At 66.9% G+C, this 115343-nt stretch carries 94 protein-coding genes, 2 tRNA genes, 1 other RNA gene and 1 pseudogene (2 of these 98 cut by a window edge); 59 read left to right on the top strand and 39 right to left on the bottom strand.

Annotation, left to right across the window (positions count from 1 at the left end; genetic code table 11):
- The 6 genes from FHS28_RS08890 to FHS28_RS08865 form a co-directional block, all read right to left on the bottom strand.
- On the bottom strand, positions 1–4308 hold the 5' portion of the coding sequence (locus FHS28_RS08890) for a translocation/assembly module TamB domain-containing protein (protein WP_088450468.1). Its footprint begins 378 nt before the window's first position; only the first 4308 of its 4686 coding nucleotides appear in the window; it begins with the start codon at positions 4306–4308; the stop codon falls past the left edge of the window.
- Positions 4305–6149, bottom strand: a complete 1845-nt coding sequence (locus FHS28_RS08885; protein WP_184294417.1) for an autotransporter assembly complex protein TamA — start codon at positions 6147–6149, stop codon at positions 4305–4307. The genes FHS28_RS08890 and FHS28_RS08885 overlap by 4 nt, the downstream gene beginning before the upstream one ends.
- Positions 6150–6193: 44 nt before the next feature.
- Positions 6194–7375, bottom strand: a complete 1182-nt coding sequence (locus FHS28_RS08880) for a vWA domain-containing protein (protein WP_088450464.1) — start codon at positions 7373–7375, stop codon at positions 6194–6196.
- Positions 7376–7408: 33 nt separating this feature from the next.
- A complete protein-coding gene (locus tag FHS28_RS08875; RefSeq protein WP_088450462.1) occupies positions 7409–9535 on the bottom strand; it encodes a S9 family peptidase in 2127 nt (708 codons plus the stop codon).
- A gap of 103 nt (positions 9536–9638) precedes the next feature.
- Complete coding sequence (locus FHS28_RS08870) at positions 9639–10256, bottom strand: GNAT family N-acetyltransferase (protein ID WP_088450460.1); 618 nt, start codon at positions 10254–10256, stop codon at positions 9639–9641.
- 4 nt (positions 10257–10260) lie between these two features.
- Positions 10261–11103 carry an AAA family ATPase gene (locus tag FHS28_RS08865; RefSeq protein ID WP_088450458.1) on the bottom strand — a complete coding sequence of 281 codons (843 nt, stop codon included), beginning with the start codon at positions 11101–11103 and terminating at the stop codon, positions 10261–10263.
- Between the two features lie 86 nt (positions 11104–11189).
- On the opposite strand from FHS28_RS08865, the gene FHS28_RS08860 reads away from it, so the two are divergent.
- The 3 genes from FHS28_RS08860 to FHS28_RS08850 all read left to right on the top strand — a co-directional run bounded on the left by FHS28_RS08860 (position 11190) and on the right by FHS28_RS08850 (position 14229).
- The gene (locus FHS28_RS08860; RefSeq protein ID WP_088450456.1) at positions 11190–11915 is read left to right on the top strand and encodes a c-type cytochrome; all 726 of its coding nucleotides are present in this window, start codon (positions 11190–11192) and stop codon (positions 11913–11915) included.
- Positions 11916–12086: 171 nt separating this feature from the next.
- Positions 12087–13373 (top strand): cyclic di-GMP phosphodiesterase, encoded by a 1287-nt coding sequence (locus FHS28_RS08855; protein ID WP_088450454.1) that lies wholly within the window; start codon positions 12087–12089, stop codon positions 13371–13373.
- A gap of 4 nt (positions 13374–13377) precedes the next feature.
- A complete protein-coding gene (locus tag FHS28_RS08850) occupies positions 13378–14229 on the top strand; it encodes an urease accessory protein UreD (RefSeq protein ID WP_088450452.1) in 852 nt (283 codons plus the stop codon).
- 108 nt (positions 14230–14337) lie between these two features.
- On the opposite strand, the gene FHS28_RS08845 is transcribed toward FHS28_RS08850, so the two are convergent.
- Positions 14338–14592, bottom strand: coding sequence for a hypothetical protein (locus tag FHS28_RS08845; RefSeq protein ID WP_088450450.1), 255 nt, complete (start codon positions 14590–14592; stop codon positions 14338–14340).
- Positions 14593–14735: 143 nt separating this feature from the next.
- Here FHS28_RS08845 and FHS28_RS08840 point away from each other — a divergent pair, with 143 nt between their 5' ends.
- The gene (locus FHS28_RS08840) at positions 14736–15722 is read left to right on the top strand and encodes a LysR family transcriptional regulator (RefSeq protein ID WP_088450448.1); all 987 of its coding nucleotides are present in this window, start codon (positions 14736–14738) and stop codon (positions 15720–15722) included.
- 4 nt (positions 15723–15726) lie between these two features.
- On the opposite strand, the gene urtE is transcribed toward FHS28_RS08840, so the two are convergent.
- The 5 genes from urtE to urtA form a co-directional block, all read right to left on the bottom strand.
- Complete coding sequence (gene urtE, locus FHS28_RS08835) at positions 15727–16431, bottom strand: urea ABC transporter ATP-binding subunit UrtE (RefSeq protein WP_088450694.1); 705 nt, start codon at positions 16429–16431, stop codon at positions 15727–15729.
- A 44-nt stretch (positions 16432–16475) separates the two neighbouring features.
- The gene (gene urtD, locus FHS28_RS08830; RefSeq protein ID WP_088450446.1) at positions 16476–17312 is read right to left on the bottom strand and encodes an urea ABC transporter ATP-binding protein UrtD; all 837 of its coding nucleotides are present in this window, start codon (positions 17310–17312) and stop codon (positions 16476–16478) included.
- Positions 17309–18448 (bottom strand): urea ABC transporter permease subunit UrtC, encoded by a 1140-nt coding sequence (gene urtC, locus FHS28_RS08825; RefSeq protein ID WP_088450692.1) that lies wholly within the window; start codon positions 18446–18448, stop codon positions 17309–17311. Before urtC ends, urtD begins: the two co-directional genes overlap by 4 nt.
- Before the next feature lie 85 nt (positions 18449–18533).
- Positions 18534–20150, bottom strand: a complete 1617-nt coding sequence (gene urtB, locus FHS28_RS08820) for an urea ABC transporter permease subunit UrtB (RefSeq protein WP_088450444.1) — start codon at positions 20148–20150, stop codon at positions 18534–18536.
- A gap of 85 nt (positions 20151–20235) precedes the next feature.
- Positions 20236–21528 carry an urea ABC transporter substrate-binding protein gene (gene urtA / locus FHS28_RS08815; protein WP_246409759.1) on the bottom strand — a complete coding sequence of 431 codons (1293 nt, stop codon included), beginning with the start codon at positions 21526–21528 and terminating at the stop codon, positions 20236–20238.
- A 224-nt stretch (positions 21529–21752) separates the two neighbouring features.
- Here urtA and FHS28_RS08810 point away from each other — a divergent pair, with 224 nt between their 5' ends.
- Both FHS28_RS08810 and FHS28_RS08805 read left to right on the top strand, forming a co-directional pair.
- Complete coding sequence (locus FHS28_RS08810) at positions 21753–22865, top strand: DnaJ-like protein C-terminal domain-containing protein (RefSeq protein ID WP_184294415.1); 1113 nt, start codon at positions 21753–21755, stop codon at positions 22863–22865.
- 111 nt (positions 22866–22976) lie between these two features.
- On the top strand, positions 22977–24761 hold the full coding sequence (locus FHS28_RS08805; protein WP_088450438.1) for a hypothetical protein: 1785 nt from the start codon (positions 22977–22979) through the stop codon (positions 24759–24761).
- Between the two features lie 74 nt (positions 24762–24835).
- Here FHS28_RS08805 and FHS28_RS08800 read toward each other — a convergent pair whose 3' ends face one another.
- Both FHS28_RS08800 and FHS28_RS08795 read right to left on the bottom strand, forming a co-directional pair.
- Positions 24836–25849: a response regulator gene (locus FHS28_RS08800; RefSeq protein WP_088450436.1), complete on the bottom strand. Its 1014-nt coding sequence runs from the start codon at positions 25847–25849 to the stop codon at positions 24836–24838.
- Positions 25846–29376 carry a hybrid sensor histidine kinase/response regulator gene (locus FHS28_RS08795; protein WP_246409756.1) on the bottom strand — a complete coding sequence of 1177 codons (3531 nt, stop codon included), beginning with the start codon at positions 29374–29376 and terminating at the stop codon, positions 25846–25848. The genes FHS28_RS08800 and FHS28_RS08795 overlap by 4 nt, the downstream gene beginning before the upstream one ends.
- Positions 29377–29450: 74 nt before the next feature.
- On the opposite strand from FHS28_RS08795, the gene ureA reads away from it, so the two are divergent.
- From ureA to ureG, 7 genes are all read left to right on the top strand, one after another.
- Positions 29451–29753 carry an urease subunit gamma gene (gene ureA / locus FHS28_RS08790; protein ID WP_088450432.1) on the top strand — a complete coding sequence of 101 codons (303 nt, stop codon included), beginning with the start codon at positions 29451–29453 and terminating at the stop codon, positions 29751–29753.
- Between the two features lie 145 nt (positions 29754–29898).
- A complete protein-coding gene (locus FHS28_RS08785) occupies positions 29899–30516 on the top strand; it encodes a HupE/UreJ family protein (protein ID WP_246409753.1) in 618 nt (205 codons plus the stop codon).
- A complete protein-coding gene (locus FHS28_RS08780) occupies positions 30513–30818 on the top strand; it encodes an urease subunit beta (protein ID WP_088450430.1) in 306 nt (101 codons plus the stop codon). Before FHS28_RS08785 ends, FHS28_RS08780 begins: the two co-directional genes overlap by 4 nt.
- The gene (gene ureC, locus FHS28_RS08775) at positions 30818–32536 is read left to right on the top strand and encodes an urease subunit alpha (protein WP_088450428.1); all 1719 of its coding nucleotides are present in this window, start codon (positions 30818–30820) and stop codon (positions 32534–32536) included. The genes FHS28_RS08780 and ureC overlap by 1 nt, the downstream gene beginning before the upstream one ends.
- 107 nt (positions 32537–32643) lie before the next feature.
- Complete coding sequence (gene ureE / locus FHS28_RS08770) at positions 32644–33336, top strand: urease accessory protein UreE (protein ID WP_088450426.1); 693 nt, start codon at positions 32644–32646, stop codon at positions 33334–33336.
- A complete protein-coding gene (locus FHS28_RS08765; protein ID WP_246409750.1) occupies positions 33296–34066 on the top strand; it encodes an urease accessory protein UreF in 771 nt (256 codons plus the stop codon). Before ureE ends, FHS28_RS08765 begins: the two co-directional genes overlap by 41 nt.
- Positions 34063–34710 carry an urease accessory protein UreG gene (gene ureG, locus FHS28_RS08760; RefSeq protein ID WP_088450424.1) on the top strand — a complete coding sequence of 216 codons (648 nt, stop codon included), beginning with the start codon at positions 34063–34065 and terminating at the stop codon, positions 34708–34710. The genes FHS28_RS08765 and ureG overlap by 4 nt, the downstream gene beginning before the upstream one ends.
- A gap of 32 nt (positions 34711–34742) precedes the next feature.
- On the opposite strand, the gene FHS28_RS08755 is transcribed toward ureG, so the two are convergent.
- Positions 34743–36347, bottom strand: a complete 1605-nt coding sequence (locus tag FHS28_RS08755) for a tripartite tricarboxylate transporter permease (RefSeq protein ID WP_088450422.1) — start codon at positions 36345–36347, stop codon at positions 34743–34745.
- A gap of 1 nt (position 36348) precedes the next feature.
- The gene (locus FHS28_RS08750; protein WP_088450420.1) at positions 36349–36768 is read right to left on the bottom strand and encodes a tripartite tricarboxylate transporter TctB family protein; all 420 of its coding nucleotides are present in this window, start codon (positions 36766–36768) and stop codon (positions 36349–36351) included.
- A gap of 423 nt (positions 36769–37191) precedes the next feature.
- Between FHS28_RS08750 and FHS28_RS08745 the strand changes: the two genes are divergently transcribed.
- From FHS28_RS08745 to FHS28_RS08720, 6 genes are all read left to right on the top strand, one after another.
- Entirely contained in the window at positions 37192–38772 is a 1581-nt protein-coding gene (locus FHS28_RS08745; RefSeq protein ID WP_088450418.1) for a hypothetical protein, read from the top strand.
- 402 nt (positions 38773–39174) lie between these two features.
- Positions 39175–40878: a hypothetical protein gene (locus FHS28_RS08740; protein WP_088450416.1), complete on the top strand. Its 1704-nt coding sequence runs from the start codon at positions 39175–39177 to the stop codon at positions 40876–40878.
- Positions 40879–41618: 740 nt separating this feature from the next.
- Positions 41619–42605 (top strand): hypothetical protein, encoded by a 987-nt coding sequence (locus tag FHS28_RS08735; protein WP_088450414.1) that lies wholly within the window; start codon positions 41619–41621, stop codon positions 42603–42605.
- A gap of 381 nt (positions 42606–42986) precedes the next feature.
- A complete protein-coding gene (locus FHS28_RS08730; RefSeq protein ID WP_088450412.1) occupies positions 42987–44462 on the top strand; it encodes a hypothetical protein in 1476 nt (491 codons plus the stop codon).
- 78 nt (positions 44463–44540) lie between these two features.
- Positions 44541–46133 (top strand): hypothetical protein, encoded by a 1593-nt coding sequence (locus FHS28_RS08725; RefSeq protein WP_184294413.1) that lies wholly within the window; start codon positions 44541–44543, stop codon positions 46131–46133.
- 429 nt (positions 46134–46562) lie between these two features.
- Positions 46563–47807 (top strand): hypothetical protein, encoded by a 1245-nt coding sequence (locus FHS28_RS08720; protein ID WP_184294411.1) that lies wholly within the window; start codon positions 46563–46565, stop codon positions 47805–47807.
- A gap of 65 nt (positions 47808–47872) precedes the next feature.
- Here the strand turns inward: FHS28_RS08720 and FHS28_RS08715 are convergent, their stop codons facing one another.
- Entirely contained in the window at positions 47873–49675 is a 1803-nt protein-coding gene (locus tag FHS28_RS08715) for an ATP-binding protein (RefSeq protein WP_088450406.1), read from the bottom strand.
- Between the two features lie 177 nt (positions 49676–49852).
- On the opposite strand from FHS28_RS08715, the gene FHS28_RS08710 reads away from it, so the two are divergent.
- The 3 genes from FHS28_RS08710 to FHS28_RS08700 all read left to right on the top strand — a co-directional run bounded on the left by FHS28_RS08710 (position 49853) and on the right by FHS28_RS08700 (position 55318).
- Positions 49853–51718: a hypothetical protein gene (locus tag FHS28_RS08710; protein WP_088450404.1), complete on the top strand. Its 1866-nt coding sequence runs from the start codon at positions 49853–49855 to the stop codon at positions 51716–51718.
- Complete coding sequence (locus tag FHS28_RS08705; protein WP_184294409.1) at positions 51696–53426, top strand: hypothetical protein; 1731 nt, start codon at positions 51696–51698, stop codon at positions 53424–53426. Before FHS28_RS08710 ends, FHS28_RS08705 begins: the two co-directional genes overlap by 23 nt.
- Before the next feature lie 257 nt (positions 53427–53683).
- Entirely contained in the window at positions 53684–55318 is a 1635-nt protein-coding gene (locus FHS28_RS08700) for a hypothetical protein (protein WP_184294407.1), read from the top strand.
- On the opposite strand, the gene FHS28_RS08695 is transcribed toward FHS28_RS08700, so the two are convergent.
- Positions 55291–58284, bottom strand: a complete 2994-nt coding sequence (locus tag FHS28_RS08695; RefSeq protein WP_088450398.1) for a sensor histidine kinase — start codon at positions 58282–58284, stop codon at positions 55291–55293. The genes FHS28_RS08700 and FHS28_RS08695 overlap by 28 nt on opposite strands.
- Before the next feature lie 171 nt (positions 58285–58455).
- A complete protein-coding gene (locus FHS28_RS08690; protein ID WP_184294405.1) occupies positions 58456–59103 on the bottom strand; it encodes a GNAT family N-acetyltransferase in 648 nt (215 codons plus the stop codon).
- Between the two features lie 196 nt (positions 59104–59299).
- On the opposite strand from FHS28_RS08690, the gene FHS28_RS08685 reads away from it, so the two are divergent.
- The 5 genes from FHS28_RS08685 to FHS28_RS08665 all read left to right on the top strand — a co-directional run bounded on the left by FHS28_RS08685 (position 59300) and on the right by FHS28_RS08665 (position 66595).
- The gene (locus tag FHS28_RS08685; RefSeq protein ID WP_088450396.1) at positions 59300–61369 is read left to right on the top strand and encodes a lectin; all 2070 of its coding nucleotides are present in this window, start codon (positions 59300–59302) and stop codon (positions 61367–61369) included.
- 98 nt (positions 61370–61467) lie between these two features.
- On the top strand, positions 61468–62964 hold the full coding sequence (locus FHS28_RS08680) for a glycosyltransferase family protein (protein ID WP_088450394.1): 1497 nt from the start codon (positions 61468–61470) through the stop codon (positions 62962–62964).
- Between the two features lie 54 nt (positions 62965–63018).
- On the top strand, positions 63019–63963 hold the full coding sequence (locus tag FHS28_RS08675) for a LysR family transcriptional regulator (protein WP_088450391.1): 945 nt from the start codon (positions 63019–63021) through the stop codon (positions 63961–63963).
- 61 nt (positions 63964–64024) lie between these two features.
- A complete protein-coding gene (locus FHS28_RS08670) occupies positions 64025–65239 on the top strand; it encodes an MFS transporter (protein WP_088450389.1) in 1215 nt (404 codons plus the stop codon).
- A gap of 75 nt (positions 65240–65314) precedes the next feature.
- Positions 65315–66595 (top strand): DUF2252 family protein, encoded by a 1281-nt coding sequence (locus FHS28_RS08665; RefSeq protein ID WP_088450387.1) that lies wholly within the window; start codon positions 65315–65317, stop codon positions 66593–66595.
- 60 nt (positions 66596–66655) lie between these two features.
- Here the strand turns inward: FHS28_RS08665 and FHS28_RS08660 are convergent, their stop codons facing one another.
- The gene (locus FHS28_RS08660; protein ID WP_088450385.1) at positions 66656–67495 is read right to left on the bottom strand and encodes a hypothetical protein; all 840 of its coding nucleotides are present in this window, start codon (positions 67493–67495) and stop codon (positions 66656–66658) included.
- A gap of 173 nt (positions 67496–67668) precedes the next feature.
- Positions 67669–67766, bottom strand: an RNA gene (ffs, locus tag FHS28_RS08655) — signal recognition particle sRNA small type.
- 264 nt (positions 67767–68030) lie between these two features.
- Here ffs and FHS28_RS08650 point away from each other — a divergent pair.
- Complete coding sequence (locus FHS28_RS08650) at positions 68031–68453, top strand: hypothetical protein (RefSeq protein ID WP_184294403.1); 423 nt, start codon at positions 68031–68033, stop codon at positions 68451–68453.
- A 19-nt stretch (positions 68454–68472) separates the two neighbouring features.
- Here FHS28_RS08650 and FHS28_RS08645 read toward each other — a convergent pair whose 3' ends face one another.
- Positions 68473–68850, bottom strand: coding sequence for a SirB2 family protein (locus tag FHS28_RS08645; RefSeq protein ID WP_088450380.1), 378 nt, complete (start codon positions 68848–68850; stop codon positions 68473–68475).
- A gap of 161 nt (positions 68851–69011) precedes the next feature.
- Positions 69012–70142: an AIR synthase-related protein gene (locus tag FHS28_RS08640; protein WP_088450378.1), complete on the bottom strand. Its 1131-nt coding sequence runs from the start codon at positions 70140–70142 to the stop codon at positions 69012–69014.
- A gap of 96 nt (positions 70143–70238) precedes the next feature.
- On the opposite strand from FHS28_RS08640, the pseudogene dnaX reads away from it, so the two are divergent.
- The 5 genes and pseudogenes from dnaX to FHS28_RS08620 all read left to right on the top strand — a co-directional run.
- A pseudogene (dnaX, locus tag FHS28_RS24800) lies at positions 70239–71340 on the top strand (DNA polymerase III subunit gamma/tau); the annotation flags it as partial.
- Positions 71316–73016: a DNA polymerase III subunit gamma/tau C-terminal domain-containing protein gene (locus FHS28_RS24795; RefSeq protein WP_310736767.1), complete on the top strand. Its 1701-nt coding sequence runs from the start codon at positions 71316–71318 to the stop codon at positions 73014–73016. The pseudogene dnaX and the gene FHS28_RS24795, both read left to right, overlap by 25 nt.
- A gap of 19 nt (positions 73017–73035) precedes the next feature.
- Positions 73036–73362 carry a YbaB/EbfC family nucleoid-associated protein gene (locus tag FHS28_RS08630; protein ID WP_088450374.1) on the top strand — a complete coding sequence of 109 codons (327 nt, stop codon included), beginning with the start codon at positions 73036–73038 and terminating at the stop codon, positions 73360–73362.
- A gap of 22 nt (positions 73363–73384) precedes the next feature.
- Positions 73385–73972 carry a recombination mediator RecR gene (gene recR / locus FHS28_RS08625; protein WP_088450372.1) on the top strand — a complete coding sequence of 196 codons (588 nt, stop codon included), beginning with the start codon at positions 73385–73387 and terminating at the stop codon, positions 73970–73972.
- The gene (locus tag FHS28_RS08620; RefSeq protein WP_088450369.1) at positions 73969–74358 is read left to right on the top strand and encodes an MAPEG family protein; all 390 of its coding nucleotides are present in this window, start codon (positions 73969–73971) and stop codon (positions 74356–74358) included. Before recR ends, FHS28_RS08620 begins: the two co-directional genes overlap by 4 nt.
- A 182-nt stretch (positions 74359–74540) precedes the next feature.
- Here FHS28_RS08620 and FHS28_RS08615 read toward each other — a convergent pair whose 3' ends face one another.
- Both FHS28_RS08615 and gloB read right to left on the bottom strand, forming a co-directional pair.
- Complete coding sequence (locus tag FHS28_RS08615; protein ID WP_246409744.1) at positions 74541–76337, bottom strand: transglycosylase SLT domain-containing protein; 1797 nt, start codon at positions 76335–76337, stop codon at positions 74541–74543.
- Positions 76334–77134: a hydroxyacylglutathione hydrolase gene (gene gloB / locus FHS28_RS08610; protein WP_088450367.1), complete on the bottom strand. Its 801-nt coding sequence runs from the start codon at positions 77132–77134 to the stop codon at positions 76334–76336. Before gloB ends, FHS28_RS08615 begins: the two co-directional genes overlap by 4 nt.
- Here gloB and FHS28_RS08605 point away from each other — a divergent pair.
- The 5 genes from FHS28_RS08605 (at position 77081) to FHS28_RS24110 (ending at position 81092) form a co-directional block, all read left to right on the top strand.
- Complete coding sequence (locus FHS28_RS08605; protein ID WP_310736765.1) at positions 77081–78145, top strand: class I SAM-dependent methyltransferase; 1065 nt, start codon at positions 77081–77083, stop codon at positions 78143–78145. The genes gloB and FHS28_RS08605 overlap by 54 nt on opposite strands.
- Before the next feature lie 19 nt (positions 78146–78164).
- The gene (gene rnhA, locus FHS28_RS08600) at positions 78165–78641 is read left to right on the top strand and encodes a ribonuclease HI (protein WP_088450363.1); all 477 of its coding nucleotides are present in this window, start codon (positions 78165–78167) and stop codon (positions 78639–78641) included.
- A 1-nt stretch (position 78642) separates the two neighbouring features.
- The gene (locus tag FHS28_RS08595; protein WP_088450361.1) at positions 78643–79164 is read left to right on the top strand and encodes a deoxycytidylate deaminase; all 522 of its coding nucleotides are present in this window, start codon (positions 78643–78645) and stop codon (positions 79162–79164) included.
- Between the two features lie 133 nt (positions 79165–79297).
- Positions 79298–79603 carry a hypothetical protein gene (locus FHS28_RS08590; protein ID WP_088450359.1) on the top strand — a complete coding sequence of 102 codons (306 nt, stop codon included), beginning with the start codon at positions 79298–79300 and terminating at the stop codon, positions 79601–79603.
- Positions 79604–79979: 376 nt separating this feature from the next.
- Positions 79980–81092 (top strand): glycoside hydrolase family 16 protein, encoded by a 1113-nt coding sequence (locus FHS28_RS24110; protein ID WP_088450357.1) that lies wholly within the window; start codon positions 79980–79982, stop codon positions 81090–81092.
- Between the two features lie 135 nt (positions 81093–81227).
- Here FHS28_RS24110 and FHS28_RS08580 read toward each other — a convergent pair whose 3' ends face one another.
- Positions 81228–81491 (bottom strand): hypothetical protein, encoded by a 264-nt coding sequence (locus FHS28_RS08580; protein ID WP_088450355.1) that lies wholly within the window; start codon positions 81489–81491, stop codon positions 81228–81230.
- Between the two features lie 237 nt (positions 81492–81728).
- Between FHS28_RS08580 and FHS28_RS08575 the strand changes: the two genes are divergently transcribed.
- Positions 81729–83885: a S46 family peptidase gene (locus FHS28_RS08575; RefSeq protein WP_088450353.1), complete on the top strand. Its 2157-nt coding sequence runs from the start codon at positions 81729–81731 to the stop codon at positions 83883–83885.
- Positions 83886–84016: 131 nt separating this feature from the next.
- On the opposite strand, the gene FHS28_RS08570 is transcribed toward FHS28_RS08575, so the two are convergent.
- Positions 84017–85168: an alpha-hydroxy acid oxidase gene (locus FHS28_RS08570; RefSeq protein WP_088450351.1), complete on the bottom strand. Its 1152-nt coding sequence runs from the start codon at positions 85166–85168 to the stop codon at positions 84017–84019.
- A gap of 84 nt (positions 85169–85252) precedes the next feature.
- Here FHS28_RS08570 and FHS28_RS08565 point away from each other — a divergent pair, with 84 nt between their 5' ends.
- The gene (locus FHS28_RS08565) at positions 85253–85825 is read left to right on the top strand and encodes a YbaN family protein (protein WP_088450681.1); all 573 of its coding nucleotides are present in this window, start codon (positions 85253–85255) and stop codon (positions 85823–85825) included.
- Here FHS28_RS08565 and dinB read toward each other — a convergent pair.
- The 3 genes from dinB to argH form a co-directional block, all read right to left on the bottom strand.
- Positions 85783–87045, bottom strand: a complete 1263-nt coding sequence (gene dinB / locus FHS28_RS08560; protein ID WP_088450349.1) for a DNA polymerase IV — start codon at positions 87043–87045, stop codon at positions 85783–85785. The genes FHS28_RS08565 and dinB overlap by 43 nt on opposite strands.
- Before the next feature lie 153 nt (positions 87046–87198).
- Positions 87199–87681, bottom strand: coding sequence for a hemerythrin domain-containing protein (locus FHS28_RS08555; RefSeq protein ID WP_088450347.1), 483 nt, complete (start codon positions 87679–87681; stop codon positions 87199–87201).
- 20 nt (positions 87682–87701) lie between these two features.
- Positions 87702–89111 carry an argininosuccinate lyase gene (gene argH, locus FHS28_RS08550; protein WP_088450345.1) on the bottom strand — a complete coding sequence of 470 codons (1410 nt, stop codon included), beginning with the start codon at positions 89109–89111 and terminating at the stop codon, positions 87702–87704.
- Between the two features lie 134 nt (positions 89112–89245).
- Between argH and FHS28_RS08545 the strand changes: the two genes are divergently transcribed.
- Both FHS28_RS08545 and FHS28_RS08540 read left to right on the top strand, forming a co-directional pair.
- On the top strand, positions 89246–90370 hold the full coding sequence (locus FHS28_RS08545) for a sensor histidine kinase (RefSeq protein ID WP_088450343.1): 1125 nt from the start codon (positions 89246–89248) through the stop codon (positions 90368–90370).
- 29 nt (positions 90371–90399) lie between these two features.
- Positions 90400–91206 carry a LytR/AlgR family response regulator transcription factor gene (locus FHS28_RS08540; RefSeq protein ID WP_088450341.1) on the top strand — a complete coding sequence of 269 codons (807 nt, stop codon included), beginning with the start codon at positions 90400–90402 and terminating at the stop codon, positions 91204–91206.
- Between the two features lie 93 nt (positions 91207–91299).
- Here the strand turns inward: FHS28_RS08540 and ppc are convergent, their stop codons facing one another.
- Positions 91300–94041: a phosphoenolpyruvate carboxylase gene (ppc, locus tag FHS28_RS08535; RefSeq protein ID WP_246409841.1), complete on the bottom strand. Its 2742-nt coding sequence runs from the start codon at positions 94039–94041 to the stop codon at positions 91300–91302.
- Positions 94042–94478: 437 nt separating this feature from the next.
- On the opposite strand from ppc, the gene hemC reads away from it, so the two are divergent.
- The 8 genes from hemC (at position 94479) to greB (ending at position 100775) form a co-directional block, all read left to right on the top strand.
- Positions 94479–95414 carry a hydroxymethylbilane synthase gene (gene hemC / locus FHS28_RS08530; protein ID WP_088450337.1) on the top strand — a complete coding sequence of 312 codons (936 nt, stop codon included), beginning with the start codon at positions 94479–94481 and terminating at the stop codon, positions 95412–95414.
- 4 nt (positions 95415–95418) lie between these two features.
- Complete coding sequence (locus FHS28_RS08525; RefSeq protein WP_088450335.1) at positions 95419–96318, top strand: uroporphyrinogen-III synthase; 900 nt, start codon at positions 95419–95421, stop codon at positions 96316–96318.
- Entirely contained in the window at positions 96315–97448 is a 1134-nt protein-coding gene (locus tag FHS28_RS08520) for a uroporphyrinogen-III C-methyltransferase (RefSeq protein WP_310736764.1), read from the top strand. Before FHS28_RS08525 ends, FHS28_RS08520 begins: the two co-directional genes overlap by 4 nt.
- A gap of 10 nt (positions 97449–97458) precedes the next feature.
- Positions 97459–98709: a heme biosynthesis protein HemY gene (locus FHS28_RS08515; RefSeq protein WP_088450333.1), complete on the top strand. Its 1251-nt coding sequence runs from the start codon at positions 97459–97461 to the stop codon at positions 98707–98709.
- Between the two features lie 141 nt (positions 98710–98850).
- Positions 98851–98927: transfer RNA gene (locus FHS28_RS08510), tRNA-Arg, on the top strand.
- A gap of 87 nt (positions 98928–99014) precedes the next feature.
- Positions 99015–99091, top strand: a tRNA-Arg gene (locus FHS28_RS08505).
- Between the two features lie 275 nt (positions 99092–99366).
- Positions 99367–100071 (top strand): DUF4114 domain-containing protein, encoded by a 705-nt coding sequence (locus FHS28_RS08500; RefSeq protein ID WP_088450331.1) that lies wholly within the window; start codon positions 99367–99369, stop codon positions 100069–100071.
- A gap of 134 nt (positions 100072–100205) precedes the next feature.
- Positions 100206–100775, top strand: a complete 570-nt coding sequence (gene greB / locus FHS28_RS08495) for a transcription elongation factor GreB (protein WP_088450329.1) — start codon at positions 100206–100208, stop codon at positions 100773–100775.
- Here the strand turns inward: greB and FHS28_RS08490 are convergent.
- From FHS28_RS08490 to FHS28_RS08475, 4 genes are all read right to left on the bottom strand, one after another.
- Positions 100765–103029: a RelA/SpoT family protein gene (locus FHS28_RS08490; protein WP_088450327.1), complete on the bottom strand. Its 2265-nt coding sequence runs from the start codon at positions 103027–103029 to the stop codon at positions 100765–100767. The genes greB and FHS28_RS08490 overlap by 11 nt on opposite strands.
- A 152-nt stretch (positions 103030–103181) precedes the next feature.
- A complete protein-coding gene (gene rpoZ / locus FHS28_RS08485) occupies positions 103182–103385 on the bottom strand; it encodes a DNA-directed RNA polymerase subunit omega (RefSeq protein WP_058936171.1) in 204 nt (67 codons plus the stop codon).
- Between the two features lie 27 nt (positions 103386–103412).
- Positions 103413–104051: a guanylate kinase gene (gene gmk / locus FHS28_RS08480; protein WP_088450325.1), complete on the bottom strand. Its 639-nt coding sequence runs from the start codon at positions 104049–104051 to the stop codon at positions 103413–103415.
- Positions 104052–104385: 334 nt separating this feature from the next.
- Positions 104386–105303: a YicC/YloC family endoribonuclease gene (locus FHS28_RS08475; RefSeq protein WP_088450323.1), complete on the bottom strand. Its 918-nt coding sequence runs from the start codon at positions 105301–105303 to the stop codon at positions 104386–104388.
- Positions 105304–105334: 31 nt separating this feature from the next.
- Between FHS28_RS08475 and FHS28_RS08470 the strand changes: the two genes are divergently transcribed.
- From FHS28_RS08470 to hemW, 5 genes are read left to right on the top strand one after another with little or no spacing between them, the layout of a single operon-like run.
- Positions 105335–106303 carry a serine/threonine protein kinase gene (locus tag FHS28_RS08470; RefSeq protein ID WP_058936168.1) on the top strand — a complete coding sequence of 323 codons (969 nt, stop codon included), beginning with the start codon at positions 105335–105337 and terminating at the stop codon, positions 106301–106303.
- Positions 106300–107196 (top strand): PP2C family protein-serine/threonine phosphatase, encoded by an 897-nt coding sequence (locus FHS28_RS08465; RefSeq protein WP_058936167.1) that lies wholly within the window; start codon positions 106300–106302, stop codon positions 107194–107196. The genes FHS28_RS08470 and FHS28_RS08465 overlap by 4 nt, the downstream gene beginning before the upstream one ends.
- 11 nt (positions 107197–107207) lie before the next feature.
- On the top strand, positions 107208–107942 hold the full coding sequence (gene rph, locus FHS28_RS08460) for a ribonuclease PH (protein WP_088450321.1): 735 nt from the start codon (positions 107208–107210) through the stop codon (positions 107940–107942).
- 21 nt (positions 107943–107963) lie between these two features.
- Entirely contained in the window at positions 107964–108569 is a 606-nt protein-coding gene (rdgB, locus tag FHS28_RS08455) for an RdgB/HAM1 family non-canonical purine NTP pyrophosphatase (RefSeq protein WP_088450319.1), read from the top strand.
- A 10-nt stretch (positions 108570–108579) separates the two neighbouring features.
- On the top strand, positions 108580–109764 hold the full coding sequence (gene hemW / locus FHS28_RS08450; protein ID WP_088450677.1) for a radical SAM family heme chaperone HemW: 1185 nt from the start codon (positions 108580–108582) through the stop codon (positions 109762–109764).
- Between the two features lie 5 nt (positions 109765–109769).
- On the opposite strand, the gene FHS28_RS08445 is transcribed toward hemW, so the two are convergent.
- Genes FHS28_RS08445 through FHS28_RS08435 form a run of 3 tightly spaced genes read right to left on the bottom strand, consistent with a single transcriptional unit; the run spans position 109770 to position 112500 of the window.
- Positions 109770–110879 carry a protein-glutamate methylesterase/protein-glutamine glutaminase gene (locus tag FHS28_RS08445; RefSeq protein ID WP_088450317.1) on the bottom strand — a complete coding sequence of 370 codons (1110 nt, stop codon included), beginning with the start codon at positions 110877–110879 and terminating at the stop codon, positions 109770–109772.
- A 30-nt stretch (positions 110880–110909) separates the two neighbouring features.
- Positions 110910–111581: a chemoreceptor glutamine deamidase CheD gene (gene cheD / locus FHS28_RS08440; RefSeq protein WP_088450315.1), complete on the bottom strand. Its 672-nt coding sequence runs from the start codon at positions 111579–111581 to the stop codon at positions 110910–110912.
- Between the two features lie 58 nt (positions 111582–111639).
- Positions 111640–112500, bottom strand: coding sequence for a CheR family methyltransferase (locus FHS28_RS08435; protein ID WP_088450313.1), 861 nt, complete (start codon positions 112498–112500; stop codon positions 111640–111642).
- A gap of 231 nt (positions 112501–112731) precedes the next feature.
- Here FHS28_RS08435 and FHS28_RS08430 point away from each other — a divergent pair, with 231 nt between their 5' ends.
- The 4 genes from FHS28_RS08430 to FHS28_RS08415 all read left to right on the top strand — a co-directional run bounded on the left by FHS28_RS08430 (position 112732) and on the right by FHS28_RS08415 (position 115209).
- Positions 112732–113448, top strand: a complete 717-nt coding sequence (locus FHS28_RS08430; protein ID WP_310736763.1) for a GGDEF domain-containing protein — start codon at positions 112732–112734, stop codon at positions 113446–113448.
- A complete protein-coding gene (locus FHS28_RS08425; protein WP_375140725.1) occupies positions 113445–114260 on the top strand; it encodes a MinD/ParA family protein in 816 nt (271 codons plus the stop codon). Before FHS28_RS08430 ends, FHS28_RS08425 begins: the two co-directional genes overlap by 4 nt.
- Positions 114261–114281: 21 nt before the next feature.
- The gene (locus FHS28_RS08420) at positions 114282–114740 is read left to right on the top strand and encodes a group II truncated hemoglobin (RefSeq protein WP_088450309.1); all 459 of its coding nucleotides are present in this window, start codon (positions 114282–114284) and stop codon (positions 114738–114740) included.
- 82 nt (positions 114741–114822) lie between these two features.
- Positions 114823–115209: a hypothetical protein gene (locus FHS28_RS08415; protein WP_088450307.1), complete on the top strand. Its 387-nt coding sequence runs from the start codon at positions 114823–114825 to the stop codon at positions 115207–115209.
- Between the two features lie 50 nt (positions 115210–115259).
- Here the strand turns inward: FHS28_RS08415 and FHS28_RS08410 are convergent, their stop codons facing one another.
- On the bottom strand, positions 115260–115343 hold the 3' portion of the coding sequence (locus FHS28_RS08410) for a hypothetical protein (RefSeq protein WP_184294401.1). Its footprint extends 597 nt past the window's final position; 84 of the gene's 681 nt are visible here — the last part of the coding sequence; the start codon falls outside the window, past its right edge; its stop codon occupies positions 115260–115262.

Genomic DNA, 115343 nt, shown 5'->3' with positions numbered 1-115343 from the left:
CATGTCCGGGTCGGAATAGAGCTTGATGCGCGGGTTGGATGCCGTGCCCGTCACCGTCACGCCCACCCGCACATCGTCGCTTTCCAGCCCGGCGCGGATGGCCAGCACGTCCAACCGGGGATTGTCCAGCGGGCCCACAAAGGTGAAGATGCCACGCTCCACATCCAGCTTCTGTCCATACGCATTGAAGGTGCCGCCTTCGCTGCGCACTTCGCCTTCCAGGGTCGGTTTCACCTGCCCGTCCTGGGCCAGGTGCAAGGCGCCGCGGACGCGGGTGTCGATGCCGTAGCCGCGCAGCTGCAGGCGGCGACCCAGCTCCACATCCACATCCAGCTTCACCCGCAGCGGCTTGCCGTTGATCTCAGTCTTGACCGGCGCGTTCTGGCGCACCACCTGCACGTCGCTGTCGAGCTGCGGGGCGTCGCCGCGGGAGAAGTCGAACAGCCCTTCATTGATCACAAACCGGCCCTTGAGGTCCAGCAACTGCGCTTGGGCATTGATCTGGGCCGATCCGCTGGCCACCACCCGGCGGTCCACCCGCTGCAGCAGCGCAAAGGTGTCTGCGGTGAGGGTCAGCTGTGCGCTCGGATCGCGGCCGAAGCGCACATCTCCCTGCGCACTGATCTGGCCATTGCCGCCCTTGGCGGTGAAGCTTTCCAGCTTGGCCTGGGTGCCGGTCATGGTCATGGCCAGCGCGCCATTGTTCATGTCGACGCCCATCAACGCATTGCGCAGCGAGAGCTTCTGTCCGCCGATCTGTCCTCGCACCTCCGGCGCGCCGAGCGTGCCGGCCAGGCTGATGGACGCATGCAGACTGCCGCCCAGACGCCAGCCCGCCGGCACCCAGGGACCCCAGTTGCCGAGGTTGTCCACCTGGGATTCGATCGCGCCTTCCAGCCGCGCGTCCTTGTCCGGCAGGTCCAGTGGGTTGTTCATGCGGAAGGTCACCGCACCGCCCACCGCACCCATGTTCTGGCCGGCCACCCCTTGTACCAGGTGCCAGACGCCGCGATCGGCCTGGACGCCGAGGCGCAGGTCGGTCAGCCCCAGTCGCTGGGTGCTGACTTCATCGGTCACCGTCAGGTCGCCGGTGGTGCGCGCGACCAGGAAGTCGATGAACAGATTGCGTGCATCGCGCCGGCTGTTGAAGTGTCCCTCGATGCGCAGATCGCCGCCCCAGCCGAAGTCCGGTTGCAGTCGCGCCAGCGCCGGTGCCGCGGCAAGGGGTTCCAGGTCGGCCTGCAGGTCCCAGTCGGACGGAGACTGCCAGGCCATGCGGGTCCAGCGGATGCCGGCGCCCAGCACCTCCAGCCGACCCGGCGCCATGCTGGCCTGACCGACCTGCAGTTGCGGCTCCAGCCGCACCGTGGCCGTCAGCGGACCAGCCTTGAGCAGCGGGTCGGTGACCTGATTGGCTCGGAGCTTGAGCAGCAGATCCCGCGCCTGCCATTGGCCGCCCTGTCGCCAGGCAACGAGCGGGTCGGTGTCCAGGCCGCCCAGCAGCGAGATCTGCGCCTGGGCGCCCTTGGCATCCAGCTGCAGGCCGCTCACCACCACGCCACTGGCGGCGGCAGCGCGGGAGACGACCTTGCTGTTGGTCGGCGCGGTGAGGATCGGGGGCAGGGGCAGGCGGCCCTGTGTGTCCAGGGTGAGCTTGTGCTGAGCCCAACTGCCCTGCAGGTTGAGTGCGGCGTCTTCCAGCTGGATCTGGGCCGGGGCGACGCGCAATTGCTTGAGCTGGGTGGTCCACAGCAGTTTGGCGTCCCGCAGGCTGGAGAGCGACCAGACGCCGCTGCCACTGGCCAGCTGGATCGGCGCGAGGCTGCCCGCGCCCGCCAGGCCGGCGTTGGGGTTGACGTTGGCTGCGGTTCCCGCGCCGGCGGAGGCCCGGTTCACGGTTGTGCCCGCGCTGCGGCCGGCCGTCACCCCGGGCGAGGGGGGAACGACGTTGCCGCTGCTGTCACTGTTGCTGCTGTTGCCGCGGCCGAGCGCCGTGGTGCGCGGGGCGGATCCATCCGCCGGGGCGGCGGCATTCACCGGCTTGCCGCTGAGGTCGGGGGTGCGGCCCCGCGAGGAGGCGCCAGCGCTTGCCGTGTTGGGTCCCAGGCTCGGCGCACGCGCAGAGACGGTCGGCATGCCTGCGACCCCGCCCAGGGCGAAGCCCTGCAGGTCCCACTTGCCATCGCTGCTGTAGACCGCCTGGCGGGTGCCGGGGCGGACCAGCTGCACCGTCGTAGACGCGGTGAACGCGCCTTGCACCGTGGCGGTCGGCCACTGGCTGCGCAGCAGAGGTTGAAGGCTGGTGAGACTGGGCGCGGCCAGTTCAATGGCCAGGTTCACCTGCTCGCCCCCCTGGCGGAGCGCGGGATCGATACGGGTGCGGGCCTGTAGCGTCGCATCGGCGAGCCGCAGGTCCGCGCTCAGGTCCGGCGTGCCTGCGCCCTGGCGCGCATAGCGGACCTGGCCCTGCAATGGCAGGCCCTGCCAGACGCTGGGCTGCACCTCCAGCTGCGCCTGACCCTGCGGCCAAAGGCTGCCGCGCACCGACTGCAGTTTTGCTTGCAGTCGCCCGTTCAGGGTCTGGGCACCGGCGCCGCCCATCGGTCCGTCGAAGGCGGGAGCGACCGTGGGGGCACGCCCGGCCGCAGTACCGGGGCCCGTGTCGCGCGCAGGGGCCACCGCACGGTCGCGGGCCGCCCCACGAACCGCGCCACCACCCGCAACGCGGGTGTTGCCCGGGGTCGCCGTGCTGCGGACCGCCGAGGCGCCACCGGCCTGCAGTCGCCGCAGATCCAGCCCTTGCACACTCGCATTGAGCTCGGTCTGCCAACCGCCGCTCAGGGACAGCGCGTCGGTCAAGCTCAGCTCGCCCGTGGCTTTCACCACCGCCGGGCCGGACGTCGCTTCGAAGGCGTTCAGCACCACCGATTGGCGCTTCAGATCAGCATCCAGCACCACCTCGAGCGGCGCCTGCCACTGACCCTGGCCCAGACGTCCCTGCAACTGGCCGTCCACCTGCAATGCCTCGTCGGCAGAGGCGCCGGTCAGCCCGGCCTTCGTCCGCAGCTTCACCGTTCCGCGGGCCTGGACCAGCGGCCAGTCTGCATGCCACTGCCGACTGTCCAGTCCGTCCAGCTGCAGCGTCAGCACCGATCCGTCCTTGGCGCTGGTCTGGCCGCTGGCTTCCAGACGGCCGCCGCCGCTGAGCTTCGCGTCCAGTTGGGGCAGGCGCAGCCGCGTCCAGTTGGCCGGGTCGAGCAGGGCTTCCAGCGTCACGGACTGAACCGGAATGCGGTCCTGGTCCAGCCGGCCGGCTTCCGTGTTGGCCAGATCCGCCTTCAATGTCAGGGACTGATCCTTGGTGGGCGTGAGCAGCACGCGGCCGGTGAGACCGGTGTGCGGGACGCCCGCGTCCGGCAGCAGGGCGGCGAGGTTGAGGTCTTTGGCATCCGTCTCGAGCCGGGCCAGCGCGAAGGGGGCAAAGGGCTGCACCTGGGCGGCCACCTGCAGCTTCTGCTTCGCCGCTTCCAGTTGCCCTTGCAGGTTCAGATCGCGCAGCGGGCCCTTCAGCTGGAAGGGCGCTGTCCACGGCAACTGCCCTTGCGGCTGGCTGAGCCGCCAGTCGCTGCTCAGAGCCAGATCGCCCTGGGTGCGGATGCGGGCCTGCCCGGTCAGGGTGAGCATCTGCCATTGCAGGGCACGCACCACCACCTGATGGGCCTGACCGCCGTCCGCGCCGAGGAGGGCCTGACCGCGAAGACCCTTGAGCGGCTGTGCCAGTCCGCTGACCCACAGCTCCCCCACCTCCAGGTCGGCGATGTTCAGCGCCACCGGACTGACCAGAGAGGCCGGCGGCTGCGGTGCGCCGGTGCTCGGCGACGGCGCCATCTGCACCCGCAGCCGCGCAACGGCCAGCCGGTCCGCCTGCAGCTCACCCCACAGCAGCGGCGAGCGGTTCCAGACGAGGCGCAGTCCGCGCCATTGCAACTGCTCCAGCACGATGCGGTCTTCACTGCCCGGCAGGACCAGCTCCGCGCGTTCGACATCAAAGTCGCCCAGCAGCGGGCCGTGCGCATTCTGCAGGGTCAGCCCGGGCACCTTGGACAGGACCCAGGCCGATCCCCGTTCCGTCTTGAGTCCCCAGGTCAGGCCGAGCACGATCAGCCCGATCAGCACAGGCACGGCCAACAGGACCCACATCAGGCCCCGGGCAGCTCGACGGCGGCGGCTGGGGTTGGGCGTTGCGGTGTCGGCGCCGGCAGGCGAGGCACTGCCCTCCGGGCGCTGGGAATCCTGCGGCTCACTCATAGGGCAATGGCCACACTGAAGTGGAATCGGTATTTGTCGGCCAGGTTGCCCTTGGCAAAGTCCATGCGCAGCACGCCCACCGGGCTGCGATACCGCAGGCCGGTGCCGATGGCATAAGCGGGCTTGTAGCCGCCCCAGTTCTGGGCTGCCTGACCCGCGTCAATGAAGACGGCGCCCATCAGCTGCGGGATCTTGGGCGTGAGCGGATGCGAGACTTCCATGCTGCCGTCCAGCAGCACCCGGCCGCCCGTCTGGTTGCCGTTGGAGTCCAGCGGCCCCAGTTCGTTGTAGCCATAGCCGCGAACCGTGTCGTCACCGCCAGTGCGAAAGCGCAGGGCTTCCGGCAGGCCCAGCTTGCCCTTGGCCAGAATCTGACCCGCCTCCACACGGCTGGCGAACAGCCAGCGGCCCGGCAGCGGCGTGTACCAATAGAACTTGCCCACGGCCTTGCCGAACGGGCCATTGGGTTCGGTGTTGCTGCTGGCCCAGCCACCGCCGACCACGAGACTCGCGGTCCAGCCCTTGGACGGCAGCAGTTTGGAATCCACCCGGCGCCAGATGTTCTGCTGGTTCAGCGAGACGGCACCCGCCATGGTGGTGGTCACATTGGGCGCATGCTCCCAGGAGCGCAGCACCTCGACGTATTGCAGCCGGTCTTCCGGTTCCGTCTCCCGGGCATAACCGACCCGTCCCCGGAGGTTGACGTTGGTCTGGTCCCCCGACTTGAGCCGCTCGGCATAAAACGCCGCCAGGCTGCGCTGCATGTTGGGCTGCGGGTGGGAGCTGATTTCGGTGTCGATCGAGCTGTTGTCCCGGCCGAGGGTCAGCTTGGTGCGTTCGCGGATGTTCAGGCCGAAAGGCTTGCGGTGGGTGTGTTCAATCCCCACGGTGGGACCGTTGACGCTGTGATAACCGACGCTGGTGGTGACCTGCTGCCGCGCCGCTTCGCGCAGCTTGGCGGTGACCGGCACCTCCACCGTCTCGACGCCGGGCTCGGGGTTCACCAGTTCCGGATTGATCTCGACGCTGGCGCTGTCGAACAGCTGGGTACCGATCAGGCGTTCCTGGAAGTCCAGCAGCAGGCGCTCGTTGTAGGGGTCGTGTTCCTTGTAGCCGGCCAACCGCCGCACGGACGCCTCCGGCTGGTGCTTGAGACCCTCCACCTTCAGCTCGCCCAGGGTGAACAGGGGGCCGGTGTCCAGCGTGACGGCCAGATCGACCGTGTTCTCGTCGGCCAGCACCACCGCCTGGCTGTGCGTCATGCGGGCCAGCGGATAGCCCTGGGCACGGGCGCGGGTGAGCAGGGCATTTTTGGACGCAGCCCAGTCGCCCTGGCTGAAACCGGAATGGGGCGGCAGTTGCCAGCTCTGGTTGAGGGTGCGTTCCAGGGCCACGGCGAGCTTGTCACCGCGCTCGGCCATCGCCCGAAGCGGTCCTTCGATCCGCAGGTCGAGGCCGCCGACCAGCGCGCGGGGGCCGGTCTCGACCACCAGTTTCAGGTTGCGCACGCCGTCGCTGAGGTCGCCGATTTCTTCGGTGCGCACCTTGGCATTGAAATAGCCGGCGGTTTCCAGCAGCTGCCGGGCCTGTTCCGGCGCGACGGCCGCCAGTCGGCGCAGTTCGGCGGCGGTGAGCGCCTGGTCGTCCGGCGTGTCGCGGAAGCGGGCCAGATCGAGATGGGTCAGCAGCAGCGAACGCAGCTCCGGCGGCGCGTCGATGGTCAGCTCATAGGCCTCGATGCGGCGACGGTCCACCAGCGTGCTGCCTTCCGGCAGTTCGGTGGGCGCGGCGACCTTGAGCTGGGCCTTGTTGTCCGATCCCAGCAGGGCACAACCGCTCAACGAACTTCCAAGGGCCGCTACCAGGGACAGAACCAGCCAGCTCTTCATCGGTTGAGCACACGCATCGCCTGTTCGAGGCCGCTCATGGTCAGCGGCATCATGCGCTGCTGCATGAGCTGCTGGATCAGCGCGATGCTCTGGCGGTACTGCCACACACCCGCCGGCTCGGGATTGATCCATACGTGTTTCGGGAAGGCTTGCGTCAGCCGCTGCAGCCAGGCAGCACCGGCTTCTTCGTTGTTGTATTCCACGCTGCCACCGGGCTGAAGGATCTCGTAGGGGCTCATGGTGGCATCGCCCACGAAGATCAGCTTGTAGTCCCGGTTGTATTTGTGGAGGAGGTCCCAGGTGGAGGTCTTCTCGCTGAACCGGCGACGGTTGTTGCGCCACACGTGGTCATACACACAGTTGTGAAAGTAGAAGAACTCCAGGTGTTTGAACTCGCTCTTCACCGCGGAGAAGAGCTCTTCCACGCGGTGGACATGCTCGTCCATCGTGCCGCCCACATCCATGAGCAGCAATAACTTCACCTTGTTGTGACGCTCCGGCACCATGCGGATGTCCAGCATGCCGGCATTGGCCGCGGTCTTGTGGATGGTGTCGTCCAGGTCCAGCTCGAGTTCGGAGCCTTCCCGGGCAAAGCGGCGCAGGCGTCGCAGCGCCACCTTGATGTTGCGGGTGCCCAGTTCGATCTGGTCGTCGTAATCCTTGTAGGCGCGCTGTTCCCACACCTTCACCGCACTGCGCTGGCCGCCCGGGCCGCCAATGCGCACGCCGCGCGGGTTCACCCCGCCGTTGCCGAAGGGGCTGGTGCCGCCGGTGCCGATCCAGCGGTTGCCGCCCTCATGGCGTTCGTTCTGTTCCTGCAGGCGCTGCCGCAGGGTGTCCATCAGCTCGTCCCAGTCCATGGCCTTGAGCTGGGCCAGCTGCTCGGGGGTCAGTTCACGTTCCAGCTGGCGGGTCAGCCAGTCTTGCGGCAAGGTTTTGACCAGGTCGGTGATGAGCTCGACACCTTTGAAATAGGCGGCGAAGGCTCGGTCGAACTTGTCGAAGAGGGCCTCGTCCTTGACCAGCGTGGTCCGGGACAGCGAATAGAACTTGTCCACCGTCGGCCCGCCGTCGTCATCCAGCACGCCGGCGCGCAGGGCTTCGAGCAGGGTCAGGTACTCCTGGACGGAGACCGGAAGCCGGGCGGCGCGTAACGTGTAGAAGAACTGGATCAGCATGGTCCTCCCCCTGAACTGCAGGGCCTCAGGGCATTATCCATGCCGGGACTTCTTGGCCTTCCTGTCATGCCGTGCCAGCCAGCCAAAGAACTCTTCATACCAAAGCCGGCTGTTCTGTGGCTTCAAAATCCAGTGGTTCTCGTCCGGGAACCACAACAGCCGTGCATCGATTCCCCGCGCCTTGAGGGTGTTGTAGTACGCCAGCCCCTGCGCGTCCGGCACGCGATAGTCCATCCGGCCGTGGATGACCAGCGTCGGCGTGCTGAAGTGCTGCGCGAAATGGTGCGGACTCTGCGACGCCACCCGTGCCGGATCCTCCCAATACGTCGCGCCCAGCTCCTTGGCATGCCAGTGATAGGCGTCGTTGGCCACCATGGCTTGCCAGTCGTAGCAGCCGGCGTGGCACACATAGGCCTGATAACGGCCCGGCGCCACGTGACCATTCATCCAGGCCACCATGTAGCCACCATAACTGCCGCCCGCGGCAAACACACGCTTGCGGTCCGCCCAGGGCTGGGTCAGCAGCCAGTCCGTCGCAGCTTCGATGTCCTGCAGCTCCAGTTCGCCCCAGCGGTGGGTGATCGAGTCGAGGAAGGCGTGACCGAAGCTGGAGGAGCCATGGTAGTTGACGCAGGCCACCACATAACCCTGGGCCGCCATGACCTGATGATTCCAGCGCCAGTGCCAGCTGTCCCCAAAGGCGGTGTGAGGGCCGCCGTGGATGACATGCATCAGCGGATGCTTCTTGCGTTTGTCGAAATGGGGCGGGTAGATCAGCCACATCTGCACCGGGTCCCCCTGGGCCCCTTCCAGCCAGACTTCCTCATGGCGGCCTGCGGTGAGGCGATCCAGTGTGTCGTCGTTGAAGGTGTCGATACGGCGCAGCTGCTGTTCGTCGGCTTCCCCCTCGCGTTCCACCACGGAGACACGCGGGGGGAAAACCACGCTGTCGTGAAGGACCACGAGCGTGCCGGCCTCCAGCGCGAAGGCACCGGCATGTCCGCCCTCGAAGAGGACAAACGCCGTCAGCGTCTTGACGTCGAAGCGCCAGAGGTGACGTCGGCCTCGGTCCTCGGCCAGACACAGCACGCCCAGGTCGTCTTCATCCCATCGCAAGGGCGCCGATACATCGTGGTCCCAGTCCTCCGACAGCACTGCCCAGTTGCCGTGGGTGTCCAGCACCGCGATGTGGTGCGGCATGGTGTGCTTGTGGCCCTGATGGCTCGCCAGGAAGGCCAGGTGATGGCCCGCGTGGCTGTAGCACGGCGCCGTGAAGTCCCAGTCGCCGTCCTGCAGCAGCACCTGCACCCGGCCGCTGCGGACATCGATCTCGGCCAGGGCGTGGCGGTGGTCCAGAATCTTCGTTGGCGCCGGGTCAAAGCTGAACGCAATGCGGCGGCCGTCCGGGGAGATGTCGAAGGTGTCCGTGTCCGGCTCGGCGCGGCTGAGCTCGTAGTCGGTGCCCTCGAAGAGGTCGCGCACCCGGCCCGTCTCCAGGTCCAGCACATGCAGATGAGGCACACGGCCCATCGGCAGGGAATGATCCCAGAAGCGGTACAGCGATTCCTCAGTGACGTAGCCGGTCGCCTTGCGGTCCTTGTCTTCCTGATGGCGTGCCTGCTGCGCCGCTGCGCCCTTGCGGGTCGGGTCCACCCAGGAAATGAAGGCAATGCGACGGCCGTCCGGGAACCATTTAAAAGCCTCCACACCAAAAGGCAGATCCGTGACCCGCCGGGCCTCACCGCCATCGGGCGGAATGAGGTAGAGCTGGGCCGCATCGTCCTTGCTGCCGCCCTGGTCCCGGCGGGCAATGAAGGCAATGTCATTGCCGGTGGGGCTCCATTGCGGCTGGCCGTCCTTGTCGCCCGCCTGCGTCAGCCGGCGCGGTTCGCCCCCCAGCGTGGAAAGCAGCCATAGCGAGGTCTGGCCCCGGTTTTGCTCCATGTCGTAGCGGGTGACCGGCACCACCGCCTGCGCACCGTCCGGCGAAAGGCTCGGCGGGCCGACACGGTCCATGGCCCACAGGGTGTCAACGTCCAGCCCGGTGGCCTTCGACGTGGCTTTGGATGCACGGTCCTCATCACCTCTGGAGGCGCGGGTCGAAGCGCGGGTGGAAGCGGGGGTTGAGAGGCGGGTCGAAGCGCGGGGCAAGGAAGGCATGGAGGAACCTGTCGAGGATCTGGTCGAAGAACGGTTCGCGGCGCGCTTGGGCGGGCGCGGGGGAGGGGTCTTCATGGCGGACATCAGGCGTCTCGGCCACTTGTCAAAGTGCCTGGCGCGGTTTGTCGAGCTGCCATTGCAGGTGGTTGCGCACCGTCGGCCATTCGCTGGCGGTGATGCTGTAGACGCAGGTATCCCGCAAACTGCCATCGGGCAGACGTTGATGGGCCCGCAGGATGCCGTCCAGCTGCGCCCCCAGCCGCTCAATGGCGCGGCGGCTCTGCTGATTCAGGCGGTGAGTGCGCAGTTCCACGGCAATGCAGCCCAGGGTCTCGAAGGCATGACCCAGCAGCAGGCGTTTACATTGGGTGTTGAGCGCACTGCGCTGGCAACTGGCGCGTGTCCAGGTGGCACCAATCTCCACCCGCGCTTGCAAGGCGTCAATATGCAGAAAACTCGTCATGCCGGCCACGCGCCCCTGCGCATCAAAGACGGTGAAGGGATTCCATTCGCCGGCATCACGCAGGCGCAGGCGTCGGTCGATCTCTTCTGCCATGCGCTCGGGGGCCGGGACTGCGGTGTACCAGAGCTGATGCAGCTGGCCGTCCTGCACCGCATCGATCAGACCGTCCAGATGCTGGTGCGACAAAGGCTCCAGCCGGGCATGCGGGCCGGTCAGCGTGACCGGAGCGACAAAGGGGTTGGCGGGAACCTGGGGCATGCGATCAGCGGTTGCGGCTCTGCATATAGACCAGCTTCTCGAAGAGCGTCAGGTCTTGTTCGTTCTTGAGCAGGGCGCCCACCAGCGGCGGAATGGCGACCTGTTCATCCTGGGTCTGCAGCGCCTCCAGCGGAATGTCCTCCGCCAGCAGCAGCTTCAGCCAGTCGATCAACTCCGAGGTGCTGGGTTTTTTCTTCAGGCCCGGCAGCTTGCGCACGTCATAAAACGTTTTCAGGGCAGCCGCCAGCAGCTCTTTCTTCAGCTCGGGGAAGTGCACGTCCACAATGGCCTGCATCGTGTCCGCTTCGGGGAACTTGATGTAGTGGAAGAAACATCGGCGCAGGAAGGCGTCCGGCAGTTCCTTTTCATTGTTGGAGGTGATGAACACCAGCGGACGATGTTTGGCACGCACCCATTCGCGGGTTTCATACACATAGAACTCCATCCGGTCCAGCTCGCGCAGCAGGTCGTTCGGGAATTCAATGTCCGCCTTGTCGATCTCGTCGATCAGCAGCGCCACCGGCGTGTCCGACGCGAAGGCCTGCCACAGCGTACCCTGCACAATGTAATTGCGGATGTCCCGCACCTTGTCATCGCCCAGCTGGCTGTCCCGCAAACGGCTCACCGCGTCATATTCATACAGCCCCTGCTGCGCCTTGGTGGTGCTCTTCACATGCCACTGCAGCAGCGGCAGGTTCAATGCACGGGCCACTTCCTCGGCCAGCAGCGTTTTGCCGGTGCCCGGCTCCCCCTTGACCAGCAGCGGCCGCTGCAAGGTGATGGCGGCATTGACGGCCAGCATCAGGTCCGGAGTGGCGACGTAATCCTGGGTACCTTGGAATTTCATGGGCAGGTGTCTAGCGCAGAGAGTGAAAACCAGTATATAGGGGCCCCCCTAGGACCGACGGGCCCCAAATCGGGGAAGATGGGAGGATGAGAAGACAACTGCAGACATCCGTTGCGTTGGTGCTGGCTGGAAGTGCTTTTGTTGTTGCGGCTCAGACCTCTGCATCATCGCCAGCCCCGGCACCCGCCGCCGCGACCGCGGCCACCGCTACTGCGGCCACCGCCTCGGCGGGCACCGGCAAGTCCGTGCCCATCGAGAGCAAGGTGGCCATGTGCATTGGCTGCCACGGCATCCCGGGCTACCAGGGCACCTTCCCGGAGGTGTACAAGGTGCCGATGATCGCCGGGCAGAACAGCAAGTACCTGGCCTCCGCGCTCACGGCCTACGCCAAGGGCGACCGCAAGCACCCCACCATGCGGAGCATTGCCCAGTCCCTCTCCGACCAGGACATCACCGAGCTGGCGGGCTACTACGAGAAGCAGGCCCAGGTGCCCGCCGTCGCGGAGACCGTGGCCCCCCCGGCCGACATCAAGGCCCTGCTCGACAAGGGCGCCTGCGCCAGCTGTCACGGTGCCAACTTCAGCAAACCGATCGACGGCACCTATCCGAAGATCGCGGGGCAGCATCCCGACTATCTGTATGCCGCCCTGAAGGCCTACCAGACCGAAGGCAACCCTTACGTCGGCCGCGGCAACGCCATCATGGCGGCCCAGGTGAAGCAATTCAGTCACGCCGAACTGAAGTCTTTGGCGAAATATTTGGCAAGCTTGCCTGGCGAACTTCGCACCGTCCCCCAGTCCAAATTCCGCTGACCCCGAATTCGGTTAGATTTACCGATGGGTGCAGAACGCCCCTCGGGAACCCGGCCGGAAGAGCCGCCCTCGCAGGGCGGTTTTTTTTTGCGGTCATTTCGTTTTTGTAGGTCTTTCGGGGGCGCTTCACGAGGAGGGCGCCATACTGTGCTGCCTTGGTCGAAGCCTCCCATGCTTAAAAAGATTCCCACCGCTCAGGTCAGTTTAGGTATGTATCTGCATGGCCTCGAAGGGTCATGGCTGTCGCATCCGTTTTGGAAGACAAAGTTCGTCCTGACCGACCCGGCGGATGTGAAAGCGCTGCTGGCCAGCGGCGTGCCGTTCTGCTGGATCGATGCCTCCAAGGGCCTGGATGTGGGACAGAGCGCGCCGGAGCCGGCCCCCGCGCCTGCCGCCCCTGAACCGTCGCCGGCGCCCGCGGTCGCTGAGTCGCCCGAAGCGCCGGCGGGGTCCCCGCCCGAAGCCCCCGCTCTGGTCAAGTCCACCCCCAACCTGTCGCTCGACAAGCAGCCCGCCACCATGGGGGAAGAGATCGAACGTGCAGCGCAGGTGGTGAACAAGTCCAAGGAAGCGGTGATGAGCCTCTTCAACGAGGCGCGCCTGGGCAAGGCGGTGGATGCAGAGCAATGCCTGCCCCTGGTGGAAGAAGTGGCCAGCTCGGTGGCGCGCAACCCCTCGGCCCTGATCAGCCTGGCCCGGCTCAAGACCAAGGACGACTACACCTACATGCATTCGGTGGCCGTCTGCGCCCTGATGGTGTCGCTCTCCCGGCAGCTGGGCCTGGACGAAGCCACCACCCGCGAGGCGGGCCTGGCCGGTCTGCTGCATGACGTGGGCAAGATGGCGATGCCGCTGGATGTGCTGAACAAACCCGGCGCGCTGACCGACGCCGAGTTCGCCATCATGCGCGGCCATCCGACCCGGGGGTACGAGATGCTCAAGGACGGCTCCGCCGTGCCGCCCTCAGCGCTGGACGTGGCCCTGCACCATCATGAAAAGATGGATGGCACCGGCTACCCCGCCAAGCTGGCGGGGGAACAGATCACGCTGATGTCCCGCATGGGCGCCGTCTGTGACGTGTACGACGCCATCACCTCCAACCGCCCCTACAAGAACGCCTGGGACCCGGCCGCCTCGCTGGCGCGCATGGCGCAGTGGACCGGTCACTTCGACCCGCGGGTGTTCCAGGCCTTCGTCAAGTGCGTCGGCATCTATCCGGTGGGCACGCTGGTGAAGCTGCAATCCGGCCGGCTGGCCGTGGTGCTGGACCAGAACACCACCGCGCTGACCCAGCCCCGGGTGCGGGTGTTCTATTCGACGAAGTCGCAGATGCCGATTCCCACCCAGATTCTGGATCTCTCCTCCGCGAGTGCTGGGGACCGTATCGTCGGCCGCGAAGATCCGGCCACCTGGGGCTTCCAGCGGTTGGACGAACTCTGGCAAAAAGCGCCGACCTGATCCTGTGGAGACGCTTGCCCACAAGACCTGGCTCGCTCGCCTGAGCGCCGATTACCGCGTCGAGCGGGGTCGCTGCGTGGTGAGCCACGCGCATGAAGGGCCGCTGCGGCTGCTCAAAAGCCTGTATCCGGAAGGGGATGCGCTGTGCCACAGCGTGCTGGTGCATCCGCCCAGCGGACTGGTGGGCGGCGACACGCTGGACATCCAGCTGACGCTGGCGCCCGCCGCGCATGCGTTGATCACCACGCCGGGGGCCACCCGTTTTTATCGCAGCCCGCAGGGCGCCGTTGCGAAGCAGCGGGTCCATGCCCGTCTGGCGCCCGGCGCCCGACTCGAATGGCTGCCGCTGGAGGCCATTGCCTATCCAGGCTGCCAGGCGCTGAACGAAGCGAGCTTTGATCTGGCGCCCGGGGCGGAACTGCTGGCCTGGGACATCACCGCCCTGGGCCTGCCCGGCGCGGGTCAGCCGTTTGACCACGGGCGATTCACCCAGCATCTGGAACTCCCGGGCCACTGGCTGGAGCGGGGCGTGCTGGATGCGCAGGACGCCGTGCTGATGGACGGGCCGCTCGGCCTGGCCGGGCATCGGTGCCTGGGCACGCTGGTCTTTGCGGCGGGCGATGGTTTGTCGCGGGAGCGCCGAGAGGCGGCGCTGGACGCGGTGCGGGCGGTGATTGAGGCCGATCCGCTGCAGCGGCTGGCCGGCGCCACGGCAGCGCAGGACCGGGTGCTGGTCGTCCGCGCGGTCGGCCCGGTGGTGGAGCCGGTGGCGCAGCTGATGCGCGCCTGCTGGTCGGTGTGGCGTCACACCTTGTGGGGCCTCCCGGCCCAGGTGCCACGCCTCTGGTCGATGTGAGGTATTTCACATCCGAATGCCGCTCGGGCTGAAAAGCTCAACCGGCGCGGCAGCCACGAGGCCGCGAGGTCTCGAGGCCGACCTCAGCGGCCCGCAGGCCGCCAGGCTTTACAGCCAGGAGTGGCCGGCGGCACGACGCAGCGAGTCGGCGAAGGCCGGACGGCCGGCGTCTTCCTGACGGGCAGCGGCCAGCATGGCGGCACGCAGGCGGCGCTCACCGATGAAACGCGCGCCCAGCTCGATCAGGCCAATGACTTCCGTGGCGATGTTGATCACCCGTTCACCGGCCTGGCGGCCGATGCCGGCGCGCTGGACGTCGGCGGGCATGACTTGCAGGGGAGCATCGAAGGTCTGGGTGGTCATGAGCATTCCTTGTGGTCGGTCGCGACACCTGCCGCAGCACCGATGGCGAGATATTGGGGTATTTACTTAGTTCTGCCCAATTGAGAAGCAGAATCGGGTCATCACTGACGCGAATGACCCGGCTTCTCCTCTAGCATCGGCGCATGCACAGTTCCCGCCCCGTCAACTTCAGGACCCTGGACCTCAACCTCCTGCGTGTGTTCGATGTGGTGATGGAAGAGCGGCACGTCACCCGCGCGGCGCAGCGCCTGGCCATCACCCAGCCGGCGGTCAGCAATGCGCTGCGGCGGCTGCGGGAAGCGACCAACGAGGAACTCTTCATTCCCACCCCCACCGGTGTGGCCCCGACCCCGCATGCGCTGGCCCTGTGGCCGACGGTTCGCACCGCGCTGTCCAGCCTCCAGGACGCCCTGGCCCCGCAGGCCTTCGACCCCAAGGCGGCCGGCAACACGATCAGCTTCACCCTGGCCATGGCCGATGCCACCGCGGCGCTGGTGGTGCCGTCGCTGGCGCGCCGCTTCCTGGAGGACGGTGTGCATGTGGGCCTGCGCATCGTGCCGCTCACGACCCGCGATCCGCGGGAGATGCTGGAGCAGGGCCGCGCCGACGTGGCCATCGGCTTCTTCCCCGACATCGTGACGCTGATGGGCCAGCCCGGCGGCGAGGCCTTCCGCAAGGCGTCGCTGTACGTGAGCCGTTATCTGTGCGTGATGCGCCGGGACCATCCGCTCGCCGCGCCCGAAGCGCTGACGCTGGACGCCTACTGCGCCGCCCAGCATCTGCGGGTGAGTTTTGCCGGCCGGCCGCATGGCTTCGTGGACGATGCGCTGCAGGCCCTGGGCCGCCAGCGCACCGTGGCCATCACCGTCAACAGCTTCTTCACCGGCGGTCTGGCGGTCCAGCAGTCGGACCTGCTCACGGTGCTGCCCAACAGCTTCATTCCGGCGACCGGCATCAGCGGTCTGCTGGCCAGCCGCGAGCTGCCGTTCAAGCTGCCGGACATCGACATCAGCCAGGTCTGGCATGTGCGCCATGAACTGGACGCGGCGCAGCGCTGGCTGCGTCAGATGCTGTCGGAAGCGGCGGCCGCCGTGCGTGCCGGCACGCCGACCATGCCGGTGCTGCAGTAAGCGCTCAGATGGCCACCAGCCCGCGAATCTCCGGCTGCTGCATGGCGGCCCGGTCGCCGCGCGCAATCACCGAACCCCGCTCCAGCACCAGGAATTCATCGGCCAGTTCGGCGGCGAAGTCGTAGTACTGCTCACACAGCAGGATCGCGACCGGATGGCCGTCCAGCCCTTCATCGGCCAGGCGGCGGATGACGCGGCCGATGTCCTTGATGATGCTGGGCTGGATGCCTTCGGTCGGCTCGTCCAGGATCAGCAGCCTTGGCGACGCGGCCAGCGCGCGGGCAATCGCCAGCTGCTGCTGCTGTCCGCCGGAGAGGTCGCCGCCGCGGCGCCGCAGCATCTGCCGCAGCACCGGAAAGAGCTCATACAGATGCGCCGGCACCGGGGTGCCGCCGGGCTTGCTGGCCAGGCCCATGCGCAGGTTTTCTTCAACCGTCAAGCGCGCGAAGATCTCCCGTCCCTGCGGCACATAGCCGATGCCGGCGCGCGCGCGCTGATAGGGCGTGGCACGGCTGATGTCCTGACCGGCCAGCGTCACCGTGCCGGCCCGGATGGGCACCAGCCCCATGAGGCTCTTGAGCAGGCTGGTCTTGCCCACGCCATTGCGGCCCAGCAGCACGGTGATGCGACCGGGACGCGCGGTCACCGACACGTCCCGCAGGATGTGCGAGCCGCCGTAATACTGGTGGATGCCTTCGGCGCTGAGCATGGCGGCGTCGCTGGTGGAGGCTTGATGGTCTGTGCTCACGTGGCTCACCGTCCCAGATAGGTTTCAATCACCCGTTCGTCCGCCTGCACCTGTGCCAGCGTTCCCTCGGCCAACACCGCGCCTTCGGCCAGCACGGTGACCTTCTCGGCGATGGTGTCCACAAAGCCCATGTCGTGCTCCACCACGATGATGCTGTGCCGGCCCTTGAGGGTGAGGATCAGCTCGGCGGTGCGTTCGGTTTCCTGATCGGTCATGCCCGCGACCGGCTCATCCAGCAGCAGCAGCTTGGGGTCCTGCACCAGCAGCATGCCGATCTCCAGCCACTGCTTCTGACCGTGGCTGAGCAGCCCGGCCGGGCGCGACATCTGGTCGGCCAGGCGGATGAGAGTCAGCACCTCCGCCAGCCGGTCCTGCTGGGCACCGCTCAGCCGCCCCCAGACGGAGGCCCGCAGCCGCCGGTCGCCTTGCAGGGCCAGCTCAAGGTTCTCGTAGACGGACAGCGCCTCGAACACCGTCGGCCGCTGGAATTTGCGGCCGATGCCCAGCTGGGCAATCTCGGCTTCGCTGTGCCGCAGCAGATTGATGGTGCCGCCGAAGAAGACGGTGCCGGTATCGGGCCGGGTTTTGCCAGTGATGATGTCCATCATCGTGGTCTTGCCGGCGCCATTGGGGCCGATGATGCAGCGCAGCTCGCCGGGCGCGATGTCGATGGACAGTCCGTTGATGGCCTTGAAGCCATCGAAGCTCACATGCACGTCTTCCAGGTAGAGGATGCGGCCGTGGGTCAGGTCCAGCGCGCCGGGCTGCACCAGACGGCCATATCCGGGGCCGCTGGCCCGCGCCAGCCGCTCCGCCCCTTGCTCCAGCAGGTCGGGATTCATGCGGCCTCCTTGCGGGAGCGGCGCAGCCGCTTGACCAGGCCGGCAATGCCGTCCGGCATGAAGAGCGTCACCGCCACGAACAGAGCACCCAGCACATACAGCCAGAATTCCGGCGCCACCTGGGTCAGCCAGCTCTTGGCGCCATTGACGGCAAAGGCGCCGGCAATCGGGCCCGCCAGCGTGCCACGCCCGCCGACGGCCGCCCACACCGCGATCTCGATCGAGTTGGCCACGCTCATTTCGCTGGGATTGATGATGCCGACCTGCGGCACATAGAGCGCACCGGCCACGCCGCACAGCAGCGCCGACAGCACCCAGGCCGCCAGCTTGTAGGGCAGCGGCGAATATCCACAGAACATCAGCCGCGACTCGGCATCCCGCACCGCGCTCAGCACCCGGCCGAACTTGGCGCGCGTGAGCCAGCGCAGGCCGAGGAAGGCCGCGACCAGACACAGCGCACTCAGCACAAACAGCGTCATGCGCATGCCCGGCGTGGTGATCGACAGGCCCAGGATGCGCTTGAAGTCAGTGAAGCCGTTGTTGCCGCCGAAGCCGGTTTCATTGCGGAAGAACAGCAGCATCGCCGCATAGGTCATGGCCTGGGTGATGATCGAGAAGTACACGCCCTGGATGCGTGAGCGGAAGGCGAAGAAGCCAAACACGAACGCGACGGTGCCCGGCACCAGCAGCACCAGCAGCAGCGTGGCGGTGAAGCTGTCGCTCAGGGTCCAGTGCCAGGGCAGGGTCTTCCAGTCGAGGAACACCATGAAGTCCGGCAACTCGCTGCGGTACTGGCCGTCGGTGCCGATCTGGCGCATCAGGTGCATGCCCATCACGTAGCCGCCGAGCGCGAAGTACAGGCCGTGTCCCAGCGACAGGATGCCGGTGAAGCCCCAGATCAGGTCCATGGCCAGGGCACACAGCGCGTAGCAGCAGAACTTGCCCAGCAGGCTGACCCAGTAGCCGTCCAGATGCAGCGGATGCTCCGGTGGCACGGCCAGGTTGAGCAGCGGCATCACCAGGCAGGCCAGCAGCACCGCCAGCGCCAGACCGATCCAGCCGCCGCGGCTGAGCAGAGCGGGGGGCGTGGGCAGCAGCAGGGTCGGAGAGGTCGAAGCGGAGGGGGAGGAAGTCATGAGGCGGTCCATCACAGCAGCGGGGACGGCAAGGGGAGACGGGCCGATGGCCGTAAGGCCGGGGCCCACGAAGGGCATGTGCAGTTCATCGGGTCCTCACCGCAAACAGCCCCTGCGGACGCTTCTGGATGAAGACGATGATGAAGACCAGCACGGCGATCTTGGCGAGCACGGCCCCCACCACACCTTCCAGCGCCTTGTTGGCCAGTCCCAGGCCCAGGGCCGCGAGCACCGTGCCGGCGAGCTGGCCGACACCGCCCAGCACCACCACCATGAAGGCATCCACGATGTAGCTCTGACCGAGGTCCGGCCCCACATTGCCGACCTGACTGAGCGCGCAGCCCGCCAGGCCCGCCAGGCCGGAGCCGAGCGCAAAGGCGTAGGTGTCGACGCGCGCCGTCGGCACGCCCATGCAGGCGGCGATCGGACGGTTCTGCGTCACCGCCCGCACGAACAGGCCCAGGCGGGTGCGGCCGATCAGCAGGGCCATGCCGCCCAGCACCGCCACCGCAAACACGATGATCACCAGCCGGTTGGTCGGCAGTGCCAGCCCCGGCAGCAGGTGCAGGGAGCCGGCCATCCAGGCCGGGCTTTCCACCGCCACGTTCTGCGCGCCGAAGAGGCTGCGCACCGCCTGCATCAGAATCAGGCTCAGGCCCCAGGTGGCGAGCAGGGTCTCCAGCGGCCGGCCGTAGAGCCAGCGCAGCACCGTCCGCTCCAGCAGGGCGCCCACCGCGGCCGATGCAAGAAAGGCCGCCGGCACCGCCACGACCAGATACGCACCGAACCATTCCGGCGGCAGCCACTGGCGGAAGGCAACCTGCACCAGGTACGTGGCATAGGCGCCGATCATCATCAGCTCGCCATGCGCCATGTTGATCACGCCCATCAGGCCATAGGTGATGGCCAGGCCGAGCGCCACCAGCAGCAGGATACTGGCCAGGCTCACGCCAGTGAACAGCGCGCCGACGCGCTCGCCCCAGGCCAGGGTCGATTCCACCTGCGCCAGAGATTTGCGCAGCGCGGCCAGCACCGCAGGGTCCTGCTCGTCAGCCAGGCGCTGATTCAGCAGCAGGCGCGTTTCCGGGCTGTGAGACTCGCCCAGCAGACGTGCCGCCTGCAGCCGCTTGGCCGCATCGGCGCTGCCGGCCAGCGCGGCGGCCTGAGTCAGCGCCAGGGCCTCCTTGACGGTGTCGTCCTTTTCGGCGGCCAACGCCCGGGCCAGCAGCGGCGCCTTGGTTTCGTCCACCCCGGCATCGAGCAGGGCGCGCGCGGCAGCCAGCCGTTCCTTCGGCTCGGGACTCGCCAGGCGCAGGCTGGCCAGTGCACCGTCGAGTTCTCCCCGCAACCGGTTGTTGAGCATCACATCTCCCAGCCCCTCCGGCGCCGGTGTCACCACGGCGCCGGTGACCGCATCGGTGAGTTGATCGCCGTCCTGCACCAGCACGCGGGTGCCGACGAGCTTCAGCCGTTCCTCGGCCATTGCCGTCAGGACCAGCGCATCACGCGGCTGGGGCTGTGGCTGTGCGACCAAGGCATTGAGAGTGGCGATGCGCTCGTCGGTCTCGCCCTGGGCCAGCGCTAGGGCCTGCGCCGGGGTCAAGGCCTGAGCCAGGCCCGGCAAGGCGCAGCCCAGCGCCAGCAGCCAGGGGGCGAGGGCGCTGGCAAGCCCTGAGAACGGCCAGGCCGGACGTGACAACATGATGGACTCCCAACGAGACAGTCCCCTGGCGCGCAAACAGCGCCAGAGAGAACAGGGGCCGTTGGCCGGCCCCCAGGACACCGGCTTACTTCTTGGCCGGTTCGTCCGGCTTGGATTCATTGCCGGCGATGTAAGGGCTCCAGGGCTTGGCCTTGACCGGTGCCGGCGTCTTCCACACCACGTTGAACTGGCCGTCGGCGCGGATCTCGCCGATGAAGACCGACTTGTGCAGGTGGTGGTTCTTCTCGTCCATCTTCGACGTGATGCCCGACGGCGCGCTGAAGGTCTGGCCCGCCATGGCGGCGATCACCTTGTCCACATCGGTGCTCTGGGCCTTCTCCACCGCCTGCTTCCACATGTTGATGCCGATGTAGGTGGCTTCCATCGGGTCATTGGTCAGCGGCTTGTCCTTGTGGCCCGGAATGTTCTTGGCCTTCGCATAGGCCGACCACTTCTTGATGAAGGCATCGTTGGTCGGGTTCTTGATCGACATGAAATAGTTCCACGCCGCCAGATGGCCCACCAGCGGCTTGGTGTCCACGCCGCGCAGTTCCTCTTCTCCCACCGAGAAGGCCACCACCGGCACATCCTTGGCCTTCAGGCCGGCATTGCCCAGCTCCTTGTAGAAAGGCACATTGGAGTCGCCGTTGATGGTGGAGACCACCGCCGTCTTGCCACCCGCCGAGAACTTCTTGATGTCGGCCACGATGGTTTGATAGTCGCTATGGCCGAAGGGGGTGTACTTCTCGTCGATGTCACTGTCCTTCACGCCCTTGCTGTGCAGATAGGCGCGCAGGATCTTGTTGGTGGTGCGCGGGTACACATAGTCGGTGCCCAGCAGCACCCAGCGCTTGGCGCCGCCGCCGTCCTTGCTCATCAGGTAGTCCACCGCCGGGATGGCTTGCTGATTGGGGGCCGCGCCGGTGTAGAACACGTTCTTGCTCAGCTCTTCCCCTTCATACTGCACCGGATAGAACAGCAGGCCATTGAGCTCCTCCACCACCGGCAGCACCGACTTGCGGGAGACCGAAGTCCAGCAGCCGAAGATGACGGCCACCTTGTCCTGCGTGAGCAGCTGACGGGTCTTTTCCGCAAACAGCGGCCAGTTGGATGCCGGGTCCACCACCACCGGCTCCAGCTTCTTGCCCAGCACGCCGCCCTTGGCATTGATCTCGTCGATCGCCATCAGCACGGTGTCCTTGAGCACCGTCTCCGAGATGGCCATGGTGCCGGAGAGGCTGTGCAGCACACCGACCTTGATGGTGTCGGCGGCGAAGGCGGGCAGGGCGGTCAGGCTCAGGCCAGCCAGCGCACTGGCAGCGGCCAGCACCTTGACGGCGTGGCGACGGGAAGACCGGGGGGACATCGGTGCAGACATGTCAGAGCTCCAGGAAGGGTGAAGGAACACCTGGATGCTAGGGAGCGGGCTGCCGCCCACCTATACGGCGGATGGCGTACGTCGGCGCGTCTGTCCATCCCCAGGCTCAACAGACTTGCGTCGCGCAGACGCCCTGTAACACCTGTGCAACATCTCCGGTCCACCCGGTGGCGGGCTCATCCGTTGAAGCAACAATCCGTCCATCTGATTTCCGGAGCACTTCCTTGAAGGCACTTTCCGCTTCGTCCGGCTTCATGAGCCCGACTTCTTCGATTTCCCGCACGGCTGCCACGCGGGGGCCCGCACCGGTCTCCCTGCTGCCGCAGTGGCTGCGCCGCTGGCTGCTGGTGGCCCTGACACTGCTGACCGCCTCCACTGCATTCGCCTACAACGACGATGACGGCGACTGGCAGATCGTCAACGCCCGCTACGGCACAGCCCAGCGCAACATCGATGTCACCAGCCGCCTGAAGGAACTGGCCCGCGAGGACCGTTCGTTCAAGGTCCGCAATGAGCTCTTCCGTGAAGACCCTGCCGTCGGCGACCGCAAGACCCTGCGCATCATCGCCAAGGGCCGCAACGGCGAATGGCGCAACTTTGACTATCGCGAAGGTGACTGGGTGGACGGCAGCAAGTTCACCGGCTGGAGCCGCGGCGACTGGGGCCACCATGACTGGAACGGCAGCTGGGACGGCCCGCGCCCCGGGTCCGGTGGCAATGGCGGCTACGGCAACAACAATGACGGACAGGACGACGGCGACTGGGCCATCCTGCAAGCCCGCTACGGCACGGCCGACCGCAACATCGACGTGACCGGCCGCCTGAAGGAACTGGCCCGTGCGGACCGCCGCTTCAAGCTGGCCAACGAGCTGTTCCGTGAAGATCCGGCCGTCGGCGCGCGCAAGACGCTGCGCATCACCGCCCGCGGTCGCAATGGCGAGATCCGCAATTTCGACTACCGTGAAGGCGACTGGGTCGATGGCAACAATTTCACCGGCTGGGGCCGGGGCAACTGGGGCGACGGCCAGTGGAACGGCGGCTGGGACGGCCGCCCTGGCGGCGGCTATCAGCAACCACGTCCGGAGCAGTCGGACAACCGCCTGATCATCAACCGCGCCACCTATGGCACCGGCAACCGCCAGCTGGACGTCACCGACCGCATCCGCTATCTCAGCCGTGGCGGCGTGCTGGACATCAAGGTGAACAACAGCCTGGCCGACCGCGACCCGGCAGTGGGCGACACCAAGTGGTTGAAGGTGTACTACCAGGTGGGTGCTCGCGGCCAGGAGCGCGTGGCGGACGCGCGTGAAGGCACGCAGCTGCGCATCAAGCCCTGACGGCCAGCCCTGACGGCCCGGCCCTGCGCCGCGGCCTTCCCCCGGGGCCCCCACCCGGGGGGAACCCCCAGCGCGCTGAACCTGGCTCCAAGGGCTGCGGACTGACGGGGCATGCACAGCAGCCCCACCTCCTACCGCGCCCTCCCGCCGCACGCCGGCGATGTGGTCCTCGACATCGAGGATGAGCCTGCGAGCGGCCCTGCCATCGCGGTAGACCCCTGGCCCGCCCACGCCACCGCTGCCAGCCCCGCCCGCTCGACTGCGCAAGACGGCCAGACCGCCCGCCGTGCCGACCCATGCAGGCGGTCATCCCTGGGCGACACGGCCCATCTCCAACGCGACGCGACATTTGCCGACACCCTGCGCTGGGTCCAGGCGGCCGCGGAGCGGTGCCAGCCCGGGGAGGTGCAGACGCTGGAGCAGCAGATGCGGCAACTGCGGTCGGACTGCAGCCGCAGCGTCTGCCTGGATCTGCACACGGCCTTCGGCGACGACCCCATCGAATCCCCCACGCTCAGCCGAGCCGTGGACGCCTACTTCGAGACGGGCCAGCCCCGTCACCTGCCGCCCGAGCTGCAGCGCGCGATGCATGAGGCCACTGCCGGCGAGCCGCCCGCCCAGGGCGTGAGCGGTCGCCTCATGGCACTGCTCGCGGGCCTGCGGCAGCTCGGGGACCGGATGGATGCGCATGGCGCCACCCGCACGGCGCTCAACTTCGCGCACACAACGGCACGGTCCCTGGGGTCGGTCGGGCTGACCACCTTCGCACGCCAGGCGGTCGGGCGGGCCATCGATCTGGCCCTGGCGCAGGGCACCTCCGAGCTGACTCGAACGGCGATCGGTGCCGGGGCGATGGGCTTGCCGGTCCTCGGCCAGTTGATGCTGCTGTGGCGGGACGAGCAGCACAAGGACGCCACCCCGTACTCCCGCGCCACGCGTGGGGTGCTGATGGGCCTGTCCATCGGCGTCGGCGGCCTGGCCCTGGCCACCGGTACCCTGACCAGCCCCGGCCTGCGCCTGGCCGAGGTGGTGCTCTACCCGTTGTTGCGGGATGCCGCCCAGGCCCTGTTCCCGATGACGTCCGATCCGGATAGCGGGCCGACCCGGCGCTCACTGGTCGCAGCGGGAGGGGCCTACGCAGTGAATCAGCTGGGGGTCAGCCGCGCATTTGCCGCGGCGCCGGACGCAAGCGCCAGCAGCCTGCTGTGGCCCGGTCTGGTGGTACGCAGCCTGGCCAATGCGGCCGGTGAATCGGTCGACCTGATGTCGCTGCTGTATGCCAATCACATCACCCGCCACGGCGCCTCGACGCTGCCGCGACTGCGCATCGGCCAGGGGTCTCTGTCCGAGGCGGTGCAGACGCCGCTGCATTGGGACACGATGGCGGCGCGCGGCTGCTTCGTATCAGCCTTCAACCAGCTCTACGACACCCTGCTGGCCGACCACACACTGACCCGGGCACTCCGTCCGGTGGTGGGCGAGGCGCATGCCTTCGCGGCGGCGGACTGGCTGACGGAGTTGTCCGCCGCTGCACTGACCGTGCTGACCTATCCCTTCTGGACTGACCCGGTCCATGCGCGCGGTTTCACGCCGCCGACGCTGGACCCGCTGGCGGCGATGGAGGAGGGGCAGGCCACAGGGCGGCGGCATCCAGGGACCGATGGCGCATGTGGACCGGTGCAATATGCCGGCAATGACGCCGAACCTGCCGTCGCTGCGGATGACGATGGCCCGGTGCAGTTGGTGCGCGTCCTCAACGAGCGGGACCGACCGACCACTCCCGGCCTGCGTCTGGGTGCACGACAGCGGGCGCCCTCCATCGTCTCGGCGGATTCCTCGTCCGGTGGCGGCACGTCGGGACCCGCGTCGCCCACCACCACCGTGACGTCGGTCTGAACGGGCTCTGGGAGGCTCTCAAGGTGCCCGGGTGAGGGGCTCCGATGTCCACCGGCACGTCGCGGTCGCCGCGCTCACAGCTCCCACTGCGGATGGATCTCCCGGGCACGCGTCAGCGCCATCGATGCTGCGGCGGTCCGCGTTTCCACGCCCAGCTTGGCGTGGATGCGCTCCAGGTGCTTCTTCACCGTGGCCGGGCTGGCGCCGAGGATGTCGCCGATGTCCCGGTTGATCTTGCCCTTCACCACCCAGTAGAGCACCTCGGCCTCCCGCGCGGTGAGGTTGAAGGACACGCCCAGCGACCGGATCACCGCCGCGTCCGAGACTTCCCGCATCACGATCAGCCAATCCCCGCCCGGTCCGGGACCGTCCTCGCCGCCGATGCAGTGGTGCAGCCGGAAGCTCAGTCGCCGTGCGCCCAGTTCTGCCGTCAGGCGCGGCGGTTCGGTGGGTGGGGTGCCGGCCGCCTCCGCGCCGGACATGCCTTCCAGGCAGCGACGCAGCCATTGCAGCACCGGTGCAGGCGTGGTGGGCGCCATCGTGCCGTAGTAGAGCTGCAGCAGTTCCCGCGCCAGCGGCGTCTGCCACAGCAGCCGTCCGCTGCTGGCGCGCACCGCGATGCTGGCGTAGCCGAAGGCATCGAGCGCCTGGCGTGTCTGCCGCGCCTGTCGCGCGCCCTGCAGATGCACCTGCATGCGGGCCAGCACCGCTCGCGGGTCCAGCGGTTTGGTCACGTAGTCCACGCCGCCCGCCTGCAGGGCAGCCACCAGATGCTCGGTCTCGGTCAGCCCGGTCATGAAAATGATGGGAATGTGCGCCGTCGCCGGATCCCCCTTCAGCCGGCGCGCCACCTCGAAGCCGTCCATGCCCGGCATCATTGCGTCCAGCAGCACGATGTCGGGGCGGGCCTGCTGGGCGCGCATCAGGGCCGCTTCGCCGCTGGTGGCGGCCAGCACGGTGTAGCCGTGCTCATCGAGCGCATCGTGCAGCAGCGACAGGTTGTCGGGCACATCGTCCACCAGCAGGACACGATCGCCCTGCTGCTGATCGAGCAGGGCGGTGACGGAAGCGGGCAGGGCAGGGTTCATGTCAGGGCAGCGTCGTCGCACACGGGAGGAAGGGCCTGCAGCATGGCCTCGAACTGGAACTGGCGGGCCAGCTCGCGCTGCGCTTCGCAGAAGGGGCGCCAGCGGGCGTCCGCCGCTTCGATCTGGTCCAGCTGCTGCAGGACGCCACGGTAATAGCCCAGGGCCAGCGCGTCCCGCAGGCCGTTCAGGTGGCCCTGCGGCGGCGCCTCGGGCGCGGGGGGCGGCCCCGCGCTGTCGGGCGATGGCTCCGCCGCCATCCAGCGTAGCGCCAGCCGCTCCTCCAGCCAGTCCAGCAGCAATTCGTGGCGGACCGGCTTGAGGATGAAGTCTCTGGGGCTGATGCCGGCATCGTTGTCCTGGCCGCGTTCAAAGGCGTTGGCCGACACCACCGCGACCGCCTCCAGCCCGGGCAGTCGTTGACGCAGGCGGCGGATGGTCTCCCAGCCGTCGATGCCCGGCATGGCCAGATCCATCAGCACGGCGTCCGGCACCCAGCCTGCCGCCACCAGGTCCAGCGCGTCGTGGCCGCTGCTGGCCTCGCGCACCAGGAAGCCCAGTGGCTCCAGCAGCTGGATGAGCAGCTGGCGGTCTTCCGCTTCGTTGTCGACCACCAGCAGGCGAGGAGCCGCTCCATCGATGCGCAGCCGCTGAGGCTGTTGACCTGCGCCCGCGCCGCCGCGCGCAGTGTGGGTGGAGACCAGACTGCGCGGCAGCTCGCGGTCCGGAATGCGGCCATGCAGCTCCGGCAGGAACAGGCGCACCCGGAAGGTGGAACCATGGCCCGGCACGCTGGTGGCGGTCAGCTCACCGCCCATCAGCTCGGTCAGCATGCGGGCGATGGTCAGCCCCAGACCGGCGCCGGGCGTGCTCCCGCCGACGCCCCCGGCACTGCGCCCGCGGGTGAAGGGTTCGAAGATGCGCGCCAGTTCCGCCTCGTCCATGCCCGGGCCGGTGTCGGTGATTTCCACCGTGGCCATTTCGCGGCCATGCCGCACCTTCATCGTCACCGCGCCCTCGCGGGTGAACTTGATGGCGTTGCCCAGCAGGTTGATCAGGATCTGCCGCAGCCGCTGTTCGTCGGCCCGCACCCAGGTCGGCAGCGCGCCGGAGGACTCGAAGCGGAAGGCCAGTCCCTTGGCGCCGGCCTGCGGTTCAAACATGTCCACCAGGTCCTGCAGCAGGTCGGCGAAGCGCAGCGGGGCCGGCTCCAGGCTCAGGCGGCCGGCCTCGATACGGGCGATGTCGAGCGTGCCGTCGATCAGCCGCATCAGATGTTCACCGCCGCGCTTGATCACCTGCACCGCCTGACGGCGCTGCGGCGCGAGGGAGGCATCGGCCGCCATCAGCTGGGCATATCCGAGGATGCTGTTCAGCGGCGTGCGCAGTTCATGGCTGATGGCGCTGATGTAGCGGCTCTTGGCCTGGTTCGCCGCCTCGGCCGAGGCCTGGGCGCGCTCGGCCTGCTGGCGCGCGGCCTGAAGGGCTTCGTCGGTGCGGCGGTGGGAATCGATCTCGCGCATCAGGGCCTGGGTCTGGCGATTCGATTCCTCCTGCGCCACCTCCCGGCTCTGATGCGCCAGCACCAGCCACCAGGCCACCGTCCCTGCCACCAGCAGGAGTGCAAAGAAGGCCTTCAGCAAGCCGCTGTAAAGACCCTGCTGCAGCGCGCGCGCCGCGTCGCCGTCCATCAGCGGCAACTGCTGCAGCTGCTGGTGATAGAGCAGTCCGAAGATGGCGGCCAGCACTGGCGTGATCACCAGCATCAGGAGCAGGTAGTGGCCGAGCCCGGTGTCCAGATAGGGCCAGCTGCGGCGCGGCAGGAGGCGGCGGATCAGCCGGGACCACTGCGCGGACAGACGCGCCTGCGGTTTGCACAGATCGCCGCAGCGGGCATCCAGCGTGCAGCACAGCGAGCAGATGGGGCCGCGGTAGGCCGGGCAGTGGGCGAGGTCGGGGCCTTCGTAGTCGCGCTCGCAGATCACGCAGCGGCGCAGCTCGGTGCTGTCCGAACTCAAACCCAGGTCGGCCGCGGTGGTCTTGCGGGCGAGGTAGTAGCGCCCCTGGGTGGCCCAGGCAATCAGCGGGGACGTGACCAGTGCCGTCACCATCGCAATCACCGCGGACCACGCCTGCGCCAGCGACCCCATCACCCCCAGATGCGCCGCAATGGACAGCGCCGAGGCCAGGGCCATCGCCCCCACGCCCACCGGATTGACGTCGTACAGATGGGCGCGTTTGAACTCGATGCCCGGTGGCGACAGGCCCAGCGGCTTGTTGATCACCAGATCCGCCACCACCGCCATGATCCACGCGATGGCGATGTTGGCGTAGAGCCCCAGCACATGGCCGAGCGCATCAAACACATTCATTTCCATCAGCATGAAGGCGATGAGCGTGTTGAACACCACCCAGACGACGCGCCCCGGATGGCTGTGGGTCAGTCGCGAGAAGAAGTTGCTCCAGGCCAGGGAGCCGGCATAGGCGTTGGTGACGTTGATCTTGAGCTGCGAGATCACGACGAACAGCGCCGTTGCCGCCACCGCCCAGCCGTAGCGGGGGAAGACATATTCGTAGGCGGCCAGATACATCTGGTTGGGATCCACCGCGCGCTCGGCCGGCACGGCATGGCTCACCGCCAGATAGGCCAGCAGCGCGCCGCCCAGCATCTTGAGCACCCCCAGCACCACCCAGCCCGGCCCGCCCAGCAGCACGGCGGCCCACCAGCGGCGGCGGTTGTCGGCGGTCTGGCGCGGCATGAAGCGCAGATAGTCCGCCTGCTCACCCATCTGCGTGATGAGCGCCACGCCGACGGTCAGCGCCGCACCAAAGGCGTGCAGATCAAAGGCGGCGGTGCCGGACTGTGACCCGGTTTGGGTCGTGATGTCCGCAAATGCACCAGGCTGGCGCCAGGCGACCCAGCCGAAGGGCAGGATCAGCAGCACCAGCCACAGCGGCTGGGTCCAGAGCTGCAGGCGGCTGATGGCGGAGATGCCGTGGGTGACCAGCGGGATCACCACCAGGGCGCAGATCAGGTAGCCCCACTGCGGCGGGATGTCCAGTGCCAGGTCCAGCGCATAGGCCATCACCGCCGCTTCCAGCGCAAAGAAGATGAAGGTGAAGCTGGCGTAGATCAGGGAGGTGAGGGTGGACCCCAGGTAGCCGAAGCCGGCGCCGCGGGTGAGCAGGTCCATGTCCACGCCATGCCGGGCGGCATAGACGCTGATGGGCAGGCCGGCCAGGAAGATGATGAGCCCGGTGGCCAGGATCGCCCAGGCGGCATTGGTCCAGCCGTAGTGCAGCAGCAGCGTCGCGCCGACAGCTTCCAGGATCAGGAAGGACGCCGCGCCAAAGGCGGTGTTGGCCACCCGCAGCAGGCTCCAGCGCCGAAAGCGCTGCGGGGTGTAGCGCAGGGCATAGTCTTCCAGCGTCTCGTGGGCCACCCAGGCGTTGTAGTCCCGCCGCAGCTTGATGATGTGCTGCGGAGCGGAGGATGCGGCGGAAGGGGACGAAGGGGCGTCGGCGTCCATGACAGGGGAACCCCGAATGCACATTCCATGCCGAAACCGTCCGGCTTCGGCATGGGGTTTGCTAGGTCACCGCCATGGAACTCACCCCCCGCGAAAAAGACAAGCTGCTCCTCTTCACCGCGGCGCTGCTGGCCGAGCGCCGCAAGGCCAAGGGGCTCAAGCTGAACTATCCGGAAGCGGTAGCCTTCATCAGCGCCGCCGTGATGGAAGGCGCCCGCGAGGGCAAGACCGTGGCGCAGATGATGAAGGAAGGCCGCGAACTGCTCACCCGGGACGACGTGATGGACGGCGTGCCCGAGATGATTCCGGACATCCAGGTGGAGGCCACCTTCCCGGACGGGACCAAGCTGGTGACGGTGCATCAGCCGATCGCCTGATGGGCTGATTGCTTGATCGACGGACGGACCCGCCTGCACCGACCGCTTCCCTCATCCCTTGCTGCCCACCGAATCACATCGAATCGACCCGGCCGGACCTGACCTGGCCTGCCCCCACCACGATCGACCTTCAAGGACGCCCGCCATGCCCACGATCCTGTCCCGCCGCCCCGGCGTCTGTCTGACCGCCGCGCTGCTGATGCTGCCCGGTCTGGCCCTGGCCCATGCGGGCGAAGGCCTGCCGCATGACCACGGACTCTCGGCGGGCTTCCTGCATCCGTTCACCGGCCTGGACCACCTGGCGGCGATGCTCGCCGTGGGCCTGTGGAGCGCGTTGACCCAGCAGGGGCGCCGCATGCTGGTGGCGCCACTGGCCTTCGCGGGCTGGTTGTTGATGGGCGCGCTCGCGGGCGTGGCCATGGCTCAGGCCGGCATGCCGGCAGCGGCGTCGCTGGTGGAGCCGATGGTCGCCGCCTCCGTGCTGGTGCTGGGGCTGGTGGCGGCCGCACGCTGGACGCTCGCGCCGCTGGCATCGATCGCGCTGGTGGGCGCCTTTGCCGTCTTCCACGGTCTGGCGCATGGGGCCGAGCTGCAAGGCCTCCAGGCGCTGATCGGCATGGTGGGCGCCACGTGGGTGCTTCACGCCGTCGGCATGGGCCTCGGACTGACCCTGCGCCGCCTGGCGCCGGAGTGGTCGCGCCTGGCCGGTGCCTCGGTGGCGCTGCTGGGACTGGGCCTGCTCACCCGCATGGTGTGGGCATGATCCCCGGAGAACTGCTCACGGATGAGGGTGAGCTGACGCTCAACCCCGGACGGCCCACCCGCACGATGACGGTGGTGAATGCGTCCGACCGTCCGATCCAGGTCGGCTCCCACTACCACTTCGCCGAGACCAACGCGGCGCTGCAGTTCGACCGCGCCGCAGCGCGTGGCATGCGACTGAACATCGCGTCGGGCCTGGCGGTCCGGTTCGAACCGGGCCAGCAGCGCACGGTAGAACTGGTGGAGATTGGCGGCGCCCGTGAGATCTGGGGCTTTCGTGGTCTGATTCAAGGAACGCTCTGATGGCTCGCATCGGCAAACGCGCTTACGCCGAGATGTTCGGCCCCACCACCGGCGACCGGCTGCGGCTGGCCGACACGGCGCTGGTGATCGAGGTGGAGCAGGACCTGACCCTGCGCGCCGGTGGTTACGGCGAAGAGGTGAAGTTCGGCGGCGGCAAGACGATCCGGGACGGCATGGCGCAATCGCAGCGCACCCGGGACCAGGGGGCGGTGGACACGGTGCTCACCAATGCGGTCATCCTGGACCACTGGGGCATCATCAAGGCGGACATCGGCCTGAAGGACCACCGCATTGTGGCCATCGGCAAGGCGGGCAATCCGGACACGCAGCCGGGGGTGGACATCATCATCGGGCCCGGCACCGAAGTCATCGCCTGCGAGGGCCACATCGTCACTGCCGGCGGCATCGATTCCCACATCCACTTCATCTGTCCGCAGCAGATCGAAGAGGCGCTGGCCAGTGGTGTCACCACCATGCTGGGCGGCGGCACCGGTCCGGCCACCGGCACCTTTGCCACCACCTGCACGCCGGGACCTTGGCACATCGAGCGCATGCTGCAGGCGGCGGACGCCTTCCCGATGAACCTGGGCTTCCTGGGGAAGGGCAATGCCAGCCGGCCCGAGGGGCTGACCGAGCAGATCGATGCCGGCGCCATCGGCCTGAAGCTGCATGAAGACTGGGGCACGACGCCAGCGGCCATCAGCAATTGCCTGGACGTGGCGGAAGCCACTGACACCCAGGTGGCCATCCACACCGACACGCTCAACGAGAGCGGTTTTGTGGAGGACACGGTGGCGGCCTTCAAGGGACGGACCATCCACACCTTCCATACCGAGGGGGCGGGCGGGGGCCATGCGCCGGACATCCTGAAGGTGGTGGGCGAGGCCAACGTGCTGCCAAGCTCGACCAATCCCACGCGGCCCTACACAATCAACACGCTGGACGAGCATGTGGACATGCTCATGGTCTGCCATCACCTGGATCCGGCGATTGCAGAGGACCTGGCCTTTGCCGAGAGCCGCATCCGCAAGGAGACGATTGCCGCCGAGGACATCCTGCACGACCTGGGCGCGATCAGCATGTTCAGCTCGGACTCGCAGGCGATGGGCCGTGTGGGCGAAGTGATCCTGCGCTGCTGGCAAACGGCCCACAAGATGAAGCTGCAACGCGGCGCGCTGCCGGGGGATTCGCAGCGGCACGACAACGCACGGGTCAAGCGCTACGTGGCCAAGCTGGCCATCAACCCTGCGATTGCGCATGGCATCAGCCATGAGGTGGGCAGCATCGAGGTCGGCAAATGGGCGGACCTGGTGATCTGGAAGCCGGCGTTCTTCGGGGTGAAGCCGTCGCTGATTCTCAAGGGCGGGGTGATTGCGATGGCGGCCATGGGCGACCCCAATGCCTCGATTCCGACGCCGCAGCCGGTGCATTACCGGCCGATGTTCGGCAGCTTTGGCGGCTCGCTGGCGCGGGCATCGTTGAGCTTTGTGTCGCAGTCGGCACTGGCGGCCGGCGTGCAGCAGCGCTACGGGCTGGCCAAGACTGCGGTGGCGGTGAAGGGCATCCGCGGAGTGGGAAAGAAGGACATGATCCTGAATGACTACGCGCCGCGCATGGAGGTGGATCCGCAGACCTATGCGGTCCGGGCGGACGGCCTGCTGCTGCACTGTGAACCTGCGACGGTGCTGCCGATGGCGCAGCGATATTTTCTGTTTTGAGGGGGGGCGTTGAAGTCGGCGGGGATGCGGGCTTGGATCCGGGCGCCTTCCCGCAGAATCCCCCCTTGGCGCCGTCGCCATCGCTACTCACACTCACAGGTTGTTCGATGATTCAAGTTTCCAAACTCCTGGCCGGCGGTCAGGGGCTCGCGTCGGTGCTGCTCAAGCGGGCAGCGGTGGTGACTCTGGACTGGGATACCCGCCAGAAAAGCCGCTTCCAGGCCACCGACAGCCAGGGGCGCACCCTCGGGGTGTTCCTGCCGCGCGGTACGGCGGTGCGCGGCGGCGATGTGCTGGTGGGCGAGGACGGGTCGCTGGTGCGAGTCGCTGCAGCGCCTCAGCCGCTGCTGCGCATCACCGCCTGCACGGCCCATGGCTCGCCGTTTGACCTGATCCGCGCGGCCTATCACCTGGGCAACCGCCATGTGCAGATCGAGCTCAAGCCGGATCATCTGAAGATCGAACCGGACCATGTGCTCGCAGACATGCTGCGCGCGATGCATCTGATCGTGAAGCCCGTGGACGAGGCGTTTGAGCCGGAGAACGGCGCCTACGCTGCGGGCGGGCATGGCCATGCCCCCGGACACTCGCATGCCCACGACCACGACCACGCACACGCCCATGGTCACGGCGCGTCGCCCACGCCGGCTCGCAAGACGATCAACATTCAAGCTGCGCCCGCACCGCATGTTCACGGGCCGGGCTGCGGGCACGATCACGGCCACGAGCACGGCCATGAGCACGGCCACAGTCACAACCATGGCCACGATCACTCGCACGGCGATGGGCACCAGCACTGACGCCATTGCGCCGCTGCTGCGCCTGATGTGGCTGGCCTCGCCGGCCTTGCCGATTGGCGCGTTCTCGTACTCCGAGGGTCTGGAGGCCGCGGTCGACCACGGCCTCGTTCATGACGATGCAAGCGCGGCGCACTGGTTGTCCCATCAGCTGACCTTGATGGCCCGCGGCGACCTCGCCGCTCTGGCTCAGGCGATTCCTGCGTGGCAAAGCGGTGACGAGGCCACGCTGACCAGCGTCGCCGCCTGGCTTCGCCAGACGCGGGACAGCGCCGAGGCGCGGCTGCAAAGTGAACAGATGGGGCAGTCGCTGATGGTCTGGCTGCGTCCGCAGGGCATGGCCTCCGCCGGGCAGCTCGCCCTCATGGAGCGCCTGATGAGGGCGCCGACGGACCATACTGCGTTCGCCACCCTTGCAACGCACGCGCCATCGCCGCCGCATTACATCCTGGTCATGGCCCTGGCGCTGTCCACCATTGACGTCCCGCTGGCCCAGGCCCTGCAGGCCCAGGCCTTCGGCTGGGCCGAGAACCAGGTGCAGGCCGCCCTCAAGGCCGTGCCGCTGGGCCAGACCGCCGGGCAGCGTGTGCTGACCCGCCTGGCCGCCGACATTCCGCAGGCGGTCGCCACCGCGCTCGCCACGCCGCCGACGCAGCGTCAGCTATTCGCGCCGATGCTGTCCATCCTGTCTGCCCGTCACGAAACCCAGTACTCCCGACTGTTCCGATCATGAGCACCTCTCTTCACCACATCCCTGGCCGCACCAAGCGGCTGCCCCCGCTGCGCGTCGGCATCGGCGGGCCGGTCGGCTCCGGCAAAACGACGCTGCTGGAGATGCTCTGCAAGGCCATGCGTGAGCGATGGGACCTGGTGGCCATCACCAACGACATCTACACCAAGGAAGACCAGCGCCTGCTGACGGTGAGCGGCGCACTGCCGCCGGAGCGCATCATGGGGGTGGAGACTGGCGGCTGCCCGCACACCGCCATTCGCGAAGACGCGTCGATCAACCTGGAAGCCATTGACCGGATGCTGGGCCAGTTCCCGGACGCGGACGTTGTGTTCATCGAGTCCGGCGGTGACAACCTGGCGGCCACCTTCAGCCCGGAACTCAGCGACCTGACGATCTATGTCATCGACGTGGCCGCAGGCGAGAAGATCCCGCGCAAGGGCGGGCCCGGCATCACCAAGAGTGATCTCTTCGTGATCAACAAGACGGACCTGGCGCCGCATGTGGGCGCCAATCTGGAGGTCATGGAAGCGGACACCCGTCGGATGCGGCCCACCCGTCCTTTTGTGATGACCAATCTGAAGACCCAGGCGGGCCTGGATCAGGTGGTCCGGTTCATCGAAGAGAAGGGCATGCTGGCCACCTGAAGGTGGGAGGAGCGGAGCCGCTCCTCTCCCCATCAGACGCCGGCAGGGGGAGAACCGGTGCCCGCGCCCGCTGCGGCTTCGGCGCCCACCGGCACCATCGGTGCTGCTTCAATCGGCGCCGGGCCCGCGGGCCCGGACGCGAGCCTGCGGGCCGCTGCCTTGCGCCGCGCCTGCAGCACAAAGCCCACCAGTTGCCAGGCGATGAACACCGCCATCAGCCCCAGCAGCGTCGCGCTGATGGGCCGCTGCACAAAGACGTCGAACTTGCCGCGGCTGATCAGCATCGCGCGACGGAAGTTCTCCTCCAGCATCGGGCCCAGGATGAAGCCCAGCATCAGCGGCGAGGGGTCCATGTCCAGCCGCATGAACACATAACCACACAAGCCGAACAGCGCGGTGACGAAGATGTCGTCGAGGTTGTTGTTGACGCTGAAGGTGCCGATGCAGCAGAAGAACAGGATCGACGGAAACAGCACGTTGTACGGAATCTTGAAGACCGACAACCAGTAGCGCACCAGCGGCACGTTCAGCACCAGCAGGAAGACGTTGCCGATCCACATGCTGGCCACCAGACCCCAGAACAGGTCGGGATGGCCGGCGATCATGTTGGGCCCGGGCTGGATGCCCTTGATGATGAAGGCGCCCATCATCAGCGCCATGACCGGGTTCTCCGGGATGCCGATGCTCATCAGGGGGATGAAGCTGGTGCGGGAGGCCGCTTCGTCGGCCGCGGCCTGTCCGGCCACGCCCTCGATCACGCCGGTGCCGATCTCATGCCGGTACTTGCTGACCTTCTTGTCCAGCGCATACGCCGCAAACTGCGCAATCACCGGACCGCCGCCGGGCAGGATGCCCAGGAACGATCCCACCGCACTGCCCCGCAGGGCGCTGGGCAGAATGCGCTTGAACTCCGGCCAGGTCGGCATCAGATGGATCTTGCCGTTGAAGGGCGTGCGTTCGTTGCCGGCGTCCAGGTTCTTGGCAATCTCGGCAATGCCGAAGCAGCCCAGCGCCACGCTCACCAGCCCCACGCCTTCGGCGAGGAAAGGCTGGTCGAAGGTGAAGCGCTCCATGCCGCTGTTCACGTCGGTCCCGATCTGACCGAAGAGCACGCCGATCAGACACATCGCCAGCCCGTTGAGCAGATGCCCGGTGGTGACGAAGCTGACGCACAAAAAGCCCAGCAGCATCAGGGAGCAATAGTCCGCTGGCCCGAAGAGGAAGGCCACTTCGCCGAGGCTTGGCGCCAGCCAGGCCAGCACCACGATGGCGACGGTGCCGCCGATGAAACTCGAGATGCCGGCGGTGAACAGCGCCAGCCCGGTCTGTCCCTTCAGGTTCATCTGATAGCCGTCGATGCAGGCCACGATGCTGCTGGCATGCGGGATCTTCATCGTGATGGCGCTGACGCTGTCGCCATATTGGGCCCCGTAGTAGATGCCGGCCAGCATGATCAGCGCGCCGGTGGTGGGGATGGAATAGGTCAGCGGCAGCAACAGGCTGATGGTGGCCAGCGGTCCCAGCCCGGGCAGCAGCCCGACGAGCGTGCCGACCATGCAGCCGATGGCGCAGAACATCAGGTTCTGCAGCGTGAGGGCGTGGCTGAAGCCAAACGCGAGGTTGTTCAGGACGTCCATGTCAGAGCAGCGGCAGGTTCAGGCCCAGCAGCTGCTGGAAGCCGAAGGCGATGGCCAGCAGGCCAGCGGAAATCTTCAGGTTGCGGATCCAGCTGTAGTCGCGCCCGGCGGCTGTCGCAATGAACACCATCACCACGATGCCGGCGGACATGTTCACCAGCTTGGACACCAGCGCGAAGGCGCACAGGCTGCCCAGGATCAGGCCGATGTTGCCCACCTTCACCTCCAGCCGCTCCGACGGCTCGACCGCCGCGCGCGCCATCGTCCCCAGTGCGACCAGGAACAGCAGGGCGCTGATGGCCAGTGGAAACAGGCCGGGGCCGGCGTGGTCCAGCCGGCCGATGGAGTAGCGCAGCGATCCGAGCCCGAAGCCCAGCGCCACCAGAGCGAGGAAAAGGCCTCGCGCCAGATGTCGGTTCATGTGATGGTTCTCCTCCTGGACCGGTGGGCCGGTCGATGCGCCCATGGTCGGAGTCGGTCCTGCACACGCCTATCGTGCTAGTACGTACACGACAGTTTGGGGACAGGACCCTGAAGGCTTTCTGCAAGCTTCGGGGCGAGCCTCGCCCGGGGTGTCCCTGCGCAGACGGATGCCGAACCCGAAGCCTCGATCGCGTGACAGAGAGGCCAGTGCTTGCGCGGTCTTGCAACAGCGTGCAGAGAGCTTGTCATGTATCCGTATTCCGGTTTTCAGGTCGCTGACGCATCGACGATGCCTCACGCGTCCGCAGAATGGTCCTCGTCGGCGGGGCCGTCTTCCGTCGGCCCATCGGACGGCATGACTGCCGCCGGGCGGGTGGACCGGCCCGGGGCAGATCGCAGCGCGGAGTTTGTCGGGCGGCTCATGGACGACCGCTACCGGTTCCCCATCCATGAAAGTCCGGTGCTAGGCCAGTGGTTGGCGTCCGTGCTGCCCGCATGCTTCAGCTGGCCCGCCGGGGTCCTCCTGCGCTGGGATGCATCCGCCGACCGGGCTTGCGCCGCCCCCGCAGCTTGGCCTGGCACTTTCCATCCACCGACGCTGCGCCTGAGCCCAGGCGCGCACACGAAGGACGGCTACCTGCTGCAGGGCGTGGTGGCGCAGTGGGAGGGGGCAGGACCCGCAGGCGCGCCACTGCCCCCCTGCTGGATCGCGCCGCCGCACGATCTCTTCGATGCCTTGGCGATGGCCCTGGCGCAGCGCAGTGCTGCGCTCACCGGGACGTTTCCTGCCCCGGGCCTGATGACCGGCATGACCCTGCGCCGCGAACTGGCGGACTGCTTGCGCAGGACTGAAGGCCAGCAGCTGGCAATACCGCAGCTGGCGTCGCAGCGCCTGTCGGGCCAGATACCCCCACATTGGCTGCACGGCGACGCGGTCAGCGTGATCAGCGAGATGGTCGCCGTCATACGCGAGGACAATCCGACGCTGAGTCCGTATGTGCCGGTGGCACCGGTTCAGCCCGGGGGCCTCGCGGCGCCCCTCCTGCAGCCTCTTCCCCAGACAGACACCCTCGCGCTGGCCCTGCACACCCTGCGGGAAGGCGGCTGGTGCCCTGCGCTGGACCACCTCATTCCGACGGTGCTGGTCCGCCTGCCTTTCGGGCACCCGTTTCGCAGGGAGGGGATGCGGGTGAACCACGGGGGTCACACCACCCTCTACGGCCGGCGCTTGGGTAGCCCATACGAAGTCCATCTCCACCGGCTTCAATCCGGACAGTTGCACCTTCAACTGACCACATCCACCAGCTCGGAATGTCCGGCCGGCCCGGACCACTTCCTGGAGGCAGCGCTGGGGTTCCGCCCGGGATTGGTGAAGGACTCCTTTCCCGGCATCCGGGGCGAGCTTGCGACCGTCATCGAGACCAATCCGCAGCTGATGCGCATGCGTCTGGCGCTGTTCGAGCGCCACTTCCCTGGCGATCACGAATTTCTGTTGCGCCTGTGCCTGGTCAACGGGGAAGTGACCGCCGCCGGACGGCAGGTGCTCGATCCCACCCTCGCCCAGCGCCCCGTTGAGCGCGCCGACATGCAGCGCTGGTATGCGCCCACGGCGTCCGCCCTGCAGCGTTCGCCGGAGGCTCTGGCCGCCCAGGGCATCAGCGTGATCAATGCGCACTTCCTTGCGGCGCCCCTACGGCCGACGGTGGCGGGCAACATCCTGAAGGGCGATCCCATGAATGCCTGCCCTCAACTGGCGCAGCAGGACCTGCCACAGTTGCTCGTGCACACCCTCCCAGGGCTGTACTACGCCTACCGCAATGGGTTTCGTCTCGTCGCCTACCTTCGCACCTCCGAATCCACGCTCGAAGCAAGGGTGTCCCCCGAAGCACTGAAAGCGGCCCGCGACTTCGCGACCGCCGCTGCACAGGCCGAGCGGCTGGTCATGCCGCAGGATGGGGTCCCGCCTGCCTCCAGATCTGAACCCGATGCCTCCTGTGCCTGACACATCGGGCAGGCACGGCGCGGTTGTTCCATCGAATGCACCGAGCCGAGCGCAAAGAACAGGGAGATTCTGATGTATCCATATTCTGGCTTTCAGGGTGCCGACACCTCGGCGCCGCCCCAGCTGGCAGATTCATGGACCGGACCCGAGGTGGCGCCGCCCTCCCTGGTCGCCGTGCCTCCGCCCGTGGCCAGCCCCATGGCCAGGCTCGCATCAGGCCCGACTTCTCCAGCCACCTCTTCACCCACCTCTTCACCCACTGTTGCCCCCACTGTTGCCCCCACTTTTGCAGCCGTTCCCCCACCTGTTTCTGCACTGGCTGCCAGGCCCGCTCCCTCACCGATATCCGGCCCTGCTGATGGCGCCTCATACGGCCCCGCAGCCGACTTCGTCTCCCGGCTCATGGACGACCGCTACCGGTTTCCCCCGCATGAGGATCAGCCGTTGTGCGAATGGCTTCCGACGGTGCTGCTGAACTGCCCGAGCTGGCCGCTCGATGTGGCACTGTTCTGGGACGAGAGACCTGACTTTCCTGTCGCTGGGTCGCCCCCCTGGCGGTGTGAGCCCTCCCAACGGGTCCTGCGGGTCGGTCCCGGCATGGTCATTGTCAATGGCTGCATGATGCAGGGGCTGGTGGCCCGATGGGACGAAGCGTTTCCGGGGGAAAGCGGTGTGACGAGCCAATTGCCGCCCAGAAGCTTCACCACGTGCCCGGGCGATCTCTTCGATGCCTTGGCACTGGCTCTGGCGCAGCGCTCCGCCGTGGCCATGGGCGCCTTTCCGCGGCACGGCACACTGACCGGCATGACGCTGAGGGAAGAGCTGGCGGACTGGATGCGAACGAAGGCAGGACGCCTGACGATGGGTCCGTGGCTCGCCACCGACGCGTCCTTTTTCGGATGGGAAGAGCGCGGCGCCAAACGTCCAAGGCTCCTGGCGCCGGATCCGCGTCCTGCGGTGTCGGCTGCCGGATCGGGATGGCAGGGTGCGTCGCTACAGGCACTCCCTGCGCCGCAGGCGCTTCAGGCCGAGATGGCGAATCCGGTCCATCTGGCAGCTCCCAGAACGTCTCAGGTCCTGCCGCAGACCCCATGGCAAGACCCATGGCAAGACTCTTGGCAAGACCCATTGCAAGCCGCATCACAGGCGACGTCGACGTCGCTGATGGCGCAGCCGTCCTGGCCGGTCGACTCACTCCACCAGGCCATTCATACCTTGCGCAGCGGCGGCTGGAGCCACGAGCTGGATCATCTGGTTCCTACGTTGCTGTCCCGGCTACCCGGCTTTCACCCCTGGCACGTGGAAGGTATGCGTGTGAACCATGCGGGCAGAGAGATGCAATGCGGCAAGCGCACCACCTCGAGCAGCGAGGTCACCCTGTATCGACGGGCAAACGGCCATCTGGAATGGTGCGACCGCAAGCGGCAGCCCTCCGCATGCCCCCCGGGTCCGGACAGCTTCCTGGAGGCTGCTTTGGAGATTCCCTTTGGCAAACTGAAAACGCAACATCCCCGCCTCCGTGCTGAGCTGGCGGAGGTGATGGCAGCCAACCCGATGCCGATGCGCATTCGACTGGCGCTGCACGAGCGCGACTTCCCCGGCGATCATGAAATCCTCATGCGTTTGTGCCTGGTCAATAACGAACCCACTCCGGCGGGGCAACAGCTGCTGGATCCCAGTCGGCCTCAACGGAGCGTGGGACGGACCGACCTGATGCGGTGGTTCCACAGCACGGCTTCGTCCCTGCTGCGCACGCCGGAGAATCTTGCGCGGGACGGCATCAGCGTGCTGGACGCCCATCGCGTCGCGTCCCCGTTGCGGCTCACCTTGGCCGGCAACGCCTTGAAAGGGTGCGGCCGGGGTGGCCATGTGCCCCCTTTGCCGCTGCACGCTGCAGAACTTCTGGCGCTCATGCTTCCGGGCCTGCTCTATGCATACCGGACCAATCAGAGCCTGCTGGCCTACCTGAGGGTGACTGAATACCGGCTCAAGTCTCTGCTGCCGCCTGAGGCACTTCCGGACGCACACCGTCTCAAGGACGATGCCATGGAGGCCGAGTCGCTGGATATCCCGGTGGTGCATCAGGGCAGTCACGTGCTTCCCTGAGCGTCGCCGCATGCATGAGGGATGTCATGTACACCAGTTCAAGAATCCCGTTCAGCGACTCACGGGCTGAGCCTGTCGTGGCCAATGACGCGGTGCCCTCCTTGGAGGGTGCGCAGACGGTGAATGCGCAGGCCGAAGGAGCCTCCGGACGGACCGGAGGGAACGAAGCGACCCAAGCGTTGCGGTCCCGCCTGACCGATGGACAGTTCCGTTTCCCCGTCCATCATCAACGGTCCTTGTGTGAGTGGCTGCCTTTTGTGTTGCCCGGATGTCCCAGCTGGCCGTCAGCAGCCACCGTGGTGTGGGACGACGCGCCGGACGCGTCGCCGCCTGTTCCCGGCGCTGTGCCTTGGCTGTCCGGGCTCAGCGTCCTGCGCGTGGGGCCTCGCACCATCATGAGCGGCGGCCAGCCGCTGCACGGCTTGCAGGCGCGGTGGGAAACTGCACACCCCGGCGTCTGGGCAGGGGCGGGTGACGCGCCGGCGACGAGCTTCGCGCCTTCACCCGACGATCTTTTCGATGTCGTGGCGCTGGCCCTGGTGGCATTCAGGGCGATGGATCCGCGGCGCATGACAGCGTCTGCCCCTGGCGCGGGCGGGAACGGCATGGCTTTGAGACAGGAGCTTGCGGACTGGCTGCAGACCCCCGCCGGCCGCCGGTGCCCGGCGCCCATCCTGCGGACGCCTGACGAGCCGCCTTGGGCAGCCAGGCACCGCGCAGCGCTCCTTCCACCAGGCGGCATGGAACCGGACCCCGCCTTTGCGCCTGACTCCGGCGGCGTACAGGGGGCCACGCTTGCGCAGGCGGAGCAGGTGCTGCGGGGCGGCGGCTGGTCGGTCGTGCTTGATCATCTGGTCCCCACGCTGCTGGCGCGCCTGCCGCTGACGCATCGGTTCCGGGCGCATTGCCTGCGTGTGCACCACGAGGACCGGGTGACCGTCTATGGACGGCCGCAAGGCACTGCCAACGAGATTGCCCTGTTTCGAGCGGCCAATGGACGCCTCGACTATCAGTTTCGGCGGTCGAGGCTCCCGGAATGCCCCCAGGGCCCGGACAGCTTCCTGGAGGCCGCAGTGTCCATCCCCTTTGGCCGGCTCAAGGCGTTTCACCCCTTGATCCGTGAACAACTGGCGGACCTCATGGCTTCGAATGCGGAGCTGATGCGTCTGCGCCTGGCAATCCTCGAGCGGGACTTTCCTGGCGATCACGAGCACCTGCTGCGCGTCTGCTGGGTCAACGGTCGGCCGACCCCGGCAGGGGAGCAACTGCTTCACCCCTGCCGGCCCCAGCGGCCCGTGATGCGTGAGGACCTCACACGCTGGTTCCATTCGGACCTGTCCGCACTGCGCCGCGCGCCAGAGCACCTGGTCGGGGAGGGCATCAGCGTGCTGCATGCGCACCATCTGGCGACGCCGCTGCGGCCCACTCCGGCCGGTCTGGTGCTGATGGGCGAGACCACACGCTCGCGCCCGCGGACGCTGCAGCCCGACACCGCAGCGCTGCTGACGCTCAGGCTCCCGGAGCTGCTGTATGTCTGTCGGACGGTGCAGGGGCTCAAGCGCTATCTGGCGTGCTCGGAAGCAGGGATCACCTCGCGCGTGTCCGCGCAGGACTTCGATGCCGCCATGGCTTTCCGTGATGCTGCCGACCAGGCCGAGATTCTGGCCATGCCACCCGGGTGTGAACCTCGCTCCGTGGGCGGTAGCGCGGTCGTCGGATCGCGATGAGGGTGCGCCGCGGAGCGTCACAGGCCTGAACCTGATGTGCGGGATGCCGGACAGAGAGCGCGTGTCAGCACGATCTTGTGCAGGCGTCGAGGGCTTGTGATGTATACGAAATCCAGCTTACCTTTCCCTGGCTTGTCGCCTTCCCATGCACCGTCGGAGGCGGCAGCGGCTGACGGCAGGACGGTGTCGACGCAGAGGTGGTGCGTTGCCCCGCCCCCTGTTCCGTCGTCCGACGGTCTCCAGCCCGCAACGGGCGTCAGGGACGCATGTCCTGACTTCATCAGCCTGCTTCTGGACGAGCGTCACCGCTTCCCCGTCCACCAATATCGGGATTTGTGTGAATGGCTGCCTTCGGCACTGACAGCCTGCCGCAGTTGGCCGATGGCGGCGACGCTGATCTGGGACGAGGGCGCCCCTCCGACCGAGCAAGGGGCTTCGGCTGCGTCGGCGACCGGCTTGCTGCCGTCCGGCCCCCTTGTGCTCCATATGGGCCTGCGACGAAGCCTTGCTGCCGGCGTGCAGGGCCAGGAGCTCATGGCGGCGTGGAACGGTGCGCGCTGGGGGGGAGCGGGAAGCTTCGGCCTGTCGTTGGGGGAGGCGGGCACCCCACCCTCGGGCGACTTCTTTGATCTGTTGATGGCGGCTGTGGAGCATCGCTCCGCGGTCCTGTCCAGCACACGGACCGTGGCACTTGCAAGCGCTCCGAACCGTACCCATCTCACCGGGATGACCCTGAGGCAGGAACTGGCCGATTGGCTCCGGACGCCGGCGGGCCGACAGTGCGAGCTCCCGCGGTTGACGGCGCCCACCCTCAAGCCCGTGGACGAGGCGCTGGTCGCCGAGCTCGCCACTTTCGTTCATGAGGAGTTGGCGTCGGGCAATGCCACGATGGCCCGCATCGTCGCGCCCCTCTGGCAGCCTGGCCCTGCGGACGACCGGCTGGACCGGGTGCTCCAGACGCTGCGGTCCGGCGGCTGGTGCGACCCGCTCGACCATCTCGTCCCGACGCTGCTGGTGAGGCTGCCGTTCTCGCACCGGTGCTCCCGGACAGCGCTGGGCGTCATCTGCACCGGGGAAAGGATCGACTACGGTTGGCCTGAGCACCCCAGCAGAAGCATCCGTCTGACCCGACATCCCGACGGACGCATGAGCCACAAGGGCTGGAGCCAGAATGTCGTGAGAAGCTACGCGCCAGGGCCGGACAATTTCCTGGAGGCGGCGTTTCGCATTCCCCCCGGAGAGCTGCATCAGTGGCTGCCGGGCGTGCGGGACGAGCTGGCGACCATCATGGCCTCGCATCGCACCCTGATGAACCTGCGCCTGGCACTGGCCGAGCGCAACTATCCGTGTGACCAGGAGATGCTGTTGCGGAGGTGCCTCATCAATGGCCAGCTGACGCCGGCCGGTGAACAGCTGCTCCATCCCGAACGCCCTCAGCGACCGGTCACTGTGGGCGATATGGAGCGATGGTTCCAACCCACAACATCCGTCCATGCGCGGAGCCCGGCGGCCGTTGCGGCGGCGGGCATCAGCGTGGTGGACGCCTATCGTCTCGCGTCGCCGCTGCGGCCCACCTTGGCGGGCAATGTGCTGATGGGGCTGCCTCCCGACCAATATCTGCGATGGCATCAGGATGAAGCGCTGACGCTGCTGGAGGAAATGTTCCCGGAACTGGTCTACGCCTGCCAGACGGCTTCCGCGCTCCGGAAGTACCTCCGAATCTCATCAGTGACCTATCGCACCTGTGTCCCCGCGCACGTCCATGAACGCGCCAGGCGCTTCAAGGCTGAAGCGGCAGCGGCAGAGCGGGTGAACCTGCCACCGAGCCTGCACAGGCCGACTTCCGCGCAGCCTTGAGAGGACGCCATGTATCCACATTTCGCTTCGAAGCCGTCCGTGGGCGCTGGGATGGCCCCCGGGGACCGCAGGGCGGCCATGCCGGCCCTTGGGGCGGTCCACCGCCCCACCGGCTGCATCGACCCCGAGCTGGTGGCCCGGCTTCTGGATGAACGTTACCGGTTTCCGAGCCACGACCATCGCACGCTGTGCGAATGGCTGCCCGCCGTGCTGCCGCAGTGCCGCAGCTGGCCGGCGGGCGCGGCACTGACCTGGGAGGAGGCGACCGATCCGGCGGCCGCTGGCACTCCACATCGACCCGTTGCGATGGGTCAGACGGTGCTACGGCTCGCCCCGCAGCTGGTCCAGGTCGAGGACGGCTCGTGGGTCGTCGGACTGGCCGGGCAGTGGTGCCAGAGCGACGCTGCTGCCGCCGCGCGGCCGGACACGGCGCTGCCTGCGAGGTGCACCGCTCCACCGGGCGATCTCTTCGACGCACTGGCGCTGGCATTGAACCAGCGAGCCGCTTCGCTGCCGGGTGCGGTCCGCCACGCAGGCCGATGCACAGGCATGCGCCTGCGGCAGGAACTGGCCGACTGGCTGCAAACGCCGGCGGGCCGGCAGTGCGAGGGTCCGAGGCTGACCACGGCCTCCATGGAATCGGGTGACGAAACACTGTTGGCCGAGCTGACCACTTTCATTCGAGAGGAGTTGTCGGCGGGCAATGCAACGATGGCCTGCACTCTCGCGCCGTTTTGGCGGCCCGGCCCTGCAGACCACCCGCTGGACCGGGTGCTCCACACGCTGCGGTCCGGCGGCTGGTGCGACCTGCTCGATCATCTGGTCCCGACGGTGCTGGTGCGGCTGCCGTCCTCGCACAGGTGTCATTCGCCTGGTTTGGCTGTGACGCACGCAGGACAAAAAGTCGATTACGGTTGGCCCGGCAACAGCAAGACGCGGCTGTGTAGATGGTCGGATGGATGTCTGACCTCCAGGGTATGGAGCAACAAGGCGACGATCCACCCGCCAGGACCGGACAGCTTTTTGGAAGGGGCACTGGGTCTGCCGGTGGGAAGGTTGAATCAGTACCTGCCCGGCGTGCGGGACGAGCTGGCGTCCATCATGGACCGGAATCGCACGCTGCTCGATGTGCGCCTGGCACTGGCCGAGCGTGCCTACCCCTGCGATCACGAGGTGCTCTTGCGGATGTGCCTGGTGGGTGGAGCGCTGACGCTGGCCGGTGAACAGCTGCTCCATCCCGAACGTCCCCAGCGGGCCGCGACGGCCGACGACCTGCAGCGATGGTTCGAGCCCACGAGGTCCGCCCATGCGCGGGACGCGGCGGCCGTTGCGGCGGAAGGCATCAGCGTGGTGGACTCCTATCGTCTGGCTTCGCCGATGCGACCGACCGCCGCCGGCACTGCGTTGATCGCCATGCCCCATGATCGTTACCGATACTGGCATCAGCAAGACGCGCCGGAGCTGCTGAGCCAGAGGATCCCGGAACTGCTCTACGCCTGGCGGGCGATGCGGCCGCTGCTGACCTACTTGCGGATCGGTGACAAAGCCTTGAAGACGCTGGTCCCGGCGGAGCGGCTTGAGTACGCAAGGCGTTTCTGCGCAGCAGCCGCTGCGGCCGATCGGTTGAACATGCCACCGAGCGGGCAGGGGTCGGCCCTGAACTGGCCGTGAGAAGACACCATGTATCCATCTTCTGACCTTCTGGCGTCCTTCTCGCGTGGACCCGCCATTGAGTGCGGCAGCGAGGCGGTGTCAGACATTTGCGAGACGGCATCCCCCCGGGGCGACATCTCCACCGAGCTGGTGGCCCGGCTGCTGGATGAACGTTACCGGTTCCCGAGTCATGAGCATCGCGCGCTGTGCGACTGGTTGCCCGCCGTGCTGCCGGAATGCCGCAGCTGGCCGAGGGGCGCGGCACTGGTGTGGGAGGATGCGGCGGATCCAGAGGGTTCTGGAGCGTCACACAGACCCCTGGCGGCGGGACAGGCGGTGCTGCGCGTGGGCCCCCACGTGGCCAGGGAGGTGGATGGCCCGTGGGTCCTGGGACTGGCTGGAGAGTGGTCCGGGGAAGGCGCTGGCGTTCCGGGGCGTGCGGACCCGGTGCTGCCTGCCGGTTTTACCGCTCCGCCCGGCGATCTCTTCGACGCACTGGCGCTGGCTTTGCACCAGCGCGCCGCTTCGCTGCCGGGTGCGCCGCCCTCACCAGGCGGGCTCACGGGCATGCGCCTGCGGCAGGAAGTCGCGGACTGGCTACAGACGCCCGCGGGCCGACGGTGCGAAGGCCCGCGACCGACGACGCCGGTGCTGGAACCGGTCGACGAAGCGCTGATCGCCGAGCTGGCTACGTTCATCCGTCAGGATCTGCCGGCGGCCCTGGCGATCAGGCCCCGAACCCTCTCGCCTGTCCGGCACCCCGGCCCTGCCGACACTCCGCTGGACCAGGTGATCCACACACTGCGGTCCGGCGGCTGGTGCGACGCGCTCGACCATCTGGTCCCAACGCTGCTGACCCGGCTGCCGCGCTCCTACCGGTGCGCCACCCATGCTCTGGTGGTGGACTACACGGGGCCATGCGGCCAATACGGTTGGGCTCATCCCTCCGGCAACAGGATCTACCTGTCCAGACAGCCCGACGGAACGGTGTCCTTCGATGGATGGAAACGGCGCTCGATGACCTACCCGGCAGAACCGGACAGTTTCCTGGAGGCGGCCCTGGATATTCCGTGCGGCGCGTTGAATCGCCGCATGCCCGGTGTCCGGGAAGAGCTGGCGGCCATCATGGCCTGCAATCGAACCTTGATGGACCTGCGCCTGGCTCTGGCCGATCGCCGCTACCCCTGCGATCAGGAGATGCTGTTGCGAATGTGCCTGATCCATGGAGAGCTGACACTGGCCGGAGACCAACTGATGCATCCCGAACGTCCCCAACGGGCGGTCACGGCGGATGACCTGTGGCGATGGTTCGAGCAAGGATCGTCTGCCCTTGACCGAACGGAGACCGCCATTGCGGCTGCGGGTATCAGCGTGGTGGACGCCTATCGTCTGGCCTCACCGCTGCGACCGACCCGGGCGGGCAATGTGCTGATGGGGGCTCCTGTCGCATTTCTGCGGAGGGAGTCGTACGGAGGTGTGCAATTGTTGGAACAGAAGCTGCCGGAGCTCACTTACGCCTGCCAGTCCTTTTGCAGGCTCGAGGAGCACCTCTGCACTTCACACAGGCACTTGGCGTCCCTGTTCCCTGCAGCGCTGAGGGAGCGTGCCAAGCGTTTCTGCGCCGAAGCTGCCGCAGCCGAGCAGGTGAACCTGCCACCGGGCTTGCAAGGGACGACCCTCCAAAAGCCCTGAGAGACCGCCATCAGCCGCGGGTGACACGGGACGACCTGGCGTCGAGGCCAGTGGCGCCAGGTGAGTCAGTCGTTCAGTCGTGACGGCAGGCCGATGTGCGAGGGCGCCGCGCCCCGCAGAGCGGTGTGATGCAGCGGTATCGGTGACGGCACGAGGCGCGTCGGCCCGCTCTGCTGCTGCTCCGCCATCAGCATCTGATGGGCAAAGCTGCGCGCCATTGCATGCATGCGGTAGCTGGGCTGATCTCCCGCCCGAGGGAACAGCCAGCTTTTGTGCACCAGGCTGTGCACCACTTCCAGCACCGTCGCCCGGTCCATGGAGATGGGGGCCACGAAGCTGAGGATGTCGCTCAAGGGAATGGGCCCGCGCACCACCGACAGCCAGCGCAGCATGTGTCGTTCCGGCTCACTCAGGAGGTCATAACCCCAGCGCAGCAGGGCCTGCAGGTTCTGGTGGCGCGAAATGGCGTTGCGATGCGCGCCGCACAGCAGCAGGAATCGATCGTCCAGGCTGGCGGCCAGGGCTTTCAGTCCGAATGTCCGCACCATGGCTGCGGCATGTTCAATGGCCAGCGGCACGCCATCGAGCCCATGGCAGATGTGGGTGATCCAGCCGGCATCCGCATCGGAGGGGTCGAAGGTCTGGTCAGCGGCCTGGGCCCGCTGCACAAACAGCTGAACGGCAGGATAGTGCAGCGCCTCGGCCATCGAGGGCACCGGACCGCCGGGCAGTGGCAGACTGGGCAGCAGGTACACCTGCTCCCCCACGGCGCGCAGCGGCTCGCGGCTGGTCAGCAGCAGATGGAGCCCTGGAAGGGTGACCAGCAGGCTCTCCACCAGCGCGGTGACCGCACGCACCACATGTTCGCAGTTGTCGAGGATGAGCAGGCGCCGTTCTCCGGCCGAGCGCGCGGCCAGACCGGCCCGGAGCCGGTCGAACAGCCCTTCGATGCCGGGTTCCAGATCCAGCGCACGTGCCACGGCGAAGGCCACGTCCGTGGGACTGGCCTGCGCGGCGAGGGTGGCCAGGTCGACGAACCACACCCCCTCGCGGTAACGAGGATGCAGCTGGCGGGCGGTGGCCAGCGCGACACTGGTCTTGCCGATGCCGCCCGGGCCGACCAGGGTCACGAAACCGTAACGTGCGAGTTGCCGGTCGAGCGCCTCCACAGTCACGTCGCGGCCGAGCAGTGGACTGCTGGGGCGCGGCAACTGCTGAAAGCCGGGAGGAAGCGGCGCAGGAATGAACCCCTCCTGCTCGGTGAGCGCGCAAAGTGCGCGCCAGCCGGGCAGGTCGGTCGGTGGCATCGCACCGGGACGGGGCGGCGGCGGGACGGCGGCATCAGGCCTTGCAGCAGCGTTCAGGACTGGAAGGGGAAAGCCTTCGTCCAGCGGCGCCGGGGCGGTGTTCGGATCGTCCAGTGGAGGGGGCGCCATGGGCATCACCGGTACCACCAGGCTGTATCCCCGACCGGCAATGTTGGCGATGTAGCGGACCTCTGCGTCGCCTGCCGGTTGTGCGTGTTGCGGGTCCCGGGCTTCCCGGACTTCCTGGGCTGCCTGCGTCTCCTGGACCTCCCGGGGCTCCCGCGCCTCCCGCGCTCCATGCCCCTCACGCGCCTTGCCGTGTGTGCGTCCCAGGGCCTTGCGCAGGGCGGCCATGTGCACCCGCAGGGTGTTGTCCTCCACCACTTCCTGGGGCCAGACCAGCGCCATCAGCTCCTGCTTGCTGACCACTTCGCCGGCCCGCTCGACCAGCACGATCAGCAGATCGAGCGCGCGCGCGCCCAGCTTCACCTGTCGCGAGCCCTCGAAGAGCTGGCGGCGTGAAGCCAGAAGCAGAAAGGGACCAAAACGATGGCAGCTCATGGAGATTGGGGGAGGGACGGCGCAAGCCAGGAGGACGGCACGGATGGTCGATGTTCACCGGCCACAAGTCACTTCCCCGATCGGGGGTGCCCCGACCTTCCGGGGAGGCTTGAACCCGAAGGCGGGGGCGGACGACATAGGGACATCAATGTCAGAGCGTTGTTGCGGAGGCTTGTCATGTACCCGGTTTCTGGCTGTCCCACGGGCAGCGCCACGGCGCAGGCGCAGGTCGATCCGCCTCCAGCAACACTTCAGCCGCCCCCGGCTGGCCCGGCAGACCGCGATGCCTTCCTCCACCAGCTCTGCAACCCGCGGCACCGCTTCAGCGGGGAGGACAACAAGACGATCTGCCAATGGCTGCCGACGGTGCTGACCCGATGCAAGAAGTGGCCGCTGGGCTGCACCGTGCAATGGGAAGAACCGTCCACGTCCGGCGCAGACCGTTCGGCCCGGCCTGGGCAAGGAATACTGCGGGTGCGGGAAGGCGTCAGTCCCCAGGTCGGCATGCCCGCGGAAGGCTTGTTTGTGCGGTGGGATGTTGTCCAGGGCGAGCGGGCGCCCCGTCTGCTGCCGGAGCGCTTCATCCGGGCGCCCGACGACATTTTTGATGCCGCGGCCCGTTCAACGAAGGAATACTGGCTCACCTTCACCGCCGCCCGGACTTACGCCGCTGAGAACGATGGCATGCCGCTGCGCAGGGAGCTCGCGGACTGGCTGCAGACACCCGAGGGCAGCCGCCACCCCGTTCCCGTCCTCACCGGTGCCTCCACGCCGCAGGCCCGCAGCCTCCCTCAGCAGGGTCCGGAACCGGCGCCTCAACAGGCGACTCAACAGTTGCAGCCACTGATGCAGCCACCGATGCAGCCACACGTGCCGCGACTGGTGCAGCCACTGGTGCCTCTTCAGGTGGCGCCACCGGGGGCCTTGCGGTGGCTGTCCTTGCCACCCTCACAGCCCGTGCAACCACCGGGGCAGACCGTCGCCGTGACCCCCTGGCGCGACCTGAGGACGGTGAGCCGCGAAGAGGTGGAGGCGGCGGTGGCAGAGGCGGTGAACGACCGCGCCGCCGCAGCCGGGGCGCTCCTGCGGGCCGCCCCGCTGCGGCCGCCGGCGGACCCGCTCCTGGCGGCCATCCGGACGCTGCGGGAAGGTGGTTGGACCGAGGCCCTGTCGCATCTGGTGTCCAGCGTGGTGGTGCGGCTGCCGCCGAATCATTTGATGCATGTCGACGCCTTGCGCGTCCACCACGCGGATGGCAGCACCGATTACGGCACCCTGATGCCCGCCGCCACCCGCTACTTCATCCGCCAACAGATGGACGGGAGCTACCTGCATTACTGCACCCATCAGCAGCCCCAGCAAAAAAGCTTCACCCCGGATGCGTTCCTGGAGCTGATCCGCAGCCGCTTCTCCACCACTGCGCCCTTGAGCCTGGCGGCCATTCGAAAGGAGTTGGCGGATGTCATCGCATTGAATCCCGAGGCGATGAGATTGCGTCTGGCGCTTTGCGAGCGAGGTTGGCCCCTGGATCAGGAACTGCTCATGCGTCTGTGCATGGTCAATCGAGCGCTCACGGTCGCTGGACAGCAGGTGATGGACCCGGCGCTTCCCCAGCGCCCGGTGCGCGTGTCCGACCTCATGCGATGGTTTCGACCCTTGGAGAGCGCCCTGGCGCGCAGACCCAACGTCATTGCCGCCGAGGGCATCAGCGTGATTGACGCGCACCTCCATGCCACGCCTGAACGTCCGACGGCCAAAGGCCGGCAGCTTCTGCGGGAGGGGGACGCCGGCATGACCACATTTCCCAGCCAGCCGCACGAGTCGCAACTGTTGAACGAGCGTTTTGCCGAACTGCTCTATGCCTACCGGACGACCCCACAGCTGATGACTTATCTGGGCGGGAACCGGCGGCAGTTACCGGCCATGCTGTCCATTCGGCTGGAGGAGCAGATGGCAGCCAACCAGTTTGCCGCCACCGCGAGGGCTGCGGAACAACTGGCGGTGCCGCCCATGTCTCCGTTTGTTCGAACCTTGCAGCCCTGATGGGCGCCGCTGTCTGATGATCCAAACGCCTCTGTCTCCCTACACGGACCTGCGTCCGGACACTTCGCAAGCGCTCGAACCTGCGTCCTCCGAAGCGGTCGCATCGGCTTCAAACGCCCCGGCGGCATCGCCGCACGCGGACACTGCGGGATTTCTATCGCTGCTCGCGGACGAGCGTTACCGCTTTCCCCCGGAGCACCACGAGGCGCTGTGCGAGTGGGTGGCACCGATCCTTGCCCGCTGGCCAGGTTGGCCGGCCGGGGTGCAGCTGCGGTGGGACGCTTCCGGCCGGGAAACGCTGCCCGGCCACACCGACAGTTGCACCGAGTGGGTGCTGCGTCTGGGACCTGCCGTGCTGGCGAAGGAAGGGAAACGCCAAACCGGTTTGCAAGCCCAGTGGGAGGCGGCTCATCCGGCGACATCGGCGCGCCCCGCACAGCGACCCAGGGACAGTTTCACACCTCAGCCCGGCGACCCTTTCGACGCGTTGGCGCAGGCCGCCAGCGATCACTGGAGCGCGCGCACCCAGGTGCGGGTGCATGGATGCGAGGTGAACGGCATGGAACTGCGGCGAATGCTGGTGGACTGCCTGCAGAGCCCGGCCGGGCGTCGGTGGCAGACGCCCGTGCTCACGCGTCCGACCGTCCCGACGCCGCCGCATCCCGGCGTTCGCGAGATGCGTTCCCTGTTCAGACCCTGGCTGGGCGATGGGCCGTCTCCGGCCAAACAGCCGAAACTGGCGCTGCTGCCTCGCGAGCCCGCGCTCCCGGTGGACGACGTGGGGGAGGCGATTCGCATCTTGCGGGAAGGCGGCTGGTGCGCGGCGCTGGAGCACGTGGTACCCAGCCTGGTGACGCGATTGCCGGTGGGACACCTGCTGCACAAACACCATCTGGAGGTGTTTCACCAAAACCGTGTCACGGTGTATGGACCGCCGAAGGGCGCGGCCAGCAACCTCAAGATCTTCAGGGAGGATGGCGGCAGACTGGTGCGCCTGTTCCGGGACAAGGACCCGGTGAGCGCGATGCCGGCGCCTGATGCCTTCCTCCGACTGCTGTTCAGCGGCTCCAAGGCGCTCAGCCCTGAGATGATGCCGGCCGTGCGGGAGGTACTGGCCAACCTCATCGCATGCAATCCCTTGCTGGTCCGTGTCGGGCTGGCATTGTTCAAGAGGAACATCCCCGGTGATCAGGAAGTGCTGCAGCGCTTGTGCCTCGTTGGCAAGACCCTGACGATCGCAGGGGAGCAACTGCTTGACTCCGGAAGCGCCCAGCGCGACGTGGTGATCGACGATTTGAACCGCTGGTACAGCCGCTGGAGGAGCGCCCGGCAGCGGACGCCCGAGTCCCTGCGTTCGGAAGGTATCAGCATTCTGGATGCGCATCGGTTTGCCGGCCCCATGCGCCCCACCCCGGAGGGCAGTGACTGGCTGAAGATGATGAAGCAGCCCCCCGTCACGGGTATCCAGGACGAGGCCAAGGCGCTGTTGGAGGAACAGCTGCCCACGCTGCGGTATGCCTATCAGGCCATCGGGCGCGTGGTGCACCACCTGGCGGTCGCGCATAGGACCTACCACGCGTTTCTCTCTGAGGAGTTGAAGGCCGCGGTGGACAAGTTTTGCAAAGAACGCGCCAAGGAGGACCTGCTGGTGCTTCCCCCGGACGCAGCATCCTCACCCTTGGCCGGAAGTTCCGCATCATGTATGTAAACCCGACCGCCTGTCCGGTATTCACCGATCCTGCGGCTGGGCCGCAGGCCCCGTCGGCCGTCCTCGCCTTCCCCGCGGATTCGGAAGCGCGTCGTCGCCTGGTCATGGCGCTGAACGATCCTGCTCATACCTTTGAGCCCGACGAGGCGCGAGGCCTCCTGACCCTACTGTCTCATGCCCTGGACGGGCTGCGTCACTGGGGGAGCGTACCGACGCTGGTGTGGTGCGAGGGGGGCCAACGGTCCGAGGCGGGCCCGATGGATCGTCCCCCCTTTCTGCTGGTGGCGCCGGCAGGCACTGAACGGCAGGAGGAACTGCAAGCGGCTTTGCTTCATGATCTGCGGCCGGGACAGTCGAGCCTTCCGGCCCATCTGCCGCCCGGCAACCGGTTTGCGACGCCGCCACTGGACGTCTTTGACGTGGTGGCGGCGATGGCGCAATCGCATCTTCCGCCGGCGTTGCAGCAGCGGCAGAGTCTGGTGAGCGAGCGCGGGACCACGCGCGCCGGCATGCCATGGAGGCGCGCGCTGATGCAATTTCTGAGCACAGAGCCGGGGCACTGTCTGAACATTGCCGCCTACCTGCCTGCTGCCGAGCCCCCCGGGCCGCCGGCGCGGGCGCAGGCGGAAGCGCAAGCTCAGGCGTTGACGGCCCGACCGCTTGCGGCGGGGAGGCAGTTGCATCGGTCGCTGCTGTCTCCGCAGGCGCTGTTTGGCTCTGCTCCCCACCCCAGGCAGGCATCGAGCTCCAGGCCCATCGTCGCGCGCGCGCTCTCCGCGGCCGAGCAGGTGACGCCGGGGCGTGTGCCCGCCTACACGCTCGCGCCGATTCACGAATGCCGCGTGAATGCGCTGGCCGACCTGGTACGGGATGGCGGGTGGACCGAAGCCCTGGATCGGGTGGCGCCCCAGTTGCTGGCGCGTCTGCCTGAGGGACACCCATTCCTCATAGGACGGCTGAAGATTTGGTTAAGCAATCAACAGTTGCTGAGCCTCTCGCCGTTCGATATGACCACGCGGCAAACGAATATCCAGTTTGACCGGAACTCCGACCGCGTTCTTGTGCAACACCTGCCTGGCACGGGCCGGAGCTTCACCCTCACCGGGCCTGATGCGCATCTGAGAGCGCTCATTCCGAATTCCTGCGGAGTGCCGGAGTGGAGCGTGAAGGAGACTCGCACGCTTCTGGCGGAGATGATCAAGGGCGCACCTGTTCTCGCCGCTTTGTGTCTGGAGATCTTTCGGCGCTGGCCGGACTGCAATCCAGAAACCATGCTTCGTTTCTGCCTGCACGGCCGGCGTCTGCAGCCGGCCGGGCGGCAGTTGCTGGACCCGGGTGCGCCGCAGCGGGATGTCATCGCCGCGGATGTGTTCCGCTGGCACGGGTCCGAGCGCGGGGAGGGCAGCGGCCAAAGCGACATCGAGGCGCAGGGCATCAGCCTGGCCCATGCGCGCTTGCACTTTGGCCCGTTCGGTGCTACCCGGGCAGGGCGGGCCCTGTTGTGTCAAGCAGCGCTGGTGGTCCGTCCGGTGGGCAAGGCGGAAGACCAGTTCAGACGCGACCAGTTCGTTGGACAGCTGCCTGAGCTGCTGTATGAATTCAACACCGTTTCTCAGATGGCCCTATTCATGAACCGAGCGCGCACCACGCTCCAGCACATGCTGCCGCAAGGAGCCCACGAGAGTGCCCGGGTCATCGCCCACCAGATCGGCAAGGAGTCGCTGCTGACGTTGCGCTTCGAGGGCGGCGTGAGGAGCCTGTCGACCGGTGCCCCGGCGCTTTCCACGGTCACCGGCTCCACCTCCGCGTCCGCCTCTACTTCTGCCTCCGCCTCCGCCTCTACTTCTACCTCGGCACCCACCCGTCAATCTGCAGACACGCCTCCCCCCTGACCCGGAAGCGCCCATGGCCAGTAAGGATGCTCGTACAGCCGCAGCGCCGGCACGCATACCGTTAACTGCCACCCGCCGCGCTGGCGCATGCGCACATGGGCCGCGAGCGGCGCCAGCAGGGCCTGCCAGTCCGGCCGGGTGTTCGCGGGGGGCGACCAGTCCGGCGTCACGCCGTCAGCGCTCACCGTCCACCGCAGACCCCACCACCGCCACTGCAGGCAAGCCCGGACGGCCGACGGACCGGTGCTGGCGTCAAAGACTTCATTCAGCGCCTGCTGCCCGATCGCCTGCAACGCCTCCTCGGCACCCACCCGCAAGGCTCTCGGCGTTCCCTCCACCTCCATCAGGAACTGGCGGTATTGCGCCGCCGCCCGTCGCTCCCCCTGGTGTGACCAGGCCACCGCCACATCCAGATGTTGCCGCCGCAGGTCATCCCGCAATTCGGTGACCTGTTCCCGCCCTCGCAGGATCAGTTCATCGGCGCGGTTCAAGGCCGTTTCCATCAGCGGTCGATTGGGATCCTTCGGACCCATGCGGTTCGCCACCTTCTGAAAATGCAGCGTCAGGCCATGCAGGCCCTGCAGCAGGGTGTCGTTCAGCTGCTGCGCAATCTGGGCCCGCTCATCCATGCGGATGCGCAACTGCTCGTGCGAGCGCCGCGCCTGAACGCCCAGACGCCAGCGCAGCACCAGGGCCATCAGCATCAGGAGGCCGAGCAAGAGCACCGCCCGCATCCACACCGTCTGCATCAGCGTGGGCCTCAGGGTGAAGGTGAGGGTGGCGGGCGTGGAAGCGGGGCCGTCGCCTCGCATCGCCCGCACTTCCAGCTGATGCCGGCCCGGAGACAGATGGCTGTAGGACAGCTCCCGCTGCGTGCCGAGCGGACGCCAATCGGCATCCACGCCCTGCAGCCGCGCTTCGAATCGCACCTGCTCCGGTACACCCAGTTCCAGCGCGGTGAATCGCACCGAGACGGTCTGGGTGCCGGCCGGCAGCGGTACGTGGTCTTGGGCGTGAGTCCAGTGCTGGTCCGCCGCGACGCCGAGCCACAAGACCTGCGGTCCGGTCGCCTGTGGCGGCAGGTGATCCAGGTCGAGGGTCGCGATGCCTTCCAGCCCGGCGAACCACAGCCGCTGCCGACCGCTGGCGGCCGCGCTCGATTGCGGGCCCAGGGCCATGGCGGCCGCCGGATAGCCGTCATTGACATCCAGCACCTGCAGGTCCAGCGTGGTGTCCGGATCGACGGCAAGCCGGGTCAGCGCCGCTGCCGGCACCCGCACCGCGCCCTTCTGTCCGTTGAGCCACAGGTCTCCCTCGGCCGTCTCGACCGCGCCGGTGACACCACGCAGTGCTTCCGGCTGGGTGGAGCGCAGACTATGGAAGCGGCCCTGGATCAGCACCTGCAGTCCCCGATCGCCACCCACCAGCACGTGACGGCCGCTGTGAACGTAGTTCACGGCGCCCACCGTCAGTCCGTCGCCCGCGTCGTAGCGCCGGGACCCTTGCGCATCGGTGCGCATCACCCGGTTGGTGGCGTAGCCGGTCCACACGGCGCTATCCCCTTCCAGGGCAAAGGCGGTTGGGCGTTCGTTCTCGAGGCCGGGGAAGGGGCTCGCGCGCCAGGCGCCATCCCGCCAAAGCTGCAGACCGATCGACGAGAACAGCACCCAGAGGCCCTGTCGGCTGCTCTGCAGTTGCGGACAGTAAGGCGCCTCCAGGGCGGATGCCGGTGGCGCGATGGGACGCGGCTGGCCCTTGTCCAGCTGCCAGAGACCGGTGGTGCTGCCGACCCATTCGCGGCCTTCGCCGTCCCGATGCAGTGCACGGATGCGACCCCCATCCCGGGGCCAGTGAATCGGGCTGAAACCCTGCTGCTCGTTCCAGCGCCACAGCAGGCTGCCATGGGTGGCATCCACGGCGGACAGCAGCAGGTGCTGGCGCCACTGACCGTCGCCCTCCACCTGCCGGTAGGGCTGGAGCAGGAAGTTGGTGGCCGCGCTGGAAGGGGTGAGGCGGGCCAGCGCGGTGTCGCGGAAGCGGTCCAGGCCGGTCTGCGTGGCGACCCACAGATGGCCGTCCCGGTCTTCGAGCACCGTCATGCCGATGTCGCTGGTCAGGCCGTCCCGGCGGGTCCAGGCGTCGGTCACCGGCGGCAGCGGGAGGGGCGTCCTGGCGTCAGACCAGCCGACCGGCAGGCGCGTGCGGCACAGGCCGGCGGGGCAGTAGGCGCTCCACAGGTTGGCCTGGGCATCGACCCAGATGGCGGAGGAGTCGGCCTGACGCGCCGGGCTGCCGCCGCGCTGCTCACTGCCCGGCAGCGGAAACAGGCCGTCCGCAGTGACCACCCAGCTGCTGCCACTCACAATGCGAATGGCCCGCCCGGCGGACAGCCCGCGGACCTTCTCCACGAACTGCTGCCGTTCCGGGTCGAGCTGGAACCACCGGTCGTCAGACGCCACCCAGAGGGCGCCGTTGGCATCGGTATGCAAGGCGGTGGGTGCCGTGGCGGGGGCATGGAAATAGGCGTCGGGATGACGCCAGGTGCCGCCTTCAAACACCAGCAACCGGTCTGACACCATCGCCCAGGCCTGGCCGCCCGCCGTCAGGGCAAGGCGGCTGGTCTGGAAGGAGGGCAGATCGGCGGGCAGGGGATAGACGGTCAGCCTGCCAGCGGGGTCAATGCGGGCGATGCCCCCGTCCAGCAGGCCCACCCAGAGGCCACCCTGCGGTCCGGCGGCCAGGGTGCTGACCGGACGGGCGCCGAAGTCCGGGTCTTCATCGGGCGTGAATCGCTCAAAGCGGACGCCGTCGAAGCGATAGAGGCCCGAGGTGCTGCCCAGCCAGAGCCAGCCATCGGCCGTCTGGCTGATCTTGCGGATGCCGGTCGGGGCGCCGTCGGAGGCGGTCCAGCGGGTGTGGTGCCATTGATCGAAGCTGCGTTGCCGGTCCAGGGCGGCGGCAGGCATTCCAATGAGGCACAGGGCGGCCACCAGCCAAAGCCAGGTCGTTCGATAAAAAAGAGCACTCAAGGCAACGACCTGTGGAGGGGAAGCAGCGGTCCCGTGGGATGGTCGTGCATCTTCGCCGCGGCCCCCGGGGACGTCACTTCCCCATTCGAGGCATGCCCGGGGACAGGGTCAGAGCGCGGGCGGCTGGTCGCGCGGCCAGTCCGGGTTCACCCGTGCAAAGATCTTGTGATCTCGCCAGGCGCCGTTGATGAACAGATAGTCCCGGCACAGCCCTTCTTCCTGGAATCCCATGCGTGCCATGACCCGCAGGCTGGGCGCATTGTCCGGACGCACCGCCACCTGAATGCGGTGCAGCCAGACCCGGGGACTGAAGAGTTCTTCCATCAGGCAGACCAGGGCTTCCTGCATGTAGCCGCGGCCCTGCTGCCGGGCGTCGAGGTTGTAGCCCAGCCACGCGTTCTGCGCGACTCCGCGGGACACCATCGACACCTGGAGTTGACCGATGACGGCGTCCGGCGCGTCCTGCCGGCTCATCCAGTAGCGCCACATCTGGCCGCTGGCGAAGGCCGTCACTTCCGCCGCGAGGCGTGCTTGCGTGGCCGGGACCGTGAGGAAGTCCGGCGACCGCGGCGGCTCCCAGGCCGCGAAGTGGTCCCCATTGCGCTGATGGAAATCACTGACGGCAGCGGCCATCAGCGGATGAGAGGCTTCCAGCTTCAGGCGCTCGGTCTGCAGCAGGGCGGCGGGATTGCGCGCGGCCTGGGCGGATGGGAAGGTTGCAGAGGCGGGTGAGAGGGTGGCGGGCGTCGGAGGCATGGTGGGCGGATTGTCGTCTTTGGCGACGGCCTGCGCCGCTCGATTCCATTCGCCTGGCGTTCCAATGCGAGCCAGCGCACATTGCATCGCCCCTTCTTCCGGTGTCAGCCGATACCGCTTGCCATTGCCGGCGCTACATTGCGACCACCACGGCCGCCGCAACGACGACCGGGACGCACACGCAGGAGACACAGCCATGCATGCCGGTCGTTCCTTGTCCTCGTTCCTGAGTTGGTTCGGCGCGATGGTCCTGATGACGGTGCTCGCCGGACCCGCACCGGCGCACGCCGCCACCACCACCCTGGTGGGCCAGGCCAGCAGCCGCTGCCTGGATGTGTCCGGTGGCAGCAGTGCCGAGCCTGGCGCGCCGATGATCATTTACGACTGCCACGGCGCCTCCAATCAGACCTTTGAATTCACGGCGGCCGGAGAGATCCGCGTGATGAATGGCACCCGGTGTCTGGACGCCGAAGGGCAGGGCACCGCACCCGGCACGGCCGTGGTGGCTTACACCTGCAATGGCCAGAACAATCAGAAGTGGACCTACAACAACAACGGAACCATCACCGGTCGTCAGTCCGGTCTGTGCCTGGATGTCTACAAGGGTCTGACGGCAGCAAAGACACCGGTGATTCTCTACACCTGCCGGGCGACGCCGAATCAGGTGTGGGTCCGCAATGACGGCGTGGTGATCGACACGGTGGCCCCGACTGCGCCGTCGCGCCTGGTGCTGTCCAATCTGCAATGCCGCTCGGCCACACTCTCATGGACCGCCGCCACCGACAACATCGGCGTCGCCTTTTATGACGTCTATCACGACGGCCAGCTGATGACGACGGTGACCGGCAATACGCTGGCCACGAGCCTGACGCTCAATCCCGGCGCGAACTGGGGGCTGTATGTGAATGCGCGTGACGCGGCGGGCAATGTGTCGCAGGCCAGCGCCACGCTGCCGGTGACGGTGCCGCAATGCTCCTCGGACACCCAGGCACCGACGGTGCCGGGTGGACTGATGGCCACGGCCACGGGCACGTCGGTCGCGCTCAAGTGGAATGCCGCCACGGACAATGTGGGCGTGGTGGCCTATGACGTGTATCGCAATGGGACCAAGATCGGATCCACGGCCGCGCTCACCTATACCGAGAATGCGCTGACCGCCAACACCAGCTACCGGTATACGGTGACGGCGCGGGATGCGCAGAACAACGCCTCCGCCCGGGCGCCCGAGGTGAGTGTGACCACCGGCGGCAGCTGCAGCAGTGCAGTCTGCTCGGTGACGCAGGTGGCGACCGAGACCGATCTGCCCTGGGGCATGCTGGCATTGCCGGACGGACAACTGCTGTATACGCGACGCGATGTGCGGGACGTGGTCCGCCTGAATCCGACCACCGGCGTGAAGACGTCCATTGGCGCGATGCCCAATGCCGCCGGCACCGACGGTGAAGGCGGGGTCATGGGGCTGGCGGCAGCGCCGGGATTCCCGACCTCGGACGCCTGGCTCTACATCATGTACACGACACCCAATGACAATCGCGTTGTGCGGGTGAAGTATGTGAATGGCACGCTGGATCTGTCGTCCCTGCAGGTGCTGCTCAGCGGCATTGCGCGCAACAAGTTCCACAATGGCGGCCGTTTGCGTTATGGGCCGGACGGCAAGCTCTACATTGCCACGGGTGATGCCCAGAATGGCGACTTTGCGCAGAACACCAGCCATTTGAGCGGCAAGGTGCTGCGGATGAATCTGGATGGTAGCACGCCGGCCGACAACCCGTTTGGCAATCTGGTGTGGAGCTATGGCCACCGCAATCCGCAGGGCCTGGCCTTTGATGCGCAGGGGCGGCTGTGGGAGCAGGAATTCGGCGACAGCACCATGGATGAAACCAACCTCATCCAGAAGGGTGGCAACTATGGATGGCCGATCTGCGAGGGCACCTTGTCGCGCAGCGGCACCGGCTGTGCCACGGCCGGCTTCATTGCGCCCAAGCGCACCTATCCGGTGGCCGAGGGGTCCTGCAGCGGCATCGCCATCATTCGCCAGGCCCTGTATGTGGCCTGCCAGCGGGGGGAGCGCGTCTACCGTCATGAGATCAGCGGTGACAGCCTGACCAATACGCAGGACCTGTTCCGCGGCACCTACGGACGCATTCGCACGGTGGAGCCCGCCATTGACGGCAACCTGTGGCTCTCCACCACCAATGGCGGAGACAAAGACAATGTGCCGAACAACAGCAACAACAGGATCATCAAGATCAACCTGGGGCCATAAGCAGTTGAACGGGCCCCGCAGCTGACGGGGGTGGCATGAATCAAGCTGGACGGCAGGAGGGCCGCTCTGTTGAAAGACAGGGCGGCTGGCGAGGGTGGGTGGCGCTGGCCGTGTGGATGGTGGTCGTGGCGGCGCATGTGCCGTTTGTGCTGGCGGATGCAGACGCCAGTCTGGGCTTCAGTCGCGGCCCCTGGACCGACGAAGGCCTCTACACCGCGCAGGTGCGTAATGCGCTGCAGACCGGCACGCTGGACCTGACGGAGTCGGACGGGGTCATCAAGGAGCCGCTGTATGCCTTGCTGGCCTATGGGGTGCTCGGAGGCATCGGCGATTCGATGACGGTCATGCGTCTGACGATGCTGGGCCTGAGTACGCTGATCCTGGCGTGGGTGGCGAGCGGACGTGCGCTCTTGTCGCGCGCCGTGCTGCTCGGGCTGCCGGTCCTGGCGCTGTCGTATTACCCCTTCCATTACGCGCATCTGGCGCTGGTGGAGGTGACGGCGTCCTTTCTGATCCTCGCTGCCCTGTCGGCGGTGCATCAGCGATTGTGCGGCGCCGGACGCTGGACCTGGGGCGTCTCCGCGCTGCTGATCTTCGTGGCCTATGGAATGAAGGTGCAGTTCGTTTATGCCGCCGTCATTCCGCCGTTGGCCTTCGGGGTCGCCTGGCTGTTGAATGCGGGCGCCTGGCGAAAAACCTGGCGAAGTGCCCTGATGGACGTGACGGGCTCGGGGGCCGCTGCAGCGGTCATGGCTGGCGTTTTTGCGGCCGCCTGGTATGTGCCGAACCGCGCGCTGATGAGTTTTGTGCTGGGCTCGCAGAGCTCGCGCGGCTCGTCCTCGATCACCCAGGTGATGCACAGCATCGCGGCGAATACGCGGGAGCTGCTGATGGATCGGCGCCTGTGGGGCGTGTGGCTGCTGGTCGTGGTGGGGCTTGTGGCAGCGGCTGTTGCGAGGCGGGCTGTGAGAATCCATCCCGAGCAGCAGCGGCAGTGGGCGGCCTTGATCGGTCCGCCCACCGCCTGGGTGCTGATCGAACTGCACAAGCTCACCTTGAGCTATTTGCCCAGCCGGTATGTACTGTCGCTGGTCATGGCGCTTGGCCTGCTTGGCGCTTGTGGTCTGTTGGCCGCGTGGCACTGGGTGGAGCGCGGTCCGGACCGGGCGGCACGCCATGCGACCTTGTCCTGGCGGCATGGGGTGATCGCGGCGCTGGTGGTGGTGCTGGGCCTGGACATGCGCGACTATGCAAAGGCCATGGAGCGCCGCACCTACGTCATCCGGGACACGCAGCAGCGACTGGCCGCAGAGGGGCGATGGAACGGTCAGCTGGTGATCGGCCCCTGGACGTCCACCCTGTTCTGGGGATCGGGGGCGCTGACCAAACCCGTGTGGAAGGGCTACTTCAATGACGGCGAGACGCTGCGCCGGCTGCAGCCCGTGGCCATCGCCAGCGAGCCGGATGAAGCCGATTCGGAGGGCGCCTATCAGGCCGCAGGCCTGAGCCTGGCGCAGCCACCGACCTGGTCGGTGACGGTGCGCGACTGGACGGTGAATCTGCATCCCCCTGCACAGACGCAGCGCGTGAAATGAACGCGGATACGATCGCCGACATCACTCGGCGCTCATTTCACGATTCCACGATTCATGCATTCCTCGGAACGCCTCAAAGGCATCGACGTTTTCGTCACAGCGGTGGATGCGGGCAGCTTTACCGCCGCAGCAGAGCGATTGAACCTGACCAATTCGGCGGTGGGAAAGTCCATTGCGAGACTGGAGGCTCGGCTGGGCGTGCGCCTGTTTGAACGCACCACGCGCCGGATGGATCTGACCGATGCCGGGCAGGCCTTCTACCGGACCTGCCAGGGCGTGCTCAGCGAGCTGGAAGAAGCCGAACATGTGCTCAAGGCGGAGCATTCCATGCCCGTGGGCAAATTGCGCATTGATCTTCCCGCCACCTATGGGCGCATGCATGTGATGCCGGTCCTCTTCGAATTCCTCAAGGCGTTTCCGGGTGTGCAGCCGCAGATCAGCTTCACCGATCGCTTCACCGACCTGGTGGAGGAGGGCATCGATGTAGCGGTCCGGCTTGGCGGTGCGGACGCGTGGCCCGCGTCCATCGGTCATCGGTATCTGGGGCGCGAGCGTCGAATTTTCTGCTGCGCCCCGGCTTACCTCCAGCGCGTGGGATCCATCCCGGATGACCTGAACGCGCTGGACCGGGTCGATGCGGTGCTCTACCGGCGCCCCAACGGCACGCCCAGTCCCTGGCTGATCCAGCGCGGCGACGCTCCCGTCGAGCATCTGCATCCGGTGGCCCGCCTGGAAGTCGGCAGTGCAGAGTCGTGGGTCCAGGCCATTGGCGAAGGGTTCGGTGTCGGGCAGGTGGCCACTTGGCTGGTGCAGGAGCAACTGGAGACCGGCGCGCTGGTGCAGCTGCTGCCCTCATTCGCCGTGGACGGTGTGCCGCTCTACCTGTTGTGGCAGCGCAGCCGGCAACTGCTCCCCAAGGTGGACGCTCTGCTGGCCCACCTCGCCACCCGGCTTCAAGTCTCGATTGTGGAAGAGAGGGATGTAGTCGGTGGAAGATAGATCGCATATCGGAAGCGAAGGAATCAATAAGCTGTGAGGCCCTTCAGCCTCTCTGCGCACCATGTCCTCTCTTCCCGCCGCAGGGCGCACGCCACGCGCCCAAGCGCCCGCTGCCACCCCCTCCACAACCACTGTCATCCTTGCAGTGGCCGCATTCGTGATCGTCACCACGGAGTTCCTCATGGTCGGCCTGCTGCCGGCGCTGGCCAGGGACCTGTCGGTGTCGGTGGCGACGGCAGGGCAACTGGTGACACTGTTCGCCCTCGTTGTCATGCTGGCGGGGCCGCCCCTGACGGCCTGGCTGTCGCACCTCGAGCGCAAGCGGTTGTTCCTGTCGGTGCTGGCTCTTTTTGCAGCGTCCAATGCCGTCGCAGCGGTCGCGCCCAACATCTGGGTGCTGGCCGTTGCCCGCATGGTGCCAGCCTTGGCACTGCCGGTGTTCTGGGGCACCGCCAGCGAGACGGCCGCACAGCTCGCGGGTCCCGAGCGAGCCGGTCGCGCCGTCTCAACGGTCTACCTGGGCATCTCTGCCGCGATGCTGCTGGGCATTCCGCTGGGCACGGTGGCCGCTGATGCGCTGGGGTGGCGGGGCGCCTTCTGGGCCTTGTCGCTGCTGGCGGTGCTCGTCGCGGTACTGCTGCAGCTGTTCATGCCGACCACCGCGGCCACCGCTCCGGTCCGCTTGCGGACGCAGGCGCGCATCCTTCGCGATCCGGCGTTCGTTGCCAACGTGCTGCTGTCGGTGACCGTATTCACGGCCATGTTCACCGGCTACACCTATCTCGCTGAGTTCCTGGAACGAGTCGCGCAGGTGCCCGCCGCGCAGGTCGGCTGGTGGCTGATGGGATTCGGTGCCGTGGGCCTGGCTGGAAATTGGCTCGGGGGCCGCTGGGTCGACCGCCAGCCCTTGCGCACGACTGCGGTGTTCAGCCTGATGCTTGCGGCCGGCATGCTGGCGACCGCATGGCTGGCCGCCACACCGGTGGCACTGGCATTCGCACTGGGCCTTTGGGGCATCGCCAACACCGCGCTTTATCCGATCTGCCAGATTCGGGTGATGAAATCAGCGCCACAGTCACAGGCATTGGCCGGCACGATCAACGTGTCGGCAGCCAATGGCGGCATTGCGCTCGGCGCCATTCTCGGCGGCGCCAGTCTGTCGTCCTGGGGCGTGGGGAGCGTTGCGCTGCTCGGCGCGGCGGTGGCGATGCTAGCCGCTGTGGCTGCCGTGGCGCTGGGCCAGTGGCTGAATCAGCGGCCTGCTAAGCCAGACTGATGACGGTAAATGGCGAGCGGGGAGCGCGTGGCACAGGGCTTGCCCCATGGCGCGTTCCACATCCAGAGGGCTCTCATGCCAGCGCAGCAAAGAAACCGAAAACCAAAGGGCGCTGCTCGATCGCCCGTCAGGCGCAAAACGGTCGCACCTGCCCGCCGCCAGGCCGAACTCAATACGGCGCGTGGCATGAAGATGGCACGGTCCGCGCATGCCTACGTCCGGGGCAGCACCGCCAGATTTTATGAGTGGCTGGACGCCAATGAGCGCAGCGTACTGCCGCAGGGGCCGGCCGTCTGGATCTGCGGCGACTGCCACATCGGCAATCTTGGGCCGGTGGCGAATGCAGAGGGCGAGGTGGCGATCCAGATCCGCGACTTCGACCAGACAGTCATCGGGAATCCGGCGCACGACCTGGTCCGGCTGGGGCTCTCACTCGCCATGGCGGTGCGAAGCTCCGATCTGCCCGGGGTGACGACGGCGCTGATGATGGAGCAGCTCATGGTGGGATATCGCCGGGCGTTCCAGCCGAGGGCGGCCAGGCCTCCCCGTCCCGAGGCGGTGCACATTGCCCTGAAGCAGGCGAGCCGGCGCACCTGGCGGCATCTTGCAGAGGAGCGGGTGCAGGGCAAGACGGTGCACTTTCCAATGGGTGCCAGGTTCTGGCCGGTGACGAAAGCGGAGAAGAGCGCCATCGGGCAATTGCTCGAGCAGGAAGATCTGCAGCGCATTGCGACGAGCCTGTCCCGCCGATCCGACGATGCACCGGTGGAACTGCTCGATGTGGCGTACTGGAAAAAGGGGTGCAGTTCCCTGGGCAAACTGCGATTTGCTGCGATGCTGGACGTGGGTGGACGGGCCGTTCTGGGCCGAGACCTCTGCCTCGTGGACATCAAGGAAGCGGCCCGGGCGGCGGCGCCGCGCTATCAGTCGGCCGAGATGCCGCATGAGTACGCACAGCGTGTGGTGGAAGGGGCCAGACACCTCTCACCGCACCTGGGTGAGCGCATGGTGGCGGGACGGCTGTGGGATCGCTCGGTGTTCGTCCGGGAACTGCTGCCTGAGGACATGAAGCTGGAGCTGAATCACATCACCGCCGACGAAGCTCGGCAGGTGGCGCGGTACCTGGCCCATGTGGTGGGCGTCGCCCATGCCCGGCAGATGAGCGCGGCTGACAAACGTGCCTGGGCGGGGGAGCTGAGCAAGAACCTCGGCAAATCGCTGGAGGCCCCCTCTTGGCTCTGGAACAGCGTGGTCGATCTGGTGGGTGTCCATGAACGAGCGTATCTGGATCACTGCCGCCGCTACGCGCTGGAATCATCCCGGCGGATTCAGCAGATCAAGCAGCAGCCGGCGTAGGGGCGGCGGCATGGGCACGCGCACCCCTATCAAGCGTCGGACCGCGTGCAGCAGTCGCCATCACTCCATGCGCCTTTGCCGCGACTGCAGATACTGGCGCATGGCGTCCTCGCGGTACCGCGCCACGAGGCCCCGCTTTTTCAACGTCAGCAAGGTGTCGGAGATGTCCGGCACCAGAGACGCATGCCGGCGATGCAGGTACGCATGGCCGGTGGTGGTCTGAACGGCTTGAAGCCGTCGAATGACCGGGCCCGGCAGCACCCGTTCCCGGCCGTCGCCGAACGCCAGGAAGTCTTCAACCGCTTCGCCCACGTCCAGATACAGGTCGGTGCGTCGCAACTGAAGTCGGCGAAGTCCTGATTCAATGTTGCCCACTGCGGACACCAGGGTCGGATCGAGTTGATGGTGGAGCAGGCTGGCCGCTTCATCAACGCCTCGCCGATATTCGCAGTGCCAGCGTTGGTCCCGAATGGCGGGCCAGCCGGGGAAGCCGGCCGCGATTCGGTCCTCCAGCACGTAGGCCACGAATTCCACATCATTGTTGGGCGTCGGGACGCGAATCAGACTGTCATGCAGCGAGCCGTATCCCCAGGTGCGCCCCAATTCGCCGTCCGCTTCGCCCGTGTTGACCAGGATGAGTCCGCGCGCCGGTGGTGCATCCACAAACGCAAAACCGATGCCGAGGGTGTCCAGCACTTCGGTGTAGACCTTGATCAGCCACTGGGTGCGGGGATCGTCTTGCTTGCGAGAGAAAGTAAATCGCAGCAGCGCGGGTCTGCTTGCTGGAGACACGACGCGGGCCGAAGCCGCCTGCGGTTGCGCAAGCGCTGGGGCCGGCATCTGCAGCCAGGCGCTGGAGATTGCAGCGATGCAGTGACGGCGGCTGATTCCGGGTGCCATTCGGCAGTCAGCATATCGGGGGTGTCAGATCGCGGCAACCGGGGACGTCATGAACGCTGGGCTGCGTTCGTGGGGGGGCAGACGTTCGCCCGCGAAGGCCGAGCATGAAGACATTGAGCGGCCAAAGGCCTGAAACGAAAAAACCGCCCGAAGGCGGTTTCTTGCTTGAATAAGGTGACGAGCCTTACCCCCGGCACTGGTCACAACAGTTAGGGCTGCTTGGTTCCCCATCTGACCCGGTTGGCCGTGCTTCCATGCGAGGAGGCCCGTCAGGGACCGATTGTACGCGACTGTGGAGGCCCCGTCGGCAAGCCGGAACATGATCTGCATCACAAGCTTCGCCACCCGCCCGTGCACGCGGCCGCCAGATGTGCTTAAAATCATCCCCGGACCTCGCGCTTCCCGCGCCAGCGTCCACCGCCGATTTACCAACTACTTGCGGGCGGTCAACAAGTACGGCTAAAGCGTTGCGGCTCCGATGATGCCCCCGGGCCGGCAAACGCCGGTGATGTCTGTGGGCTCTCGGAGTTTTTTCATGTCTGCTCGCCTCGCTCAATTCGACGCCCTCCTGGCCCGCCGCCGCTCTGCCCGCCCCGCGGCTGGCGCTCAACCCACCGCTCGCGTGCTGCGGGATTCGTGGGGTGAACCGGTTGCCGAGTTCCATCACGCCCCCACCGATCTGGACCTGCTCAAGGCCGCCCATCGCATCCAGGGTGACGACTGGATCGGCGTGCTGGCCGATGAGGCGCAGAACCGTGGCTTGACCGCCGCCTGGCGGCTGGCCCTGCTGCGCGCGGATCGCCATGGACGTCCCCGTCTGTCGGCGCAGGCAGGGCCGCAGTGGATCAGCGCCGCCGCGCTGGGCCGTCCCGGCGCCCGGCCAGTCGAACTTCGCCGCGAACTGTGCGCTCGTGCGGTCCAGCAACTGTGGGCCTCCGGTTGGAAGCTGGTGGGCTGATCATTGCGGTTCAGTGCCCTCACAGCCCCAGCCCCACCTCCCGTGTGACCGACACCGCCCCCACATAAGCGAGCGCCATCAGCGCCACCAGGTATTCGATCACCCGGAATTCGCTGCGTCCGAGCGCAAAGTGACCGCTGGTGAAGTACACCGCGAGCGCGATGAATTTGCCCACCATCCACGGCTCCTGGGTGGGGTCGTGATGCAAGGCGCCCCACAGGCTCAGGCCGGACACCACGATCAGCACGTGGCTGCTGAACACCAGCGTGCGCAGCCGCTCGTCCATCACCCAGACGGCGCCGAACTGATGCGCCAGCCCCCGCACGACAAAGAGGGCCACGCTGCACCAGCCCAGCAGGGCATGCATCTTGACCATCGGCAGGTAGAACCAGTCCATGGCCGATGAGCTTCGTCAGCTCACCGCTGAAAGTCAATCCGCCGGAGCAAGGGGGGCGTGGCCCGGGCGGGCCGCCCATGAGGGAAGGACCTCCGCGGAGGCCCTTTGCAGGGCCGCGTCGAACCTCCGGTCCGAGACCGTTGAGTCCGACTTGGTGCCGCTCAGCGCAGCTGCAGGTCGTCGTCGCCGAAGCGGATGTTCAGCGGCTCGATCAGCAGCTGCTTCTCGCCCGCTTCCACCGTGCCAGCCACCCAGGCGTCGATGCCGCAGGCCTTGGAGATGTCCACCACCCGGGCCGCCTGGTCCGCCTTCACGAACAGCGCAAAACCGGCGCCCATGTTGAGCGTCGAATAGGCCTCGCGGTCGTCCTGCTGCGCATGCTGCTGGATGAATTTCAGCACCGGCGTCACCGGCGGCACCGTGTGGATGCGGTAAGTGAACTGGCCAGGATGGCGCAGCAGCTTGCGCCAGCCGTGGCCGGTGATGTTGGCGCAGTAGTGCGGCGTGATGCCGGCCTTGTACAGGCCTTCGGTCACCGGGGAGTAGAGGGTGGTCGGCGCCAGCAGGGCGTCGCCGTAGGTCAGGCCGGGCTGCACTTCGGTGAGGTAGCCCTGCGGCAGACGTTCGATCAGCTTGCGCGCCAGGCTCAGCCCGTTGGCGTGGATGCCGCTGGAGGCCAGCAGCACGATGGCATCGCCATCGGCCAGCTTGTCGCCCACCGACAGACGCTCCTTCGGGTTGATCAGACCGGTGCACGAGGCTGCCAGGTCGATGCGGCCTGCTTCCACAATGCCGGCCAGCGCGGGCGTTTCACCGCCGCCCCAGGCCACCTGACAGACGTCACAGGCCTTCTTCCAGCCGGCCACCAGGGCCTGGGCGCGCTGGGCATCGCCGAACCAGTCTGATCCGCCAGCCGCCCAGTAGGCCTGCACCACCAGCGGCGTGGCGCCGACGGTGATCAGGTCGTTCACCGCCATGGCGATGGTGTCCTGCGCGATGCCGTCGTAATAGCTCTTGCCGGTCAGGGTGGCCATTTCGTCGGCCACCAGGGCCTTGGAGCCCAGGCATTCAACGATGGAGGCGATGTAGAACGGACCCACGTCCACCACATAGGCGGACTCGCCGCGCGAGGCCTTGACTTCGGTAAAGCCATGCGACGCCAGATGCCCGGCGGTGGCTGCCGCGGCGCGCTGCGCGCTGACCTTGAGCGGATCGATCAGGTCGTAATTGACACCGGCCTGCTCATAGCTCAGCGTGCCGGAGGAGGAATCTTGGGGGGCGTGCGTGCTCATGGGCGGCGATTATCCTTCACCTCTACTGACAAACCCTGGTCAACCGGTCGACCCGTCGCGCAGAGGGGGCGGGCGCCCCCCGTAGAATGCCGCGCCATGAGTTACCAGGTCCTCGCACGCAAGTACCGCTCCCGTACCTTCGAGGAGCTGATGGGTCAGGAGCATGTGGTGCAGGCCCTGGCCAATGCACTCACCCAGCAGCGCCTGCACCACGCCTATCTGTTCACCGGCACCCGGGGAGTGGGGAAGACGTCCGTCTCCCGCATCCTGGCCAAGAGCCTGAACTGCATCGGCCCGGACGGGCAGGGCGGCATCACCGCCCACCCGTGCGGCGTCTGTGACGCCTGCCGGGACATCGACGCCGGCCGCTTCGTGGACTATGTGGAGCTGGACGCGGCCTCCAACCGCGGCGTCGAAGAAATCTCCCAGCTGCTGGACCAGTCGGTCTACAAACCAGTGGTGGGGCGCTTCAAGGTCTACATGATCGACGAAGTGCACATGCTCTCGAACACCGCCTTCAACGCGATGCTGAAGACGCTGGAGGAGCCGCCGGACTACCTGAAGTTCGTGCTCGCCACGACCGATCCGCAGAAAGTGCCGGTGACGGTGCTGTCCCGCTGCCTGCAGTTCAACCTGCGGCCGATGGCGCCTCAGACGGTACTGGAACATCTGACCAAGGTGCTGTCCATCGAGCAGGTGCCGGCGGAGCCCGGCGCGCTGCGTCTGCTGGCCCGTGCGGCCCGCGGATCGATGCGGGACGCGCTGTCCCTGACCGACCAGGCGATTGCCTTCGGCTCCGGCGAGCTGAAGGAAGCCGGTGTGCGCCAGATGCTGGGCAGCGTGGATCGTGGCCATGTGCTGGGCATCCTGCAGGCGCTGGTGGCCGGTGACGGCCCGGCGCTGGTGTCGGCCTCGGACCGGCTGCGGGACATGGGTCTGTCGGCGGGCGGGACGCTGGAAGATCTCGCGGTGGCCCTGCAGCATCTGGCGGTGGCCCAGGCCGCGCCGGGGGCGCTGGATGCGTCGGATCCGGATCTGGCCGAGCTGCTGCCGCTGGCGACTCAGCTGCCGGCGGATGAGGTGCAGCTGATGTACAGCATGGCCCTGCACGGCCGTCAGGAGCTGCCGCTGGCGCCCGACGAATATGCGGGCCTGACGATGGTGCTGCTGCGCATGATGGCCTTCCGGCCGGACGGCGGCGGACCGCGTGGGGGAGGCGTGCCGACGGGCGGTGCAGGTGCAGGTGCGGCGGGCGCGGGCAGTGCAGAGGGTGTTGCCGCCGCTCGGGGGGCTGCGACAGGTGCCACGGCATCCGGCACTGCTGGGACGAGCACCCAGGGGACGGGCACGAATCGGATGAGCACCACCGGCACCACCGGCACTGGTACGGCTGGCTCGACGACGCCCGCAACGGGCGCGTCCGCGGCAGCCGATTCGATCTCGACGCCTTCGAGCCCCTCTTCCCCCGTGTCTTCGTCAACTGCGGCCGCATCGGCGGCAGTTGAGGAAGACACATCAGCGGCCGTCGTTTCCGAGCGGGATGCGACTCCGCCCGCTGCGGCTGATGCTGAGGAGGTCGATGCGACGCACGCGGCCGCTGCATCGGCACCTGCCGCTGCCGGCGATGCTGGCGCGACGGCATCAGCCTCCGGCGCGCCAGTCTCCGCGGCCGACGCTGCATCCTTCCGAGTAGGCGAAGCAGCCGGCGCTGAAGCCGGCGCTGAAGCCGACCCTGAAGCGGACAGAGGGGTGGCTGATACCGGCGCAGAAACAACGGCTGGGCGGGGCGCTGGCGCTGCAGCCCACGCGGCCGCGACGCAGGTCGCCCCGTCTGCTGACCGTCCTGATCATCCGGTTTCCCCCAACACGACCACATCCGAGCCGCATCGCGACACTCCGCCTTGGGAGTCCGACGCATCGGCCCCTGGCTTCGACGCATCCGATGCTTCGGATGGCGACGCTGCGATCCGCCCACAGTCCTCCGCCTCGCACGCAGATGGCGCACGTCCGCAATCCCCAGAGCCAGGCACCAGCGGCGCTCGTGGCCCCTCCGCGTCAGACCCTCGGGACATTGCCCAGGCGGGCCCTTCAACACCCAGCTCAGCGGCCGCCCCGGCCCCCGCGCCAGCGGCACGCCCCACCGGCGCCCTGCGCGCGGCCCCGGCTGGCGCTCCCGCCACCCGGTTCAGCGACCGTCTGCGCCCTCGCGCCGCGCCGGTCCAGCCCGAGCCATCGGAACCGGCCGAGCCGCCCGAAGACCTTTCACCCCCGCATGACGACGATGGCGCTCCGCCGTGGCTCGACGTGCCGCCGCCTTCCGATGAGGAAATGAGCGTCGGCCCGTCCATGATGGACGGAGACCTCGGCGGCGACATGGATCTGGGCGGCGACCCCGGCGGCGCCGGACCCCGTGGCGGCAACGGCAGCAATGGCGGGGACGGCATCTACCTCTCCACCGCCGTCGACGAGGTCAAGCTCGTGCCCACCGCCTTCGGTGAGCGCTGGGCCAGCCTCGTGCCGCAGCTGGGCCTGAATGCCCTGGCCCGCGAACTCGCGCTGCAGGCCGAGTGCGTCGCCATCGATGATCAGTCCACCCCGCAGCGCTGGCGCTTGCGGGTGGAGCGCGAGTCCTTGCGCCAGCCGGCGCTGCAGGACAAGCTCCAGTCCGCCCTCTCGGCCCACCTGAATGCAGAGGTCCAGCTGGACATCGAAGCGGGCCGCGCCGCCGACTCTCCGGCGCTGCGCGATACCATGGCGGTACGGGCGCGTCAGCGTCGCGCCGAAACCATCATTCTCGAAGACCCCGAGGTCCAGCAGTTGCTGTCGCAGTTCAAGACCGCGCGCATTCTGCCGGGGTCCATCAAACCTCTCTGAACCGAACAAGGATCACACCATGATGAAGGGTCAACTCGCAGGCCTGATGAAGCAGGCCCAGGCGATGCAGGACAACCTGAAGCGCGCCCAGGAAGAACTGGGCAACATCGAAGTGGAAGGCCAGTCCGGCGCCGGTCTGGTGAAGGTCACCATGACCTGCAAGCATGACGTCAAGCGCGTCGCCATCGACCCCAGCCTGCTGTCCGACGACAAGGACATGCTGGAAGACCTGGTCGCCGCGGCCTTCAACGACGCCGTGCGCCGCGCAGAAGAAGTCAGCCAGGAAAAGATGGGCAAGCTGACCGCCGGCATGCCCCTGCCTCCCGGCATGAAGTTCCCGTTCTGACGCGTTGCCTGACTGACCGTCGGTGAACGCACTCGAACAGCTGATCGAGGCGCTGCGGCGCCTGCCGGGCGTGGGTCAGAAGTCGGCCCAGCGCATGGCCTATCACCTGCTGCAGCACGACCGTGCCGGCGCCGACGCGCTGGCCCGGGCTCTGCAGGAGGCGGCCCGGCATGTGCGTCACTGCGAGCGCTGCCACACCTTCAGCGAAACGCCGCTGTGCAAGATCTGCCAGGACACGCAGCGGGATGCCCGTCTGCTGTGCGTGGTGGAGTCTCCGGCGGATCAGGCGGCGATGGAGCGCACTGCGTCCTATCACGGCTACTACTTTGTCTTGCAGGGGCGGCTGAGTCCGCTCGATGGCATCAGCACCCGCGAGATTGGCGTGGCGCCGCTGCTGGAGCGGGCGACCGATGGTCACGTGGAAGAAGTGATTCTGGCCACCAGCTTCACCGCGGAAGGGGAAGCGACGGCGCATGTGCTGGCCGAAGCGCTCAAGGCCCGCGGCCTGCGCAGCACCCGGCTGGCGCGGGGCGTGCCGGTGGGCAGTGAGCTGGAATATGTCGACCTGGGCACCATCGCGCATGCCCTGGTCGATCGGAGACCCTCATGACGGTGGCCAACTACTGCATGATCGTGGCGGCCTTGCTGCCGGTGCTGTGTGCGGCCCTGGCCAAGTCGGGCGGTTATGGGAAGCGGCGCCGGGACGGAGGTTTCGACAACCACGACCCACGCAGCTGGCTCAGCCGCCAGACCGGCTGGCAGGCCCGCGCGAATGCGGCTCAGGCCAATGGCTTCGAGGCCCTGCCGCTGTTCTTCGCCGGTGTGCTGGCGGCGCAGCAGATGCATCTGGACCAGGGACGGATCGACCTGCTGGCCCTGGTCTTCATCGCGCTTCGCGTGATCTTCATCGGCCTGTATCTGGCCGACCAGGCCACGCTCCGCAGCCTCGTGTGGGCGCTCGGGGTGGCGACGTCCATCGCGCTGTTCTTTGCTTGACGACGCTTTGAAGACGCCTTGACGGCTGCTTGAGCGCGGCCGGGTGCTGTGCGAGCAACCTCCCCGAGGACCGCCCCTGATCTCAGCGAATGACCCATGAAAAATGGCGCTCCGAAGAGCGCCATTTTTTTTGTCCGCCACTTGCTGTGTCAGCGGCGGCCTTGATCGGGCAAGCGCCTCGTTCAACGCAAGGTCGATGTCCCCGCCTTGGCCGATGCCACATTGCCGCCGCCGTTGTTGCGACCGCTGGCCACGCGCGAGGTTTTGGCCTTGCTGTTGCTGGCGCGGGCATTCTTGCTCGCCACCTTGGTCGGCGTGCGGGTAGCCGTGGCGCGTGCCGCCGGCTTGCCCTTGCTCTTGGCCGGCTCAGCGTCCGCCACCACCTGCTGGTTCTCGCGCAGGTAGACCACCACGGCCTGGCCCGGCTTGAACGACGCCTTGGTGCTCACCCGGTTCCACTGCGCCACCTGTGTCGTGCCCAGGCGGTAACGGCGGGCCACGCTGGCCACCGACTCCCCACGACCGGCCTTGAGCGTCACCCGGCGCAGCGGCGGCACGTCCGGCGCGAACATGATGCTGGCGTTGTCGGCCAGATGCTCCGAGACGTCCTGGTCGCGTGAGGCACTGCGCGGCACCAGCAGCGTGGAGCCCTGCTTGACCAGCATGCGGGCCGGAATGCGGTTGATCTCCCGCAGGCCGGCTTCGCTCATGCCCACCTGCCTGGCGGCATCGGCAGGCTTCATGGTGCGCGGCACCACCCAGGCGGTCCAGGTGGCCAGCGGGCCCCGATGGCGCTCCAGATTGGTCACGAACGTGCTGGCGTTGTCGTAGGGCAGCAGGATCTGACCGCTGCTCGCCGCCAGGATCACCGGCTTGTTCATCTGCGGATTGAACTGGCGGAAGGTCTCTTCATCCAGCGAGGCCAGTTGCGCCGCCAGGGCCACGTCGATGTCCCGGTCGATGTTGACCGACAGGAAATACGGGTGATTGGACACCGCCGGCAGTTCCAGGCCGAAGGTCTCCGGATGCATCACGATGTTCTTGATGGCCTGCAGCTTGGGCAGGTAATAGCGGGTTTCATCCGGCATGCGGATGTTGTCGTAGTCCGCCGGCACACCCAGCTTCTGGTTGCGCGCCACCGCGCGGGAGACATTGCCCTGGCCCCAGTTGTAGGCGGCCAGCGCGAGTTGCCAGTCGCCGTCGAACATCTTGTTCAGGCGCTGCAGGTAGTCCAGCGCGGCGCGGGTGGAGGCCAGCACGTCGCGACGGTCGTCGCGGAAGATGTTCTGCTTCAGGTCGAAGTCCCGGCCGGTGGCCGGCATGAACTGCCACATGCCCACCGCCTTGGCGTTGGACTGGGCATCGGCGCGGAAGGCGCTCTCCACAAAGGGCAGCAGCGCCAGCTCCATCGGCATGCCGCGCTTTTCGACCTCTTCCACCACGTGATAGAGATACAGGCTGCCGCGGCCGGTCATCCGGGCCACGTAGTCTGGGCGGGTGCTGTACCAGTCTTCGGCCTTGCGGACCAGGTCATTGTCCAGGTCAGGCATCGCCATGCCGACGCGGATGCGTGACCACAGGTCCACGTGGGTCCTGGGTGCGTCCAGGTCCACCTTCTGGCCCGGATTCAGGTTGTCTTCCAGCAGGACATCCAGCTTGTCTTCCGGCAGCGGAGCGCCAGACGCGGCAGCTGCCACCGCCACGGCCACCTTGGGCATCTGCGGCGCGTCCATGCCAGCGGGTGTGGCGGCCGAGGCGGCGGCTTCCGACGCCACTGCAGCGGAACCAGCCCCCGGCTGCGGGGCGCGTGGCACCCCGGCACAGGCGGCAAGCGTGAGGGTCAGCACGCTGGCCAGCAGCATCAGCAGCGGGCGCGGACGAGGGGCGGCGCCAGCGTTGGCGTCCACCTGCGCCTGCGAGGGTGCAAGGGCGAGGGCGGACGCGGGGGCGTGCAGGTCAGCGGTGGGGAAACGGTTCATCGGAATTCGTTCTTCCATTGGCGCAGGGCGGCGAGCACTGAAACGGGTTCAGGGCCGATGCGCGGATCGAAGTGCTGCGCTGCCTGCCGGACCGCGGTCTGGCTGCATCGCAGGAAGGGATTGATCTGAAGCTCCAGGGCGATGGTGGAGGGCAGGGTGGGCCGATGCTGCGCCCGTTCGGCCTGGCACCAGGCCTCGTGTTCAACGATTGCTGCGTTGCCGGGTTCCACGGCGTGGGCAAAACGCAGGTTGGACAAGGTGTATTCGTGGGCGCAACAGACCCGCGTGTTCCCCGGTAGGGCGCCGAGCTGGCTCAGCGAGTCGAACATCTGCGCCGGGGTGCCTTCGAACAGGCGGCCGCAGCCGGCGGAGAACAGGGTATCGCCGCAGAACAGCACGGGCGTGGGCAACACACCAGGCGCTTCGGGTCCGTTCGACGGCAGGAAGAAGGCGATATGGCCGGCGGTGTGACCCGGCACGTCCATCACTTCCACCCGCAGTCCTAACAACTCGAAGTGGTCGCCGCCCTGCAAAGGCTGGACAGGCACCGGCATCTTTTCATGGGCGGGCCCCCAGACCTTGCCGGTCGGGCTCAGGAATTCCGTCAGTTCAGACAGGCCGCCAACATGATCGCCATGGTGGTGCGTCACTAGAATGCCCTGAAGCTCCAGACCCCGGGTGGTCAGCGCCTCCTTCACCGGAGCGGCTTCTCCCGGGTCCACGACAAGCGCCTGCCTGCCGTTGTGCAGCAGCCAGATGTAGTTGTCGGTAAAGGCAGGAAGGGCAATCAGTTCCATGCGGTCCAAGCAATGACGAAAGCGAGCCAGGACGATGACCCGGCGCCGATTGTAGAGTCGGTGCTGCCGACTCCCGGGCTGGCAGCCGAGGAGCTGGCGGCGTGGTTGCGTACGCCCCCCGGACAGTATCTGCTGGCCTGGGAGCAGTCCTTCATTGACGCGGCCGTGGTGGACCTGTTCGGATTCCACGCCGTCCAGCTCGGTCTGCCCCAGCTGGAAGGGTTGCGGGCGAACCGAATGCCGCATCGCTGGCTGGTAATGGATCACGTGGCGGGCATCGAATCTTCCGTCGGTCCGATGCCGCTGAACGTCCAGCCCGAGCCCCGCGCGTTGCCTCGGCCTTCAGCCGCCGCGCTCTATTGTGAGTTCGATGCGTTGCCTTTTGAAGCGAACAGTCTCGATTTGGTCGTGCTTCCGCACACTTTGGAGCTGACCGGCAACCCGCATCGCACCCTGCGGGAGGTGGAGCGAGTCCTGCGGCCGGAAGGGCGGGTGGTGATTCTGGGACTGAATCCCGCCAGCCTTTGGGCGCTGAGGCAGAATCTGGCCCGGGTGAATGGCCGCATGTTTCAGCGAACGCATCATGGGGACAGCCGTCCGCCGCGCCTGTTCCTGCCGGATGAAGGCGAATACATCGGCTATTGGCGCTTGCGCGACTGGCTGCGCCTGCTGTCTTTCGACGTTGAACGCGCGGGCTTCGGATGCTATCGGCCACCATTGTTCAGTCAAACGTGGCTGGACCGTTGGCAATGGATCGAGAAGCCGGGCGGCAAGTGGTGGACGGTGCTGGGCGCGCTGTATGGCGTGGTGGCGGTCAAGCGGGTGCACGGCATGCGGCTGATCGGCCTGGCGAAAAAGAAGACGCGGGCGAGCAAGGCTGCACCTGCGGTGGCTTTGAACCAGCAGCCGCATCGGCAGGCTCAAGCCGCGCTGACGCAGCGGGGCTCGGCGTCCGGCCCGGCCGAAGTCACTGCGGACCTGCCGCTGAAGTCCTCCTCTCCGAATTTTTGAAGTCCACAATCAGATCACCATGACCGAAGTTTCCGCGCCTGCAGCGCCCCGCATCAGCAAACCGAGCGTCGTCATCTATACCGACGGCGCCTGCAAGGGCAATCCCGGCCCGGGCGGCTGGGGCGCCTGGCTGAGCAGCGGCGGCCATGAAAAAGAACTGTGTGGCGGTGAACTCAACACCACCAACAATCGCATGGAGCTGACCGCGGTGATCGAAGCGCTGACCTCGCTCAAGCGCAGCTGCAACATCGTCATCTACACCGACAGCGAATACGTCCGCAAAGGCATGACGGAATGGATCAGCGGCTGGCAGCGTCGCGGCTGGAAGACGGCGGACGGCAAGCCGGTCAAGAATGCCGAGCTCTGGCAACGGCTCGATGCGCTGCGCAAGCTGCATCAGGTGGAATGGCGCTGGGTGAAGGGCCATGCAGGCGACCCCGGCAATGAACGGGCCGATGCCCTGGCCAACAAGGGCGTGACGCTCGCGGGGCGCTGACATGGACAACCGGCCGCTGATCGACTGGCATTCAATGTTCATGGGCGTGGCCCTGCTGGCCGGCGCCCGCTCCAAGGACAGCCGCAAGCGCAATGGCGCGTGCATCGCCAGCGCGGATTACAAGATCGTCGGGGTGGGCTACAACGGCCTGCCACGCGGCTGTGACGACAACGATCCGACCTACTGGTCGGACGACGACAACGATCCGCTGCACTCCCGGCACAGCTACATCGTGCATGCCGAGGTCAATGCCATCCTGAACTGCGTGGTGTTGCCGCTGACCGGCAGCACCATCTACACCACGCAGTATCCCTGCCCGCGCTGCGTGCAGTCCATCATTCAGGTGGGCATTCAGCGGGTGGTCTATCTGGAAAAGAAGAGCCATCACACCGCATTGAACGAAGCGTCGGCCAAGATGCTCCGGGATGCCGGCGTTGATGTGCAGGCGCTGCAGGAGCTGGAGATGCGTGCGGCGGCCTGGTGCCAGGAGCTGTCCACGTTCATTGCGAAGCCGGAGCGCTGAGGGTTGAAGACTGAGGGCTGAGTCCGGACCTTCGGCGGAATTGGCGGGTATTGGCGGTGCTTTTCCGGCTCAAGTTTGGCGCGGACCCCGCGCATCATGGCGACCTGTCCCTCCGAATTCAATGAGGCCCGCCATGCAAGTCCATTCTGTTCCGCTCCACCTGCTGCCTGAATCGGCCCACGGCGCCTATGGCTGGGTACCGGATCTGGGCTTGACGGTCAGCGGCCCGGCCGCCATGGACGACCTCTGGCAGCTGGAAACCTTGATGACCCAGCAGGGCATGAAGCTGCAGGCCACCCGCATGGTCTATGACCGCAGCTATGCACTGGATCGGCTCGCCTGCGCCTATGCACGCGGCGACGAGACCCTGCGCGAGCTGGCGCAACAGATCTTCGACAGCTTCCAGCGTCGGGGCGAATGGATCGGTCTGTCGCACTGACGAACGGTGTACCGACGAACACTGGCGCGTCATGCCTCGGCGCGATGAGCCTGTGTCCGCTTCGCTTTCCGGGTAACGGAATGCAGTGAAGAGCAGTGGGAATGCAGTGGGCATCCGCGGCAGATGCCGAGCAGAGGCGGAACAGACGCAAAGGTGGGCGGGCGGCATGCAGCCGCCCAATAACGCGCTCCATCCCACGCTGGAACGCTCACTCGCCACGCCCGTGAGGCCGCGCGCGGAATGCGACGGTGATGCCTGAGCCACCGAACTTCCGAAACATGTGATGACAACGGGGTGCAATGGTCCTTCGATACTGACTCTGAAACGCTGACGCCGTGACAGACGGAGTCGCATCCAGAGATCACGGACGGACCCGATGGACCCCAAACAATTCGCCCCCCTTCTTGCCTGCCTGCTGTTGGCCGCCTGCGGTGGAGGCAGTGACAACGCAACGGATCCACAACGGCCGGTGGGCAACGCCCCGGCGCCGACGCCCGTGCCGGGTCCTTCGCCAGCGCCTGCACCAGCGCCTGCGCCGTCACCTGCACCAGCACCCGCGCCAGCACCCGCGCCAGCACCAGCACCAGCACCAGCACCCGCACCCGCACCAGCACCCGCACCGTCACCGTCACCCGCACCAGCGCCGTCACCTGCACCAGCGCCGTCACCCGCACCCGCGCCGTCACCCGCACCCGCGCCGTCACCTGCACCCGCGCCCGCGCCAAATCCCCCCGCCATCCAGCACTCCGCCGATGTCCCCGCCGGCTACGCGCTCATCTGGAACGATGAATTCAACGCGACCGGCCTGCCGGATGCCACCAAATGGGATTACGACACCGAAGCCAACCGCACCGGCTGGTACAACAACGAAGAGCAGTATTACGCCGTCGCCAAGACGGACTATTCGCGCCAGCAGGACGGAAAGCTCCTGATCACCGCCCGAAAGGCCTCGCTCAGTTCAGAACCCGACTGGGGCGGCCAGATCTACACCTCCGCCCGGCTCATCACCCGCGGCAAGGCCAGCTGGACCTACGGCTTCTTTGAAATTCGCGCCAAGATGCCTTGCGGGCAGGGCACCTGGCCTGCGATCTGGATGCTGGGCACGGCCGACACCTGGCCGGACAGCGGCGAGATCGACATCATGGAACACGTCGGCATGTATCCGGCGACCGTCTCCTCCACCATCCACACCCGCTCGACCGCGGGCACCAGCGGCAATGGCGCGGAGTTGAATCTGCCGGATGCCTGCACCGCCTTCCACAACTACCAGGCGACCTGGACGGCGGACCGCATCGTCTTTGCCGTGGACGGAAAGGCCTTCCACACCTACGTCAACCCGGGCACCGGCACCGCCAACTGGCCGTTCAACAAGCCGCAATACATGCTGCTCAATCTGGCCGTGGGGGGTGAGATGGCGGGGTGGGTGGACCCGGCGGTCCTGCCTCGGACTTTCGAGGTGGACTATGTGCGGGTCTATCAGAAGCGCTGATCCGAGAGGCGCGCGTCAGCTTGCGGCGAGGGAGCCAGAAGCGCAGGGCTGAACAGTACCGAAGGCGCGGCAGTCGCGGCGGTCGCGGCAGATGCGGCGCCGATTCAAGGCACCCTCAACCGCCGACAAACGGCTTCAAAGCGCAGTGAGCCAATCGCAGCGCAGCCGGCCTTGCTGATGCAGCCGCCGGCGCCCGCCGGTATAGGCCATCGGCAGCATCCAAGCCCCGAAGCACAGCGGCAAGGCGGTCCACGCCTTGATCAGCAGCACGCCCGGGACGCCCATGAAGCCGAGCATCCACAGCATCAGCACCCCATTCCACACCGCCATCTCCACCGGATGGCGACTACTGTGCATGACCATCCAGCGCTTGACTTGACTGAGCTGTTGAAGGGTCATGGCGGAACTCCTGGGAACGAAAAACGTAACGTACGGACCCGCTCTGTCGCGGGAAGCGCATTGTAAGTTTGCTGTCAGTACAAGGGATATCCCTAGGCTGTGACAAGTTTGGCGGCTTGTGACGGGGCTTGGCGCCGACACCCGATGTTCGGGGGGTGCCCAACCACACGGGTCAGCGGGCTCGCGGTCGTGTAAGGTTGCGCCCTTCACAAAAATCCGTCCGGACAGGAGTCCTGCATGAAACGTTTGGTCTGGGCCACGCTGGCCATGGGTGCGGTTGCCGCGCAGGCGCATGAAGGCATGTGGATGCCGCAGCAGCTGCCGCAGGTGGCCAAGGATCTGAAGGCCGCTGGCCTGGCCATCGATCCGGCGCGGCTGTCGCAGCCGATCGGTTATCCGATGGGTGCCGTGGTGAGCCTGGGAGGCTGCACCGCTTCCTTCGTGTCGCCGCAGGGTCTGGTGGTGACGAACCATCACTGCGCCTACGGCAGCATCCAGTTCAACTCCACGCCGGAGCGGGACCTGCTGAAGAACGGCTTCCTGGCCCCGACCTTCAAGGACGAACTGCCGGCCGCCCCGGGCAGCCGGGTGCTGGTCACCGTGGCGCTGACGGACGTCACCAACCGCATCATCGATGCCAAGACGGCCGCCCTCAAGGGCAAGGCCCGGGTGGACGCCATCGAGAAGAATGAAAAGGCGCTGGTCGCTGAATGCGAAAAGGACGTCGGCCATCGTTGCAACGTCTACGCCTTCTACGGCAGCCTGCAGTTCCAGCTGATCAAGCAGCTGGAAATCCGCGACGTGCGTCTGGTGCATGCGCCGGCGCAAGGCGTGGGCCTGTTTGGTGGCGACACCGACAACTGGATGTGGCCGCGCCACACCGGCGATTACAGCTTCTACCGCGCCTATGTAGGCCCGGACGGCAAACCTGCCGACTTCAGCCCGGACAACAAGCCCTATCAGCCGCAGCATGTCCTGAAGATGGCCAGCTCGCCGCTGAACGAGCGCGACTTCGTGATGGTCGCCGGCTACCCCGGCCGCACCAACCGTCTGCGTCTGCCGTCGGAAGTGGACTACGCCTTCAACTGGGAAATGCCGACCCGCGTGAAGGCCATGGGCGAGCAACTGGCCACCATCCGTGAAGCCACGGCCGGCCGTCGCGATGCCGAAATCAAGCTGGCCAACACCGTGGCCGGCGTGGGCAACTACTACAAGAACTACCAAGGTCAGCTGGCCAGCTACGCTGATGCCGGCATCCTGCCGCACAAGCAGGCCGCCTATGCGGATCTGAAGGCGTGGGTGAATGCCGATGCCAAGCGCCGTGAGCAATACGGCCCCTCGCTGGCCGAGGTGGACCGTCTGCTGGCCGAGCGTCAGGCCATCACTCGCCGCGAGTTCCTGCTGCCCTACGCCACGCCCAGCCTGCTGAACCAGGCGCGTGATCTGTACGAACAGGCCCTGCAGTCACAGAAGCCCGATGCCGAGCGCAAGAGCGGTTATCAGGACCGCGACCAGCTGCGCCGCCGCCAGGCGATGGATGCCGCCGAGCGCCGGTTTGATGCGGTGACCGACAAGAAGGTGGTGAGCCACTTCCTGGTCCAGTACCTGGCGCAACCGGCCGACCAGCTCAATGCCGCCTTCCTGTCGGCCCTGGGCCTGCGTCAGGGCATGGACGCCGCCGCAGTGACCGCCCGCGTGGACGAGCTCTATGCCGGCAGCCAGCTGGCGAATGCCGGTGGCCGTCAGGCCTGGCTGGGCCGCACGCCGGCCGACTTCGCCGCCAGCACCGATGTGATGGTGAAGGCCGCCGTGGCCCTGCACGCCGATGACGAAGCCCGTGAGAACCGGGACAAGGAACTGGCCGGTCAGATCCAGGAAGCCTATGCCGGCACGATGCGCGCGCTGATTGCTTTTGAAGGCAGCCGCGGCCGTGCCGTGTATCCGGACGCCAACAGCACGCTGCGGGTGAGCTTCGGTCAGGTGCTGGGTCGCAACCCGGGTACCGACGGCACCACCTGGACCGCCTTCACCACGCTGCGTGGCATCGTTGCCAAGCACACGGGTACCGGCGAGTTCAACGCGCCCGCGGAGCAGCTGGCCGCCATCAAGGCCCGCAACTTCGACAAGTACGGCGTGAAGGCGCTGGACTCGGTGCCGGTCAACTTCCTGGCCACGCTGGACACGACCGGTGGCAACAGCGGTTCGCCGGTGCTGAACAGCAAGGGTGAACTGGTGGGACTGCTGTTTGACGGCACGCTGGATGCGCTGATCTCCGACTGGGAGTTCAACGACAAGACCACCCGCAGCATCTGCCTGGATGCCCGCTACATGCTGTGGCAGATGAAGGTGGTCGACAAGGCCGACCGTCTGCTGAAGGAAATGAACGCGCTGTAAGCGTGTCAGCGGATGGCCGCGTGCCATCCCTGCTGGATGCCCGGCGGCGGTGATTCACCCAGTGAGTCGCCAGCCAGACAAAGCCCCGCGATGGCACTGCCGCCGCGGGGCTTCTCTTTGTGGGCGATGCTTTACTGCGGGAAGGTGCCAGGAAGCAGGATGCTCCGATCCACGTTCGTCAACTGCCGGTGGCCGCAGAACGCCATCGTCAGGTCCAGCTCCCGGTGGATGATCTCCAGCGCCCGGGTCACCCCCGGTCCGCCCATGGCGCCGAGTCCGTACAGGAAGGCGCGGCCGATGTAGGTGCCGCGCGCGCCCAAGGCCCATGCCTTGAGCACGTCCTGCCCGGAGCGGATGCCGCCATCCAGATGCACTTCGATCTGGTCGCCCACCGCCTCGACGATGCGCGGCAACGCGCGAATGCTCGATTCCGCACCGTCCAGCTGTCGTCCGCCATGGTTGCTCACGATCAGCGCATCCGCGCCGGTCTTCGCCGCCAGCCGGGCATCTTCTTCATCGATGATGCCCTTGATGATCAGCTTGCCGCCCCAGCGGTCGCGGATCCATTGCACATCGTCCCAGCTCAGTTGGGGGTCGAACTGCTTGGCGGTCCACTCTGAGAGCGAGCCCATGTTCTCGACGCCCTTCACATGCCCCACGATGTTGCCGAATTGGCGCCGGGAAGTGCCCAGCATGCCCATGCACCAACGCGGCTTCGTGGCCATATTGAGCAGGTTGGCCATGGTGAGCTTGGGCGGTGCCGACAGGCCGTTGCGCAGGTCCTTGTGGCGTTGGCCGAGGATCTGCAGGTCCAGCGTCAGCACCAGGGCGCCGCAGCGGGCGGCCTTGGCCCGATCGATCAGGCTGTTGATGAAGCCCCGGTCCCGCATCACGTAGAGCTGAAACCAGAACGGCGCCTTCGTATGCGCTGCCACATCTTCAATGGAGCAGATGCTCATCGTGGACAAGGTGAAGGGCACGCCGAAAGCTTCCGCCGCCTGTGCCGCGAGAATTTCGCCATCCGCATGCTGCATGCCGGTCAGACCCGTGGGGGCCAGCGCCACCGGCATGGTCACCGGCCGGCCGATCATTTCGGCCGCGGTGCTGCGGTTCTCCATGTTCACGGCCACCCGCTGCCGCAGCTTGATCGACTGGAAGTCGGATTCATTGGCGCGGTAGGTGCTCTCCGTCCAGGAGCCGGAGTCCGCATAGTCGTAGAACATGCGCGGCACACGACGCTGAGCTAGTCGACGAAGGTCTTCGATGCAGGTGATGACGTCCATGCCGCCGATGCTAGGACGTTTGATCCGCGGCGGGGAGGGGCATTTATGCGGAGCGTGCGCGCCGGCTTCATTTACAGTGCCCGAATGGTCAATCCGCAACAGGTGTCCCCGACGACGGACGGTCGCGCCCGGCCCGCAGGCCCGCGCTCGCACTGGCGCCGCTGGCCCTGGCTGCTGGCCGGGGGATTGAGCCTGCTGTTGGGCGTCATCGGCATCGTGCTGCCGCTGCTGCCGACCACGCCGTTTGTACTGCTCGCCGCCTTCTGCTTTGCGCGCGGCAGCGAGCGCTGTGAAGCCTGGCTGCTGGCCCACCCGCGCTTCGGGCCGATGGTGCGGCAGTGGCGTGCCACCCGGGCGATTCCGCTGCGGGCCAAGCAACTGGCCTGGGGCATGATGACCGTCAGCTCGCTGATCTCCGCCTGGCTGATGCCGGTGCTGCCTTGGCTGCCGGCGCTCTGCTGCCTGTGTGTGGGACTGTGGATGTGGCGGCTGCCGACGGCGATCCCCGTGTCAGCCCAGACCCCGGCCCAATCACCGGCCCAATCACCGGCCCAAACGCCGGCCCACACCGCGGCCCTGACCCCGGCCCAGACCTCGGCCGCAGCGCCGGACCCTCAGTCAAACAGCGGCAAAGTCTCCGGCACCGGGCCCGACTGAGCCGCAGCGCCGGCGGCGCCACCGGCGGAAGCGCCCGCGCGTCGTGTCTTGCGCCCCGGCTCCTCCGTGCCGGGCCGACTGAGCTTGCCCACCCGCACCCCCAGCAGCCGCAGCCGCTGCGTCAGATCCACCCGCTTGAGGCATTGGCCCGCCGCCTGACGGATGGACGCCGCATCCTGCACGGGAGCGTCCAGCGTCAGGTCTCGCGTCACCGTCCGGAAGCCTTCGAAGCGCAGCTTGATCCCGATCGTCCGTCCCTGGTAGCCCTTGCGCTGCAGGTCCGATGACAGCTGCTCGCACAGCGCCGTGAAGATGCTGGAGAGCTCCGCCCGGTCCCGCTTGGCATGCAGGTCCCGCTCAAAGGTGGTCTCGCGGCTGATGGACACCGGCTCGCTATAGGTCACCACCGGCCGGTCGTCCAGACCCCACGCGGCCTGATGCAGCCACACGCTGTAGCCCGGCCCGAAATGCTGGGACAGCAGTTCCTGCGGGGCCTGCGCCAGCTGCCCCACCGTCTCGATGCCCAGCTCGTTCAAACGCGCGCCGGCCTTGGGCCCGATGCCGTTAATGCGCCGCACCGGCAAGGGCCAGATGCGGGTGGGCAGATCGTCCATCGTCAGCACGGTCAGGCCATCGGGCTTGTCCAGTTCTGAAGCGATCTTGGACAGCAACTTGTTGGGCGTCACGCCGATGGAGCAGGTCAGCCCGGTGGCGCTGAAGACCGAATTCTTGATGTCCCGCGCCAGGGAGCGCACGCCGCCCAGGGGATCGTGGCCGACCGGGTCGCGCACGCCCGGCACGTCGGTCAGGTCGATATAGATTTCGTCGATGCCGCGGTCTTCCACCACGGGCGCCATCTCGCGCACCGCCGCCTTGAACAGCCGTGAGTAATGGCGGTAGGCCTCGAAGTCCGCCGGCAGCAGGATGGCCTGTGGCGCCAATAGGGCCGCCTTCATCAGCCCCATGGCGGAGAACACCCCCAGCGCACGCGCCGGATAGGTGGAGGTGGTGACCACGCCGCGACCGGTGTAGTCCTGCAGCTTGTAGAACTCGCGGGTGCCGTCGGCGCGCAGCTGCGGGGTGTGAGCGCGGCGCCCTCCCACCACGACCGGCATGCCCTTGAGTTCCGGATAACGCAGCAGCTCCACGGACGCGTAGAAGGCGTCCATGTCCAGATGGGCGATCAGGCGATCGGGCAGCGATGGCGTCGAATCAGCCATGCGACATTGTGGCGGACGCCGAGTCAGCCCCTGTCAGCAGGGGGGGTGCGGTGGCGTACAGGCGGGGTGGAATGCCCGGTGCATGCGGGAGGGCAACCGTGGTCGGAAGGGCCGGGATGGCCCGAGTGACGGTGACTGCCCGCCCGCGTGGTTTCAGTGTCCGCAGCTGGTGCTGCCGCAGCCGCCACCGGCGGTGGCGCCTTCCAGCGCCGGTTCCTTGAACTCGCCAGTGGCCGGATCAAAGCCGCGCTGCTGCATCGTGTAGACCAGCGCCGCATCCATCATCTCCGCATGGCCGGGGAACCACTGCGCCAGTTCCTGCCGGACGATGGGCATCGGCTCCCGGTCCCCCAGTTCCTCAGCGTAGCGAACCACTTCCCGCATCACGTTCAGCACCATCGCATGCTGGCTGCTGTGGCAGTTCTCCGGCTCGAAGCCGGTCGCCGCCATCCAGCGCTCTTCCATCGCGAAGTGCTCCTCGGTGTGGGCCAGCAGCGCCTTGAAGGCGGGCAGGGCGTCTTCACCGCGGTCCAGCGTGTCGCCGAAGCGGTTGAGCAGATCCACGAATTCCTCGTGGGTGTGGTCCAGCTCCGGTTGATTCAAGACCAGAGTGTCCGACCAGTCCAGCGTACTCATTGTGTGTGTCCTTCTGATGCTCAGCCGCCCAGCCGTGCCTGATGGCGCTTCACCTGTTCCCGCACCTGGGCCGGTGCCGTGCCGCCCAGAATGTTGCGCGCATTGAGCGAGCCCTGCAGGGACAGCACGTCATACACATCGGCTTCGATGCGTTGATCAAACTGCCGCAGTGCTTCCAGGCTCAGCGCGGAGAGGTCCACGCCCTGGGCCTGCGCCGTCTTCACCGCATGGGCCACCACCTCATGCGCGTCCCGGAAAGGCAGGCCCTTCTTCACCAGATAGTCCGCCAGGTCGGTCGCGGTGGCGTAGCCCTTCAGGGCGGCGCGCTCCATCGCGTCCGCCTTGACCGTCAGACCGTCCATCATGTCCGCGAAGATGCGCAGGGTGTCGTTCAGCGTATCGACGGTGTCGAACAGCGGTTCCTTGTCTTCCTGGTTGTCCTTGTTGTAGGCCAGCGGCTGGCCCTTCATCAAGGTGATCAGTCCGATCAGATGACCCACCACCCGGCCGCTCTTGCCCCGCGCGAGTTCCGGCACGTCCGGATTCTTCTTCTGCGGCATGATGCTGGAGCCGGTGCAGAAGCGGTCGGGCAGGGCGATGAAACCGAAGGCCTGGCTCATCCACAGGATCAGCTCTTCCGACAGGCGCGAGATGTGCACCATGATCAGCGCGGCGGCGGCGCTGAATTCAATCGCGAAGTCCCGGTCGCTGACGGCGTCCAGGCTGTTCTGCGCCACGCCTTCCATGCCCAGCGTGCGGGCCACGCGTTCGCGGTCCAGCGGATAGCTGGTGCCGGCCAGTGCGGCGGCGCCCAGCGGCAGGCGGTTCACACGGCGGCGGGCATCGAGCAGGCGCTCCGCGTCGCGCGCGAACATCTCGACATACGCCAGCATGTGGTGGCCGAAGCTCACCGGCTGGGCCACCTGCAGGTGGGTGAAGCCCGGCAGGATGACGTCGGCATGCCGCTCGGCCTGGCGCACCAGCACCTTCTGCAGCTCGGTCAGCAGGCCGACCAGCACGTCGATCTCGCCGCGCAGCCACAGGCGCACGTCGGTGGCGACCTGGTCATTGCGGCTGCGGCCGGTGTGCAGGCGCTTGCCAGCCAGGCCCACCAGTTCGGTCAGGCGGGCCTCGATGTTCAGGTGCACGTCTTCCAGGTCCAGCTTCCATTCGAAGCGGCCGGATTCGATTTCTTCGCGGATCTGCGCCATGCCGCGCTGGATGGACGCGTGGTCTTCCGCGCTGATGATGGACTGCGCGGCCAGCATGTCGGCATGGGCCAGGCTGCCGCGGATGTCGGCGTCCCACAGGCGTTTGTCGAAGTCGACGCTGGCGGTGTAGCGCTTGACCAGGTCGCTCATCGGCTCGGAGAAGAGGGCAGACCAGGCCTGGGATTTGTTGGCCAGTTGGTTGTCGGAGGGATTGGACATCGCGGGCTCAGCAGACGGCAGAAACTTCGGGGCAAGTCGTAACCGGCGTCACGTCTTGTGGCGAACCGGGCGGCCATGGGTCACCCGGTGGGGGAGAATGCGGCACGATTCTAAAGGGCGAGGACCAAGACCCCATGGCCGATCGGGCGCCAACCACCCGCCGCGCGCAACATTCCCAGCCGCCATCCGCCCCGCCGTCGACGCTGGCGTCCCAGGCGGCGTGGGAAGACACGCGGCTGGAGACCCGGCCGATGCCGCCCACCCCCTTGATCGATCCGCGCCGCCGCTTTGACGTCTGTCATGTCGGGCTGGTGCTGCGTGCGGTACTGGGCGTGCAATTGGTGCAGGGACTGGGTCTGGCGATGGCGCAGCAGTCCCTGATCAACTGGGCGTGGGCGATGGGCACCAGCACGGTGGCGTCGATGACGGCGCTGCTGGCGTGGCTGCTGATCGTGTGCGGACTGAAACGCGTGCTGGCGCGTCTGCCGCAAGGCGCGCAATGGGCGCTGCCGATCGCGCTGGGCGCAGCCTGTGCGCATCTGGGCACCGGCTTGCTGGTGCTGATGGGGGTGGATGTGCTGACCCCGCTGCAACGGGTCGGCGCCGCCGGTTTCGGTGCGCTGGGGGCGGCGGTGCTGCTGTTCTGGCTGATGCTGCGCGAGCGGGCCCAGGCGCCCGCCGAGGCGCTGGCGCGGCTGGTGGAACTGCAGTCCCGCATCCGTCCGCATTTTCTGTTCAACACCCTCAACACCGCGATTGCGCTGGTGCGCGTGGACCCATCCCGCGCGGAAGAAGTGCTGGAAGACCTGGCGGAACTGTTCCGGGTGGCGCTGGCCGACACGGGCCCGCGGACTGAAGGCGTGCCGCTGTCGCAGGAAGTCGATCTGGCCAAGCGCTATCTGGCGATCGAGCAATTGCGGTTTGGTGAGCGGCTGCGAGTGGACTGGCAGGTCGATCCGCATGGCGATGACACCCGGGTGCCGCCGCTGCTGCTGCAGCCGCTGGTGGAGAACGCGGTGCGCCACGGGGTGGAGCCCAACGACGGCGGCGGCGATGTGAGCATCCTGACCCGCGTTCGAGGCAACGAAGTGGAAATCCGGGTGGTCAACACCGTGGGCGCCACGGCGCGCACCCGTGGCCACGGTCTGGCCTTGAAGAATGTGAAGCAGCGCCTGCGACTGATGCACGATGTCGCGGCGCGGATCGAGGTGGCGCCGTCGCCGACCCGTTTCATGGTGCGGATCCTGCTGCCGCGCTGAGTGTTTTGGCTGATCGAACAGGGAACGACATGCTGACCCAACCGCCGCTGAAGGTGCTGATCGTGGACGACGAGCCGCTGGCCCGGCTGCGATTGCGGGGCCTGGTGGAAGCCAATGACGATCCGCGTGCGGAGGTGGCCGCCGAGGCCGCCAGCGGCGAGCAGGCGCTGAACTGGCTGCGTGACCACAGCTGTGACCTGATCCTGCTGGATGTGCAGATGCCGGGCCTGGACGGGCTCGGGCTGGCCCAGGCGCTGATGGGGCGTCCGATGGCCCCGGCCATCGTGTTCGTGACCGCCCATGCGCAGCATGCGCTTCAGGCCTTCGAGCTGGAAGCGCTGGACTATCTGACCAAGCCGGTGCGTCGCGAGCGGCTGCAGGCCAGTCTGACGCGGGCTTCCCAGCGGCTGGTGGAACGGGCGGCGGCCAAGGCGCGACACCCGCAGGACGCGCCGCCGGCGGACGACGGGCCGGTCATCAACATCACCGAACGCGGACGGTTGCTGCGGGTGCCGCTGGCCGAGGTGCTGTATTTCAAGGCCGAGCTGAAGTACCTGACGCTGCGCACCGCCACCCACAGCCATGTGATGGATGGGTCGCTGACCGATCTGGAACAGCGCCTGGGCGACCGCTTCCTGCGGGTGCACCGCAACGCCCTGGTGGCCAAGGCGGCGGTGCGCGAGCTGGAGCGCCATGTCCCCACCGTAGGGGAGGGCGATGGCGATGGCGGCGGCGAGCTGGGCTGGGCCGTGCGGGTGGCCCATGTGAATGAATGGCTGGCGGTCTCTCGCCGCCAGGTGGCCGCCGTGCGGGAGGCGCTGGCGGGCCAGCGCTGACGCCGCTGCCCGGTCACGCCGGGACAGGGCCGCCTGGACGTCGCCACCTCGGGCTGGCCGGTCACCCGCGCCGCCCTCCGATGACGCTGACGCTCAACCCGTGTTGCGCAGACCGGCAGCGATCCCGTTGATCGACAGGTGGATGCCCCGCTGCACCCGCTCCATGCGCGGATCCTCGGCCCGGTTCTCCACCGGAATCGCGCGATACCGACGCATCAGTTCCACCTGCAGGTGGTTCAGCGGATCGATGTAGGGGAAGCGGTGCTCGATGGAGCGCGCCAGCGCCGGGTTGGCCGCCAGTCGATGCCCATCGCCGGTGATCAGCGCCAGCGCCTCTTCGGTGCGCTGGAACTCCGCCTGGATGGCGGTGAAGATCTTTTTGCCCAGGCGCTTGTCTTCAACCAGCTCCAGATAACGCTGGGCGATGTCGAGGTCCGCCTTGGCCAGCACCATGTCCAGGTTGGACAGCAGTGTGCGGAAGAACGGCCACTGCTTGAACATGCGCTTGAGCAGCGCCAGCTTCTCGTCGCGCTCGGCACCCTTGCCAAGGAAGCTCGCCACGCCGGAGCCGAAGCCACACCAGCCCGGCAGGGTGATGCGGGACTGGCCCCAGCTGAAGCCCCAGGGAATGGCCCGCAGGTCTTCAATCGCGCGTGTCGCCTTGCGGGACGCGGGACGGGAGCCGATGTTCAGTTCCGCAATCTCGCGGATCGGGGTGGCGGCAAAGAAGAAGTCGGCGAATCCGGGCGTGTCGTAGACCAGGCCGCGGTAGGCGGCGAAGCTGGTGTCGGACAGCGCCTGCGCCGCGTCCATGAAGGACTTGGGCGCGGGCTTGGTCGGGTGCAGCAGCGTGGCTTCCAGCGTGGCCGCCACCAGTGTTTCCAGGTTGCGCCGGCCGATCTCCGGATTGGCGTATTTGGAGTTGATCACCTCGCCCTGTTCGGTCAGGCGGATCTGTCCGTTCACCGTGCCTGGGGGCTGCGCCAGGATGGCCTGATAGCTGGGGCCGCCGCCCCGGCCGACCGTGCCGCCACGGCCGTGGAACAGGCGCAGCGTCAGCGGCCCCTGCTGGCGCAGTTCGTCGAACAGCTGCACCAGCGCGATCTCGGCGCGGTAGAGCTCCCAGCTGCTGGTGAAGACGCCGCCGTCCTTGTTGGAGTCGGAGTAGCCCAGCATGATGTCCTGCTCGCCGCCGGAGCGGCGCACCAGTGCAGCCATGCCCGGCAGTTCATAGAAGCTGCGCATGATCTGTGGCGCGTGGCGCAGGTCGGCGATGGTCTCGAACAACGGCACCACGATCAAGTCGCTGGTGGCTTCGCCGTCCAGCGTGCCGCGCAGCAGGCCCACTTCCTTCAGCAGCAGCTGCACCTCCAGCAGGTCGCTGACGTCTTCGGTGTGGGAGATGATGTAGTGGCGCAGGGCCTCGCGCCCGTAACGGCGCAGCGATTCGCGGGCGGTCTCGAAGATCGCCAGTTCGCGCTCGGCGTGGTCGCTGTAGTCCATGCCCAGCACCCGCAGCGGACGGGTTTCGTTGAGCAGGCGCAGCAGCAGTTGGCGACGGGCAGCTTCGTCCAGGGCGCTGTAGTCGTCGCAGACGCGGGCGATGCGCAGCAGCTCGGCCACGACCAGCTCGTGCTGGTCCGAACTCTGGCGCAGGTCCAGCGTGGCCAGGTGGAAGCCGAAGACCTGCACCGCACGGATCAGCGGCTTCAGGCGCGGTGCGATCAGCGCATGGGCGTGATGGCTCTCCAGCGACGTCTGGATGACCCGCAGGTCGGCCAGCAGCTCGTCCGGCGTCAGGTAGGGCGATTGCGGTGCCACCGCATGGCGCAGCGCTTCGGTGCCGGTGAGCTCGTGCAGGGTCGCGGCCAGCCGCGCATACATGCCGGTGAGGGCGCGGCGATAGGGCTCGTCCATGCGATGTTCATTGCGGTCCGGGCTGCGTTCGGCCAGGGCCTGCATCTCGGGCGTCACGCCGGTCAGCCGCAGGGAGATCGACAGCTCCGCGCCCAGCGCATGCAGCTCGGTCAGGTAGTGGCGCAGCGCCACTTCGGCCTGACGGCGCAAGGCCTGGCGCATGGTGTCGGCGGTGACATTGGGATTGCCGTCCCGGTCGCCGCCGATCCATTGGCCCATGCGCAGGAAGGACGCCACCGACTCGCCGGGCAGCGCTTCTTCCAGTTCCGCATACAGCTTCGGGATCTCGCGCAGGAAGGTGGCGTGGTAGTAGCTCAGCGCGTTTTCGATTTCGTCGGAGACGGTCAGCTTGGAATACCGCAGCATGCGGGTCTGCCAGAGCTGGGTCACCCGGGCGCGGATCAGGCTTTCGTTCGCAGCCTTTTCGCGGTCGGTGTGCAGATGGTCGCGCTGGGTGACCAGCTCGGCGAGGGCGCGCTCGGCATCCAGGATGCTCTTGCGCTGCACCTCGGTCGGGTGGGCCGTCAGGACCGGGGAGACAAAGCCATGCTGCAGCGTACGAGCCACTTCACCGGGACGCACACCCGCTTCGAACAGCCGCTCCAGTGCATAAGCCAGCGAGCCGGGCTGCAGACTGCCCTCCCGGTCGTGGATCTCGCGGCGGCGCACATGGTGGCGGTCTTCGGCGATGTTGGCCAGGTGAGAGAAATAGCTGAAGGCGCGGATCACGCTCACCGTCTGCTCACCGGAGAGGCCCTTGAGGAGCTTGTCCATCTGCTTGCCGGCCTGCGCGTCGCGCTTGAGGCGGAAGGCCACCGACAGCTGTCGCACTTTCTCCACCAGCTCGTAAGCTTCACGACCCTCCTGCTCACGGATCACCTCGCCGAGGATGCGGCCCAGCAGGCGGATGTCTTCCATCAGCGGCTGGTTCTTGTCCTTGGCGGCGCGGCTGGCGGCAGGCGAGGTTGCAGCGCGCAGCGTCAACGCCTTGGCGCTGGCCTTGGCAGCGGTCTTCACAGCAGTCTTCACAGCAGTCTTTGCAGCCGTCATGCCGGAAGTCCTGGAGAGGGCTTGACCCTTCCCCTTGGCGGATGCGGCTGCGGAAGGCTTCGCGGCGGCGGCCTTGACGGAGCGGGAGCGGGAGGCGGGGCTGGCAGGCATGGCGTCGTCTTGCGGCTGAAGGAGGGTGGCAGGGCGGGGCGATGTAACCGAGTTACCTGCATTTGACTGTATCAGTTTCCGCCCGGGCGACTGACGCGCAGCCGTCCCCCAAACCTCGATATCGCTCAACCAACGCTTCGTCTGGGTGGGAGGCCCGATTGCTGCCGGCCCGCGCTCCGCTACGATGCTCCCCCATGACGCAAACAGAAGCATTCGTGATCGCCACGCGCGAAAGCCGCCTGGCGCTCTGGCAGGCGGAGCATGTACAGGCGCTGCTGCAGGCGCGCGGCCTGGAGGTGTCCCTGCTGGGCATGACGACGCGGGGAGATCAGATCCTGGACCGGACCTTGTCCAAGGTGGGCGGCAAGGGGCTCTTCGTCAAGGAACTGGAAAACGCGCTGGAGGACGGCCGGGCGCAGCTGGCGGTGCATTCGCTCAAAGATGTGCCGATGGAGCTGCCCGAGGGCTTCGTGCTGGCCGCCGTGCTGGAGCGGGAAGATCCGCGCGATGCGCTGGTGTCGCCGCGATATGCCTCGCTGGCCGAGCTGCCGCAGGGCGCCTGCGTGGGCACCTCCAGCCTGCGCCGGGTCACCCAGATCCGCAATCTGCGACCCGATCTGCGGGTGGAGCCGGTGCGCGGCAATCTGGACACGCGCCTGCGCAAGCTCGATGAAGGACAGTACGACGCGATCCTGCTCGCCGCGGCCGGGCTCAAGCGGCTCGGGCTGGAACATCGCATCCGGCAATGGTTCAGCGTGGACGAGATGATTCCCTGCGCCGGTCAGGGTGCCCTCGGCATCGAGATCCGGGCCGCACATCAGCCGCTGCTGCCCCATCTGCTGGCGATGACCCATGTGCCGACGCATCTGGCGGTGGTGGCCGAGCGTGCGGTGTCCCGCGCGCTGGGCGGCAGCTGCTCCATGCCGCTGGCGGCGCATGCGGTGTGGGAACCGAGCGGTCTCCTTCAGCTAACCGCGGCGCTGGGCCACCCGGTCGAGACCGATCGGCCCCTGCTGCGCGCTGCCGCCGCAGCGCCGGTGACCGACCTGGCCGCTGCCGAAGCCCTGGGCCAGCAGGCGGCCCAGGCGCTCCGCGATCTCGGTGCCGCCGGTTATCTCGGGGACGTCTGAGCCCATGGCGGACGGACCTCGGCTGCTGCTGACCCGTCCGCTGGCGCAGGCCCGGGACTGGTCGGAACGTCTGGCCGGACTGGGCGTGCCCACGCTGGCCTTTCCGTTGATCGACATCGTGCCGGGCGCGGACCCGGCGCTGGCCGCGCAGGCGTGGGCGGAGCTGCCGCGACTGGCGCTGGTGATGTTCGTCAGCCCGAATGCGGTGAAGCACTTTTTTGATCACCGCCCCAACGGACAGCCCTGGCCGGCCGGTGTGCTGGCCGCGACGGTCGGGCCGGGCAGCGCGCATGCGCTCGAGGCGGCCGGCGTGCCGGCCGATCAGATCGTGCAACCACCGCTGGGCGCGGACAGCCTGGATTCCGAGCATCTCTGGCCGGAAATCCAGCGTGTGGCGGGGTCGGACTGGACGGGGCGTCACGCCCTGCTGGTGCGTGGCGACGGCGGCCGTGAATGGCTGGGTGACCGGCTGCGCGAAGCCGGGGCGCAGGTGGCCGCGGTGAGTGTCTATCGTCGGCAGTGTCCGGTGCTGGATGCGCGGACGCATCAGCAACTGGCGTCTGCCTTGCATCAACCGGATCGTCACATCTGGCTGTTCAGCAGCTCGGAAGCGATCGGCTATCTGGCCGCGATGGTGGCCGGGGAGGCAACGGCCTCAGCATCCCAACGAACGTCACCGGAGTGCGGGACGACGCCGGACGCCACAGCTCACCGGGGCTCGGTGCCGCAGCCCCCCATCGCGGTGAACTGGCGCGCCGTTCGCGCCGTGGCTACCCATGAGCGCATTGCCGCGCGGGCACGTGCGCTGGGCCTCGTACATGTGGTTTTGGTGCGACCTGACGCCGCCGCAGTGGCCGAGGCTTTCCGACGGTTGTCGGGGTGCCCCCTAGAATCGCCCACGTGAGCGAGACCAACACCCCAGCGGCCGACGTTTCGGCGCCCTCCACCCCCTCCCCGTCGCCGCGGACCGGCGGCGCCACCCTGTCACAGGCCGTGGTGGCCGTGGTGGGCCTGATTGCGCTGCTGGCGCTGGGCCTGGCGTGGCAGAGCCAGCAACGCCTGAAGCAGGCGGAGCAGGAACTGGTGCGGCGGCAGGACAGCAGCCAGAGCGACGCCAATATCGCCCGGGATCAGTCCCGACAGGCCCAGGAACTGGCGCGAGACACCGCCGCCAAGGTGGCGCTGCTCGATGCCAAGCTGGCCGAAGTCGGCCTGCAGCGTGAGCAGCTCGAGACGCTGATCCAGTCCATGACCCGCTCGCGCGACGAAAACGTGGTGGGCGACATCGAAGCCTCGCTGCGCGTGGCCATGCAGCAGTCGGCCATCACCGGCAGCGCCGAGCCGCTGGTGTCGGCCCTGCGCCAGGCCGACGACCGCCTGGCCCGCTACCACCAGCCGCGCCTGGAAGGCGTGCGCCGCGCGGTGGTGCGGGACCTGGACCGCATCAAGGCGGTCAGCGTGGTGGACGTCTCCACCCTGACGATCAAGCTGGATGAAGTCGCCCGGCAAGTGGATGAGCTGCCCTTGCTGGCGGTGAGCCAGCCGGGCAATGACCCCGCCCGCACCGCCGCTGGCGGTCGTCCGGCGCGTTCGGCCACGCCCGCAGCCGCAGCGGCGCCGAGCGCGCCGCTGGATCCCAATGCCGGCTGGTGGGAGCGTGTGCTGCACGGCGCTGGCGACAAGTGGGACCAGCTCTCCAGCGATGTGTGGCGCGAAGCCCGCGGCTTGCTGCGGGTGACACGCATCGACCATCCCGAAGCGGCCCTGATGGCGCCGGAGCAGATGTTTTTCCTGCGCGAGAACCTGAAGCTCCGTCTGCTCAATGCCCGCCTGGCCCTGCTGAGCCGCCAGTTCGACACTGCGCAGTCGGACCTGACTGAAGCGCAGGGCATGCTGGACCGCTACTTCGACGATCGCTCCCGCAAGTTGGGCGTGACCAAGGAGCTGCTGCGCCAGGTGCAAGGGCAGGCCCGTCAGGTGCAGGTGCCGCGTCCGGACGACACACTGGCCGCGCTGAGCGCGGTCGCCCGTTGAGGACAGCGCCATGCGGATGGTGATCTGGCTGGTGCTGCTGTTCGTCGCTGCTGTCGTGGCGGCGCTGACTTTGGGAACCAACGACGGTCTGGCCAGTTTCTACTGGCGCGGCTGGCGGATGGACCTGTCCCTCAATCTCTTCCTGCTGCTGCTGTTTGGCGGCTGTTTCGGCCTGATGACGCTGATGCAGTCGATCGACGCCCTGCTGACGCTGCCCAAGCGCGCCCGGCTGTGGCGCATGGCGCAGCGGGAGCGCAGTGCGCAGATCGCGTTGCGCGAAGCGTTGGCGGAGTTCTTTGGGGCCCGCTACAGCCGTGCCCAGAAGGCGGCCGAGCGTGCGCTCAACATTCAGGCGATGACACCTGACCTGGCGCAGGACGGTGCCTTCATGGCCCTGGCCCATCTGGTGGCGGCCCAATGCGCCCATCGCCTGCAGGACCGCCGCGGCCGCGAGGAGCATCTGCGTCTGGCGCTGCAAACCGCGCAAAGCACCAGCGGCGCCCGTCCTCAGGAAGAGGGTGCCCGGCTGCTGGCCGCCGAATGGGCCCTGGACGACCGCGACGCGCAGCGGGCGCTTTCCCTGCTGGCCGAACTGGGCCCGGGCGTGGCGCGTCGCACGCAGGCGCTGCGCCTGAAGCTTCAAGGCAGCCGGCTGGCGCATGAGCCCCTGGAAGCCCTACGCACCGCACGGCTGCTGGCCAAGCATCAGGGCTTCTCCAAAGCTGCGGCCCAGGGTCTGCTCCGCTCGCTGGCCTGCGAGGCCCTGGAAGAGGCACGGGATGTGGATCAACTGCGTGTGTCCTGGCAACAGCTGGACGCCGCGGATCGCCGGGATGTTTTTGTGGCTGCCCGTGCGGCCCAGAAGGCCGCATCGCTGGGGGCGCCGGACGATGGTCGCGGCTGGCTGCGTCCGTTCTGGGAGGCGATTGCCGACCAGGGGGACGATGAACGCCGCGCGCTGGCCGAGGCGCTGGTGCCATGCATGCCGGGCCTGGGCCCGGAGTGGCTGCAGCGCCTGGAGTTTGCGGTGCAGCGTTTCCCGCGGGACATGACCATGGCCTATGCCCTGGGCCATGCGCTGGCCGAGCGGCAGCTCTGGGGCAAAGCTCGCCTGATGCTGGAGCAGGCCGGCGAAGACCGCGAGCTGTCGGTGGCGGCGCGCCGCCGCAGCTGGCTGCGTCTGGCCGAAATGGCGGACAACGATGGCGATGCGGAGCGCCGTGCGCGGTGCTTTGAATCGGCGGCCCGATTGGGGGACTGATCGCGAGCGATCTTGGCGGAGGCCGTGCCGATGGGCAGGTTCTCGCAGGAGGACGGCTGGGCGATTGGCGCGCGCGCAAGCCCAATCCACCCGCAGTTCTTGCTCCACCCCAAAAATGCATGCTATAGTCGTAGTCTTTCAGCGGCTGTAGCTCAGTTGGATAGAGTACTTGGCTACGAACCAAGGGGTCGTGGGTTCGAATCCTGCCAGCCGCACCAGAAAAACAGTGAGTTGCTCTTTGGGTAGCTCACACAACAAATCAGGACACCGCTTCCACGACGGTGGTGTCTTAATCAAAAAGTCGTGCGGCTGTAGCTCAGTTGGATAGAGTACTTGGCTACGAACCAAGGGGTCGTGGGTTCGAATCCTGCCAGCCGCACCAAATCTGAAGGCCAGTGCTTCATTGCACTGGCCTTTTTCTTTTGTCGATTCTGTTGATGGGTGTTCGGTCGGAGTGACTGTCACCGTATTCGTCATTTGACAGCCTCCGCTGACCTCCATTTGTCAGCTGGATTTTTAGTGAATCTTCCCGCTGCTTTGTCGGGGGAACTGGCAGGGCTGGACGGGGCACTTGAGCCACGTGTCGGTATCGGCGTCTGAGCGCCGCGCGGAGATCCGCGGACCGGCACCTCCCTTGACTCAAGTACGGTTCCATTCATGAATCTCTTCCATTTGAATTTCAATCCCTGGGCCGGCGGTGCGTTCGGCCCCGTGTCCGGCTTCAGTGGCGGGCCAGGCGGCTTCCAACCGCCGTTCGGCTTCGGCGGCGGACTCGCCAATGCCTGGATGAATCACACCGCCCATGGCATGAGCCACGGCTGGGGCGCCTGGGGTGGTCACGGCAGCCACGGCAGCCACGGCGGCCATGGGGGCTGGGGCCACCACGGCATGATGGGCCCGCAGGGTCACGGCAACCATGGCGGTGGCTGGGGCATGTCTCCGTGGGGCCAGGTCCGTCCCGTCCCCAGCAAGGGCGAGTGGAGCGCCGAGAACGGCGGCTTCACCGTGGGCCGCAGCGGTCAGCTCGATGTGCAGATCGGCCATTCGGACGCGCAGTTCAAGAACAACCTGCAGTTCCGTGTGGACGGCGGCCCGTGGCAGTCGATCGGCCATTCGAAGAACGAAGGCAAGAAGGTCAGCATCCATGCGGACCCGGGCGCGAATGTGCAATTCCGGATTCAGACGCCGGAAGGCAACACTTTCCGCGCCGGCACCACCCGCAATTCAGACGGTCTGGACCACGGCAAGGTCACCCAGAGCGGCCGTGGCTACAAGCTGGGCTTTGAAGACCTGAAGGGCGGCGGCGACGGTGACTTCAACGATGCCGTCATTTCGGTGCGGGACCCGGGTCGCTGGGGTTAATCGCTCGTTGACGTTCACCGGTCATCGGCCGTCACCGGCCCTCGGAAATTTTCTTCATCGACCCTCCAGGGCCCATTCGCCACCGCGATGGGCCCTGTTGTCATGAGGGTGCCGGTTGGCGCCACAATGCCCCCATGAGCAAGGCATTCACCAAGGAAAGTGACGCAGCAGATCCGGACGACGACGAGGGCCCCTCGTTACCGGCCATTCCCAAGGGCTCGCGCAATTACATGACGCCGGCCGGTTATGCGCGGCTGCGCAGCGAGTTCATGCAACTGCTGGATGAGGAGCGACCGAAGATCGTCGAGATTGTCTCCTGGGCCGCCAAAAACGGCGACCGGTCGGAGAACGGCGACTATCTGTACGGGAAGAAGCGGCTGCGCGAAATCGACCGCCGGCTGCGCTTCCTGACCAAACGCCTGGACATCGCTGAAGTGGTGGACCCCAGCGCCCACCATGGCAGCGATCAGGTGTTTTTCGGCGCGACGGTCACCTATGCCGATGGCAAAGGCGTGGAGCGCACGATCACCATCAAGGGCATCGATGAATCGGACAGCCTGGCGGGTGAGGTGAGCTGGGTGTCGCCGATTGCGCGCACCCTGCTCAAGGCCCGGGAAGGGGATGAGCTGCAGCTGGTCACGCCGGTGGGCGTGGAGACCATCGAGGTGATCGAGGTCTCCTACCCGGCACCGGTCAAGGTTTGACGCGCCAGACGCGCATCACTGCCGCAGAGCGCTTGAGGGTGCGCAGCGTGTCGGCCAGATGCAGGCGGTCCCGCACCGCCAGCAGCAAGGTCATTTCGGCAGTTTCGCGCTGGGCGGAATCGTCACTCATGGCGATGTGGGTGATGTCCGCCTCGGCGCTGCTCACCGCCGTGGCGATCTGCGCCAGCACGCCCTTGCCGTTGCGCATCAGCACGCCCACTTCGGCTTCGAAGCTGCGGCTGAGTTCTTCGGCCCAGCCGACGGCAATCCAGTGTTCGCTGTCGCGCTGGAACAGCCGGCGACCCACCGCGCATTCGCCGGTGTGGATGACCAGGCCTTCACCGCGGCCCAGATAGCCCTTGATGTCATCGCCAGGGATGGGGCGGCAGCAGGTGGCCAGTCGCACCGAGGCACCTTCGCTGCCATCGATCAGCACCTGACCCTGGGAAGGGGCGTCGTCGGTGGCGAAGCGGCCCATGGTGAGCAGCACGGCATCGGGCCGCTGTCCTTGTTCCGACAGCGTGCGGGCCAGCTTCTTTGCCACGATGCTCGCGATCTTGCGGCCGAGGCCAATCTCCACCAGCAACTCGTCCACATGGCGATTACCGGCCCAGCGGGCCAGGTCCTGCCAGAGCGCAGCGGCGGGGGCGTCTTCTTCGTTCAGGCTGGGCAGGGCCAGACCCTCGGCGCGCAGCGCCTGGGCCAGCATCTTGTGTCCCAGCTCGCGGGACTCTTCCTGCTCCAGGTTCTTCAGGAAGTGGCGGATCTTGGAGCGCGCGCGGCCGGTGCGTACAAAGCTCAGCCAAGCCGGATTGGGCCGGGCGCCGGCGGCGGTGACCACCTCGATCACATCACCACTTCGAAGTTCGGTGCGCAGCGGCACCGCCTCGCCATTGACCTTGGCCGCGACGCAGTGGTCGCCGACGTCGGAGTGGATCGCATAAGCGAAGTCCACCGGCGTGGCGCCCTTCGGCAGCGCCATGATCTTGGATTTGGGGGTGAAGACGTAGACCGCGTCCGGGAACAGGTCGATCTTCACGTGCTCCAGGAATTCGGTCGCGTCGCGGGTTTCGTCCTGGATGTCGAGCAGCGATTGCAGCCAGCGCGAGCCCAATTGCTGCGCGGCCTTGGCGTCGCCCTTGCTCTTGTAGAGCCAATGGGCCGCCACGCCTTTTTCCGCCACCATGTGCATGGCTTCGGTGCGCATCTGGAATTCCACTGGCGTGCCGAGTGGGCTCACCAGGGTGGTGTGCAGCGACTGGTAGCCGTTGGGCTTGGGAATCGCGATGTAGTCCTTGAAGCGGCCCGGCTGCGGTTTGTAGAGCTGGTGCAGCACGCCGAGCGACCAATAGCACTGCGGCAGGTCCTGCACGATGACGCGAAAGCCGAAGATATCGCTCACCTGCGCGAAGCTCAGGTGTTTCTCGCTCATCTTCTTGTAGATGGAGAACAGCGTCTTTTCCCGGCCCTGGATTTCCACCCGCAGGTTGGCTTCCGCGAACGCCTTTTGCACGTCCCGCTCAATGCGGGTAACCAGATCGCGCCGGTGGCCGCGGGCCTTGGTGACCGCCTTGGCCAGCGCCGCGTGGCGCCACGGATGAATGTACTGGAAGGACAGCTCCTGCAGTTCCCGATAGATCTCGTTCAAGCCCAGCCGGTGGGCGATGGGGGCGTAAATGTCCAGCGTCTCGCGGGCAATGCGGCGGCGCTTGTCGAAGGCCATGTGCTGCATCGTTCGCATGTTGTGCAGCCGGTCCGCCAGCTTGATGAGGATGACGCGGACATCCCGCGCCATCGCCAGCAGCATCTTGCGAAAACTCTCGGCCTGGGACTCCTCCCGCGTGGAGAACTGCAGCTTGTCCAGCTTGGTCAGGCCATCCACCAGTTCGGCGGTGGGGGCCTCGAAACGCTCGATCAGCTCGGTTTTGGTGACGCCGCAGTCTTCCATGGCGTCGTGCATCAGCGCGGCCATGATGGCCTGGGCGTCCAGCCGCCAGTCGGCACACAGGCCCGCCACGGCGATGGGATGGGTGATGTAGGGCTCGCCGCTGGCGCGGAATTGACCCAAGTGGGCTTCGTCAGCGAACTTGTAGGCCTCGCGGATGCGCTTGACGTCGGCCTTGGGCAAGTAGTGCAGGCGGGCGACGAGGGCGTCGAAGGAGGAGGCCTCGGAGGCAGGCGCGGGCGCGGCCTTCGGGCCGGCGAGTCCGGTCAGACCGGGAATGTGTGCAGTAGCGAAGGAGCGAAGACCCATGTGCCAAATTTAACCCATGGGATGGGGGCTTTCCTGCGCAGGGCTACTGGGCATGCGCTGCAGACGCCCCAAAGCGACAAAAGGCGCCCAATGGGCGCCTTTTGTGGCGGCTCAGCAGCGGATGCGCTGCCGATGAAGCGGGAATGTCCGCGTCAGACCGGCACGCGGCGCAGCATTTCCACGCCGACGTCGCCATTGGCGACTTCGCGCAGGGCAGTGACGCCGGGCTTGTTCTTGGATTCCAGCTTCGGGGCATGGCCCTGGCTGAGCATGCGGGCGCGGTAGGTCGCGGCGAGCACCAGCTGGAAGCGGTTGGGGATCTTGGTCAGGCAGTCTTCAACGGTGATGCGGGCCATGCGGATGTCCTGGAGGAGGGTGAAGAGTTAGTTCGCGCTGGGAGCCTCAATGAGGTCGAGCGCCCGGAACACGGCAGAGCGGTTTCGGAGCTGAGTCGCGTATTTTAGCCGTTGTGCTTGCACGATGGCTTTCAGGTCGAACAAAGCGGTCTCGAAAACCGCATTGATCACCACAAAATCGAAGTGCCGGGCCTGTGCCACCTCGTTGCGAGCGTTCTCCATCCGCTGGGCGATGACTTCGGGCTCGGTGTCGCCGCGGCGGATGAGACGCTGACGCAGTTCATCCCAACTGGGCGGCAGGATGAAGATGAGCACGGCGTGAGGAAAGAGCTTCTTGATCTGCAGGGCGCCCTGGTAATCGATTTCCAGGATGACGTCTTCGCCCTGGGACATGCGCTGTTCGATGGCGGCGCGCGAAGTGCCGTAGAGGTTGCCATGCACCTCGGCCCATTCGAAGAAGTCGCCGCGGGCGACCATCGCACGAAATTCCTCCGGTCCGACGAACAGGTATTCGCGGCCGTGCTGCTCTTGGCCGCGCGGGGCCCGGGAGGTATGAGAGACCGAGACGGTCAGCTTGGCATCCAGTTCCAGCAGCGCCTTGACCAGACTGGACTTGCCAGCCCCACTGGGGGCGGCCACAACGAACAAATTACCGGGGTATTCCATCGGGCAATTTTAGCGCCTGGCGCAGGCAAGGCCGCGGTGACGGGCGGTTGGGCCGGACGTGCCGCTGCATCTCCGAGACTTTCATCTCGGTTCTCGCTGCGCATGGGGCAGGCGCCGGACCACTCAAGCGTGCGTAGGGTGCCGCAACCTGTCGGACAACTCCGCGCGAGGAGGACCTGTTTGATACCGAGCGAGATGTCGCGCGCATCAATGGCGTCGCCGAAGCCCCGCGGTCTGAAAGGGCCCGCATATTGAGGCTGCCTTGCGGCTGACCATAAAGGTAATTGATGAGTAATGTGCTGAACCCAGCCGAGGCGGCCAGCGCCTCGTCCTGTCACTCGATGTTCTGCACCTGCTCCCGCAGCTGCTCAATCGCCACCTTCATCTCCACCGAAATGTTGGTCAGCTCGATCGCCACCGCCTTGGAACCCAAGGTATTGGCTTCACGGTGTAACTCCTGCATCAGGAAGTCGAGGCGTTTGCCGATGTCGCCACCCTTTTTGAGCAGGCGTTCCACCTCATCCAGGTGGGAGCGAAGGCGGGTCAATTCCTCGGCAACGTCAATACGAAGGGCATACGCCGCAGCCTCATTCACTGCACGTTCCTGCAGCGATTGCTCGGACACGGAAGTGGTCGCGCCGGCAGCCGATAAGGCCTCTTTCCAACGCTCCAGAAAACGCTCCTGCTGACGCTGAACCGCAGCCGGAATCAGCGGCTCCGCCTGGTCGGCCAACTGGCGCAAAGTGGCCACCCGCTGCTTGAGCATCGTGACCAGTTTCGCCCCCTCGCGCTCACGCGCTTCGAGGAAGCTCTTGAGACACTGCCTGGCCGCTTCCAGCACCTGTTCATCGGCAGGAGCGGGCCCACCGGTGCCGCCCTTGCACCACTGCAAGGCCTCCTGCACCGACAGACTTTGTGCCTTCGGGAGCCAGGCTTGAACCTGCTCCTGCAGACGCGCCAGACGGTTGAGCTGGTCGGGTTGCGGATTGGGTACCGAGCTCTCGGATTCGCGCTGCATCGCAATGCGCAATTCCATCTTGCCGCGCTTGACCTGGCTGGTCACCAGCTCGCGCAGCGCAGGCTCCAGCGCGCGCAGCTCGTCGGGCATGCGGAAGCTCAAATCCAGGAATCGCCCGTTCACCGACCGGGCCTCCACGGTGACGCCTGCGGCGACGTGAGCACTAGGGGTTTCGCCGGAGGTCGTCGGTTGTGCCGTGGCGCTGGCATAACCGGTCATGCTGTAAACTGGCATCAGCTATCGGTAGAGAAATCGAACCGCGATTATGTCAAAGCCGAAACCGGCGCCCCTGCCCGCAGGCACGGTGGTGGGTGGATATCAGATCATCAAAAAACTGGCTGCGGGTGGTTTCGGCGTGGTGTACCTCGCCGAAGACCCCGACCATCATTTGGTGGCTCTGAAAGAGTACCTCCCCTCATCACTGGCCGAACGATCCCCCGGAGAACTGACGCCCCGCGTCAAACCGGAAAAACAGCCCCTGTACAGACTGGGGCTGCGCAGCTTTTTTGAAGAAGGCCGCTCACTCGCGCAAATTTCGCACCCCAGCGTTGTCTCGGTGCTGAATTTCCTGCGGGAGAATGAGACCGTCTATATGGTCATGAACTACCTGCAAGGGGACACCCTGCAGGACTTCATCGTGACCGCTCGGGATTTGAAGCGCGACAAGGTCTTCCGTGAATCCACCATCCGGTCCTTGTTCGACGAGATCCTGAAAGGGCTGCGCATCGTGCACCAGCACAAGATGCTGCACCTGGACATCAAGCCGGCCAACATCTTCATCACCAACGACAACAAGGCGGTGCTGCTGGACTTCGGTGCGGCGCGCGAAGTGCTGTCCAAGGAAGGCAACTTCATCCGTCCGATGTACACCCCGGGCTTTGCCGCACCGGAGATGTACCGCCGTGACGGATCGCTGGGCCCCTGGACCGACATCTACGCGATCGGTGCCTGCATCTATGCGTGCATGCAGGGCTATCCGCCCAACGACGCGCCTCAGCGTCTTGAAAAAGACCGCCTGGGCCTGAGCCTCTCGCGCCTGCGCAATGTGTATTCGGACAACCTGCTGGAAGTGACCGAATGGTGCATGTCGCTGGACCCGCTGACCCGTCCGCAGAGCGTGTTTGCGCTGCAGAAGGAACTGTCGCGGGAGACCGAGCGTCGCTACACCAAGCTCAGTTTCAGTGAACGCCTGAAGCTGCAGCTCGAGAACCTCAAGACCGGAGCCAAGGCGTGAGGTTTTCCGTCTATCAGGTCAGCCGCCGTGGCGGCCGGGAAAAGAACGAAGACCGCATGGGGTATTGCTATACCCGTGAGTCCGGCCTCTTTGCCCTGGCGGACGGCATGGGCGGCCATCCCGACGGCGAAGTCGCAGCCCACATGGCGCTGCAGAACGTCGCCGCCCTGTATCAACGCGATGCGCAGCCGGTGCTGCCGCATCCGACCCAATTCCTGGAAACCGCCGTCCTGCTGGCTCACCAGCAACTGCTGGCCTATGCCGCCGAGCGCGGCATGAGCGACACACCGCGCACCACTGTCGTGGTGGCGGTGATGCAACAGGGCCAGATCTGGTGGGCGCACTGCGGTGACTCCCGCATGTACCTGGCGCGGGACACCGAACTCATCGCCCGCACCCGGGACCACTCCTACAGTGAGCTGCAGGAAGCCCTGGGCCGTCATGCGACTGGCGCCGAACGCTTCAACCGCCATGTGCTGTTCACCTGCCTGGGCAGCCCGGGCAAGCCGATGATCGACGTCAACGGTCCGGTGCTGCTGCAGAACGGCGACCGCATGCTGCTCTGCTCGGACGGTCTGTGGAGCTCGGTCAGCGATGCCGACATCCTGCGCCTGCTGTCTGAAGCGCGCACCGTGGCCGATGCCGTGCCGGAACTGGTGGAGCAGGCGCTGCGCCAGGCCGGCGCCCGCAGTGACAACGTCACCGCGCTGGCCGTGGAATGGGAAGGGGAGGGCGATGCGCCCGACTCCATCTCCACCCAGGACCTGGACGACCAGGGCTTTGCGTCCACCATCCAGGGCGCGGGCCAGGAACAGCTCGACGAAGCCGAGATCGACAGCGCCGTGCGCGAGATCCAGGACGCCATTCGTCGCGCTGGCAAGAAACCCCGCTGAAGGAACATTCCATGACCGCTATTGCCAGCCGCCCGCAAGGGCGCGCGGCCGACGCCCTGCGCCCGGTTCGCATTACCCGCCACTACACCCGTCACGCTGAAGGCGCGGTGCTGATCGAGTTCGGCGACACCAAGGTGCTGTGCACCGCGTCGGTCGAAGAAAAGGTGCCGCCGCACAAGAAGGGCTCGGGCGAGGGCTGGGTCACGGCGGAATACGGCATGCTGCCGCGCGCCACCCACACCCGCAGCGACCGCGAAGCCGCCCGCGGCAAGCAGACTGGCCGCACGCAAGAAATCCAGCGCCTGATCGGGCGCGCGCTGCGCTCGGTGTTTGATCTGAAGAAGCTGGGCGAGCGCACCATTCAGCTGGACTGCGATGTGCTGCAGGCGGATGGCGGCACCCGCACCGCTGCCATCACCGGCGCCTATGTGGCTGCCTTCGATGCAGTCAGCTTCCTGCTGTCGCAAGGCAAGATCAGCGAGTCGCCGCTGCTGGATGCGGTGGCCGCCATCTCCGTCGGCATCAAGGACGGTCAGGCACTGCTGGATCTGGAGTATGTCGAAGACTCCACCTGCGACACTGACATGAATGTCGTGATGACCGGCGCCGGTCACTTCGTGGAACTGCAGGGCACCGCCGAAGGCGTGGCTTTCACCCGCGCCGAGGTGGATGTGCTGCTGAACCTCGCCGAAAAGGGCATCCGTGACCTGCTGGTCGCGCAGCGACAGGCCCTGGGTCTTTTTTGAGTCCGCTGGGAGGAGCAAGCGATGAAGTTGGTCCTGGCCTCCAACAATGCCAAGAAGCTGAAGGAACTGCAGGCGCTGTTCCAGCCGATCGGGCTGGAACTCGTCACCCAGGGCAGCCTGGGGATTCCTGAGGCCGAGGAGCCGTTCGACACCTTTGTCGAGAACGCGCTGACCAAGGCCCGCCACGCCGCCCGCGAAAGCGGCCTGCCTGCGCTGGCCGACGATTCCGGCCTGGCGGTCGATGCCCTGGGGGGCGCGCCCGGCGTGCTGTCCGCGCGGTACGCCACGCTGTTCGGTTTCGAGAAGAGCGATGCGGAGAACAACCGTGTCCTGCTCGACAAGCTGTCCGGGCAGACCGACCGCCGTGCGCGTTTTGTCTGCGCGCTGGTGGCCGTGCGTTCAGCCACTGATCCCGAGCCGTTGATTGCGATGGGGCGCTGGAATGGTGAGATCCTGACGGCTGCGCGCGGCGAGGCGGGATTTGGCTACGACCCGCTGATGTTCATTCCATCCCTCGGCCAGAGCGTGGCGGAGCTGGGTGCCGAGCAGAAGAACCGGCTGAGCCACCGCGCGCTGGCGTCGGAAGACCTGCTGCGTCAGATGCGCGAGGCCTGGCACCTTGGCTGACATCATCCGCATGATGCGGCCCGGCACGCTGAGCCTGTCGGCGCTGCCGCCGCTCTCGCTGTATGTGCATCTGCCCTGGTGCCTGCGCAAGTGTCCGTACTGCGATTTCAACTCGCATGAGTTCCGCGCCGGTAAGGAGCTGGACGACGAGACCGCTGCCCGTTATCTGGCTGCGCTGCGCGCCGATCTTGAAGCGTCGCTGCCGCTGGTGTGGGGCCGCCCGGTCATCTCGGTGTTCATCGGCGGCGGAACGCCCAGCCTGTTCAAGCCGTCACAGATCGCGGAGCTGATCTCCGATCTGCGCGCGCGTCTGCCGCTGGAGCCGGGCTGTGAAATCACGATGGAAGCCAACCCGGGCACCTTCGAGCGCGAGCGCTTCGCCGGCTTCGCCCAGGCGGGGGTGACGCGGCTGTCCATCGGCGTGCAGAGCTTTGATGATGCGCAACTGGCGGCGCTGGGTCGGGTGCACAGCAGTGCGCAGGCGCATGCGGCCATCGAAGAAGCGGCGCGATCCTTCGACACCTTCAACATCGACCTGATGTATGCGCTGCCCGGGCAGACGCTGGAGGATCTGGGCAAGGACCTGGATCAGGCGCTGGCCTATCGGCCGCCGCACCTGTCGGTCTATCACCTGACCATCGAGCCCAACACCCGCTTTGCCAACCAGCCGCCAGAGCATCTGCCCGATCCGGACCTGGCCAGCGACATGCTGGACCTGATCACCGACCGCACCGCCATCCAGGGGCTGTCGCGTTATGAAGTGTCGGCGTATGCGCGGGACGGCCACCGCTGCCAGCACAACCTGAACTACTGGCAGTTTGGCGACTACCTCGGCATTGGCGCCGGGGCGCATGGCAAGCTGTCGTTTGCGCATCGCCTGCTGCGGCAGGTGCGCTGGCGCGATCCCGCCACCTACATGGCCAAGGCGATGGAAGGGCAGGCGGTGTCCAACGAGAACGAAGTCGCGCGGTCGGAGCTGCCGTTCGAATTCATGCTCAATGCGCTGCGTCTGAAGGACGGCGTGTCGATGCAAAGCTTTCTGGAGCGCACCGGCCTGCCGCCGTCCAGCATCGCGCAGGCGATGGCGCAGGGACGCGCCAAGGGCCTGCTCGATCCGGACCCGGCCGTGATCCGTCCAACACCCCTGGGATTCGATTTCCTGAGCGATCTGCAGGCGCTGTTCCTGGCGTCTTGAAGCGATCAGACCCGGTTGAGCGACATCCCTGCCGTGCTGCGCAGCCGCTCGATCAGGCGGGTGGCAATCTGCTGCAGCGGCAGCACTTCATCGGCCGCACCGGCGTTGATGGCTTCCCGGGGCATGCCGAAGACCACGCAGGTGGCCTCGTCCTGCACCAGGTTGTAGGCGCCCGCATCCTTCATCACCTTCATCGCCTTGGCGCCATCGGCGCCCATGCCGGTCAGCATGATGCCCAGCGCGTTCTGGCCCACCACACGGGCGGCGGACTGGAACAGCACTTCCACCGACGGCTTGTGGCGGTTCACCGGCTCACCGTCCTGCACCCGCGCGATGTAGTTCGCACCCGAGCGCTCCACGCTGAAATGCATGCCCCCCGGGGCAATGTAGCCGTGACCTGGCAGGATCCGCTCGCCGTCCTGCGCCTCCTTCACACGGATCTTGCACAGCCCGTCCAGACGGGCGGCATAGCTGCGGGTGAAGCCCGGCGGCATGTGCTGGGTGATGCAGACGGCCGGGCAGTCGGCCGGCAGGTTGATCAGCACGTCCTTGGTGGCTTCGGTGCCACCGGTGGACGCGCCAATGAAGATGATCTTCTCGGTCGACAGACGGCCCAGGCTGGCAATCGGCGCGGCCGGGCGGGCTGCCGCGGTGCTGTGGGCCGCGGCTGCGCCCACGGCACCCGCGGTGGGCGCAGGCGGCAGACGGCGGATCTGCGCCTTCGCTGCAATGCGGATCTTGTCGGTGATGTCCTGCGCGAGGGCACGGATGCCGTCCGCCACACCAATCTTCGGCTTGGCCACGAAGTCCACCGCGCCCAGTTCCAAAGCCTTGAGCGTGACTTCCGCGCCGCGCTCGGTCAGTGTGGAGACCATCACCACCGGCATCGGACGCAGGCGCATCAGCCGCTGCAGGAAATCCAGCCCGTCCATCTTGGGCATTTCCACGTCCAGCGTGATCACGTCGGGATTCAGGTTACGGATCATCTCCCGCGCCGCCAGCGGGTCACTCGCCGCGCCGATGCACTGCATGTCCGGCTGTCGGTTGATGATCTCGGTGAGGATGCTGCGCACCAGGGCGGAATCGTCCACCACGACGACGGTGGTCTTGGCCATTTCTTATTACTCCTCGATACAGCAGCCGGGTCAGAACAGGTCGATCGACCCGCCCGAGCTGGCCACAGGTTGTGCCTTTTGCGCAGCGGCCTTGTCCTGCTGCACCAGTGCGTCCGCGTTGGCGGCCGCGAGGCGCTTCACCATGGCCTTGCCGCTGCGCGGCAGGAAGCAGACCTTGCGGGGGTAGATATCCATCACGTCCTTGGACACCACCGGAATCCGTTCTGTCTTCAGGTAGTCCAGCACGAAGTTGGTGTTGCGCTCGCCAACGTTGATGGTGTTCATGCCGGCGATGACGGCGCCGCCGCCGAAGATCTTGGCTTCCATCCGTCCCTTGCTGGCACCGCGCTTCATCATTTCGTTGATGAGCAGTTCCATCGCGAAGGAGCCGTAGCGGCCGGAGTCCCCCTGACCTTCGGGCAGCATGAAGTGGTTCATGCCGCCGATCTGTGCATGGCGGTCCCAGAGGCACGCGGCGATGCAGGACCCCAGCGTGGTCATGACCAGCAGATCTTCGTTGTCCACGAAGTACTCGCCCGGCAGCACCTTCACCGCCGCATTCTTGAAATGGGCGTCGTAGAAGAAGAACGAGGCTTCTCCCTGCTTGCGCGAGTGCGTCTTGAGCTGGGCCACCCGTGCCGCACCGGCACTGGCCAGCGCCGTGCTGTTGAGCAGGGCTTGAGAGGCGTTGGGCATGCTCATGAGGTCAACAATCCAAAAGGGTGGTACATCAAAAATCTGGACGCAGCGGACTGGCTGGTCAGCCGACCCGCTCGTAGATCGTCTTGCCGCGCAGCTTGAACAGGTCGCGCGACTCGGTGAAATTCTCCGAGTGCCCCACAAACAGCAGGCCGCCCGGACGCATCACCCGATGGATGCGTTCCAGTACCTTGCGCTGCGTCGGAGCGTCGAAATAGATCATGACGTTCCGGCAGAACACGATGTGGAACGGCTCCCCCAGGGACCACTGCGCATCCATCAGGTTCAACGTCCGGAACTCGATCATGCGCGCCAATTCGGGCTTCACGCGGATGCGCCCCTCGTTGGCGCCCGTGCCGCGCAGGAAAAATTGCCGCAAGCGCTGAGGAGATAGCCCTCGCGACTCCGCCGAATACACACCGCGACGCGCCGTGTTGAGCACATTCGTGTCGATGTCGCTGGAAATGATCTGCACGCCCGAGCTGCCCCCGAGCGATTCCTGGCAGGTCATCGCGATGGAATACGGTTCCTCGCCGGTGGAGGCCGCGCAGCACCAGATGCGGAGGGGTTTGCCGGTGAGCGTTTTCAGATCATCCGTCAGGGAATGGAAATGGTGCTCTTCCCGGAAGAAGGAAGTGAGGTTGGTCGTCAGGCAATTGACGAATTCCTGCCATTCCTGATCCGCCTGAGGGCCGGTGACGCTTTCCAGCCACTCCAGATAACTGGCGAAGGACCGATGACCGGTATCCCGCAGCCGCCGCGAGAGGCGGCTGTACACCATGGCGTGCTTGCCGTCATGCAGGCTGATGCCGGCGTGCTGGTAGATCAATTGCCGGACACGGTCAAAGTCCGCCCGGCTGAAACTGAATTCATGGTCGATCGCCTCAACGGGGGAGGCCGGAGCCGTGGGTCCAGGGCGCATGGGGCAAAACTTCTTAAGTGTTAGGGATGCCGTAGCACCAAGGGGTCGTCAAAAACAACCAATCAACCCCGTTATGGTGAACGCCATTGTCGGCAATCGATAGTTTGAGCGCTAGACCGTAAAAAGATGTGTGAAAGAGGTGGGACTCTGGCGTCTTTTTTTGACCCCACCCTGGGGGGATGCACTGCTAGACTGCTTTTCGGAATCCCCCCTCGTGCCTTCCGGATCGCCTTGGATCAACCGCCCCGTCTCATCCCAGCGCATGCGCTGCGCCTGGAACTGGCCCTGCAGCTGCTGCAGCAGGCTGGAGCCATGCTTCCGGATGCCGAGCCCTACACGGAAGTGTGGTTGCAAGGCATCCTGGACGCGTTGTGTGACCTCTCCAGCAAGGATGCGCTGACCGGACTGGTCAACCGACGCAGCTTTGAGATGGCGCTGGACCGGGAGCTGGACCGCGTGGCCCGCTCCGGTGAACCGGCCCTGTTGCTGGTGCTGGACATCGACCATTTCAAGGCCATCAATGACAACCACGGCCACGCCGCCGGTGATCAGGTCATCCGTGCGGTGGCCCGGTCCATCAGCCAGATGGTGCGTCCGATGGACACGGTGGCGCGGATTGGCGGTGAAGAATTCGCCATCATCCTGCCCAACTGCCCCACCACCTACGGGGTGACGGTGGCGGAGAGAATCCGGGAGCGGGTCGCCAGTTTGACGGTGGAGGTGGGCCAGGCCGCGCCGCTGACCACCACCATCAGCATCGGAGGAGCTTTTGCGCCGCAGTGGGTGAGGTCTTCCGCATTGTTGTGGACGGAGCGGGCGGACCGCCAGCTCTATCGTGCCAAGGCCGAGGGCCGCAATCGTGCCTGCCTGGAGAGCCATATCGACTCCCTGGTGTCGGCAGAGGAAAAAGGCATGTTGTTCGCCGTAACGCAACAGGATAGTGAATGAGCATGACAACAGCTCCTGCTGCAAGACCCGCCCGTGGAGGCGCCCGGACCTTGGCCGTGACCAGCGGCAAGGGGGGTGTGGGCAAAACTTTTGTATCCGCCAATCTGGCGGCAGCCCTGGCGGCGCGGGGCGACCGCGTGCTGGTGCTGGATGCCGACCTGGGCCTGGCCAATCTGGATGTGGTGCTGAACCTGCATCCCAAGCTGACCCTGCATGATGTGTTCACCGAGCGCTGCACCCTGGAGCAGGCGATCCTGCCGGCCCCGGGCGGTTTTCATGTGCTGCTCGCGGGCTCTGGCATGGTGGAGTATTCGCGGCTGACACCGGACGTGCGCGACAAGCTGCTGCACATCCTGGAAGTGGTGCGGCCGCGCTTTGACTGGGTGATTCTGGATACCGGCGCCGGCATTTCGGACGTGGTGCTGTTTGCGGTCTCCATGGCCAATGACGTGCTGGTGGTGGCCACGCCTGAGCCGACGTCGCTGACGGATGCGTACGCCACCATCAAGGTGCTGGCGACCCAGCAGAACCGTCGTCATGTGGGCCTGGTGATCAATCAGGCCAATCGCCCTGGTGAGGGCAAGCTGATCTGCGGTCAGCTGCAGCAGGTGCTCCAGCGCTTCGTCGGCCCCACGCCCGGGCACACCTTCAAGCTGGAACTGCTGGCCGAAGTGAAGAACGACCAGATGGTGCGTCAGGCGGTGCTCAAGCGGCAACTGCTGCTGGAGCACTATCCCGGGTCCGACGCGGCCCAGGCCGTCCGTGCGCTGGCGACCAAGCTGCTGGAGCAGCGGGCCGCCGCGCAGGCCTGACGGAAGAGGGCGCGACCTGAGATGAGCCACAGCGAGAGCGACAGCCAGAGCCAGGGTGGGAGCGAAGGCGGCAAGACGTCCCCGGCGACCGCCTTCGAGTGGGTCGGCGGCGAAGAGGCGGTGCGACGCCTGGTGGATCGTTTTTATGACCTGATGGACCTGGAGCCGGGCTTTGCCGAACTGCGCTCGGTCCATCCGACCACTTTGGACGGGTCCCGGGACAAGCTCTTCTGGTTTCTGTGCGGCTGGCTGGGCGGGCCCGACTACTTCGTCGAGAAGTTCGGTCACCCGCGGCTGCGCGCGCGGCACATGCCCTTCCGCGTCGGCCACGTTGAACGCGACCAGTGGATGGCCTGCATGAAGCAGGCAATGACCGAATGCGGCCTGGAAGACACCCTGCGGGAGCGGCTCACCGCCGCCTTCGGCAACACCGCCGACTGGATGGTCAACCAGGCGCCGCCAGTCCGCAAGGTGTTCTGACGCGTGCATTTCTAACAGGGGCGGCCTTCCCGTCGGGGGGGCGGTGAACACGGCGGCCCCGCCATCGTCTACCGTTGAGCCTATGATGTTCCAACCGTATGACGACGATGTGGTCGGCATCGATGCCAATCCCGACCTGCTCCATGTCCGCATCGAAGACGGCCAGCTGTGGCTGTCCGACGACGCGCGTCAGGACATCGAGATCTGTGCGGGGCAGTGCCCGAACACCTCCAACCCGCGGCTGATGCTGGAATTCCTGCGCTCCGCCTGCCTGCGTCTGCAGCTGGTGGACATGGAAAGCGAGGAGGCCGAGGGAGCGTTCATGTCCTTCTGCGTGCTCAAGGGGCTGGAACATGCCATTGACACCCACTGGCAGGGCGCGGATGCCGTCGGCGCCTTCCGGCCCGAGCAGCTGCTGCACGTGTTCACCTCCAGCTTCCATCCGCAGGTCAGCATGACCCTGCATTGAGGGCACTGGGCGCGTGAGCGGCCCGAGCGGGATGCGCGGGCCAGGGTTTCTTAATCGACCCGGAATCCGAAGTCCTGCTGGAACCGGTGATTGCCGGGGCAGACGTAGTGCTGCCGCAGCGCGGTCTCGATCGA

The sequence above is a fragment of the Roseateles terrae genome, assembly GCF_014192155.1.
GTDB lineage: Bacteria > Pseudomonadota > Gammaproteobacteria > Burkholderiales > Burkholderiaceae_C > Roseateles > Roseateles terrae.
Note: the sequence above shows the minus strand (reverse complement) of the source record. Positions and strands in the feature narration are given on the sequence as shown.

Coding starts and splice junctions, on each gene's coding strand:
- FHS28_RS08640 (WP_088450378.1), bottom strand. CDS start 70,142: ATGAGCACGCACGCCCCCCAAGATTCCTCCTCCGGCACGCTGAGCTAT.
- FHS28_RS08670 (WP_088450389.1), top strand. CDS start 64,025: ATGTCCTCTCTTCCCGCCGCAGGGCGCACGCCACGCGCCCAAGCGCCC.
- FHS28_RS08425 (WP_375140725.1), top strand. CDS start 113,445: ATGAGCATGACAACAGCTCCTGCTGCAAGACCCGCCCGTGGAGGCGCC.
- hemC (WP_088450337.1), top strand. CDS start 94,479: ATGACGCAAACAGAAGCATTCGTGATCGCCACGCGCGAAAGCCGCCTG.
- ureE (WP_088450426.1), top strand. CDS start 32,644: ATGATTCAAGTTTCCAAACTCCTGGCCGGCGGTCAGGGGCTCGCGTCG.
- FHS28_RS08690 (WP_184294405.1), bottom strand. CDS start 59,103: ATGCCTCCGACGCCCGCCACCCTCTCACCCGCCTCTGCAACCTTCCCA.
- FHS28_RS08645 (WP_088450380.1), bottom strand. CDS start 68,850: ATGGACTGGTTCTACCTGCCGATGGTCAAGATGCATGCCCTGCTGGGC.
- FHS28_RS08725 (WP_184294413.1), top strand. CDS start 44,541: ATGCCGGCCCTTGGGGCGGTCCACCGCCCCACCGGCTGCATCGACCCC.
- FHS28_RS08580 (WP_088450355.1), bottom strand. CDS start 81,491: ATGACCCTTCAACAGCTCAGTCAAGTCAAGCGCTGGATGGTCATGCAC.
- rph (WP_088450321.1), top strand. CDS start 107,208: ATGACCGCTATTGCCAGCCGCCCGCAAGGGCGCGCGGCCGACGCCCTG.
- FHS28_RS08555 (WP_088450347.1), bottom strand. CDS start 87,681: ATGAGTACGCTGGACTGGTCGGACACTCTGGTCTTGAATCAACCGGAG.
- FHS28_RS24110 (WP_088450357.1), top strand. CDS start 79,980: ATGGACCCCAAACAATTCGCCCCCCTTCTTGCCTGCCTGCTGTTGGCC.
- FHS28_RS08660 (WP_088450385.1), bottom strand. CDS start 67,495: ATGGCACCCGGAATCAGCCGCCGTCACTGCATCGCTGCAATCTCCAGC.
- argH (WP_088450345.1), bottom strand. CDS start 89,111: ATGTCCAATCCCTCCGACAACCAACTGGCCAACAAATCCCAGGCCTGG.
- FHS28_RS08620 (WP_088450369.1), top strand. CDS start 73,969: ATGACGGTGGCCAACTACTGCATGATCGTGGCGGCCTTGCTGCCGGTG.
- FHS28_RS08470 (WP_058936168.1), top strand. CDS start 105,335: ATGTCAAAGCCGAAACCGGCGCCCCTGCCCGCAGGCACGGTGGTGGGT.
- gloB (WP_088450367.1), bottom strand. CDS start 77,134: ATGGAACTGATTGCCCTTCCTGCCTTTACCGACAACTACATCTGGCTG.
- gmk (WP_088450325.1), bottom strand. CDS start 104,051: ATGGAATACCCCGGTAATTTGTTCGTTGTGGCCGCCCCCAGTGGGGCT.
- rpoZ (WP_058936171.1), bottom strand. CDS start 103,385: ATGGCCCGCATCACCGTTGAAGACTGCCTGACCAAGATCCCCAACCGC.
- FHS28_RS08665 (WP_088450387.1), top strand. CDS start 65,315: ATGCCAGCGCAGCAAAGAAACCGAAAACCAAAGGGCGCTGCTCGATCG.
- FHS28_RS08715 (WP_088450406.1), bottom strand. CDS start 49,675: ATGAGCTGCCATCGTTTTGGTCCCTTTCTGCTTCTGGCTTCACGCCGC.
- greB (WP_088450329.1), top strand. CDS start 100,206: ATGAGCAAGGCATTCACCAAGGAAAGTGACGCAGCAGATCCGGACGAC.
- FHS28_RS08710 (WP_088450404.1), top strand. CDS start 49,853: ATGTACCCGGTTTCTGGCTGTCCCACGGGCAGCGCCACGGCGCAGGCG.
- ureC (WP_088450428.1), top strand. CDS start 30,818: ATGGCTCGCATCGGCAAACGCGCTTACGCCGAGATGTTCGGCCCCACC.
- rnhA (WP_088450363.1), top strand. CDS start 78,165: ATGACCGAAGTTTCCGCGCCTGCAGCGCCCCGCATCAGCAAACCGAGC.
- FHS28_RS08615 (WP_246409744.1), bottom strand. CDS start 76,337: ATGAACCGTTTCCCCACCGCTGACCTGCACGCCCCCGCGTCCGCCCTC.
- FHS28_RS08490 (WP_088450327.1), bottom strand. CDS start 103,029: ATGGGTCTTCGCTCCTTCGCTACTGCACACATTCCCGGTCTGACCGGA.
- FHS28_RS24795 (WP_310736767.1), top strand. CDS start 71,316: ATGATGGCCTTCCGGCCGGACGGCGGCGGACCGCGTGGGGGAGGCGTG.
- FHS28_RS08860 (WP_088450456.1), top strand. CDS start 11,190: ATGAGAAGACAACTGCAGACATCCGTTGCGTTGGTGCTGGCTGGAAGT.
- FHS28_RS08445 (WP_088450317.1), bottom strand. CDS start 110,879: ATGGCCAAGACCACCGTCGTCGTGGTGGACGATTCCGCCCTGGTGCGC.
- FHS28_RS08595 (WP_088450361.1), top strand. CDS start 78,643: ATGGACAACCGGCCGCTGATCGACTGGCATTCAATGTTCATGGGCGTG.
- FHS28_RS08730 (WP_088450412.1), top strand. CDS start 42,987: ATGGCGGCGACGCTGATCTGGGACGAGGGCGCCCCTCCGACCGAGCAA.
- FHS28_RS08700 (WP_184294407.1), top strand. CDS start 53,684: ATGGATCGTCCCCCCTTTCTGCTGGTGGCGCCGGCAGGCACTGAACGG.
- FHS28_RS08870 (WP_088450460.1), bottom strand. CDS start 10,256: ATGCCCCAGGTTCCCGCCAACCCCTTTGTCGCTCCGGTCACGCTGACC.
- FHS28_RS08765 (WP_246409750.1), top strand. CDS start 33,296: ATGGCCACGATCACTCGCACGGCGATGGGCACCAGCACTGACGCCATT.
- hemW (WP_088450677.1), top strand. CDS start 108,580: ATGATGCGGCCCGGCACGCTGAGCCTGTCGGCGCTGCCGCCGCTCTCG.
- FHS28_RS08755 (WP_088450422.1), bottom strand. CDS start 36,347: ATGGACGTCCTGAACAACCTCGCGTTTGGCTTCAGCCACGCCCTCACG.
- FHS28_RS08845 (WP_088450450.1), bottom strand. CDS start 14,592: ATGACCACCCAGACCTTCGATGCTCCCCTGCAAGTCATGCCCGCCGAC.
- urtD (WP_088450446.1), bottom strand. CDS start 17,312: ATGAATCCCGACCTGCTGGAGCAAGGGGCGGAGCGGCTGGCGCGGGCC.
- FHS28_RS08415 (WP_088450307.1), top strand. CDS start 114,823: ATGATGTTCCAACCGTATGACGACGATGTGGTCGGCATCGATGCCAAT.
- FHS28_RS08740 (WP_088450416.1), top strand. CDS start 39,175: ATGGACGACCGCTACCGGTTTCCCCCGCATGAGGATCAGCCGTTGTGC.
- urtB (WP_088450444.1), bottom strand. CDS start 20,150: ATGTTGTCACGTCCGGCCTGGCCGTTCTCAGGGCTTGCCAGCGCCCTC.
- FHS28_RS08780 (WP_088450430.1), top strand. CDS start 30,513: ATGATCCCCGGAGAACTGCTCACGGATGAGGGTGAGCTGACGCTCAAC.
- FHS28_RS08735 (WP_088450414.1), top strand. CDS start 41,619: ATGGAACCGGACCCCGCCTTTGCGCCTGACTCCGGCGGCGTACAGGGG.
- FHS28_RS08545 (WP_088450343.1), top strand. CDS start 89,246: ATGGCCGATCGGGCGCCAACCACCCGCCGCGCGCAACATTCCCAGCCG.
- ppc (WP_246409841.1), bottom strand. CDS start 94,041: ATGGAAGACATCCGCCTGCTGGGCCGCATCCTCGGCGAGGTGATCCGT.
- FHS28_RS08685 (WP_088450396.1), top strand. CDS start 59,300: ATGCATGCCGGTCGTTCCTTGTCCTCGTTCCTGAGTTGGTTCGGCGCG.
- FHS28_RS08805 (WP_088450438.1), top strand. CDS start 22,977: ATGCACAGCAGCCCCACCTCCTACCGCGCCCTCCCGCCGCACGCCGGC.
- FHS28_RS08420 (WP_088450309.1), top strand. CDS start 114,282: ATGAGCCACAGCGAGAGCGACAGCCAGAGCCAGGGTGGGAGCGAAGGC.
- FHS28_RS08785 (WP_246409753.1), top strand. CDS start 29,899: ATGCCCACGATCCTGTCCCGCCGCCCCGGCGTCTGTCTGACCGCCGCG.
- FHS28_RS08875 (WP_088450462.1), bottom strand. CDS start 9,535: ATGCCTTCCTTGCCCCGCGCTTCGACCCGCCTCTCAACCCCCGCTTCC.
- FHS28_RS08750 (WP_088450420.1), bottom strand. CDS start 36,768: ATGAACCGACATCTGGCGCGAGGCCTTTTCCTCGCTCTGGTGGCGCTG.
- FHS28_RS08675 (WP_088450391.1), top strand. CDS start 63,019: ATGCATTCCTCGGAACGCCTCAAAGGCATCGACGTTTTCGTCACAGCG.
- FHS28_RS08475 (WP_088450323.1), bottom strand. CDS start 105,303: ATGCCAGTTTACAGCATGACCGGTTATGCCAGCGCCACGGCACAACCG.
- FHS28_RS08695 (WP_088450398.1), bottom strand. CDS start 58,284: ATGCCTGCCGCCGCCCTGGACCGGCAACGCAGCTTCGATCAATGGCAC.
- ureA (WP_088450432.1), top strand. CDS start 29,451: ATGGAACTCACCCCCCGCGAAAAAGACAAGCTGCTCCTCTTCACCGCG.
- FHS28_RS08525 (WP_088450335.1), top strand. CDS start 95,419: ATGGCGGACGGACCTCGGCTGCTGCTGACCCGTCCGCTGGCGCAGGCC.
- dinB (WP_088450349.1), bottom strand. CDS start 87,045: ATGGCTGATTCGACGCCATCGCTGCCCGATCGCCTGATCGCCCATCTG.
- FHS28_RS08840 (WP_088450448.1), top strand. CDS start 14,736: ATGCACAGTTCCCGCCCCGTCAACTTCAGGACCCTGGACCTCAACCTC.
- FHS28_RS08795 (WP_246409756.1), bottom strand. CDS start 29,376: ATGGACGCCGACGCCCCTTCGTCCCCTTCCGCCGCATCCTCCGCTCCG.
- FHS28_RS08590 (WP_088450359.1), top strand. CDS start 79,298: ATGCAAGTCCATTCTGTTCCGCTCCACCTGCTGCCTGAATCGGCCCAC.
- FHS28_RS08575 (WP_088450353.1), top strand. CDS start 81,729: ATGAAACGTTTGGTCTGGGCCACGCTGGCCATGGGTGCGGTTGCCGCG.
- FHS28_RS08500 (WP_088450331.1), top strand. CDS start 99,367: ATGAATCTCTTCCATTTGAATTTCAATCCCTGGGCCGGCGGTGCGTTC.
- cheD (WP_088450315.1), bottom strand. CDS start 111,581: ATGAGCATGCCCAACGCCTCTCAAGCCCTGCTCAACAGCACGGCGCTG.
- FHS28_RS08630 (WP_088450374.1), top strand. CDS start 73,036: ATGATGAAGGGTCAACTCGCAGGCCTGATGAAGCAGGCCCAGGCGATG.
- urtE (WP_088450694.1), bottom strand. CDS start 16,431: ATGCTCAGCGCCGAAGGCATCCACCAGTATTACGGCGGCTCGCACATC.
- FHS28_RS08880 (WP_088450464.1), bottom strand. CDS start 7,375: ATGCTGATCCAGTTCTTCTACACGTTACGCGCCGCCCGGCTTCCGGTC.
- FHS28_RS08435 (WP_088450313.1), bottom strand. CDS start 112,500: ATGCGCCCTGGACCCACGGCTCCGGCCTCCCCCGTTGAGGCGATCGAC.
- FHS28_RS08540 (WP_088450341.1), top strand. CDS start 90,400: ATGCTGACCCAACCGCCGCTGAAGGTGCTGATCGTGGACGACGAGCCG.
- FHS28_RS08800 (WP_088450436.1), bottom strand. CDS start 25,849: ATGAACCCTGCCCTGCCCGCTTCCGTCACCGCCCTGCTCGATCAGCAG.
- FHS28_RS08745 (WP_088450418.1), top strand. CDS start 37,192: ATGGACGACCGCTACCGGTTCCCCATCCATGAAAGTCCGGTGCTAGGC.
- ureG (WP_088450424.1), top strand. CDS start 34,063: ATGAGCACCTCTCTTCACCACATCCCTGGCCGCACCAAGCGGCTGCCC.
- FHS28_RS08515 (WP_088450333.1), top strand. CDS start 97,459: ATGCGGATGGTGATCTGGCTGGTGCTGCTGTTCGTCGCTGCTGTCGTG.
- rdgB (WP_088450319.1), top strand. CDS start 107,964: ATGAAGTTGGTCCTGGCCTCCAACAATGCCAAGAAGCTGAAGGAACTG.
- FHS28_RS08570 (WP_088450351.1), bottom strand. CDS start 85,168: ATGGACGTCATCACCTGCATCGAAGACCTTCGTCGACTAGCTCAGCGT.
- urtC (WP_088450692.1), bottom strand. CDS start 18,448: ATGACTTCCTCCCCCTCCGCTTCGACCTCTCCGACCCTGCTGCTGCCC.
- FHS28_RS08650 (WP_184294403.1), top strand. CDS start 68,031: ATGTCTGCTCGCCTCGCTCAATTCGACGCCCTCCTGGCCCGCCGCCGC.
- FHS28_RS08865 (WP_088450458.1), bottom strand. CDS start 11,103: ATGAAATTCCAAGGTACCCAGGATTACGTCGCCACTCCGGACCTGATG.
- FHS28_RS08855 (WP_088450454.1), top strand. CDS start 12,087: ATGCTTAAAAAGATTCCCACCGCTCAGGTCAGTTTAGGTATGTATCTG.
- urtA (WP_246409759.1), bottom strand. CDS start 21,528: ATGTCTGCACCGATGTCCCCCCGGTCTTCCCGTCGCCACGCCGTCAAG.
- FHS28_RS08565 (WP_088450681.1), top strand. CDS start 85,253: ATGGTCAATCCGCAACAGGTGTCCCCGACGACGGACGGTCGCGCCCGG.